General features: G+C 55.7%; 100 protein-coding genes, 1 tRNA gene, 2 pseudogenes and 1 riboswitch (2 of these 104 only partly in view). Of the genes and pseudogenes, 35 read left to right on the top strand and 68 right to left on the bottom strand.

The annotated features are described in order from the left end of the window. The 5 genes from ACFL9S_RS10125 to ompC all read left to right on the top strand — a co-directional run. Positions 1–239, top strand: the 3' portion of a protein-coding gene (locus tag ACFL9S_RS10125; RefSeq protein WP_405261734.1) for a hypothetical protein. Its footprint begins 7 nt before the window's first position; 239 of the gene's 246 nt are visible here — the last part of the coding sequence; its start codon lies beyond the left edge, outside the window; the stop codon is at positions 237–239. A gap of 65 nt (positions 240–304) precedes the next feature. Then, positions 305–1,654, top strand: coding sequence for a TolC family outer membrane protein (locus tag ACFL9S_RS10130; RefSeq protein WP_405261735.1), 1,350 nt, complete (start codon positions 305–307; stop codon positions 1,652–1,654). Positions 1,655–1,692: 38 nt separating this feature from the next. Next, positions 1,693–3,861: a type I secretion system permease/ATPase gene (locus tag ACFL9S_RS10135; RefSeq protein ID WP_405261736.1), complete on the top strand. Its 2,169-nt coding sequence runs from the start codon at positions 1,693–1,695 to the stop codon at positions 3,859–3,861. Further along, a complete protein-coding gene (locus ACFL9S_RS10140) occupies positions 3,858–5,027 on the top strand; it encodes an HlyD family efflux transporter periplasmic adaptor subunit (RefSeq protein ID WP_405261737.1) in 1,170 nt (389 codons plus the stop codon). Before ACFL9S_RS10135 ends, ACFL9S_RS10140 begins: the two co-directional genes overlap by 4 nt. Positions 5,028–5,497: 470 nt before the next feature. Next, positions 5,498–6,604 carry a porin OmpC gene (ompC, locus tag ACFL9S_RS10145; protein ID WP_405261738.1) on the top strand — a complete coding sequence of 369 codons (1,107 nt, stop codon included), beginning with the start codon at positions 5,498–5,500 and terminating at the stop codon, positions 6,602–6,604. Between the two features lie 37 nt (positions 6,605–6,641). On the opposite strand, the gene ACFL9S_RS10150 is transcribed toward ompC, so the two are convergent. Beyond that, positions 6,642–6,815, bottom strand: a complete 174-nt coding sequence (locus tag ACFL9S_RS10150) for a hypothetical protein (RefSeq protein ID WP_405261739.1) — start codon at positions 6,813–6,815, stop codon at positions 6,642–6,644. 448 nt (positions 6,816–7,263) lie between these two features. On the opposite strand from ACFL9S_RS10150, the gene apbE reads away from it, so the two are divergent. The 3 genes from apbE (at position 7,264) to ACFL9S_RS10165 (ending at position 10,719) form a co-directional block, all read left to right on the top strand. Further along, positions 7,264–8,313, top strand: coding sequence for an FAD:protein FMN transferase ApbE (gene apbE, locus ACFL9S_RS10155; RefSeq protein WP_405261740.1), 1,050 nt, complete (start codon positions 7,264–7,266; stop codon positions 8,311–8,313). A gap of 17 nt (positions 8,314–8,330) precedes the next feature. After that, entirely contained in the window at positions 8,331–8,972 is a 642-nt protein-coding gene (gene alkB / locus ACFL9S_RS10160) for a DNA oxidative demethylase AlkB (RefSeq protein WP_405261741.1), read from the top strand. Positions 8,973–9,066: 94 nt separating this feature from the next. Beyond that, positions 9,067–10,719 (top strand): multidrug ABC transporter permease/ATP-binding protein, encoded by a 1,653-nt coding sequence (locus ACFL9S_RS10165; protein ID WP_405261742.1) that lies wholly within the window; start codon positions 9,067–9,069, stop codon positions 10,717–10,719. Positions 10,720–10,818: 99 nt separating this feature from the next. Here the strand turns inward: ACFL9S_RS10165 and ACFL9S_RS10170 are convergent, their stop codons facing one another. From ACFL9S_RS10170 to ACFL9S_RS10220, 11 genes and pseudogenes are all read right to left on the bottom strand, one after another. Further along, a complete protein-coding gene (locus tag ACFL9S_RS10170) occupies positions 10,819–11,613 on the bottom strand; it encodes an amino acid ABC transporter ATP-binding protein (protein WP_405261744.1) in 795 nt (264 codons plus the stop codon). Positions 11,614–11,615: 2 nt separating this feature from the next. Further along, positions 11,616–12,515 carry an amino acid ABC transporter permease gene (locus ACFL9S_RS10175; protein ID WP_405261745.1) on the bottom strand — a complete coding sequence of 300 codons (900 nt, stop codon included), beginning with the start codon at positions 12,513–12,515 and terminating at the stop codon, positions 11,616–11,618. Further along, a complete protein-coding gene (locus ACFL9S_RS10180) occupies positions 12,502–13,026 on the bottom strand; it encodes a GNAT family N-acetyltransferase (RefSeq protein ID WP_405261746.1) in 525 nt (174 codons plus the stop codon). The genes ACFL9S_RS10175 and ACFL9S_RS10180 overlap by 14 nt, the downstream gene beginning before the upstream one ends. 11 nt (positions 13,027–13,037) lie before the next feature. Continuing rightward, a pseudogene (locus ACFL9S_RS10185) lies at positions 13,038–13,907 on the bottom strand (ABC transporter substrate-binding protein); the annotation flags it as partial. Between the two features lie 128 nt (positions 13,908–14,035). Beyond that, complete coding sequence (locus ACFL9S_RS10190; RefSeq protein WP_405261748.1) at positions 14,036–15,166, bottom strand: M20 peptidase aminoacylase family protein; 1,131 nt, start codon at positions 15,164–15,166, stop codon at positions 14,036–14,038. Between the two features lie 11 nt (positions 15,167–15,177). Next, a complete protein-coding gene (locus ACFL9S_RS10195; RefSeq protein ID WP_405261749.1) occupies positions 15,178–16,176 on the bottom strand; it encodes an MsnO8 family LLM class oxidoreductase in 999 nt (332 codons plus the stop codon). Between the two features lie 372 nt (positions 16,177–16,548). Then, on the bottom strand, positions 16,549–17,283 hold the full coding sequence (locus ACFL9S_RS10200; RefSeq protein WP_405261750.1) for a 4'-phosphopantetheinyl transferase: 735 nt from the start codon (positions 17,281–17,283) through the stop codon (positions 16,549–16,551). Between the two features lie 82 nt (positions 17,284–17,365). After that, positions 17,366–17,572, bottom strand: a complete 207-nt coding sequence (locus tag ACFL9S_RS10205; RefSeq protein WP_405261752.1) for a hypothetical protein — start codon at positions 17,570–17,572, stop codon at positions 17,366–17,368. 820 nt (positions 17,573–18,392) lie between these two features. Continuing rightward, positions 18,393–18,469: transfer RNA gene (locus ACFL9S_RS10210), tRNA-Pro, on the bottom strand. Between the two features lie 201 nt (positions 18,470–18,670). After that, positions 18,671–20,422, bottom strand: coding sequence for an LPS biosynthesis-modulating metalloenzyme YejM (gene yejM, locus ACFL9S_RS10215; RefSeq protein WP_405261753.1), 1,752 nt, complete (start codon positions 20,420–20,422; stop codon positions 18,671–18,673). Positions 20,423–20,443: 21 nt separating this feature from the next. Then, positions 20,444–20,671, bottom strand: a complete 228-nt coding sequence (locus ACFL9S_RS10220; protein ID WP_405261754.1) for a YejL family protein — start codon at positions 20,669–20,671, stop codon at positions 20,444–20,446. A gap of 169 nt (positions 20,672–20,840) precedes the next feature. On the opposite strand from ACFL9S_RS10220, the gene yejK reads away from it, so the two are divergent. Next, positions 20,841–21,845: a nucleoid-associated protein YejK gene (yejK, locus tag ACFL9S_RS10225; protein ID WP_405261755.1), complete on the top strand. Its 1,005-nt coding sequence runs from the start codon at positions 20,841–20,843 to the stop codon at positions 21,843–21,845. Between the two features lie 135 nt (positions 21,846–21,980). Here yejK and rplY read toward each other — a convergent pair whose 3' ends face one another. Together rplY and ACFL9S_RS10235 are read right to left on the bottom strand one after the other, a co-directional pair. After that, complete coding sequence (gene rplY, locus ACFL9S_RS10230) at positions 21,981–22,265, bottom strand: 50S ribosomal protein L25 (RefSeq protein ID WP_133841448.1); 285 nt, start codon at positions 22,263–22,265, stop codon at positions 21,981–21,983. Between the two features lie 170 nt (positions 22,266–22,435). After that, complete coding sequence (locus ACFL9S_RS10235; RefSeq protein ID WP_405261756.1) at positions 22,436–24,190, bottom strand: DEAD/DEAH box helicase; 1,755 nt, start codon at positions 24,188–24,190, stop codon at positions 22,436–22,438. Positions 24,191–24,379: 189 nt separating this feature from the next. Here ACFL9S_RS10235 and rsuA point away from each other — a divergent pair, with 189 nt between their 5' ends. The 3 genes from rsuA (at position 24,380) to ACFL9S_RS10250 (ending at position 27,117) form a co-directional block, all read left to right on the top strand. Further along, a complete protein-coding gene (rsuA, locus tag ACFL9S_RS10240; protein ID WP_405261757.1) occupies positions 24,380–25,084 on the top strand; it encodes a 16S rRNA pseudouridine(516) synthase RsuA in 705 nt (234 codons plus the stop codon). A gap of 30 nt (positions 25,085–25,114) precedes the next feature. Continuing rightward, positions 25,115–26,317 (top strand): Bcr/CflA family multidrug efflux MFS transporter, encoded by a 1,203-nt coding sequence (locus ACFL9S_RS10245; RefSeq protein WP_405261758.1) that lies wholly within the window; start codon positions 25,115–25,117, stop codon positions 26,315–26,317. 455 nt (positions 26,318–26,772) lie between these two features. Next, on the top strand, positions 26,773–27,117 hold the full coding sequence (locus ACFL9S_RS10250; protein ID WP_405261759.1) for a YejG family protein: 345 nt from the start codon (positions 26,773–26,775) through the stop codon (positions 27,115–27,117). Positions 27,118–27,130: 13 nt separating this feature from the next. Here the strand turns inward: ACFL9S_RS10250 and yejF are convergent, their stop codons facing one another. The 8 genes from yejF to ACFL9S_RS10290 form a co-directional block, all read right to left on the bottom strand. Next, positions 27,131–28,714, bottom strand: a complete 1,584-nt coding sequence (gene yejF, locus ACFL9S_RS10255) for a microcin C ABC transporter ATP-binding protein YejF (RefSeq protein WP_405261760.1) — start codon at positions 28,712–28,714, stop codon at positions 27,131–27,133. A 1-nt stretch (position 28,715) separates the two neighbouring features. Then, positions 28,716–29,741 (bottom strand): microcin C ABC transporter permease, encoded by a 1,026-nt coding sequence (locus ACFL9S_RS10260; protein ID WP_405261761.1) that lies wholly within the window; start codon positions 29,739–29,741, stop codon positions 28,716–28,718. Continuing rightward, positions 29,741–30,832 (bottom strand): microcin C ABC transporter permease YejB, encoded by a 1,092-nt coding sequence (locus tag ACFL9S_RS10265; RefSeq protein WP_405261762.1) that lies wholly within the window; start codon positions 30,830–30,832, stop codon positions 29,741–29,743. Before ACFL9S_RS10265 ends, ACFL9S_RS10260 begins: the two co-directional genes overlap by 1 nt. Positions 30,833–30,843: 11 nt before the next feature. Continuing rightward, positions 30,844–32,652 (bottom strand): extracellular solute-binding protein, encoded by a 1,809-nt coding sequence (locus tag ACFL9S_RS10270; RefSeq protein ID WP_405261764.1) that lies wholly within the window; start codon positions 32,650–32,652, stop codon positions 30,844–30,846. Between the two features lie 109 nt (positions 32,653–32,761). Continuing rightward, the gene (locus ACFL9S_RS10275) at positions 32,762–34,354 is read right to left on the bottom strand and encodes a cyclic di-GMP phosphodiesterase (RefSeq protein ID WP_405261765.1); all 1,593 of its coding nucleotides are present in this window, start codon (positions 34,352–34,354) and stop codon (positions 32,762–32,764) included. Between the two features lie 314 nt (positions 34,355–34,668). Beyond that, positions 34,669–35,241, bottom strand: a complete 573-nt coding sequence (mepS, locus tag ACFL9S_RS10280) for a bifunctional murein DD-endopeptidase/murein LD-carboxypeptidase (protein ID WP_405261766.1) — start codon at positions 35,239–35,241, stop codon at positions 34,669–34,671. A 509-nt stretch (positions 35,242–35,750) separates the two neighbouring features. Next, on the bottom strand, positions 35,751–36,458 hold the full coding sequence (locus tag ACFL9S_RS10285) for a phosphatase PAP2 family protein (protein ID WP_405261767.1): 708 nt from the start codon (positions 36,456–36,458) through the stop codon (positions 35,751–35,753). A gap of 52 nt (positions 36,459–36,510) precedes the next feature. After that, positions 36,511–37,482 (bottom strand): CobW family GTP-binding protein, encoded by a 972-nt coding sequence (locus tag ACFL9S_RS10290; protein WP_405261768.1) that lies wholly within the window; start codon positions 37,480–37,482, stop codon positions 36,511–36,513. A 119-nt stretch (positions 37,483–37,601) separates the two neighbouring features. Between ACFL9S_RS10290 and ACFL9S_RS10295 the strand changes: the two genes are divergently transcribed. Further along, positions 37,602–37,919 (top strand): type 1 fimbrial protein, encoded by a 318-nt coding sequence (locus ACFL9S_RS10295; RefSeq protein WP_405261769.1) that lies wholly within the window; start codon positions 37,602–37,604, stop codon positions 37,917–37,919. Between the two features lie 64 nt (positions 37,920–37,983). Here ACFL9S_RS10295 and yeiP read toward each other — a convergent pair whose 3' ends face one another. Then, positions 37,984–38,556 carry an elongation factor P-like protein YeiP gene (yeiP, locus tag ACFL9S_RS10300; RefSeq protein WP_133841462.1) on the bottom strand — a complete coding sequence of 191 codons (573 nt, stop codon included), beginning with the start codon at positions 38,554–38,556 and terminating at the stop codon, positions 37,984–37,986. A 386-nt stretch (positions 38,557–38,942) separates the two neighbouring features. Here yeiP and ACFL9S_RS10305 point away from each other — a divergent pair, with 386 nt between their 5' ends. Then, positions 38,943–39,197, top strand: coding sequence for a YkgJ family cysteine cluster protein (locus ACFL9S_RS10305; RefSeq protein WP_405261770.1), 255 nt, complete (start codon positions 38,943–38,945; stop codon positions 39,195–39,197). A 1-nt stretch (position 39,198) separates the two neighbouring features. Here the strand turns inward: ACFL9S_RS10305 and ACFL9S_RS10310 are convergent, their stop codons facing one another. Continuing rightward, positions 39,199–40,413 (bottom strand): sugar efflux transporter, encoded by a 1,215-nt coding sequence (locus ACFL9S_RS10310; RefSeq protein ID WP_405261771.1) that lies wholly within the window; start codon positions 40,411–40,413, stop codon positions 39,199–39,201. A gap of 369 nt (positions 40,414–40,782) precedes the next feature. Between ACFL9S_RS10310 and fruB the strand changes: the two genes are divergently transcribed. Genes fruB through fruA form a run of 3 tightly spaced genes read left to right on the top strand, consistent with a single transcriptional unit; the run spans position 40,783 to position 44,559 of the window. Beyond that, a complete protein-coding gene (fruB, locus tag ACFL9S_RS10315) occupies positions 40,783–41,916 on the top strand; it encodes a fused PTS fructose transporter subunit IIA/HPr protein (RefSeq protein ID WP_405261772.1) in 1,134 nt (377 codons plus the stop codon). Continuing rightward, positions 41,913–42,854, top strand: coding sequence for a 1-phosphofructokinase (gene fruK / locus ACFL9S_RS10320; protein ID WP_405261773.1), 942 nt, complete (start codon positions 41,913–41,915; stop codon positions 42,852–42,854). The genes fruB and fruK overlap by 4 nt, the downstream gene beginning before the upstream one ends. Before the next feature lie 16 nt (positions 42,855–42,870). Further along, complete coding sequence (gene fruA, locus ACFL9S_RS10325; protein ID WP_405261774.1) at positions 42,871–44,559, top strand: PTS fructose transporter subunit IIBC; 1,689 nt, start codon at positions 42,871–42,873, stop codon at positions 44,557–44,559. 77 nt (positions 44,560–44,636) lie between these two features. Here fruA and nfo read toward each other — a convergent pair whose 3' ends face one another. Next, the gene (gene nfo, locus ACFL9S_RS10330; RefSeq protein ID WP_405261775.1) at positions 44,637–45,485 is read right to left on the bottom strand and encodes a deoxyribonuclease IV; all 849 of its coding nucleotides are present in this window, start codon (positions 45,483–45,485) and stop codon (positions 44,637–44,639) included. A 64-nt stretch (positions 45,486–45,549) separates the two neighbouring features. After that, positions 45,550–46,611 carry a YeiH family putative sulfate export transporter gene (locus ACFL9S_RS10335; RefSeq protein WP_405261776.1) on the bottom strand — a complete coding sequence of 354 codons (1,062 nt, stop codon included), beginning with the start codon at positions 46,609–46,611 and terminating at the stop codon, positions 45,550–45,552. Positions 46,612–46,749: 138 nt separating this feature from the next. Between ACFL9S_RS10335 and yieE the strand changes: the two genes are divergently transcribed. Continuing rightward, positions 46,750–47,616 (top strand): DNA-binding transcriptional regulator YeiE, encoded by an 867-nt coding sequence (yieE, locus tag ACFL9S_RS10340; RefSeq protein WP_405261777.1) that lies wholly within the window; start codon positions 46,750–46,752, stop codon positions 47,614–47,616. Between the two features lie 52 nt (positions 47,617–47,668). Here the strand turns inward: yieE and ACFL9S_RS10345 are convergent, their stop codons facing one another. From ACFL9S_RS10345 to ACFL9S_RS10400, 12 genes and pseudogenes are all read right to left on the bottom strand, one after another. After that, entirely contained in the window at positions 47,669–48,208 is a 540-nt protein-coding gene (locus tag ACFL9S_RS10345) for a contact-dependent growth inhibition system immunity protein (protein WP_405261778.1), read from the bottom strand. Position 48,209: 1 nt separating this feature from the next. Then, positions 48,210–48,311: a hypothetical protein gene (locus ACFL9S_RS10350; protein ID WP_405261949.1), complete on the bottom strand. Its 102-nt coding sequence runs from the start codon at positions 48,309–48,311 to the stop codon at positions 48,210–48,212. Continuing rightward, entirely contained in the window at positions 48,272–48,601 is a 330-nt protein-coding gene (locus ACFL9S_RS10355; protein ID WP_405261779.1) for a contact-dependent growth inhibition system immunity protein, read from the bottom strand. The genes ACFL9S_RS10350 and ACFL9S_RS10355 overlap by 40 nt, the downstream gene beginning before the upstream one ends. A 1-nt stretch (position 48,602) precedes the next feature. Continuing rightward, positions 48,603–48,719, bottom strand: coding sequence for a hypothetical protein (locus ACFL9S_RS10360; RefSeq protein ID WP_405261950.1), 117 nt, complete (start codon positions 48,717–48,719; stop codon positions 48,603–48,605). Then, positions 48,665–49,168, bottom strand: a complete 504-nt coding sequence (locus tag ACFL9S_RS10365; protein ID WP_405261780.1) for a contact-dependent growth inhibition system immunity protein — start codon at positions 49,166–49,168, stop codon at positions 48,665–48,667. The genes ACFL9S_RS10360 and ACFL9S_RS10365 overlap by 55 nt, the downstream gene beginning before the upstream one ends. Before the next feature lie 6 nt (positions 49,169–49,174). Next, positions 49,175–49,612 (bottom strand): contact-dependent growth inhibition system immunity protein, encoded by a 438-nt coding sequence (locus ACFL9S_RS10370; protein WP_405261781.1) that lies wholly within the window; start codon positions 49,610–49,612, stop codon positions 49,175–49,177. Positions 49,613–49,618: 6 nt separating this feature from the next. Then, positions 49,619–49,930, bottom strand: a complete 312-nt coding sequence (locus ACFL9S_RS10375) for a contact-dependent growth inhibition system immunity protein (protein ID WP_405261782.1) — start codon at positions 49,928–49,930, stop codon at positions 49,619–49,621. Between the two features lies 1 nt (position 49,931). Further along, positions 49,932–50,045 (bottom strand): annotated as a pseudogene (locus tag ACFL9S_RS10380) (hypothetical protein); the annotation flags it as partial. A gap of 114 nt (positions 50,046–50,159) precedes the next feature. After that, positions 50,160–50,702 carry a contact-dependent growth inhibition system immunity protein gene (locus ACFL9S_RS10385; protein ID WP_405261783.1) on the bottom strand — a complete coding sequence of 181 codons (543 nt, stop codon included), beginning with the start codon at positions 50,700–50,702 and terminating at the stop codon, positions 50,160–50,162. Position 50,703: 1 nt separating this feature from the next. Next, entirely contained in the window at positions 50,704–53,214 is a 2,511-nt protein-coding gene (locus ACFL9S_RS10390) for a DUF637 domain-containing protein (protein ID WP_405261784.1), read from the bottom strand. Next, on the bottom strand, positions 53,196–56,027 hold the full coding sequence (locus tag ACFL9S_RS10395) for a filamentous hemagglutinin N-terminal domain-containing protein (RefSeq protein ID WP_405261785.1): 2,832 nt from the start codon (positions 56,025–56,027) through the stop codon (positions 53,196–53,198). The genes ACFL9S_RS10390 and ACFL9S_RS10395 overlap by 19 nt, the downstream gene beginning before the upstream one ends. Before the next feature lie 48 nt (positions 56,028–56,075). Continuing rightward, a complete protein-coding gene (locus ACFL9S_RS10400; protein WP_405261786.1) occupies positions 56,076–57,737 on the bottom strand; it encodes a ShlB/FhaC/HecB family hemolysin secretion/activation protein in 1,662 nt (553 codons plus the stop codon). Between the two features lie 464 nt (positions 57,738–58,201). Here ACFL9S_RS10400 and ACFL9S_RS10405 point away from each other — a divergent pair, with 464 nt between their 5' ends. The 3 genes from ACFL9S_RS10405 (at position 58,202) to ACFL9S_RS10415 (ending at position 61,687) form a co-directional block, all read left to right on the top strand. Beyond that, the gene (locus ACFL9S_RS10405) at positions 58,202–59,668 is read left to right on the top strand and encodes an amino acid permease (RefSeq protein ID WP_405261787.1); all 1,467 of its coding nucleotides are present in this window, start codon (positions 58,202–58,204) and stop codon (positions 59,666–59,668) included. A 151-nt stretch (positions 59,669–59,819) separates the two neighbouring features. Further along, positions 59,820–60,902, top strand: coding sequence for a FecCD family ABC transporter permease (locus ACFL9S_RS10410; RefSeq protein ID WP_405261788.1), 1,083 nt, complete (start codon positions 59,820–59,822; stop codon positions 60,900–60,902). Further along, the gene (locus ACFL9S_RS10415; RefSeq protein ID WP_405261789.1) at positions 60,902–61,687 is read left to right on the top strand and encodes an ABC transporter ATP-binding protein; all 786 of its coding nucleotides are present in this window, start codon (positions 60,902–60,904) and stop codon (positions 61,685–61,687) included. The genes ACFL9S_RS10410 and ACFL9S_RS10415 overlap by 1 nt, the downstream gene beginning before the upstream one ends. A gap of 588 nt (positions 61,688–62,275) precedes the next feature. On the opposite strand, the gene fghA is transcribed toward ACFL9S_RS10415, so the two are convergent. The 3 genes from fghA to ptrR form a co-directional block, all read right to left on the bottom strand. Next, positions 62,276–63,121, bottom strand: a complete 846-nt coding sequence (gene fghA, locus ACFL9S_RS10420) for an S-formylglutathione hydrolase (RefSeq protein ID WP_405261790.1) — start codon at positions 63,119–63,121, stop codon at positions 62,276–62,278. Positions 63,122–63,132: 11 nt separating this feature from the next. Next, entirely contained in the window at positions 63,133–64,260 is a 1,128-nt protein-coding gene (locus ACFL9S_RS10425; RefSeq protein ID WP_405261791.1) for an S-(hydroxymethyl)glutathione dehydrogenase/class III alcohol dehydrogenase, read from the bottom strand. A gap of 65 nt (positions 64,261–64,325) precedes the next feature. Continuing rightward, entirely contained in the window at positions 64,326–65,204 is an 879-nt protein-coding gene (ptrR, locus tag ACFL9S_RS10430) for a putrescine utilization regulator PtrR (RefSeq protein ID WP_405261793.1), read from the bottom strand. A 102-nt stretch (positions 65,205–65,306) separates the two neighbouring features. Between ptrR and ACFL9S_RS10435 the strand changes: the two genes are divergently transcribed. From ACFL9S_RS10435 to mglC, 7 genes are all read left to right on the top strand, one after another. Beyond that, positions 65,307–66,440: a YbfB/YjiJ family MFS transporter gene (locus tag ACFL9S_RS10435; RefSeq protein ID WP_405261794.1), complete on the top strand. Its 1,134-nt coding sequence runs from the start codon at positions 65,307–65,309 to the stop codon at positions 66,438–66,440. Between the two features lie 140 nt (positions 66,441–66,580). Continuing rightward, entirely contained in the window at positions 66,581–67,246 is a 666-nt protein-coding gene (gene folE / locus ACFL9S_RS10440) for a GTP cyclohydrolase I FolE (RefSeq protein ID WP_133841478.1), read from the top strand. A gap of 54 nt (positions 67,247–67,300) precedes the next feature. Beyond that, the gene (gene yeiB / locus ACFL9S_RS10445; RefSeq protein WP_405261795.1) at positions 67,301–68,470 is read left to right on the top strand and encodes a DUF418 domain-containing protein YeiB; all 1,170 of its coding nucleotides are present in this window, start codon (positions 67,301–67,303) and stop codon (positions 68,468–68,470) included. Between the two features lie 135 nt (positions 68,471–68,605). Beyond that, positions 68,606–69,646, top strand: a complete 1,041-nt coding sequence (galS, locus tag ACFL9S_RS10450; RefSeq protein WP_405261796.1) for an HTH-type transcriptional regulator GalS — start codon at positions 68,606–68,608, stop codon at positions 69,644–69,646. Positions 69,647–69,965: 319 nt separating this feature from the next. Beyond that, positions 69,966–70,961, top strand: coding sequence for a galactose/glucose ABC transporter substrate-binding protein MglB (gene mglB, locus ACFL9S_RS10455; RefSeq protein ID WP_405261797.1), 996 nt, complete (start codon positions 69,966–69,968; stop codon positions 70,959–70,961). Between the two features lie 77 nt (positions 70,962–71,038). After that, a complete protein-coding gene (gene mglA, locus ACFL9S_RS10460) occupies positions 71,039–72,559 on the top strand; it encodes a galactose/methyl galactoside ABC transporter ATP-binding protein MglA (RefSeq protein WP_405261799.1) in 1,521 nt (506 codons plus the stop codon). Between the two features lie 19 nt (positions 72,560–72,578). After that, positions 72,579–73,589, top strand: coding sequence for a galactose/methyl galactoside ABC transporter permease MglC (gene mglC, locus ACFL9S_RS10465; RefSeq protein WP_405261800.1), 1,011 nt, complete (start codon positions 72,579–72,581; stop codon positions 73,587–73,589). A gap of 94 nt (positions 73,590–73,683) precedes the next feature. Here the strand turns inward: mglC and sanA are convergent, their stop codons facing one another. From sanA to metG, 6 genes are all read right to left on the bottom strand, one after another. Continuing rightward, complete coding sequence (gene sanA / locus ACFL9S_RS10470) at positions 73,684–74,397, bottom strand: outer membrane permeability protein SanA (protein WP_405261801.1); 714 nt, start codon at positions 74,395–74,397, stop codon at positions 73,684–73,686. A gap of 153 nt (positions 74,398–74,550) precedes the next feature. Beyond that, a complete protein-coding gene (locus tag ACFL9S_RS10475) occupies positions 74,551–76,248 on the bottom strand; it encodes an NAD-dependent malic enzyme (protein ID WP_405261802.1) in 1,698 nt (565 codons plus the stop codon). A 126-nt stretch (positions 76,249–76,374) separates the two neighbouring features. Continuing rightward, on the bottom strand, positions 76,375–77,265 hold the full coding sequence (gene cdd / locus ACFL9S_RS10480; RefSeq protein WP_405261803.1) for a cytidine deaminase: 891 nt from the start codon (positions 77,263–77,265) through the stop codon (positions 76,375–76,377). Positions 77,266–77,391: 126 nt separating this feature from the next. After that, positions 77,392–78,084, bottom strand: coding sequence for a CidB/LrgB family autolysis modulator (locus tag ACFL9S_RS10485; protein WP_405261804.1), 693 nt, complete (start codon positions 78,082–78,084; stop codon positions 77,392–77,394). Further along, positions 78,077–78,472 carry a CidA/LrgA family protein gene (locus tag ACFL9S_RS10490; RefSeq protein WP_405261951.1) on the bottom strand — a complete coding sequence of 132 codons (396 nt, stop codon included), beginning with the start codon at positions 78,470–78,472 and terminating at the stop codon, positions 78,077–78,079. The genes ACFL9S_RS10485 and ACFL9S_RS10490 overlap by 8 nt, the downstream gene beginning before the upstream one ends. A 50-nt stretch (positions 78,473–78,522) precedes the next feature. Next, complete coding sequence (gene metG, locus ACFL9S_RS10495) at positions 78,523–80,604, bottom strand: methionine--tRNA ligase (RefSeq protein ID WP_405261953.1); 2,082 nt, start codon at positions 80,602–80,604, stop codon at positions 78,523–78,525. 133 nt (positions 80,605–80,737) lie between these two features. Between metG and apbC the strand changes: the two genes are divergently transcribed. Further along, positions 80,738–81,850, top strand: a complete 1,113-nt coding sequence (gene apbC / locus ACFL9S_RS10500; protein ID WP_405261805.1) for an iron-sulfur cluster carrier protein ApbC — start codon at positions 80,738–80,740, stop codon at positions 81,848–81,850. Between the two features lie 64 nt (positions 81,851–81,914). On the opposite strand, the gene ACFL9S_RS10505 is transcribed toward apbC, so the two are convergent. The 4 genes from ACFL9S_RS10505 to ACFL9S_RS10520 all read right to left on the bottom strand — a co-directional run bounded on the left by ACFL9S_RS10505 (position 81,915) and on the right by ACFL9S_RS10520 (position 83,885). After that, a complete protein-coding gene (locus tag ACFL9S_RS10505; RefSeq protein WP_405261806.1) occupies positions 81,915–82,163 on the bottom strand; it encodes a hypothetical protein in 249 nt (82 codons plus the stop codon). 199 nt (positions 82,164–82,362) lie between these two features. Next, on the bottom strand, positions 82,363–82,785 hold the full coding sequence (locus tag ACFL9S_RS10510; RefSeq protein ID WP_405261954.1) for a GNAT family N-acetyltransferase: 423 nt from the start codon (positions 82,783–82,785) through the stop codon (positions 82,363–82,365). A gap of 114 nt (positions 82,786–82,899) precedes the next feature. Continuing rightward, positions 82,900–83,223, bottom strand: a complete 324-nt coding sequence (locus ACFL9S_RS10515) for an AzlD domain-containing protein (protein ID WP_405261807.1) — start codon at positions 83,221–83,223, stop codon at positions 82,900–82,902. Then, a complete protein-coding gene (locus ACFL9S_RS10520) occupies positions 83,223–83,885 on the bottom strand; it encodes an AzlC family ABC transporter permease (protein ID WP_405261808.1) in 663 nt (220 codons plus the stop codon). Before ACFL9S_RS10520 ends, ACFL9S_RS10515 begins: the two co-directional genes overlap by 1 nt. A 103-nt stretch (positions 83,886–83,988) precedes the next feature. On the opposite strand from ACFL9S_RS10520, the gene ACFL9S_RS10525 reads away from it, so the two are divergent. The 4 genes from ACFL9S_RS10525 (at position 83,989) to fbaB (ending at position 87,546) form a co-directional block, all read left to right on the top strand. Further along, positions 83,989–84,537, top strand: coding sequence for a helix-turn-helix domain-containing protein (locus ACFL9S_RS10525; protein ID WP_405261809.1), 549 nt, complete (start codon positions 83,989–83,991; stop codon positions 84,535–84,537). An 80-nt stretch (positions 84,538–84,617) separates the two neighbouring features. Continuing rightward, positions 84,618–84,719: riboswitch (TPP riboswitch) on the top strand. Between the two features lie 34 nt (positions 84,720–84,753). After that, positions 84,754–85,545 (top strand): hydroxyethylthiazole kinase, encoded by a 792-nt coding sequence (gene thiM / locus ACFL9S_RS10530; RefSeq protein ID WP_405261810.1) that lies wholly within the window; start codon positions 84,754–84,756, stop codon positions 85,543–85,545. Further along, positions 85,542–86,342, top strand: coding sequence for a bifunctional hydroxymethylpyrimidine kinase/phosphomethylpyrimidine kinase (thiD, locus tag ACFL9S_RS10535; RefSeq protein WP_405261811.1), 801 nt, complete (start codon positions 85,542–85,544; stop codon positions 86,340–86,342). The genes thiM and thiD overlap by 4 nt, the downstream gene beginning before the upstream one ends. 151 nt (positions 86,343–86,493) lie before the next feature. After that, positions 86,494–87,546: a class I fructose-bisphosphate aldolase gene (gene fbaB, locus ACFL9S_RS10540; protein ID WP_405261812.1), complete on the top strand. Its 1,053-nt coding sequence runs from the start codon at positions 86,494–86,496 to the stop codon at positions 87,544–87,546. Between the two features lie 271 nt (positions 87,547–87,817). On the opposite strand, the gene ACFL9S_RS10545 is transcribed toward fbaB, so the two are convergent. From ACFL9S_RS10545 to ACFL9S_RS10615, 15 genes are all read right to left on the bottom strand, one after another. After that, on the bottom strand, positions 87,818–88,504 hold the full coding sequence (locus ACFL9S_RS10545) for a GntR family transcriptional regulator (protein WP_405261813.1): 687 nt from the start codon (positions 88,502–88,504) through the stop codon (positions 87,818–87,820). A 92-nt stretch (positions 88,505–88,596) separates the two neighbouring features. After that, positions 88,597–90,060 carry a mannitol dehydrogenase family protein gene (locus ACFL9S_RS10550; RefSeq protein WP_405261814.1) on the bottom strand — a complete coding sequence of 488 codons (1,464 nt, stop codon included), beginning with the start codon at positions 90,058–90,060 and terminating at the stop codon, positions 88,597–88,599. 191 nt (positions 90,061–90,251) lie between these two features. After that, entirely contained in the window at positions 90,252–91,535 is a 1,284-nt protein-coding gene (locus ACFL9S_RS10555) for an MFS transporter (RefSeq protein WP_405261815.1), read from the bottom strand. A 73-nt stretch (positions 91,536–91,608) separates the two neighbouring features. After that, the gene (locus ACFL9S_RS10560; protein ID WP_405261816.1) at positions 91,609–92,619 is read right to left on the bottom strand and encodes a Zn-dependent oxidoreductase; all 1,011 of its coding nucleotides are present in this window, start codon (positions 92,617–92,619) and stop codon (positions 91,609–91,611) included. 10 nt (positions 92,620–92,629) lie between these two features. Next, on the bottom strand, positions 92,630–93,844 hold the full coding sequence (gene manD / locus ACFL9S_RS10565) for a D-mannonate dehydratase ManD (RefSeq protein ID WP_133841507.1): 1,215 nt from the start codon (positions 93,842–93,844) through the stop codon (positions 92,630–92,632). Positions 93,845–94,016: 172 nt separating this feature from the next. Continuing rightward, positions 94,017–94,184 carry a hypothetical protein gene (locus ACFL9S_RS10570; protein ID WP_405261817.1) on the bottom strand — a complete coding sequence of 56 codons (168 nt, stop codon included), beginning with the start codon at positions 94,182–94,184 and terminating at the stop codon, positions 94,017–94,019. Next, positions 94,153–94,608 carry a hypothetical protein gene (locus ACFL9S_RS10575; RefSeq protein ID WP_405261819.1) on the bottom strand — a complete coding sequence of 152 codons (456 nt, stop codon included), beginning with the start codon at positions 94,606–94,608 and terminating at the stop codon, positions 94,153–94,155. The genes ACFL9S_RS10570 and ACFL9S_RS10575 overlap by 32 nt, the downstream gene beginning before the upstream one ends. Before the next feature lie 184 nt (positions 94,609–94,792). After that, entirely contained in the window at positions 94,793–95,692 is a 900-nt protein-coding gene (gene yegS, locus ACFL9S_RS10580; protein WP_405261820.1) for a lipid kinase YegS, read from the bottom strand. Between the two features lie 378 nt (positions 95,693–96,070). Beyond that, on the bottom strand, positions 96,071–97,453 hold the full coding sequence (gene yegQ, locus ACFL9S_RS10585) for a tRNA 5-hydroxyuridine modification protein YegQ (protein WP_405261821.1): 1,383 nt from the start codon (positions 97,451–97,453) through the stop codon (positions 96,071–96,073). A 201-nt stretch (positions 97,454–97,654) separates the two neighbouring features. Beyond that, positions 97,655–98,362, bottom strand: a complete 708-nt coding sequence (gene baeR, locus ACFL9S_RS10590) for a two-component system response regulator BaeR (protein WP_159336325.1) — start codon at positions 98,360–98,362, stop codon at positions 97,655–97,657. A 16-nt stretch (positions 98,363–98,378) separates the two neighbouring features. Beyond that, the gene (baeS, locus tag ACFL9S_RS10595) at positions 98,379–99,764 is read right to left on the bottom strand and encodes a two-component system sensor histidine kinase BaeS (protein WP_405261822.1); all 1,386 of its coding nucleotides are present in this window, start codon (positions 99,762–99,764) and stop codon (positions 98,379–98,381) included. Then, entirely contained in the window at positions 99,764–101,170 is a 1,407-nt protein-coding gene (mdtD, locus tag ACFL9S_RS10600; protein ID WP_405261823.1) for a multidrug transporter subunit MdtD, read from the bottom strand. The genes baeS and mdtD overlap by 1 nt, the downstream gene beginning before the upstream one ends. 4 nt (positions 101,171–101,174) lie before the next feature. Further along, positions 101,175–104,249: a multidrug efflux RND transporter permease subunit MdtC gene (mdtC, locus tag ACFL9S_RS10605; RefSeq protein WP_405261824.1), complete on the bottom strand. Its 3,075-nt coding sequence runs from the start codon at positions 104,247–104,249 to the stop codon at positions 101,175–101,177. Next, positions 104,246–107,362 (bottom strand): MdtB/MuxB family multidrug efflux RND transporter permease subunit, encoded by a 3,117-nt coding sequence (locus tag ACFL9S_RS10610; protein WP_405261825.1) that lies wholly within the window; start codon positions 107,360–107,362, stop codon positions 104,246–104,248. Before ACFL9S_RS10610 ends, mdtC begins: the two co-directional genes overlap by 4 nt. Next, complete coding sequence (locus ACFL9S_RS10615) at positions 107,362–108,609, bottom strand: MdtA/MuxA family multidrug efflux RND transporter periplasmic adaptor subunit (RefSeq protein WP_405261826.1); 1,248 nt, start codon at positions 108,607–108,609, stop codon at positions 107,362–107,364. Before ACFL9S_RS10615 ends, ACFL9S_RS10610 begins: the two co-directional genes overlap by 1 nt. Positions 108,610–108,866: 257 nt before the next feature. On the opposite strand from ACFL9S_RS10615, the gene ACFL9S_RS10620 reads away from it, so the two are divergent. Further along, complete coding sequence (locus ACFL9S_RS10620; protein ID WP_405261827.1) at positions 108,867–109,829, top strand: aldo/keto reductase; 963 nt, start codon at positions 108,867–108,869, stop codon at positions 109,827–109,829. A 230-nt stretch (positions 109,830–110,059) separates the two neighbouring features. On the opposite strand, the gene yegD is transcribed toward ACFL9S_RS10620, so the two are convergent. After that, a complete protein-coding gene (gene yegD / locus ACFL9S_RS10625; protein WP_405261828.1) occupies positions 110,060–111,412 on the bottom strand; it encodes a molecular chaperone in 1,353 nt (450 codons plus the stop codon). A 177-nt stretch (positions 111,413–111,589) separates the two neighbouring features. On the opposite strand from yegD, the gene ACFL9S_RS10630 reads away from it, so the two are divergent. Continuing rightward, positions 111,590–113,005, top strand: coding sequence for a hypothetical protein (locus tag ACFL9S_RS10630; RefSeq protein ID WP_405261829.1), 1,416 nt, complete (start codon positions 111,590–111,592; stop codon positions 113,003–113,005). An 18-nt stretch (positions 113,006–113,023) separates the two neighbouring features. Here the strand turns inward: ACFL9S_RS10630 and ACFL9S_RS10635 are convergent, their stop codons facing one another. Continuing rightward, on the bottom strand, positions 113,024–115,343 hold the 3' portion of the coding sequence (locus ACFL9S_RS10635) for a diguanylate cyclase (protein WP_405261830.1). The gene runs 1,019 nt beyond the window's last position; the window shows 2,320 of its 3,339 coding nt (coding positions 1,020–3,339); the start codon falls outside the window, past its right edge; its stop codon occupies positions 113,024–113,026.

The following is a 115,343-nucleotide window of genomic DNA, read 5'->3' on the forward strand; positions in this document are numbered from 1 at the left end:
AGCCTGCATCTGGCTTCGTCGATATACACTCTCGCGATAGTGGAAAACTGCTGTCTCAGAGCCAGTCTCATTCGTCTCAAACCGTGCGGCTTGACCCGCCTTCGCTGGTGAACATTCACGCACCGGCCACCTCCATTATTGATTATCAGCAGCAGGGCGACGATACGCTGCCTTCCGGCACGGTGGTCGCGCGGGCAGACGTGCTGACGCACCATCAATTGCAGCTACAAACCGCTTAATTGTGGGCAGAAGAGGCGGAGCTTTCCCGCCTCTGGCCTGGAACATCAGAATCACAGGTGTCTGGATGAAAAATAGGGTGATATTGCTGTGTTTCACAACCTGCCTGATCGGGCAGAGTGCCCAGGCGGCGAAAGACGAACCTGTTGCCGCATTTAACTGGCGCGCAGCCCCCACGGAAGAGCAGATCGCCAGCCTGACGCTGCGTGATGCGATCCTGCGGGCCTTTGCACGTAATCCCAAAATTTCTGAAGCCGCCGCGCAGATCCGCGTCGGTGAAGCCGAGCTGGATGCGGCAAAAAGTGCCTGGTATCCCCAGGTATCGCTGGCAGCCAGCGGCGGGCGGTCAAACCAGACCGACTCCTCCGGCAGCCTGAATAACAGTGGTTCGGGCGGCATCACCCTCAGCCAGTTGCTGTATGACTTTGGCCGTACCGGCGGGGCAATCGACGAGCAGCACAAGCTGTCCGATGCTTACCGCTATGCGCTGTATGACACCATGACCACCGTAGCCCAGGACACCCTTCAGGCGTATCTGGCCGTGAAACGTTATCAGGCGCTGGTGGATGCCGCGCGTCTTAACATCGCGTCTTTGCAGCGCGTCAGGGACATGGCAAAGCTGCGTGCGGATGCCGGGTTAAGCTCCCAGTCCGATGTGTTACAGGCGCAAACCCGCATTGCGGGCATGAATGCCAGCATGGAGCAGTACCGCGCGCAGGCACGTTCAGCGCGGGCGCAGCTGACCGTGCTGACGGGCGTAACGTCTGAAAACCTGCCAGAACTGCCGCAGGCGTTGCTGAACCAGCAGGTGACGCTGGATAAAATCGCCTACGAGAAAAGTGCGGCCGTGCGCAGTGCGCAGGCCAAACAGGAGGCGGCGATGGAGCGTGTGCGCCAGGCCTCTTCCAACCACTGGCCGACCATTAAAGTTCAGGCAGGCCGCACCCGTTATGAAAATGACAGCCGTTCCTACTGGGATGACGAACTGCGATTGCAGGTCGAGGCCCCGCTGTATCAGGGCGGCCTGGTGAATGCCAAAACCCGTGCCGCTGAGGGCGATCGTGAAGCCGCCGAGGCCGCCATCCAGCAGTCCAAACTGCAAATCAACCAGAATGCGTCCACCGCCTATGCCGATATGATCGGCGCGCAGCAGCGTAAAGAGGCCGGGGAGCAGCAGTTGAGCAGTGCAGACCATACCCGTGACGTGTATGCCGATGAATACAAACTGAATAAGCGTAGCCTGAACGATCTGCTGAGTGTTGAGCAGGACGTTTTTCAGGCTGACAGCAGCCGCCTGACGGCGCTGTACGATGGCTGGGATGCCACGGTTCGTTATGCCGCAGCGGTGGACAATCTGCTGGATATCTTAGGCATAGACCGGGAAAAGAACAGTGGACAAACGCTGCCGTCGCTGTGATGCGGCGCACGTAAGACAACCAGATAAGGCCATTTTTTATGACTAAACAAACCGCAACCACGGAAAACTGGATCGATGCCATGCTGCGTGTGGCCGCCCGCTTCGGTAAACCGGCTGATGGTAAAACACTGCGACAGCAGATGCGCTGGTTTGAGCACCTCGCGCCGCAGCAGCAGCTGGAGCGACTGGCGGGGCTGCTTGGGCTGCATCTCACCATGACGCCACGAGATAAAATTCGCTGGCGTCAGGAGGTGACGCCCGTGGTGCTGATTATGGAGAGTGGCAGTGTGGTGGTGATTGAAGGCATCGATGGCGTAGGCAACGCCCGCTACTGGCTCAGTGACGGCGGTGACGTGGTGCGGGAAACCGAACTGGCGCTGCTGCTGGCGCAAAGCCAGCAAGAGGTGGGGATCATCGGCGTGGCGGCTCGCGGGCGCGATGCGCGCATTGATGAGTTCGTCCAGCCGTATAAAAAGCACTGGTTCTGGCAAAACTTCCAGGGAATGGGGCGCAAAATCGGTGAGATTTCCCTCGCCTCGATCGTCGGTAACGTGCTGGCGCTGGCGGGTATTCTGTTCTCGATGCAGATCTATGACCGGGTGATCCCCGCGCAGTCAGAAGCGACGCTGTGGGTGCTGTTTGGCGGTGTCCTGATTGCCGCGGTGATCGAATATCTGATCCGTCTGATGCGTACGCAGGTTTCCGACCTGATGGGGAAACGCATCGACCTGAAAGTCTCCTCCATGCTGTTTGCGCGTGCGATGAATATCCGTAACGAGGCGCGCCCGAAATCCACCGGGTCGTTTATCTCCCAGCTGCGTGAAATTGACCAGGTACGCGAGCTGCTGACCTCCACCACCGTCGGCGCGGCGGCGGATATGCCGTTTGTCATCCTGTTCCTGTTTATTATGGCGTTTATTGGCGGCCCGCTGGTGATCGTGCCGCTGCTGGCGATCCCGCTGATCGTCATTCCCGGCCTGCTGATCCAGATCCCGATGGCGAAACTGGCGAAAGAGGGGCTGCGCGAAGGTGCGCTGCGTAACGCCATCCTGGTGGAAACCATTGAAGGTATTGAAGATATTAAATCATTGCAGGCGGAACCTTATTTCCAGCGTCAGTGGGAGCAGACTCACGAAGTGAGCGCCTCCATTGGGATGCAGCAGCGTCTGTGGGGCGCACGTCTTACTGGCTGGGCGTCGAGCGTGCAGCAATTAACCTACGCCAGCATGCTGGTGTTTGGGGTCTATCTGGTGCTCGACGGTCAGATAACCACCGGTACGCTGGTGGCGAGCAGTATGCTCTCCTCACGAACCATTGCGCCGCTGATGCAGCTGACGATGGTGTTCTCGCGCTGGCAACATGCGAAAAGCGCGATGAACGGGCTGGATGAACTGCTGAAGAAACCGCTCGACCAGCCGGAAGAGGGCGAAATGGCCCACTGCCCGACGCTGACCGGTCACTACGACCTGCGTGGCGTGCAGTACAGCTACGATGAGGAGAACGCGAAGAACGTGATCACCATTAACCAGCTGCAAATTAAACCCGGCGAACGCATCGCCATCCTGGGCCGCGTGGGTGCCGGGAAGTCAACGCTGCTGAAACTGCTGGCCGGGCAGGCAATGGCGACCCAGGGCAAAGTGATTGTCGACGGCGTGGATTTGCGTCGTATTGATCCGGTGGATCTGCGGAGTCAGCTGGGCTGGCTGTCACAGGATTCGCGTCTGTTCTTCGGCACCCTGCGCCAGAACCTGATGCTGGGCAACCCCCACGCCAGCGAGCAGGATATGTTACAGGCGCTGCGCGTCAGTGGCGCACTGAGCCTGGTGCAGCAGGATGCCGCCAGCCTGGATCGCATTATTAATGAAGGCGGGCGCGGGCTTTCCGGCGGGCAGCGCCAGATGGTGATGCTCAGCCGTATGATCCTGCGCCAGCCACAGGTGGTGCTGATGGATGAACCCACCGCGTCGATGGATGAACAGCTGGAAGAACATGTCATCAGCCAGATGAAGGGCTGGCTGAGTGGGCGCACCCTGGTGCTGGTGACGCATCGCCCGGCGCTGCTGAAAATGGTCGATCGCATTATTGTCATGGATAACGGCCGCGTGATTGCTGATGGTCCGAAAGATGACATCCTGAAACGTGCTACCGCACAGACAGCACAGGCCACGCAGCAGGCGGCGGCCGGTGCAAGAGGAGATGCCGCATGAGCCTTGTATTGATGGATCGCAGTCTGAAACAGAATGAACGGCGCACCTCGGCCATCATCTGGGTCTGTACCGTCGCGCTGGTGCTGTTTTTTGTCTGGGCGCATTTCGCCATTCTTGATGAAGTCACCGTGGGCACGGGCAAGGTCACGCCGCTCAGCCGTGCGCAGGTGATTGAAAGCCTCGATGGCGGCATCGTCGACCAGCTCAACGTGCATGAAGGCAATATCGTCGAGAAAGGGCAGGTGCTGGCAAAGCTGGATCCGACGCGTTTTCAGTCCAACTTTGGTGAAGCCGCCTCACGCGCCCGAACGTTGCGCGGATCGGCCGAGCGCTTAACCGCTGAACTGACCGGCGCACCGCTGAAGTTCAGTGCCGAAACGTTGAAAGAGCCGGATCTGGTGGCGCGTGAAACACAGCTGTTCCAGTCGCGGCGGCGTAATCTTCAGGAAACCGTCAGCAACCTGGAGCAGTCAAAAAAACTGGTTCAGGATGAGCTGCGCATGACCCAGCCGCTGGTGGCGAAAGGGGCGGCAGGTGAGGTAGAAGTCATCCGTCTGCGCCGTCAGGTCGCTGAGCTTCAGGGGAAAATCGATGAGGCACGTAATGACTACGCGGTACGCGCACGCGAAGAGCAGGTAAAAAACAATGCGGATCTGGATGCACAATTACAGGTGATGACCGGGAAAGAGGACCAGCTGACCCGCGCCACCATTTACTCTCCGGTGCGCGGCATCGTTAAAGATATTCAGGTCACCACCGTGGGGGGCGTATTGCAGCCGGGGGGGAAGCTGATGGAGATTGTTCCCCTTGAAGACCAGTTGCTGATCGAAACACGCATTAACCCGCGTGATATCGCCTATATCCGTCCAGGACTGCCCGCGACGGTTAAGGTGACGGCGTATGATTCGTCAATCTATGGTGATTTGCACGGTGAAGTGGAGACGGTATCCCCCGATACCTTACAGGATGAGGTTAAACGCGATCAGTACTATTACCGGGTTTATGTGCGTACCGATAAGGCTGAGCTGACCAACAAGGCTGGACGAAAATTCCCTATCGTGCCGGGAATGGTGGCGAACGTGGAGATTAAAACGGGTCAGAAATCAGTCATGGATTATCTGATTAAACCGTTGAATAAAGTCAAAGAGTCGATGCGCGAACGCTAGATTTTTCGGTCAGAGAGTCATAGAGGGAAATTGTTTTCAGAGGGAAGTAGAAGAGGTAAAAAAATGCCAGGCATAAGGCCTGGCAATGATAGGTGTACAACTCATTCGGGGTGAATGACGATAATAATTCAATAAATGATGATAGCGCGTTAATAATACCGCTTAGTGGCGGGATCATTTTATCAATCAGTGCGTATTGTTACACAAGGGTGTAATACTATGAATTATGGGATGAATCTTATTTTTTGTCTGTAAGTGCGTTATTAGTTATCTATTTGTGCTGCGTAAAAGTTCCGCTTTATTTACATTAGGAAATGAATTTATCCCTCAAAGAAACATTTTATTGGATTTAGTATCATTTTACTGATGGATTATTACCCTACCAAGCTTAACATGACGCTAAGTGCTTAATTTTCATGTACAGCACGCAGTGGCAATATTAAGACTTATAATTGAGAGGGTATTAAAAAATGAAACTTCGCGTTCTTTCTCTGATGGTCCCGGCGTTGCTGGTAGCAGGTTCAGCGGGTGCGGCAGAAATCTATAACAAAGATGGCAACAAGCTGGATCTGTTCGGTAAAGTTGACGGTCTGCACTACTTCTCAGACGACTCAGGTTCAGATGGCGACCAGTCTTATCTGCGTTTTGGCTTCAAAGGCGAAACGCAGATTTCCGACCAGCTGACCGGATACGGCCAGTGGGAATATCAGGCAGCCCTGAACACCGCTGAATCTGAGGGAACAGCGAACAGCTATACCCGCGTTGGTTTTGCCGGTCTGAAATTCGGTGATGCTGGCTCATTCGATTATGGTCGTAACTACGGCGTGGCATACGACATCGGCGCATGGACCGACGTGCTGCCAGAGTTCGGTGGCGATACCTACGGTGCGGATAACTTCATGTTCCAGCGCGGTTCAGGCATGGCCACCTACCGTAACAGCAACTTCTTTGGTCTGGTTGACGGCCTGAACTTCGCCGTACAGTACCAGGGTAAAAACGACAGCGATGCTGAAGTGGCGGGCAATCGTAGCGCTACCGCGCAGAATGGCGATGGTTATGGCCTGTCTGCGACTTACGACATCGGTGCTGGCTTCAGCGCAGGTGCTGCGATGTTCTCTTCTGATCGTACCAATACTCAGAACAGCGCTGCTTTGCTGGGCAACGGTGACAAAGCAGAAGCTTACACCGGCGGTCTGAAATATGACGCGAACAACGTCTACCTGGCGGCGATGTACACCAAATCGTACAACGCGACTCGCTTCGGCAGCAGCGATAACCCAGCGGCTTATGGCTTCGCGGATAAAGCGGAAAACTGGGAACTGGTTGCACAGTATCAGTTCGACTTCGGTCTGCGCCCGTCTCTGGCCTATGTGACTTCACGCGGTACCGATATTCAGAACTGGGGCACTCAGAACCTGAAACAGTATGTTGATGTGGGTGCGACTTACTACTTCAACAAAAACATGTCGACCTATGTTGATTACCAGATCAACCTGCTGGACGACAACAATTTCACCCGTGCTGCCGGTATCAACACCGATGATGTGGTGGGTGTAGGCCTGGTTTACCAGTTCTAATTTTACCCCGCTGTAAAGGGCTGACCGACGAAAATGGTCAGCCCCTACGTTGTGCCTGCGGATGCACCTCTTTTTCGGTTGCTCCGCTAACGTCTTCTTCAGCACCCCGCAGATAGCGCCCTTCCAGTCCTGCCCCTCCCAGTGTCAGCAATGAAAAGCCTATCAGACGACGTCGGGCCTGGTTCTCTTTGATCGCATTTTTGTTACGCATAACGTTTCCCCACTCTGAACAGTAAGGTGTATCAAGCAGAAAACGTGCCAGGTCGGTGTCAGCAGATTGAGGGGCGGTTCAGGCGGCTTGTGGCACTCTATACGGGTTAAAGGAGGGCATGATGCACCAGGAGGGTGCCGTGAACTCACCCCGGAGAGGCCGGGGGAGCCTGGCATACCGCTAGCGGTGACGCGGGCGCGGTAACTGTCGGACGTGGGTCAGCTTGTAATGCTTAAAGCCTGCAAAGATAATCAGGGCGATTGAAACCATGAGAAGCGCGTAATAGATCATTATGGCTCTCCTTTAAGAGTGAATGATGGGCACCCGAAGTGCCCTGTACAGCTACCATCCTGGTGAGCAACAGCGCTAAGATCAAGGCGTCGAGTCTGAGTTTTCCCTGCGGGAAAGTCCGGTTCGGACCAGTTTTTAATCAAGGTTACGGGCAGATATGAAGAGTAAATGGCGGTTGTTTTTAGGTTTTATGGTGGTTTGCTTGCTGGCATCCTGTGACGATCCTAAGCCATCAGCGGGATCTGAAGGGATGGTACTCCAGGGTAAAACAATGGGAACATTCTGGAGGGTGAGCCTGGCAGGAGTGGCATCTGAACGCCGTGAAGCACTGCAAAAAGCGATACAGCAGCAGCTGGATAACGATGATCACGAACTCTCCACCTGGAAAAGTGATTCGGTGTTGTCACGTTTTAACCAGTATCGCGGCAGCGAGCCGCAGCCCGTCAGCAACAACATGGCCGATGTCATCACGCTGTCGCTGCGCATCGGTCAGCAGACCTCAGGCGCAATGGATATCACATTAGGCCCGCTGGTGAATCTGTGGGGCTTCGGGCCGGATAAACAGCCGCTGACGACGCCGACACAGCAGCAGATTGATGCTGCCCGCGCGCTGACCGGGCTGGACCATTTGCAGGTGATCAATCGCGCCGGGCAATCCTGGCTGCAAAAAGACCTGCCTGAGCTGTATGTGGACCTCTCGACCGTTGGGGAAGGCTTCGCCACCGACCATCTGGCGCGGTTGATGGAGCAGCAGGGGATTAACCACTATCTGGTGTCGGTGGGCGGTGCGGTGCTGACGCGTGGAAAAAATGCCCAGGGCAATGCCTGGCAGGTAGCGATCCAGAAACCGACCGACCAGGAGAACGCCGTTCAGGCGATTGTTGACCTTCAGGGGCACGGCATCAGCACCTCCGGCAGCTATCGCAACTATTATGAGCTGGAAGGAAAGCGCATCTCACACGTGATTGACCCGACCACCGGCCGCCCGATCCAGCATAAGCTGGTTTCTGCCACGGTGATTGCCACCACGGCGCTGGAAGCCGATGGCTGGGATACCGGGCTGATGGTGCTGGGAACCGAGAAGGCCAAAGCGCTGGCACTGCGTGATAAGCTGGCGGTCTATCTGATTTTCAAAGAGGGTGATCATTTCACCAGCTGGATGTCGCCGCAGTTTGCGGCCTTTCTTCCCCCATCCTCTCCACGCTGATACGCAAAGGAGTTCCGATGCTCGATCTGTTTGCCGATGACGCCCCGTGGCAGGAACCGCTGATGGAGGGCGCGGTGATCCTGCGCCGCCGCGTTCGCGACAGTGCCGAAGCGCTGATGGCTCAGGTTGAGCAGATCTCCGCGCAGAACCCTTTTGAACACCGCATCACGCCCGGCGGGCATAAGATGTCGGTGGCGATGACCAACTGCGGCGATCTGGGCTGGTCTACCGATTCACGCGGCTACCAGTACAGCACCCAGGATGAAGCCAGCGGTCAGCGCTGGCCCGCGATGCCCGACTCGTTTCGTGAGCTGGCGATTCACTGCGCCGCTGAAGCCGGGTTTAGCGGTTTTTCCCCTGATGCCTGCCTGATCAACCGCTACGAACCGGGGGCGAAGCTCACGCTGCATCAGGACAAAGATGAACGCGACCTGCGCCAGCCGATTGTGTCCGTGTCGCTGGGGCTGCCGGCGGTATTTTTATTTGGTGGTTTTGAGCGCGCTGACGCCTGCCAGCGCGTGCTGCTGGAGCAGGGGGATGTGGTGGTCTGGGGCGGGCCGTCACGTCTGCGTTACCACGGTATTCTGCCGCTTAAACCCGGCATTCATCCCCTTACCGGGCCTTTTCGTTTCAACCTGACCTTTCGACGCGCACGTTAACTCGTGCGTAAATGCTCCCAAATGAGAATTGTTATTGATCTCGTCTTGCTTCTCATTAAACTGCAAGCTGCTTTTTACCTGCCGGGACGTTTTCATGGAGTTGCTTCACGTTGTTTATAAGCAGTATCGCTGGCCGTTTATTCTGGTGATCGTGCTCAGCCTTCTCAGCGCCGCGCTGGGGATTGGCCTGATTGCTTTCATTAACCGCGAACTGATCGTCACCCTTAATTCCTCTGTGATGGTGTTACCGCAGTTTCTCGGACTGCTGCTGCTGCTGATGGCGGTCACGCTGGGTTCACAGCTGGCGCTGACCATGCTGGGGCACCATTTTGTCTATCGCCTGCGCGGCGAATTTATCAAACGTATTCTCGACACGCGGGTTGAGCGCATTGAGCAGATTGGTAACGCCCAGCTGCTGGCCAGCCTGACCAGCGATGTGCGCAATATCACCATTGCCTTTGTGCGCCTGCCGGAGCTGATCCAGGGGATTATCCTGACGATTGGCTCTGCGGCTTATCTGGCCTGGCTGTCACCGAAAATGATGGTGGTAACCTCCGTGTGGGTCGCGGTGACGATTATCGGTGGCTGGCTGCTGGTGGCGCGTGTCTATCAACATATGGCGGTACTGCGTGATACGGAAGACCGTCTGTATCACGACTTCCAGATTATTATTGAAGGGCGTAAAGAGCTGGCGCTGAACCGTCAGCGAGCACAGCAGATCTTTGAAAACGTCTACAGCGAAGACGCAAAAACCTATCGTCACCATATTGTGCGTGCCGATACTTACCATCTGAGCGCGGTGAACTGGTCGAATATCATGATGCTGGGCGCCATCGGTCTGGCATTTTACCTGGCGAACAGCCTCGGCTGGGCCGATACCGCAGTGGCGGCAACCTATTCGCTGACCCTGCTGTTCCTGCGCACGCCGATGCTCTCTGCGGTGGGCGCACTGCCCACGCTGCTGAGCGCCCAGGTGGCCTTCGACAAACTGAACACTTTTAACCTGGCACCCTATGAAGCCGACTTCCCACAGCTTCCGGCGGCGAAAAACTGGCAGACGCTGGAACTGCGCAATCTGATGTTCCATTACGGCGATAACGGTTTCCACGTTGGCCCGGTGAATATGACATTGAAACGCGGCGAGCTGGTGTTTCTGATTGGCGGGAACGGCAGTGGGAAATCCACGCTGGCGATGCTGCTGACCGGGCTGTATCAGCCGGTGTCTGGCGAGATCCTGCTGGATGGACAGGTGGTGGAAGCCTCCTCAATGGAGAGCTATCGTCGCCTGTTCTCGGCGGTATTTACCGATGTGCATCTGTTTGACCGTCTGATTGACGATCAGGGGCAGGCGATCGATCCGGCGCTGGTGCAGAGCTGGCTGGAACGCCTGAAAATGCAGGATAAGATCAAGCTGGAAGGCAACCGCGTGCTGAACCTGAAGCTGTCGAAGGGGCAGACCAAGCGCCTTGCGCTACTGCTGGCGACGGCAGAGCAGCGCGATATCCTGTTGCTGGATGAATGGGCGGCCGATCAGGACCCGCACTTCCGCCGTATCTTCTACCGTGAGCTGTTGCCGTGGCTGCAGTCGCTGGGGAAAACGGTGGTTGCCATCAGCCATGATGACCACTACTTCCTGCATGCGGATCGCCTGCTGGAGATGCGTGACGGGGCGTTGAGTGAGCTGACCGGCGATGAGCGCGATCAGGCCACGCTGGATGCGGTGAAACGGACCGATACGTTAGTGTGATGTCAGGTCATGTGCCGTAGGGGACGATCATTTTTTCCGATCGTCCCCTGGTGGTCGACCGAAACAGATGGTCGACCACCACGCGTCAATGGGACGGACCTACAACACCTTCGCCAGAAAACGTCGTGTCCTTGGGTGCTGCGGCTGGTTTAACACCTGCCCGGCGCTGCCTTGTTCCACAATCTTCCCTTCCACCATAAACACCACGTTATCCGCCACTTCACGGGCGAAACCGATCTCGTGCGTGACAACGACCAGCGTGGTGCCGGAACGCGCCAGCTGCTTAATGGTATCCAGCACCTCGCCGACCAGCTCCGGGTCCAGCGCCGACGTGGGTTCATCAAACAGAATGACCTTCGGGTTGAGCGCCAGTGCGCGGGCAATCGCCACGCGCTGTTGCTGCCCGCCGGAAAGATGACGCGGCCAGGCATCGGCTTTATGACGTAACCCAACCGTGTCGAGCAGTTGCAACGCGCGCTGTTCGGCCTCGGCACGTGACAGCTGCTTGTGGGCCAGCGGCGCTTCAATAATGTTTTCCAGCACCGTGAGGTGAGGGAACAGATTGAAATTCTGGAACACATAACCCACGCCGATACGCTGCTTGAGGATCGCTTTCTCCTTCAGCTCATACAGCTTATTGCCTTTGCGTTGATAGCCAATATAGTCGCCGTCAATGCGGATAAAGCCTTCGTCCACGCGCTCAAGATGATTGATTGCCCGCAGCAGAGTGGACTTGCCTGAGCCAGATGGGCCGAGGATCACCGTAACGGAACCCGGCGGCAACTCCAGCGACACATCGTCCAGCGCCTTGAACCGGCCATAACTTTTACTCACCCCGGCAATCGAAATATGACCGAGGGTGGCATCGCTGTGCAGATCGATAGCTTCAGACATGATTAGCTCCTGACAGGGGTAACGGCAGCGCGTAGCCGTGTGGATGAGATACGGCTAACAGGCTCACGCGTGGCACCCCGCGCCAGCCAGCGTTCAACATAGTGCTGGAACACGGATAGCACCGTGGTGATCAGCAGATACCAGACGGCCGCGACCATCAGCAGCGGGATCACCTGCTGCGTGCGGTTGTAGACCATCTGAATGGTGTAAAACAGCTCTGGCATCGCCAGTACGTAAACCATCGCGGTGCCTTTGGCGAGGCTGATGATTTCGTTAAATCCGGTAGGAATAATTGAGCGCAGTGCCTGCGGCAGGATAATGCGCAGCGTGCGGCGCGATGACGGCAAGCCCAGTGCGGCAGCGGCTTCAAACTGCCCCTGATCCACGCCCAGAATCCCGCCACGAATAATCTCAGCGGTATACGCGGCCTGCACCAGCGTCAGCCCAATCACCGCCGTGCTGAACTGCCCAAGCACATCAATGGTTTTATACTCAACTAACGTCAGCGGAGTAAACGGAATGCCCAATGAAAGGGTTTCGTACAGATAGGAGAAGTTATAAAGAATAATCAGCACCACAATCAGCGGCAGCGACCGGAACAGCCAGATATAGCCGAACGCCAGCCCGGAAAGCAGCCAGGAAGGGGAGAGACGTGCCAGCGCAAGACTCACCCCCAGCAGGATACTCAGCAGGCTGGCGAGCAGGGTTAGCAGCAGCGTCTGGCCCAGACCGCTGAGGATCGCCGGGGCAAAGAACCACTGGGCAAACACCGACCACTCCCAGCGTGGGTTGAACGCTACGGACTGAATAACCACCGCGAGAATAAACAGCGCAATGACCGCCCCGACCAGCCGTAGCGGGTAACGTGCGGGCACCACGCGCAGGGTTTCACTGGGTTTCATTGGCGGCTCCTGCATCGGCGGTCTGATGCAACGGCTTGGTAAAGCGCAGGCGGCCATCGTGCGGCGGCAGACTGTACTCTTCCGGGTCGCGACGGGTATCAAACTGCGGCTGATAACCGTGGGACAGATAGAGACGTACCGCCTCCGGCTGACGGAAACCGGTGGTCAGATACACCTGGCGATAACCCGCCAGCAGGGCGCGGCGTTCCAGTTCCACCAATATCTTCAGTGCCAGTCCCTGACGACGCAAATCACTGCGCGTCCAGATGCGTTTTAGTTCGGCTGTCTCAGCATCGAGCGCCTTGTAGGCGCCTATTGCAATAATCTCCCCGTCGCGCTCCAGCACCACAAACATTCCCTGTGGCGACAGATACCATTCGGTCAGTTCGACTTCGGCATCGCGTGCAAAGAAGTCGCCGTAACGTGCGCTGTACTCACCAAACAACCCGTCGATAATTGGCGCCAGTTCAGGCGCCTCCGGCGACAGCTGGCGGAACTGTTCATGGCTCATGCTGACCTCCGTTAGTCGCCCAGGCCTTCCGGGTTAATTTCAGAATGATCGAGGCGTTCAATGCCTTCGCCCCAGCGGTTCAGCACTTTGTCGTACTCGCCCCCTTTGATCACGCCATTCAGCGCGGCGTTAACGGCGTTGACCAGTCCGTTACCTTTCTTCAGTGTTACCGCGATATGAGCCGCTTTCGGCCAGCCGCCATCCACACTGCCTACCCGTTTGGTTTTTCCGGTCAGGGCGGCTTTCCATGCACCAATCACGTTCGGGCCGAAAAATGCATCAGCGCGGCCAGACTGCAATGCCAGCGTCTGCGCGGCATCATCTTTCACATACTCAGGCGTGAAGGGCTTCAGGCCTTTTTTCTGATTTTCGGCATCCCAGGCCAGCAGGATCGCTTCCTGGTTGGTGCCTGAACCGACAATAATGCGCAGTCCGGCGATGTCTTCGGTTTTGGTCAGAGAGGTGATTTTACTGTCAGACTTCACGTAAAAACCGAGGGAGTCTTTACGGTAGGTGGCGAAATCGAACTTCTCTTTACGCGCTTTGGTGACCGTGACGTTGGAAATGGCGGCGTCATACTTACCGGAGCTGACGCCCAGCGGCCAGTCTTCCCATGAGGTGGGGACCACGTTTAGCTCCAGCCCCAGGCTGTCTGCCACCAGGCGGGCGATATCCACTTCACTGCCTTGCAGGGTCTTGTTGTCGTCGGAGAACAGCGTCAGCGGCGGTGAGTTCAGTGCCGCAACGGCCACGGTAAACTTGCCCGGTACGGCCAGCTTAAGGTCTTTCGGCAGCAGTTTGACGGCGTCCGGGTTGAGCGGAGCATGAACCGGCGTGGCATTGGCCTCAACGCTGATCCCGGTGCCGTTAATCTTGACGGTTTCTGCATGTGCCGTGGTGCCAAACCACAAAGATGCGCTGAGCAGGCCCAGTAATACGGATGATTTTTTCATGATGAGTGACTCTTATTATGATGAAAACGCAGATGAATCGGGCACTTCACTGCCCGTTAAGCGATGTCCTTCAGGGCCGCTTCAGCCAGCTGGCTGAAGTACTCTGCGGCGGGGTACAGCAGCGCTTCATCCGGGTTAAAACCAGGATGATGCAGACCAAATTCACTGTTGCTGCCGATGCTGACGAAGGTGCCCGGCGTGTTATGCAGGTAGAAGGCAAAATCTTCACCCCCCATTTGCAGTTCGGCATGTTGCACTTCGTAGCCCTGTTGGGCGGCCACCTGTTTACTGAACTCGGCCCAGCGCTCGGTATTGATTAATGCTGGCGGGCCGGGATGCCAGTTGAGTTCGGCGCGTGCACCAAAACCACTGGCGATGCCTGCAATCAGCGTGCGCAGACGCTGCGGCAGTTCGCTGCGGATGTCTGCATTATGGGTACGTACCGTGCCTTCCAGCACCACTTTCTGCGGTAACACATTCCAGGTATTGCCGCCCTCAATGCGCGTCACGCTGACCACCACGGATTCCAGCGGGCTGTAACTGCGGCTAACCAGCGTCTGTAGTGCGCTGACGATCTGGCTGGCAATCACAATCGCATCCACCCCTTCCTGCGGGCGGGCGGCGTGGGCACCTTTGCCGTGAACGTCAATGTCAAAACGATCGACGTTGGCATAGAACGGGCCGCCGCGTGTTTCAAAGGTGCCGACCGGCAGTTCCGGGGCATTATGCATACCGAAAATAGCCGCCACATCCTGTAACGCGCCCGCTTTGATCAGCGTTTTCGCGCCACCAAAGCGTTCTTCTGCCGGTTGAAACAGCAGGCGAACGCGGCCGGGCAGGCTCTTTTCACGGGCTTTAAGCAGTTTTGCCGCACCCAGCATCACCGAAGTGTGTACGTCGTGACCGCAGGCGTGCATGACGCCCTGATGCTGTGAACGGAATTCTACCGGGACGATCTCGTCAATCGGCAGGGCATCAATATCTGCGCGCAGGGCGATCAGTGGTTCACCCTGACCGACTTCGGCCACGACGCCTGTCGCCAGGTCAAAGGGCAGGATGGTAATGTCGGCTTCTTTCAGCCAGCCAGTGATGCGTTCGGTGGTGGCAAATTCCTCATTCGACAGTTCAGGATACTGGTGCAGTTCACGGCGCCAGGCGACGAGCTGCTGTGCAAGAGAGTGGCTCATGGTCCGGCTCCTTATGCGGCAACCAGCTGGTGGGTTGCCAGCAATTGCAGGGATTTCAGGCGCGGAACACCGGCACTGATCGGGGTATCAATAATGAATTCTTCCACGCCGAAACGCTGATGTAACTCATCCAGCTGGGCGTGAACCTGCGCGGCAGTGCCTTTCAGCACGGCGGATTCACGCGGTTCAATGCGGTGCTGTTTCGCACCGGACTGGCGAATAAAGGCTTCGGCCTGGGTCAGATTGCCCACCGTGACGCTTTGACCGTTATCCACATGCACGCGGAAGTGCTGTAAATCGGCCGCCAGCAGATCGGCTTCGGCTTCGGTGTCGGCAACGATGGCCTGCACGGCCAGCAGCGCGGATTGTCCTTTGCTGTGCGCACGGTAAGCGGTCAGGGCGCGATCCAGCTCCTGCTTATCGCCATTCAGATGAGCGGCAAACACGAACTGCCAGTTCAGCTCGGCGGCCAGTTGGGCGCTGGCTTCGCTGGCACCCAGCAGAAAACGTGTCGCCGGGCGCGGTGGCACCGGCGTGGCCAGCAGCTGGTCTTCGCCTTCAGGGGCAGGGGAGGCGGTCAGCCACCGATCCAGCGCACGCAGCTGGCTGGCAAAATCGCCTTTCTCTTCAGCATGTACGCCCTGCTGTAAGGCTTTAGTGGAAAGCGGCAGGCCGCCTGGCGCTTTACCCACGCCCAAATCGACGCGGCCAGGGGCCAGCGATGCCAGTAAATTGAAGTTTTCGGCAACCTTATAAGGGCTGTAATGTTGCAACATCACACCACCCGAACCCACACGGATGTGGCGCGTATGGGCGAGTATCCAGGCGATCAGCACTTCCGGTGACGGGCTGGCCAGTGCGGCCGTGTTGTGGTGCTCAGCCAGCCAGATGCGGTGATAACCCAGTTCTTCCGCCCGTTGCGCCAGGGTCAGGGTTCGTGCCAGCGCAGCCGCCGCGGTTTCGCCTTCAGCCAGCGGACTTTTATCCAGTAAGCTCAGTCGGTAAGCCATAATGCATCCTTGAACGGTATCAGTTGCTGGCAATTATTGAAGGAGGGTTCGCTGCTGTAAAACAACAAATCTGGCTTATATCAGTCGGGAAATGGGATTAACCCATGTTTGCCAGGAATCGGCAAAGGCTGTGCGAAATGGGTATTTTGTCTGGCGGGGGGAGTCGGGTTTAATAAAGCTTCACTTAACAGAGGAAGACACCACGATGAAAGGTATTTGGCTGCACTTCACGCGATTTTTTCAGGCACCCTCTGGTATGGCAACGTTAGACAGCTGTCGGGTGATCGAGGCAATGATGCCGATGGTTGAGCTGTACGGTGTGGATCTCCACGATCTGCCGTCGCTGCACCAGCGTCATCAGGATGAATCCCGTTAATCTCTGCGCTGCTGCGGCCCGATAATCCAGGTGATCACCTGATCGGGTTGCAGTATGGCTCTTCCCTCAAAGACTCTCCCGACCACCATCTCCCCGGAAATTGTCTGCGTCAGACGCAGACGGATGTGCTGTAAATCAGCACTGCACTCAATCACTTCCGCTGCACTGAAATCCATAAACTGCAATACTTGCGGGTAAAGGGCCTTAAACAGACTCTCCTTCAGCGAAAAAGCCACCGTCAGCGCCGTGGTAAAGGGCACATTGCACTGTTCCAGGCGTGCTTTTTCAGCGGCGGTGATCAGCATAGTGTGCGTATCACTGGCGACCTGCTCCGCCATAATGCGTTCACAGTCAACGCCGAGCAGCCAATCCTGACGACGTGTCAGCAGTGCGCAAACCTGCTGGTGGGTGTGCGACAGTGACCCGCGAATACCTTGTGGCCAGATGGGCGCACGATCGGGGGTGTTACGCAGCAAAAACGCGGGAATGCCCCAGCTTGCCAGCGCCTGTTGCAGGCAGTAGCGGCTGGCCAGATATTCAGCACGGCGCTTTTTTACCGCCCGCTGTAAGTGTTCAGGCGCAGGGACAGTCAGTGCGGTAAACAGGGACTCCGTGAAATGCGCGGCATCGTAGTGCGCATCCAGCAGATGGATATCGGGATGTTCATTCAGCGGTTGCAGGGTGCATTGCGTGATAAAAGGCGGGTAAGACGGGAGGGGCAGTGCAGTCATAGCCGCTAACCTGTTCAAATAAGATGATTTATTTAAACAGGTTAGTGGCCGGATATCAAAATAAAGGCGCTATACCCAAAACTCAGTGATTCGGTGGGATAGCGAAGCTTTTCAGTGATACGACGAAGTGATGGTGACCTTTGGAGATTTTGGCGCCGCGATCGCACCACTGGCTGGCAAGACGAAAGAAGTCGTCGCTACCAATGTCATAAGCCAGTTCCACTTTACTGATACCTGAATGAAGCAGTTCTTCCGCGTCTTTGAAGTTCTTTGCTTTGATAATGGCCATTTGAGTTATCCCTGTCTGACAGTGCGGTGAAAGTCTAGCGACAGCGTATGATATTACTGTGACAGTTTTGTTGCAGTGACGAAGATTGAGACTTTCGCCACGTTTTCTGATGGAAAAATGCAGAGGTATGACGAAAAAAAGAGCGTAAAAACAGAGGGAAGGCTGATGCTGTACATCACGGGTTAATGTCTGCATGTGCGATGTAGGGGGCAACCTCTGATGAATCCCCACAAAATAAGACCTGCATGACTTGTCGCTACCACAACTCAGGACGCGTAGGGGCGGACCTTCTTTTCCGGTCCGCCCGTGATGTTGAGCCGGTGCCAACCCGGCGTTACGGGGCGATCGGAAAAGATGATCGCCCCCTACACCCGATCGCAATGGCGTCGGTTTTTTAAAACTCACAACGAGCAATGGTTCTGCGGGGATGGGGCCAGTTTGAGGTAAGCCGGGCGTCACGCGACAGGACGTCGCGTGCCGAGGCCCGCAAGGATGCGGTCGTTGCCGATCCGGCGTGCTCAAACTGGCCTCAGACCTGAAGCCAGACTGTCAGCCATTAATTTTTGTGGGGATCCCTCAGGGGTCAACCTTCTTTTCCGATCGACCCGTGATGTTGAGCCGGTGCCAACCCGGCGTTACGGGGCGATCGAAAGAGATGATCGCCCCCTACACCAGATCGAGATGCCGTGAAGGTTTCACAATCCACAGCGAGCACTCTCTTGCGGGGATGGGCCCAAAAGATCGGCCACTACGGTCAGGGATGTTGCATAAAGCAAAGGGGCCAACCTTGCGGTTAGCCCCTTAAACTATCGGAGTAATTTGGTCGGCACGGAGAGATTTGAACTCTCGACCCTCGCCACCCCATGACGATGCGCTACCAGGCTGCGCTACGCGCCGACAGATGGATCTATCTTACTGAACTGCATCATGATTGCAAGCCTGTAACGCGCTGACTGCTCTCTATTTATACCCGTCATACTTCAAGCTGCATGTGCGTTGGCTTCACTCAGTCACCCGAATCACTTAACAAGAGTAAGCTCATCGGGATTCCTTCCCTTGCCGCCTTCCTGCAGCTCGAATTCTTTTGGGTATATAAAGCTAATTTGCGATAAATCGTTTTTCGTCAGTCAGCACCTGAAGCAATAACGCCAGCTGCGGTTTGTGATCTTTCAACTGCTGGCCCTTCAGATCCCAGGCGGCATAACCTCCGTTGTTATCCAGCGCCAGCGTCACCTGCGGGGTGGTGATCAACAGCTGATGATGGGTGCTGCTGGCAACCCAGTTGTGACGGCGCTGGGCGGCAAACAGATCCTCGCCCTGTGAGTAATCTACCGCTGGCGTGCTGACGTGCAGCAGGCGCTGCATCAGGGTGGCCATAATATCCTGGTGATCCGTCAGCTTATTGACGGTTTGTGCAGGGGTTTCCGGCCAGTGAACCACCAGCGGCACCTGTAACATTTCACGATTTCCCGGCGCGGTATCGCCCTCCAGCACCACGCCGTGCTGGGCGGTGATCACCACCACGGTGTTGGCCAGTAGCCCTTTTTGTTCCAGGGTAGTCAGCACCGTCTGGATCTGCTGGTCTACGCTGGCAGCCGCGCGGTTGTAGCGACGAGCGCTCTGCTTGTCGGCGCTATCACTGCGGTCAGACGTCGACAACGACAGGTAAGAGAACCACGGCGTACCTTCGTTTTTATGCCCGTCCAGCCAGCGCTGCCACTGACTGGTGGTATCCGCATTCGACTGGCTCTGCGATGCCGGTAAAGAGAAGTCGGTGAGCAGGGCCTGACGATACAGCGGCGAGTTGAAACCGTCGCTGGCAAACAGACCCAGCTGGTAACCCTGTTGCCCCAGCGCAGTGATCAGCGTGGAGGGAATACGTGATGACAGCACGCCATCCATATAGCTTGGCGAGATGCCGTAGAACAGGCCAAATAACCCACTGTCTTCCGTGCTGCCTGAACTGAAATGCTGGCTAAAACGCACGTTGCTCTCGGCAAAACGCGTCAGGTTGGGCAATGATTTCGCCATTGAGGCTTCATTCAGGCCATCAACGGTAATCACCAGCAGGTTGTTACGCGTGCCTTTATCACTGAAGGTGATGTCACTGAGCGGATAGGCTACCGACACCGCTTCAGGATTACCCTGCTGTACCAGGCGCCGCTGATACTCCTGCGCATCCAGCAGGCCGTGTTTCTCAAGGAAACGCCGCGCGGTCATCGGATAGGAGAGCGGCAGGTTCGAACGCTGCATGGTGATCGGCCGATAGAAATTAGCATCCGCCCAGATATACATCAGATGGCTGGCAAAGAAGGCGCTGATAAACAGCCCGGCCAGCGGTTTACCAAAGCTGCGGCGATTCAGGCTGCGCAGCTTTTGCCAGCTCCAGGTGGCAAACAGCATCTCAACCAGGAAGATAACCGGTACGCTGATAAACATCAGTTGCCAGTCTCGGGCCATCTCACTTTGGTCGGGGTTAACCACCAGCTCCCACACGACCGGATTAAGGTGCAGGTGGAAGCGGGAAAACACTGCACTATCCACCAGAACCAGCGTCAGCCCGGTAGTCGCGATAATCGCGGAGAGAAAGCGCAGCAGGCGCTGCGACATCACCACAAAGGTCAGTGGGAAAATAATCAGCAGATAAGCAGCAAAAACAATAAAGCTGAAATGGCCAATCCAGCTGCTGAATGAATAGATACGACCGCCCAGCGAGGCTGGCCAGTCGGAGACAAACAGGTAACGACTACCCAAAATGAGGGCAAAGATGATGTTAAACAGGGCGAACCAGTGCCCCCAGCTAATCATCTGGGAGACTTTTTCACGGTAGCGCTGTCGATTTGTTACCATATCGGAATCAGGATCATCTCATCAGTGGGCTTTGTCATCGCGTACCGACGCCTGCAGGGCATCGGCAAACGAACGTGCCATTGCCTGGCGCTGTGCTGGTGACACGCTGGTGTTAAGTAAGTTGGTCACCATATTTCCCAATACCATCAGGGAAAGATCGGTAGGGGTCTGGTTTGATTCCAGAACCTGGACCATTTCTGCGAGGATCTTCTCCACGCGCTCGTTGCTGTAGCGGGATGATTGTGCCATAACGTCAATTTTATACTGAGATTTAAAGGGCGCTATCTTACCGTAAGAACGTGCTTTTTTCTGCATTTTTATCGTAATGAAGCGCGAATGAACTGTGCATCGTTCTGACAGTTGATCGTAATGTCGCACAGTGATTGAATACGCGCCTGTGCTTAAAGGAGAGTTTACCATGAGTCTGGATATCACCCAGATTGCCCTTCACCAGATGATCAAGCGCGACGAACAAACGCTTGAACTGGTGCTGCGAGATTCACTGTTACCGTCTAACGCGCCTGTGACGGCAATGATGGAAGAGCTGCATCGTGTTTACAGTGCCAAGAGCAAAGCCTATGGCCTGTTTAATGAAGAGAGCGAACTCGCCGATGCGTTACGCAACTGCCGTAAGGGCGAGAATGATTTCCTGGCGTTCAGCCGTGCCGCCAGTGCGCGCCTGCGCGATGAGCTGAGTAAGTATCCGTTCGCAGAAGGTGGGGTGGTGTTATTCGGTCATTATCGCTACCTGGCGGTTGAGTATCTGCTGATTGCGGTACTGAACAGCCAGAACAGTATGCGCGTGAACGAAGAACTGGATATCAGCACGACTCACTATCTGGATATCAATCATGCCGATATCGTGGCGCGCATCGATCTGACCGAGTGGGAAACCAACCCGGAGTCGACCCGTTACCTGACCTTCCTGCGTGGGCGGGTAGGGCGTAAAGTGGCTGACTTCTTTATGGACTTCCTCGGTGCCAGCGTAGGCCTGGATACCAAAGCGCAAAACCGTGGCCTGTTACAGGCGGTGGATGACTACTGTGCGGAAGCCAGCCTGGATAAAAATGAGCGGCAGAATTACCGCCAGCAGGTTTCCACCTACTGTAACGAGCAGCTGAAGTCCGGCGAAGAGATTGAACTGGAAGGCTTGTCGAATGAGCTGGCGCCGCTGGGAGATAAAACCTTCCAGGCGTTTACTCAGGAGCAGGGCTACGAGCTGGAAGAGAGCTTTCCGGCAGACCGCAGCACGCTGCGTCAGCTGATCAAATTTGCCGGTAGCGGTGGCGGGCTGACGATCAACTTTGATGCGATGCTGTTAGGCGAACGTATTTTCTGGGATCCGACCACGGACACGCTGACCATTAAAGGTACACCGCCTAACCTGCGCGACCAGTTGCAGCGCCGCATCAGCGGGAAATAAAAAAGCGGGTATGACGGCAGGTGCGTTTCGGTGTAGGGGCTGACCTTCTGTTTCGGTCAGCCCGAACGCTAAATTCAGACGAAAAAAAACGCCGCATTAAGCGGCGTTTTTTTCACATCTGAAACGAACGGGCGATTAAGCGCGAACGAAGTCGATGTGGTGCAGTTTTGGCTTGAACGGGTGACGCTGAACAGCCTGCACTTTTACTTTGGTTTCTTTGCCATCTACAACCAGAGTCAGAACTTCGTCGTAGAAACCAGGCTTCGCCTGCAGGTTCATGACTGAGTCGTGGTCCAGTTCGATAGCAACAGCTGCTTCATTTCCGCCATAGATGATGGCTGGGAATTTGTTAGCTAAACGCAGGCGGCGGCTCGCACCCTTGCCCTGCTCTTTACGAGCTTCAACATTAATAGTGAACATTTTTAAGTCTCTTCAAGTTTTATTCCTGCTACAGGCGACCCAGCAACAGGTGGATTGTTCAGCTTTTATCCGGCAAAGCCAGCTAAAAGCGGGCGGAATTATACCCGGGTTTGCCTTTTCAGGCAATGTATTAAGTCGGGAAGCCCGACGGGAGCGGTAATCCGTCTGTTTTAGCGTAATTCGTTGGCCCGGCGGAAACGTCCCTGGTAATCAAACACTTTCTCGCGCACCTGCCAGAAATGACGTTGTTTACGTGCGACGACGAAATCGGGATGACGCAGCAGCGGCTGAAGCGCAATGATGTCGGCAGCACTCTTCCAGCGCAGCGGGACGCCGGGCGCACGCTGATGCGGGCGCAGGAACAGCTGTTCAAAGGCGGTGCGCTGTGCCGGAGTTTTTAAGCGAAAACGCTCGCTGACTTCGGTGGCCTCTTCATCGTAGTAACGCACTTTCAGCCATTCGCCCTGGTCGTCACTGCCGCTCTCCAGCACCATCGCGGCACAGCGCAACACCAGCGCATCTTTCAGTTTCAGTGCGGCTTTCAGCATATCGTCCGGATCGACGAGGATCGCATCACACTCCCGGCAGCGGCGAGCGGCAATATCATTTTCGGCATGACAGTGCGGGCAGTTTTTAAAGCGAAAACGGTAATCACACTGTTCGCGCAGCCCGTCATCATCTTCCAGCACGCCCTGGCAGCGACGGCCAAAGTGTTCGATAAGGGTGCCATCCTGGGTGGTTTTTCCCCAGAAGGTATTGGCAAAACCACAGCCAGGGCAGAACACCTGCACCGGCTGGTTATCACTTTTTCCCTTGGGCGCACCGACTTCCGGGGTGAACAGATCGTGGGGGTTTCCGGCATAGTCGAGGATCAGACAATCGGTTTTACCTGGGCTGAGGCGCAGCCCACGTCCGACAATTTGTTGATACAGGCTGACAGACTCGGTAGGGCGCAGAATGGCGATCAGATCAACATGCGGAGCATCAAACCCCGTTGTCAGCACCGCCACGTTGACCATATACAGCAGTTCACGCGCTTTGAATGCGGCGATCAGCGCGTCACGCTCGGCGGCCGGGGTGCCTGCACTGATCAGCGCTTTACTGCCCGGAAGCAGACCCAACACTTCGCGCGCATGTTCGACCGTGGCGGCGAAAATCATCACGCCTTCGCGCTGTTGGGCGAATTCAACAATTTGCTGGATAATGTGCGGCGTGATCCGCTGCTGCTGTTTCAGTTCACGGTTAAGGTCCGCCTCACTAAACAGGCCGTTCTCCTGCGCCTGCAAACGACTGAAATCGTACTGTACCACCGGCATATCCAGCCGCTCTGGCGGCACCAGAAAGCCGTGTTTGATCATATAGCGCAACGGCAGCTCATAGATGCAGTCACGGAAAAAGGCGCGTTCGTCGCCTCTGACCATGCCATGATAATGGAACTGATAAATCCAGCCTTTCCCCAGACGATACGGCGTGGCGGTCAGGCCCAGCAGCCGGAGCTGCGGGTTATGCTGGCGCAGCTGATGGATAATTTGCTGGTACTGGCTATCGTCGGCATCACTGATGCGGTGACATTCGTCGATGATCAGCAGTGAGAATTCCGCACTGAACTGGTCCAGATTCCGCGCCACGGACTGCACGCTGCCAAATACCACCTTGGCATGACTCTCTTTACGCTGTAACCCGGCGGCGAAGATATCTGCCTCCAGTCCGTATGCCTGATATTTACTGTGGTTCTGCGCCACCAGCTCTTTCACATGGGCCAGCACCAGCACGCGGCCGCGCGCCACTCGTGCCAGTTCTGCAATCACCAGGCTTTTACCGGCTCCGGTAGGCAGGACAATAACCGCAGGTTGCGAAGAGTGGCGGAAGTAGCGGATGGTGGCATCCACGGCTTCCTGCTGATAGGGACGTAGGGTGAACGACATGAAGACCTGTAAAGCAGCAATAAAGGAACATTATGCCATGAAAGCGCCATAAGAATACGATCCCCTCTGTGCCTCAGCCCCTTCTGCCGCTATACTCTCTGTTCCATTCCTGATGAGCGTTCTGCGCCACATCACAAGACGATCATCGTCAGTTTCCACTCCAAAACAATTACAGGCAGTGCAGAGTTAATGCGACTTGATAAATTTATATGCCAGCAACTGGAAGTCAGCCGTGTCATCGCCGGGCGTGAGATTCGTGCAAAAAAAGTGACCGTAGACGGTGAGGTTGTGCGCGACAGTGCATTTAAACTGAACCCGGACAGCGCGGTTGAATATGATGGCAATCCACTGCAACAGCAGCATGGACCGCGCTACTTTATGCTGAATAAGCCGGTTGGTTATGTCTGTTCCACTGAAGATCCCGATCACCCAACGGTGCTGTTCTTCCTTGAAGAACCTTCCGCTTACAAACTGCATGCCGCCGGGCGTCTGGATATTGATACCACCGGTCTGGTGCTGATGACCGATGATGGTCAGTGGTCCCACCGCATCACGTCTCCGCGCCATGAGTGTGAAAAAACCTATCTGGTTACGCTGGAATCTCCACTCAGTGAGGATACCGCACAGCAGTTTGCTGACGGCGTTCAGCTGCATAATGAGAAGACACTGACCAAACCTGCCACGCTGGAAGTGATTGATCCGCATCAGGTGCGTCTGACCATCAGCGAAGGGCGCTATCACCAGGTGAAACGGATGTTTGCCGCCGTGGGGAACCATGTGGTGGGGTTGCATCGTGAACGTATTGGTGCGATTGCACTCGATGCAGAGATGGAACCCGGTGAATATCGTCCTTTGACCGCAGAAGAAATTGCCAGCGTCGGGCTGACACGTTAGTTGATTTTTGTCCATCAGAGAGGCAGGTCAGTGGCAAAAGATAAGAATTCCTCCATGGGACTGGTGGTGATCCTCGGGCTGCTGGCGATGCTTATGCCGCTGTCGATCGATATGTATCTTCCTGCCTTACCGCAGATTGCCCGCGAATTCTCAGTATCCGCGGGCAGCGTGCAGATGACGCTGAACGCCTATATTCTCGGTTTTGCTCTGGGCCAGCTGATCTACGGGCCGCTGGCCGACAGTTTTGGTCGCAAACCGGTGATTGCGGCGGGAACGCTGATTTTTGCCATTGCGGCTGCCGCCTGCGCACTGGCGCAGACTATTGACCAGTTGATCACGCTGCGTTTTCTGCACGGTTTGTCTGCCGCCGCAGGCAGTGTGGTGATCAGCGCATTAATGCGTGACAGTTACTCGAAAGAGGAGTTTTCGCGCATGATGTCCTTTGTCATGCTGGTCACCACCATCGCGCCACTGCTGGCACCGATTGTCGGTGGCTGGATGCTGCTGATCTGGAGCTGGCATGCGATCTTCTGGACGATTTCTGCCGCAGCGGTGGTGACCACGCTGCTGGTGGTCACCCAGATCAAGGAGACGCTACCGAAGGACAAACGCCAGCCGTTCAGCCTGCGTACCACATTGCGTAACTTTCTTTCGCTGTTTCGTCACAAGCGCGTGTTCAGCTATATGCTGGCGAGCGGATTCTCGTTCGCCGGGCTGTTCTCATTCCTCAACGTCGGGCCGTTTGTCTATATCGAGCTGAACCATATTTCGCCGCAGGATTTTGGCTATTACTTCGCGCTGAACGTGGTGTTTCTGTTCCTGATGACGCTGCTTAACAGTCGCTGTGTGCGCCGCTTTGGCCCGCTGGTGATGTTCCGTTTTGGGCTGCTGATCCAGTTCTCTATGGGCGTCTGGCTGGTGGTGGTGAGTGCGCTGAATCTTGGTTTTATACCGCTGGTGTTTGGCGTGGCGATGTTTATTGGCTGCGTGGCGATGGTGTCGTCTAATGCGATGGCGGTGATTCTGGAAGAGTTTCCGCATATGGCAGGAACCGCATCCTCGCTGGCGGGTACGCTGCGCTTTGGCGTGGGCGCACTGGCAGGTGCATTGCTCTCTACCATCACCTTCACCAGCGCGTGGCCAATGGTCAGCGCTATCTTTATCTGCGCTACCACGTCTATTTTGTTATTTATCTACGCTTCACGACCGCGTAAATCGGCCTCTGCGGCCTGATGTCATGTAGTGGCTGACCCTCTGTTTCGGTCAGCCCGCACAGCGGATCTTACCCGTGTGGTGCACGCAATCGGCACGGGTCGACCGGAAAAAAGCGTCTACCCCTACGGGAAATTGTACTGTCTGGCGTATAGCATGTTTATACCCAATCCCCCCTCCCGCTCTTAAATCCCTGCTCAGCATGTTGATTTTTTGTAAAAAATCACCCATAAAAAAGTAACAAAATTGCAGCGGAAAAGGTTGTTATCATCCGGCGAACGCGGTAAATATAACAAATAAATGAGATATATCTCTCAAAAATGGATCCGGATACGTGTTTTTTCATGTCAGCCGATGATCTGTCTATGGGTAAATAGTCAGAGTAATTAACAGGTTAATCTGTTATCTCGAATTGATGATTTACCTTGTGAACTATTTGTGAAAATATTGTTTAAAAATCGCTCTGGGGAGCTGTGGTGAATACGTTACAACATTCAGTGGTACATCGACTGCCGCAACGCTATCACTGGTGCGCCGGCCCTGTCGGGCAGGTCATTGAAGTGCAGAACCTTAATGGCCTGAGTCGCGAAGACGATCTCATCGGGCTGCGCCTGTTGAGTCATAACGGTGAGTCGGCGTGGGAAACCATGCAGAAGTTGGAGTCAGCACTGGCGGAAATTCAGCTGATGTGTTCGGTGGCGGAGTGGGAAGGGGAGCCTTGTCTCTTTGTCCATTGTGATGATGAATGCGCAGCAACCTGCCGACTGAAAAGTTTCGGCGTGGGTATTGCCGAACCTTTTCTCAGCGATCGCAGTGCCTGAACGCGGTGCCGCGTCAGGCCAGCGTCAGTAACTGTTGCGTGTAGCTCTGCTGCGGTGCGCTAAATACCTGCTCACATTTCCCCTGTTCGACCACTTCCCCCTGACGCAGCACCACCACCTGATGACACAGTGACCGCACAACACGTAAATCATGGCTGATAAAGATATAGGCCAGACGGTGCTGTTGCTGAAGCGTCTTCAGCAGTGTCAGGATCTGTTTTTGCACCGAGCGATCAAGCGAAGAGGTTGGTTCGTCGAGGATGATCAGCTGTGGTTGCAGGATCAATGCCCTGGCGATAGCCACACGCTGGCGCTGCCCGCCGGAAAACTCAGAGGGGTAACGCTGACGCGTCTCAGGATCCAGCCCCACTTCCTGCATCGCGGTGATCACTCGCATTTCACGTTCGGCTTCATTCAGTTCAGGATGGTGCACCTGCAAACCTTCGGCGATAATCTGCAAAACGTTCAGGCGTGGGTTGAGTGAGGAGTTAGGATCCTGGAACACCACCTGAATCTGGCGCCGCACGGGCAGCATTTTTTTGCGGTTCAGCAGATGCAGAGGCTGATCCTTAAACCAGATTTCCCCCTGAGAATCAAGCAAACGCAGCAGCGCCAGCCCGGTGGTGCTCTTACCGGAACCGGATTCTCCCACCAGCCCCAGGCTCTCTCCCGGCCGCAGGGTGAAACTCAGAGACTTCAGCGCATGATGATAGCCAACGGTGCGCTTCATCAATCCCTGTTTAATCGGGAATGCGACGGCCAGGTTTTCCACGCGCAGTAGCGGTTCTGCCTGTTCATCAGCGGGGTCTGGCTGGCCTTCGGGTTCAGCATTCAGCAACTGCTGTGTGTACGCATGCTGAGGGGCGCTGAAAAGCTGACGGGTGCTGTTATGTTCCACGCCTTGGCCGTTGCGCATCACGGTGACGTTGTCCGCCAGCCGCTGCACAATATTCAGGTTGTGGGTGATAAACAGCAGCCCCATATTCAGCTCCTGCTTCAGCTCTTTCAGCAGGGTGAGGATCTGCGCCTGCACCGTGACATCCAGTGCCGTGGTCGGCTCATCGGCGATCAGCAGTTCAGGCTGCGTCAGCAGCGCCATCGCAATCATCACGCGCTGGCGTTCACCGCCGGAAAGCTGGTGCGGGAAATCGTTCAGTCGACTGGCGGCCTGGCGGATGCCCACGCGGTCGAGGCAGGTTAGCATCTCAGCGCGTGCGGCTTCTCGGCGCATGCCGCGATGCAGGGACAGCACCTCATACAGCTGTTTTTCGATATTGTGCAGTGGGTTCAGCGACACCATCGGTTCCTGGAAGATCATCGCGATGCGGTTGCCGCGCAGGCCCCGTAGCATAGGTTCATCAGCGTGCAGCACGCTTTTTCCATCAAACAGAATATCGCCCTGCGGATAGACCACCGGCGGTGTGGGCAGCAGACGCATCACCGACAGGGCAGTGACACTTTTCCCTGAACCGGACTCACCCACCAGTGCCAGCGTTTCACCGGCATCCACGGACAACGACAACCCCTCAACAACACGGCGTTCTTCGCCATTCTGGCGGAAAGCGATACTGAGATCCTTAATCGTGAGTAGCGCCATATCAATACACCTTGCTGGGGTCAAAGGCGTCGCGTACGGCTTCACCAATAAAGATTAACAGCGACAGCAGGATCGCCAGTGAGAAGAACGCGGTCAGGCCTAGCCAGGGAGCTTGCAGATTATTTTTACCCTGCAACAGCAGTTCGCCCAGCGAAGGTGAACCGAGCGGCAGACCAAAGCCGAGGAAGTCCAGCGAGGTCAGTGTGGTGATGGAGCCGCAGAGAATAAAGGGCAGGTAGGTCAGCGTGGCGACCATCGCATTGGGCAGCATATGGCGTGACATAATGCGCCAGTCGCTCACGCCCATTGCCTGTGCGGCACGGATATAGTCGAAGTTACGGGTACGCAGGAATTCCGCACGTACCACGCCGACCAGGCCCATCCAGCCAAACAGCACGGTGATCCCCAGCAGCCACCAGAAGCCAGGCTGAATGACGCTGGAGAGCAGGATGATCAGGAACAGCGTTGGCATACCGGACCAGACTTCAATAAAGCGTTGCCCCCAGAGATCGACCCGCCCGCCAAAATAGCCCTGCACCGCCCCGGCGAAAATACCAATCACACTGGAGACAATGGTCAGCATCAGACCAAACAGCAGGGAGATACGCGTGCCGTAAAGAATGCGTGCCAGCACATCGCCACCGTTGGCATCGGTCCCCAGCCAGTTCTGGCTGGAGGGTGGCGAAGGGAAGGGCACGGTGCTGGCGAAGTTAATCGTATCATCACCAAAGCGGATCGGTGCCCAGATGGCCCAGCCATTCTGAGCCAGACGGGATTTCAGCCACGGATCCTGGTAGTCGGCCGGGGTCGCCAGCGGGCCACCAAAATCACTCTCCTGATAGTTCACCAGCAGCGGGAAGTAAGTCCGATCCTGATAATGCACCACCAGCGGTTTATCATTGGCCAGCAGCTCTGCGCCAAGACAAAGAATAAACAGCACGGCAAAGATCCACAGCGACCAGTAGCCACGGCGGTTATGTCGGAATCGCGCCCAGCGCGCCTGATTAATGGGGTTTAAACGGCTCATTAGCGGCCCTCAAAATCAATGCGCGGGTCGACCAGCGTATAGGTGATATCGCTCAGGATATTCAGCAGCAGGCCAATCAGGGTGAAAATATACAGCGTGCCGAACATCACCGGATAATCGCGCTGGATAGTGGCATCGTAACCCAGTAATCCCAGCCCGTTGAGTGAGAACATCACTTCGATTAACAGCGATCCGGTGAAAAACAAACTGATAAAGGTGGCCGGGAACCCGGCAATCACCAGCAGCATGGCGTTACGGAACACGTGGCGATACAGGATTTTTTTCTCGTCCAGCCCCTTGGCGCGGGCGGTAACAACATACTGCTTGCGGATCTCATCCATAAAGGAGTTTTTGGTCAGCATGGTGAGCGTGGCGAAACCGCCAATCACCGTTGCCAGTACCGGCAGACAGATGTGCCAGAGATAATCGGTGACTTTGCCATGCCACGGCAGGGAATCAAACTGCGGGGAAACCAGCCCGCGCAGCGGGAACCAGTCGAGGTAGCTGCCCCCGGCAAACAGCACAATCAGCATGATACCGAACAGGAACGACGGAATGGCGTAACCCACGATGATCAGCGTGCTGCTCCAGATGTCAAAGGCGCTGCCGGAGCTGACCGCCTTTTTTATCCCCAGAGGTATTGATACCAGATAAATAATCAACGTGCTCCATAGCCCGAGCGTCACCGACACCGGCAGGCTCTCTTTAATCAGCTGGATCACTGAACTGCTGCGGAACAGGCTGTCGCCAAAGTCAAAGCGCACGTAGTTCCACAGCATGGTGAAGTACCGCTCATGGAGGGGTTTGTCGAAGCCGTAACGTTTGGTTATCTCGGCAATGACTTCCGGGTCGAGACCGCGTGAACCACGGTACTGACCGTCACCCGGCGCGGCATTAAGCGAGCTGCGTCCGTGAGCGGCGCCTTCGCCACCTGCTCCCGGCAGGCCGGTTGTTTGGCCAAACTCAATATTGGCAATCGCCTGATCCACCGGGCCACCCGGTGCGATCTGCACAATGAAAAAGTTGATGGTGATGATCGCCCAGAGTGTCGGGATAATCAGCAGTAAACGACGAATCAGATAAGCACCCACAGTCAGACTCCTTAGCGACGTTGCGCCGGCAACTGTGCGGCTTTGTTGACATCGTACCACCAGTTATCAAAACCCTGCGCATAGGTCGGGCGCGTGCCGGGCATTGAGAACTTGTTCCAGTAAGCATAACGATCGTTAGCGGTATACCACATTGGGATCATGTAATAGTTCCACAGCAGCACGCGATCCAGGACGCGGCCCAACGGTAACAGCGCCTCGGCATTCCCCTGATTCTGATTAATACGGGTGATCAGCTCATCAAGCAGTGGACTGCTCACGCCTGGCGTATTGTAGGTAGAGTCCATATAGGACGTAGCCCAGTAAAACTGCAAACCTGTATCGGGCGTGGGGAAGGCCGAATAAACGGTCGGCAGCATATCAAAGTCACGTTTACGCAGGCGGGCCAGATATTGCGAACTGTCCACCTGACGCACCGTCATGGTAATGCCGACACGCGCCAGATTGTGCTGGAAGGGAAGAACCCACTGATCGTTACCACCGCTGCGTAGCAACAGCTCAAAAGCAAAGGGTTTGCCCGTCTTGCTGTTGACCAGCCGCTGGTTTTTCAACTCCCAGCCAGCCTCTTTCAGCAGCGCAAGCGCCTGCAACAGTTTTTCCCGGTCATAACCCGTGCCGTCAGATTTTGCAGGCTGATAGATCTTATCGATCACCTCCTGCGGATACTGCCCCTTTAACGGGCCAAGGATCTCTAGCTCTTTGGCATCAGGGTAATGGCGCGCGGCATACTCGGTGTTCTGGAAATAGCTGTCGACGCGTTTATAAGCATTATAAAACAGGGCCTTGTTCATCCATTCAAAGTCAAACAGCAGCGACATAGCTTCGCGTACCTTACGGTCGGCAAACTGAGGCTTCTGGGTATTAAACGCCAGCCACTGGGTGTTTGTGGCAACGGTATTCGGCACCTGTTCTTTAGTGATATAGCCATGTGCGAAATTCGAACCGCTGTATTGAGTTGCCCATTTCTTGGCCGACCCTTCGGTACGAAAATCAAAGGCACCGGCTTTAAAGGCCTCAAAGGCGACGTTGTCATCAAGGTAATAGTCGTAGCGGATCGTATCGAAGTTGTAGCGGCCTTTATTCACCGGTAAATCTGCTGCCCAGTAATCTTTCACCCGCGAATACGTTATCGACTGGCCCACTTTATATGCTGAAATGCGATAAGGCCCGCTGGAGAGAGGAGGGAAGGGCAGTGGCTCGCCAAGTTTATGATCTTTCCAGAATTTTTCTGGGAATACGGGAGAGGAGATCAGTGACAGCATTTTATCGCGGTCTCCTTTCGGCAGATCGAAGCGTACGGTGAGGCGCGAAATAGTTTTCGCCGTCACACCTTTGTAAAACACCCGATACTGCGGCACGCCCTGGGTCATAAACATATTGAAAGTAAAGGCCACATCCGCAGCGGTAATCGGTGAACCATCCTGAAAACGCGCCCGCGGATTGAGGGTCACTTCCACCCAGCGGAAATCATCCGGGTAACGGGCAAATTCCGCAATCAATGGATACAGGCTGCCGACTTCGTCATCAGATGACGTAAATAAGCGGTCATACAACGTGTCTGTGCCAACGCCGGGGCTGCCGCGCATGGCGAAACGGTTGAAGTTATCAAAGGTACCAATAGAGGAGAGCGTCGTGCTGCCCCCCTTCGGTGCGGCCGGGTTGGCATAATCAAAGTGAGTGAACCCGGCAGCGTATTTGGCCGCGCCCAGTTGAGCGAAACTGTAGCTCTCATTAATTTTTTCTGCCTGCACGCTGGCCGCAGACAGGCTAAGTAATGCAAAGGCAACAAGACGCACAATCATGGTTTCAGCAGGCTCCCACCAGCGACAAATCGGTTATATTTGCCAGCCGTGGCAGCAAAACCACGATGACACAATGATAGTAAAGGTTTTTGCCTTATTTGACAGCCAGTTATTCCTTTAAACCTGTACTGACAGCAGGCATTTGTTGCTCAAGATAGTACTCAATAAGCTGTGGTACGGTACGTGGACGACTAAACAGATAGCCCTGCAAATGGGTCACGCCGCGATTGATCAGCCACAATGCCTGCTCGCCCGTTTCAACACCTTCGGCGACCGTATTGAGATTGAGTTTTTTCGCCAGCGTCAGCACGGTGTCCAGCACCGGAGAGTTGACCGTTTCCATACCGATGCTTTGTACGAAACCGCGGTCGATTTTCAGATAATCAAACTGGAATTTTTCCAGATAGATTAATGCGCTGTGACCGGTACCGAAATCATCAATGGCGATTCTGATATTCTGCTGACGGATCCAGTCGAATATCTCGTCGGCACCCTGTTCACTGACCATCGCCCGCTCGGTGATTTCAAACACATATTCAAAATGACCCGCAGGCATCATTGCCAGCCAGTCCAGCACATCCTGACGAAAGCCTGGGTGCACAAGATGATTCGGTGAAAGGTTAACCCCTATTCGGGTACCAATCGGCACCACTTTACACAGGTGGTGTGCATCCTGCGCCACCAGAGTAAACAGGTGACGGGTGAGCGGCACAATCAGATTCTGCCCTTCGGCATAGCTGATAAACGAATCGGGCGGGATGCGGCCCTCGGTCGGATGTGTCCAGCGCAGTAACGCTTCCAGCCCGTAGGATTTTCCGCTATGGGTTTCGATCACGGGCTGGTATTCAACATGAAACTCTCCGCGCTTAATCCCCAGCATGATTTCTTTACCGGAACGCAGCCGCAGCGTAAACATCAGGAAACAACCGCAGGTAATCAGCACGCCCATCAGCAGCCCGGCCAGCAGGATAATATGGATATCGCGGCGTGGCAGCGCTTCGCCGTACAGATAGAGCGTGATTGGGTAGCCAGGGATGGCAATGCTGCGCAGTGGTTGCTTCGGCAGCGCGCTGCGTTTTACCACGCTTTCTTCATCCCAGGTGGTCATCGCACTGTCTCCCGCAACGATTGCCATGCCGCTAATCTGTTGCTCGCGTGAGGCCAGCAGTAAATAAGGTGTCAGATTAATATTGAGCGTCGTGAAAATACCGCTTTCGGGCATACCAGGATTTTTTAGCCACAACACGATGGCGGGTTTGTGGCGCATCATTGGCGTACCGGGGATCAGGCGAATGTCGGTGGCGTTTCTGACATCGGTATGGGGAGAGATCTCGACGATATCCATTTGCATCGGACCGGTGGCCGATGAGCAAAAGGCACGGTGATCGTTGACCAGTAAAATTGCGCGAACATTGGCAGTAAAGGCTGAGCGTTGCGTTAGATCGTTGCGTATGGTTTCACAGGTGCCGCTGGTGGAGACCTGAAGCGGTTGCAGGGTGGCTTGCAACTCGTTGAATACGTTTGCAACGTAACGTTGCGTATAGCTGGCGAGGCGATCGTGCCCTGCGGATCGGCGGCTCCAGGTGACGGTCAGCGTAATGATCAGAAACAGTAGAAAAAAGAAAAACCCTATGGATGCACTGAGACAAACTATCTTGCGCGGCTGAGTCACCTGCCGCCTGACGGTGGTAGATAGTGGCATTCGGTGATCTCTCCCGTTTTCGCCTATTTTATTATTATTGGTCGCAAACTGCTTTCTTCTGGTGTCGGCCAGTGAGGATATAACGGAGGGGGCAATTCTGTCTCTATCTTATTGATGGTAATCAATTCCTTTTCCAGTCGTCTGCCAGAGAAAACACCTGAAAAATGGTACCAGGACGACTTTATCCTTTCAGCGACAAAAACAGATTTCGTTGCGCAAAAGGGGAAGCAGGGAGGTCAGGAGAAAAGGCAAAAAAAAACGCTGCCGTGGCAGCGTTTTCATATCTCGTGTTCGCAGATTTCAAAGGAGCGAAATCAGCTTTGCGTTCGGCTCAATACCCTACGGGCATCGCGGTAACGGTTCTTCCAGTAGGAATCATTCATGCTCGAAATCATCACACCGCTGCTGGTGGAGGCATGAACGAAGTTGTCATTACCGATATAAATACCGACATGACGACCCGTGGAGCCTGCACGGAACAGCACTAAATCACCGGCACGCAGTTTAGCGCGCTGAATACTTTTTCCGGAATCTTCCTGCTCATAGGTTGAGCGCGGTAAATCCAGGCCAAACTGTTCACGGAATGTGGTCTGGACAAACGCAGAGCAATCAATGCCACGTTTGCTGGTGCCGCCAAGACGGTAACGTACACCTTTCCAGTCCGCATACTGGTCCATCAGGCGGGATTTGATATCCACATTCTGGACCATCTGTTCGAATTCATCCTGAGACGCTTGCAGTAAAAAACCGTTTTGATCTTTAACTGCATGAGTATCAGTTTGTACATTGTGCCCGCTGTTCGAACTACATGCTGACAACAGTGTCGCTAATGCGACGGCGGGGAGCGCCCGCAAGATATATCTCAGAATAGGTTGAGACTTGACCATTATGTTTGTGATCCCTTGAAGTCCTTAACGACGAAGTCGTTAGCAAAATTGCGAAACGAAACGAGATTAATTAGTGCCGGAGGGTAAGACAATTCGGAAAACGTTAAAATGTGTTATGGAGCACAAATTAAAATGTAACTTACCGAAATACTTTAGCCATTTCGCCTAATCAAAAACGAGATTACCCGATAACAAGCCCCATAGCGAGGGCTTTTAAGCACTTTTTTATAGGATTTTACGATGTCAAATCATTACGTAACGAATTGGTTACATTATCGCCAATAAGCAGCTTAACTGAATGTGCTTAAGCGCAATTTTGCTGCTAACAACTGCAGGTCAAGTAGAAATCAGAATAATCTGGATGGACAATCCTGAGATCTGGATGTTTCGGCTGTTATCCGGGGCATAATAAATACGTCTGTTAGCCCGTCGTTTTCCGCCAAATATTTTTTCCTGGCGGCAATGCTGCGAACGAAAAAAAGAGCAATAACGTCCATAAAGCAGAGGGGTTACTTCCCGGGTTTATATTTGCCGGGTAAATTGCGATACAGCCAGTTCACCAAATAATCACTCGCGGGCGTAAGCAACCACCAGCTCATGCCGACCAGTACGATTGACAGGGAACCCACGGCAATATCGGTAAACCAGTGTGCGCCAATCATCACGCGTGGCAGGGCAAAAACCAGCACAATAATCACTGCCAGAGAAAATGCGCGGCGGGTGAAATAGCGCAGCATAAAGCAGGCAAAGATAATCAGCATCATGCCATGGTCACCGGGAAAACTGTCCGCCGAGGAATCCTTCGTCGGGATCCCAGTGAGTTCCGTCACGTGGTTAACGTCCGGGAAGAATTTCGTCGGGCTGGCATGCGATACCGGGATTTGATGGCCGAGTTGGTTGAGGCCAACAGCGGTGATCAACATAGTGATGCCGATGGCAAACATCCGGCGACGTCCTTCGGGTGTTTCACGACGCCAGAAATGCAGATACAACCCGCCCATCGCCAGCAGTGACACAACGTCAAAGAGGCGGAAATTGGTAATCGCCACCAGCCATAACAGGATCGGATTGGTCGCCAGTCGCTGGTTAAACCAGTAAAAAATGGTTTTATCCAGGGTAAACCACTGGCCGTGGTTGGCCGGGAGATACCATGAGAAAAACAGGACCAGGCCGAGAAAGTTCAGCAGCAAAATGAGTGAAAAACGTTTAATAGTCATATCCGGATATAGGCTTTTTATATCAAAGTCGCGGCGCATAGTATGTCTGGAACTATAAACGAAGGTTCAACAAGGCGTTTTGCAAAAGATTCCATTCTGCCATTTCTTCATGAATCAACTCGATACGGCTATCGGGCGGTGTTGTCTGGCGGGTTTCAATATGAAAGTCGACACCCTGGCGATTAATACTCACTAACCCTTCCGGGATACGTAATACGCCCTTAACACGCGAAACCGGTGCCAGCCTGGCCCATTCAAGCAGACCAATGGTATCAAACACCGTTTCACTGTCGAAAATCCAGCCCGCCGCATAGTAACCCTGTCCCTGATTCAGTGCCCGTCGCCAGCGCGCGTTGTCGTCCAGTTTCAGCGCGGCCAGCCCGGACCGCGACGGACGATGATGATGGTGCAAAGGTGTTGGCAGCGCGTGCAGATTGACACGCGGTTGATCGAGCAGTGCGGCATCAATCTGGCCGTGAGTAGTGGTAACCAGCTGACGCGTTGCCGCTGATCGCTGCTGCCACTGATCCAGTCTCTCTCTGTCTGCGTCTTCCCAGCGATCTTGCTTATTAGCGACAATAATATCGGCAGCGGCCAGCTGGTCACGGAAGTTTTCATTTTCCACGACGCGTTTATCGGCAAGCTGACGCGGGTCGAGCAGACACAAGGTTGCACGCAGGTCGATCCAGGGCTGATAAACGGTAGCTGACAGCATATCGAGGATCTGTTTGGGATGGCCTAGCCCGGTAGGTTCAATCAGCAGACGGTCAGGTTTAGCCTGCTTCAGCAGCATATTTAGCCCCACCTGCATCGGCAATCCGTTGACACAGCACATACAGCCACCGGGGATTTCTTTCAGCACGGCACCTGTTTCTGCCAGCAGAGCACCGTCGATACCAATTTCACCAAACTCATTCACCAGAATGGCCCACTGCTCACCTTCAGGTTTACAGGCCAGTAAATGGCGCAGAGTGGTGGTTTTTCCGCTGCCAAGAAAGCCGGTAATCAGATTGACGCGGGTCATATTCGCTCCTCACGAAAACTTTAATGATATTTATCGTTCTTGATTCGTATTAGTTTTCATCACGTTTCCTGCTGTTTTTGGCTACAGTCAGCGGGCATACAATGAACAACGAGGTGATCATGAACAGCATTGTTGCGGCGACAGCCGTCATTCTTTTCGCCTCATGGACGAGCAATGTACTGGCAGAACAGAAACATTCAGAGAGAAGTTCGGGAATTATCCATTTCAGCGGCGGTATTGTGGAGTCCGAATGTACCCATGATATCCAGCAGCAAAAAGTGGTTATCTCATGCGAGCGTAATGGGCAGGAAAAATCCAGAACCCTTTCGCTGAACAACACGGATTTACAATCATTACCTCACAATGTGGGTACCAGCCAGATTAGCTGGCTTGACCGGCAGAAGCGGCTGGGAATACTGACCGTCGACTATCGGTAGTATCTTTTGATTGTTATAATATAACATCAATGGCGCCGTCATCTGACCGCGCCATTTTTTGTCACTAATCGGCACGGCTCATATAGCGACGTTCAGGAATGTGGATGCGGATTTTATCTCCATTACTGAGATATTCCGGTACCTGAACGACCAGACCTGTGGCCATTTTCGCCGGTTTGGTGCGTGCGCTGGCAGAAGCACCTTTAATTCCTGGCGTGGTTTCGACAATTTCCATGTCCACCGTTTGTGGCAGCTCCAGTGCCAAAATCATACCGTCCATGGTCAGTACCTGAATACCAGGAATGCCTCCTTCCGGCAGGAACAGCAGTTCATCTTCGATCTGCTCCTGTTTGAAGTTGTACGGCGTGTAATCTTCATCATCCATAAAGACATATTCATCGCCATCAATGTACGAGAAGGTCACCTGGCGACGGCTAAGTGAAATGGTGTCGATAATGTCGTCACCCTTGAAACGCTCTTCCACTTTCATCCCGGTACGGATATCCGTGAAACGCATTTTGTACAGCGTTGACGCGCCGCGTGCGCTTGGGCTTTGTACGTCAATATCTTTAACTAACAGCAGTTTGCCGTTAAAGCTGACGGCCATGCCTTTTTTGATTTCATTGGCTCTTGGCATAAAACAGGTCTCGTATGGAAGATGAGGGAGAAATTTATCGCGACACGTTACTCGCGCCCGCGTCGCCAGGCAAGATGGGCCAGAGAAAATATGTGCCGGTACATCGGTTTCGATCGGTCCACATCTACATTATGTAGGGGCTGATCACTGATGAATCCCCACAAAATAAGACCTGCATGACTTGTCGCTACCACAACTCAGGGCGCGTAGGGGCGGACCTTCTTTTCCGGTCCGCCCATGATGTTGAACCGGTGCCGACCCGGCGTTACGGGGGGATCCCTCAGGGGTCGATCATTTTTTTCAATAGGCCCTTATCTGTTACATGATAAGGATAGTATTCGCTGGGGGTGCCTGCTATTGTCGCGCTTTCGTATTGGAGGTCAGTGATGGAATGTCGCGCCGCCTGTGGTGCCTGCTGTACGGCACCGTCAATTTCATCGCCTATCCCAGGCCATCCGCACGGAAAACCGGCGAATACGCCCTGTATTCAGCTTGATGCTCAGATGCGCTGTAAAATCTTTGGTTCGCCACTGCGGCCTAAAGTCTGCTCAGGGCTGCAGCCGCAGCTCGAGATGTGTGGCATCAGCCGTGAGCAGTCGATGGTGTATTTACTGGACCTGGAAGCACAGACCGCGCCCTGAATCAGCCTGCGGACTGATCGGCGCTGGCCTCGTTTGAATCAGGTTCCGGCACGCGCAGCAGGCAAAGCAGCGAAGCGGCCATCATCACCACGGCAAACCAGAATACTGCGTGGAAACTCCATACCTCAGCCACCATCCCGGCCAGAGATCCCCCCACAATCCAGCCCATGCGGGTTGAGTTGGTGAACAGCGTCGTTGCTGCCCCGGCCTGGCCTGGCATCATGTCCTGGAAATAAATCATCCCGATGGCTGCCACCACGCCAATAAACATCGCGTTTAACCCCTGTAACAGCAGCATTGAGACCTCGCCATCAAACATCAGCGTGCCGCCGTAAAACAGCAATCCGGAAAATGCGGCGCCACGCATCAGGCGGCGCTTACCGCAGCGTTTTGCATAATAGCCGGCCAGCAGCATCACCGGGATCTCCAGCCCTGCAGCCAGCCCCATCATCAGCCCGGCGAGTTTTTCCGGCAAATGCAGCTCATTCACGACGTATAACGGCATGGTAATGAGATACAGGCCATTGCTTGACCACATCAGCGTGCAGGCAATAAACAACATCAGCGTGGCGCGGCGGTGACGGCGCGGAGCCTGAAGGGGTTGACGCATCATCACGGTGGTTTTACGCATTGAGGGCAGCAGATAGCGCACTATCACCGCGCAAAGCACAAAGGCGACGGCGGCCGTCAGATACATGGTGCGAAAGCCGTAACCCAGCGCCAGAGCAAAGGCCAGCGGCGGACCCACCATCCAGGCCAGCGAAATCTGCGCGCGCATGACTGAACTGAACATCACGTTTTCACGACCGGTCTTATCAGAGTGCTCACGTGCCAGTGCAAACATCTGCGAGGTGGCGCTGGTGCCGAAACTGGACAGCAGCACGCCCACGAAGAGCAAAATAAAGTAGTTGCGGTTCCAGGCGAACAGCAGCGACGCCATCGCCCCCAGCAGGCAGCAATAGAGGATCAGCGTTTTACGGTCGCCTTTACGGTCGGAATAGCGCGCCAGCAGCTGGCTGACGACAATGCCAATCACCGCGCTGAGAGTGAAGAACAGCCCAACCATAAACGGCCGCACATGAACTTCCGTGCTCAGGAACAGGCTGAGGGTCGGGGTTTGCAGCGCACCGGCCAGCCCGGAAATAAATGCCACGATAAGAAATGCCAGGGATTTGCTGTCTGGCAGGGTACGGGCGGGCGCAGCAGGAAGTGACATGGGTTCGGTAAGCCTGTGAGGAAAACGGCGAGATTTTACGCCTTAATGCGAAACTCGGTAAACCTTTTTCAGCGGATGGCACAGGTGTTTTTATTTTAGGCACTTTTTGCACAATTCAGCCCTGAGAGGTTCTTCAGCAAGCCTTCAGCTTGCCGCTCTTTTGACGCGCGTTTTTCTGAAAATGATTGATGAAATGTGCGGAGCGTCAAAAATCTGCTACGTGGTTTACAGTAAAACTTGCAACAGATCTGCTATCGGGACCAAACTCATTGAAACGTTTCAGCGTTGTCTCCTCAGGTTGTTAGTACAGAGATAGCGCTTTTTTTCTCAAATTAGCTGAAACGATTCAAATCAGCAGCGAGGAGAACCATGTTCCAGTTAGAACTCAACGCCATTAAGCCTGGAGCCCAGGCAGGCGACAAACAAGATGCGATCCGTCAGGTAGCCGCCGCGCTGACCACCGCCGGTAATGTGGGTGAAGGTTATGTCAACGGTATGCTGGCACGCGAGCAGCAGACCTCCACTTACCTCGGTAATGGTATTGCCATCCCGCATGGCACCACCGATACCCGCGACCTGGTATTAAAAACCGGCGTGCAGGTGTTCCAGTTCCCGCAAGGGATTGCCTGGGGCGAAGATCAGACGGCCTACGTCGTGATTGGTATCGCCGCGAAGTCTGACGAACACCTTGCGCTGTTGCGCCAGCTGACACATGTGCTGAGTGATGACAGTGTGGCAGAACAGCTGCGCACCACCGACTCGGCTGAAACTCTGCGCAGTATCCTGATGGGTGAAAAACTGGCGGCAGAATTCAAATTCGATACCTCGCTGATCAGCATCGATGTGGCCGCCAGCGACCTGATGACACTACAGGCGCTGAACGCCGGTCGTCTGCAACAGGCAGGCGCAGTGGATGCTTCCTTCGTGAGCTGCGTGATTGCCGGTAAACCATTGAATCTGGGACAGGGTATCTGGCTCAGCGACAGCACCAACGGCAATCTGGCGAGTGCGGTTGCTATTAGCCGTGCTGCTGCGCCATTCAGTGTCAACGGTGAAACCGCATCACTGCTGATCACCGTTTCCGTTACCGACGACCAGCCGCTGAATGTGCTTAACTACTTAAGCGATCTGCTGATTAAGCAGAAAGCGGATCGTCTGCTGAGTGCAGACGCGGCCGGAATTCTGGCACTGCTGACCAGCGATGTTTCCGAACAGGCCGACGTACTGACCGAAGAGTTCAGCATTCGTAACGAACATGGCTTGCATGCACGTCCGGGTACGGCGCTGGTCACTGTGATCAAACAGTTTAACTGCGATGTGACCGTAACGAATCTTGATGGCAGCGGTAAACCGGCTAACGGCCGCAGCCTGATGAAAGTGGTTGCTCTTGGCGTGAAAAAAGGCCATCGCCTGCGCTTCAGCGCCAGCGGTGAAGATGCCCGTGCCGCACTGGATGCTATTGGCGAAGCCATCGCAGCCGGTTTGGGCGAGGGGGCATCATGAGCAGACGTGTCGCCACTATCACACTGAACCCTGCCTACGATCTGGTGGGGTACGTCCCGGAAGTGGAACGCGGCGAAGTCAACCTGGTGAAAACCACCGGGCTGCATGCGGCGGGTAAAGGCATTAACGTGGCCAAGGTTCTGAAAGACCTGGGCATTGATGTCACCGTGGGCGGCTTCCTGGGTAAAGAGAATCAGGACGGCTTCCAGCACCTGTTCAGCGAGCTGGGTATTGCTAACCGCTTCCAGGTGGTTGAAGGCCGCACCCGCATCAACGTCAAACTGACCGAGAAAGACGGCGATGTGACGGACCTGAACTTTTCAGGCTTTGACGTGACGGCACAGGATTGGGATCGCTTCACCGCGGATTCACTCACCTGGCTGGGCCAGTTCGATATGGTCTGCGTCAGCGGCAGCCTGCCTGCCGGTGTGGACCCGGATGCGTTCACCGAGTGGATGACGCAGCTGCGCACTCACTGCCCATGCATTATTTTTGACAGCAGCCGTGAGGCGCTGGTTGCGGGCCTGAAAGCCGCACCGTGGCTGGTAAAACCCAACCGCCGTGAGCTTGAAATCTGGGCAGGTCGCAAATTACCGACATTACAAGATGTGATTGAAGCAGCACATGCGCTGCGTGAGCAGGGGATCGCTCACGTGGTTATCTCTCTTGGTGCCGAAGGGGCGCTGTGGGTGAATGCTTCAGGCGAATGGATTGCAAAACCACCTGCCTGTGAAGTTGTAAGCACCGTGGGTGCAGGCGATTCGATGGTTGGCGGGCTGATTTATGGTCTGCTGATGCGTGAATCGAGCGAGCACACACTGCGTCTTGCAACGGCAGTGGCGGCTATGGCCGTCAGCCAGAGCAACGTGGGCGTTACCGATCGTACCCAGTTGGCCGCAATGATGGCGCGTGTCGACCTACAACCTTTCACTAACTAACAGCAGGAGACGCATAATGAAAACGCTGCTGATAATCGATTCTTCGCTGGGGCTGGCAACGGGCTATCTGGCAAAAAGCATTACCACTGCGGCTGCGGCAAGCGCCGGTCTGACTCTGACGGATAATCCGGCAGAAGCGGATCAGGTAATTGTGGCAGGCAAAAATATTCCGGCAGACAGCACGCTGAACGGTAAAGCCATTTATCTGGCTGACATCGAACAGCTGATGCGCCAGCCAGCCGACGTGCTGGCAAGGGCGCAAACTCACGCTCAACCTTATCAGGCACCTGCGGCATCAGCGGCTGCGCCTGCTGCGGTCAGCACCGGGCCAAAACGTATTGTCGCGATTACCGCGTGTCCGACTGGCGTGGCACATACCTTTATGGCGGCTGAAGCCATTGACACCGAAGCGAAAAAACGCGGCTGGTGGGTGAAGGTTGAAACCCGTGGTTCAGTGGGTGCTGGCAATGCCATTACCGCTGAAGAAGTCGCGGCAGCCGATCTGGTGATTGTGGCGGCAGACATCGAAGTGGACCTGGCGAAATTTGCGGGTAAGCCGATGTACCGCACTTCTACCAGCCTGGCGCTGAAGAAAACCGCTCAGGAACTGGATAAAGCCGTGGCAGAAGCCCGTGTTTACCAGCCTCAGGCTGGGCAGTCTTCTGCACAGGATGAGAAAAAAGAGAAAGCCGGGGCTTATCGTCACCTGTTGACCGGTGTGTCCTACATGCTGCCGATGGTGGTTGCTGGTGGTCTGAGCATTGCCTTGTCCTTCGCCTTTGGTATCACTGCGTTTAAAGAGCAGGGTACGCTGGCAGCAGCGCTGATGCAGATTGGTGGCAGCAGTGCGTTTGCCCTGATGGTGCCGGTGCTGGCAGGCTTTATCGCCTTCTCCATTGCGGACCGTCCGGGTCTGACGCCTGGCCTGATTGGCGGGATGCTGGCGACCAGCATTAACGCCGGTTTCCTTGGCGGGATTATCGCGGGTTTCATTGCCGGTTATGCGGCGAAGTTCCTCAGCCAGAAGGTCAAACTACCGACCAGTATGGAAGCGCTGAAGCCGATTCTGATCATTCCGCTGGTCGCGAGTTTGATTACGGGTCTGCTGATGATCTACGTGGTGGGCAAACCGGTTGCGGGTATCATGGCGGGTCTGACTGCCTGGCTGGCAAACCTGGGTACCGCTAACGCCGTTGTTCTGGGTGCAATCCTCGGTGGCATGATGTGTACCGATATGGGTGGCCCGGTGAACAAAGTGGCGTATGCCTTTGGTGTCGGTCTGCTCAGTTCGCAAACCTATGCGCCGATGGCAGCGATTATGGCGGCCGGTATGGTGCCACCGCTGGCGATGGGTCTGGCAACGCTGGTTGCACGCAGGAAGTTCAACAAAGGTCAGCAGGAAGGGGGCAAAGCGGCGCTGGTACTGGGTCTGTGCTTTATCTCTGAAGGTGCGATTCCCTTCGCTGCCCGTGACCCGATGCGCGTACTGCCTTGCTGCATCATCGGCGGTGCCGTAACCGGTGCGATGTCGATGGCGATTGGTGCCAAACTGATGGCGCCGCACGGCGGTCTGTTTGTGCTGCTGATCCCTGGCGCAATCACCCCGGTAGTGGGTTACCTGGCGGCGATTATTGTTGGTACGCTGGTGGCCGGTCTCTCTTACGCGGTGTTGAAACGCCCGGAAGCTGAAGCGCTGAAAGTATAATGTGTAGTACGGGCTGATCGAAACACATGATCGGCCCGACAACAGAGGCTGACCTTTTTCCGGTCAGCCTTTTTTATTTATGATGATTGTTGTTCCGACTTCAGCCACGCAATTTCATCTTTCCAGATATCCGGGTTGACCGTTTCAAGAATCATCGGGATCCCGTCAAAGCGTTTATCCTTCATCAACCAGCTAAATACCGTCTTACCGATATTGCCTTCGCCCAGGCTGTGGTGACGATCGACGCGGCTGTTAAACTCGCTTTTCGCATCATTCAGGTGCATACCGCGCAGATACTGGAAGCCCACGATACGTTCGAAATCAGCAAAGGTCTTCACGCACTCTTCTTCGCTGCGCAGGTCGTAACCTCCGGCAAAGGCGTGGCAGGTATCAATGCAGACACCCACGCGTGATTTATCTTCCACGCCGTCAATGATCGCCGCCAGATGTTCAAAGCGGAACCCCAGGTTACTGCCCTGACCGGCGGTATTTTCGATCACTGCCGTAACGCCGTCGGTTTTATCCAGCACGATGTTGATTGACTCCGCAATACGCTTAAGGCAATCGTCTTCGCTGATTTGATGCAGGTGGCTGCCGGGGTGGAAGTTCAACAACGTCAGCCCCAACTGCTGGCAGCGTGTCACTTCGTCAAGGAAGGCTTCGCGTGATTTTTCCAGGGCTTCCTCAACCGGGTGGCCGAGGTTAATCAGATAACTGTCGTGGGGCAGGATTTGCCCCGGAGAGTAGTGAAACTTTTCACAAGCGGTGCGAAAGGCCGAAATCACTTCATCAGTCAGCGGGGCCGCGCGCCACTGACGCTGATTTTTCGTAAAGAGCGCGAAAGCAGTGGCTTCCAGTTCGTGTGCGCGTTCAACCGCTTTATCCACACCGCCAGCTGCACTGACGTGGGCACCGATATATTTCATGCCATTCTCCTGTTAATGACCTGCTTAATGCAGGCAGGTCATCATAACTGGAAAAGAGCGGAAACTATGCCATCAAATGTTGCACCAGCAGATTGATCGCACCGCCGCCCACGATCAGCCAGATAAACAGCGTCAGGCCGAGCAGAATAGGGCGCATCCCGGCACGCTTCAGTTGGCTGATATGAGTGGTAACACCGAGCGCCGCCATCGCCATCGCCAGCAGTACGTTATCAACCTGGTTAATCACGTTAACGACCGACTGCGGGAACAGATGCAGTGAGTTAAACAGCGCGACAAGAATAAACAGCAAAGCAAACCACGGGAAAGAGAGCGAGCTTTTGCTCTGCGTTTCAGTGGCAGGCTGCATGCGCTTAACCTGCCAACTGAGGATCACCAGGAAGGGAGCCAGCATCATCACGCGCAGCATTTTGCTGATCACCGCCGCGTTCTCTGTTTCCGGGGAGATGGCATGACCCGCAGCGACCACTTGTGCGACTTCATGCATCGTGGAGCCTGTGTAAATACCGTAGCTCTCAGGCGTCACTGACGGAAACATCTGTAAAACATGCGGATATAACAGCGGATAAAGGAAAATCGCGATGGTGCCAAAGATCACCACCGTGGCAACGGCCACCGCGACTTTCGAGGCTTCGGCTTTCAGCACCGGTTCGGTTGCCAGTACGGCCGCCGCCCCACAGATACTGCTGCCTGCGCCAATCAACCACGCCGTATCGCGATCAAGCCCGAAGACTTTACGCCCCAGCCAGCAGGCAATAAAGAACGTGGAGCACAGGGTCATGACATCGATGATCACGCCACTGACGCCGACGTCGGCAATTTGCTGGAAGGTTAACCGGAAGCCATAAAGAATGATGCCGAGTCGCAGCAGTCTCTGTTTAGCAAACAGGATACCGCCATCACAAGGCTTATAAATGAGGGGATACAGCGTATTGCCAATGACAATACCAAAGACAATGGCCAGGGTCAGTGCGCCCAGCCCAAGGCCGGCAACCCAGGGAATGTTGCCCGCCCAGATAGCCAGTGCGGCAATCCCGCCTGCCAGCGCAAGGCCAGGAATAAAGTGCGGTATCGGGTGACGATGATTTTTGAGAGCGATGTCAGCCAAAATATCTTCCTCCATAAGATGGTGGCAATATGATGACGGAAGCTTACTTAAAAGAGAAATTGATTATATACTTATAACCAACCACTATAAGTGTTAAGCAGCGTACTTGTGAGCCACTTTTTTGTGAAAGGAATGACGATGCATATCACCCTGCGCCAACTGGAAGTTTTCACCGAAGTCCTGAAAAACGGATCGACCACTCAGGCCTCTCAGGTGCTGTCACTCTCGCAGTCAGCGGTCAGCGCCGCCCTGGCCGATCTAGAAGGCCAGCTGAGCGTGCAGCTGTTTGACCGGGTCGGTAAACGCCTGGTCATTAATGAACATGGTCGCCTGTTATACCCGCGTGCCGTCGGGCTGCTTGAGCAGGCGCTGGATATCGAACAGCTGTTCCGTGAAGACAACGGGGCATTACGCGTATCGGCCAGCAGCACCATCGGCAACTACCTGTTACCCGGCATGATCGCCCGTTACCGTCGTGATTTCCCGATGCTGCCTTTAGAGCTGAGCGTCGGCAACAGCCAGGACGTAATTACCGATGTCGCTGATTTTCGTGTAGATATTGGCCTGATTGAAGGGCCGTGTCATATGGCCGAGCTGGTCACAGAACCCTGGCTGGAAGATGAGCTGGTGGTCTTTGCGGCCCCGGATGCTGATATCCTCAACCAGTCGGTGACGTTACAGAGCCTGGCTGCTGCCCCGTGGATCCTGCGTGAACATGGCTCCGGAACGCGTGAAATCGTCGATTATCTGCTGCTGTCGCATCTGCCGCAGTTCGAGCTGGCGCTGGAGCTGGGTAACTCAGAGGCGATTAAAAACGCGGTGCGTCACGGCATGGGGATCAGCTGTTTATCGCGACGTGCGATCGCCGAGCAGCTGGAGATGGGCACGCTGGTTGAAGTGGCTATTCCGTTGCCGAAGCTCAGGCGCACGCTGTACCGTATTCATCACCGCCAGAAGCATATCTCTAAGGCGTTGACGCGTTTTCTGAGTTACTGCACTGAATAAATCAACGCATGAAACGGCCGGAAAGCAGCGCAATGGATTTCCGGCCCTGTGTTTATTTGCTTCCCTTGCAGCGACTAAAGGCTAATCGCAATGCCGCGCCGATATCGGCTTCCGGGCTGTTGGCGGCAAGCACCACATAATCCGATTTTTCGATGCCTCTGCCGCTCCAGGCCTCGGCCTTTTCATGAAAAGAGGGGCGGATGGTTATTACTCCCTGAGAGCATTCAATGCCGCAGCTTTTCATTCCTTTAAACAGGGTGCGTTTGGTTTTATAACCCTGACTGAGCATCAGGTCGCTGATCCATTGATTATAGTTTTCGTTCATGCGGTCATAATCATGAACCTCATAATCATAAGTAACCTCCGGGTGGTGCCATACGCTTTTGCTGGGTTTTGGTAAGACGAAACGACTGTGCGCCAGGGCATCAAGCAGCATCGCCCCTAAATCGCTGTCGCTGACGTTATGCGAAGTCAGATGCTGCACGCCTTTTGGGTCACGAAAAATAGCACCATAACCGGACCAGGTATCAATACAAATAAAGTCTTTATTTGTTTTTGCCCCAGCCCACTGAGCTTTAACTTTGTTGTTCATATTATTTTACCACCGTAATTTTAACGTTAACGTTATTGGATTTACCGTACTGAATGGCACGGTTTATCTCGGCCCACTGAGCGTCCGTGGTTGCTTTGGGAATGGCTTATATCTCTCGTTACTCCGATCGAAATCATACAGTTCAGCATCATAAGTCACCTCAGGATGAACCCAGATATCTCTATTATCCGGGGGGGGTAAGACAAAGCGACTGTGCGCCAGGGCATCCAGCAGCATCGCCCCCAGCTCGCTGTCGCTGGCGTTATGCGACATCAGGTGTTGCACGCCTTTTGGATCCAAACGAGTGCTTCCATAACCAGATTCGCTATAAATACAGATAAAATCTTTATTTGTTTTTGCCATCGCCCACTGAGCTTTGACTTTATTGTTCATGCTATTTTACCACCGTGATTTTGATATTAACGTTATTAGTTTTACCGTACTGAACGGCACGATTTATTTCCGCCCACTGAGCATCCGTGGTTGCTTTTGGAATGGCACATAATCCGATTTTTCGATCGCTCTGCCGCTCCATGCTTCGGCCTTTTCATGAAAAGAGGGGCGGATAGTGATTACTCCCTCGCAGCATTCAATGCTGCAGCTTTTCATGCCTTTAAACAGGGTGCGTTTGGTTTTATAACCCTGGCTGAGCATCAGGTCGCTGACCCATTGGTTATAGTTCTTGAGACTTAGGTCAAAATCATACAGTTCAGCATCATAAGTCACTTCAGGATGAACCCAGACATCTCTACCTGACCGTGGCGGCAAGACAAAGCGACTGTGCGCCAGGGCATCCAGCAGGATCGCCCCCAGCTCGCTGTCGCTGACGTTATGCAAAGCCAGATGTTGAGCGCCTTTCGGGTCTCGACGGGAACTCCTGTAACCAGACCAGGTATCAATACAAATAAAGTCTTTATTTGTTTTTGCTACGGACCATTGTCTTTTAATGACATCATGCATACTATTTTACCACCGTAATTTTAACGTTAACTCATGAAAAGAGGGGCGGATAGTAATTACCCCCTCACAGCATTGAATACCGCAGCTTTTCATTCCTTTAAACAGGGTGCGTTTGGTTTTATAACCCTGACTGAGCATCAGGTCGCTGATCCATTGATTATATCTCTCGTTACTCCGATCAAAATCATACAGTTCAGCATCATAAGTCACCTCAGGGTGAACCCAGATATCTCTATTATCCCGGGGCGGTAAAACAAAACGGCTGTGCGCCAGGGCATCCAGCAGCATCTCCCCCAGCTCGCTGTCGCTGACGTTATGCGACGTCAGGTGCTGTACACCTTTTGGATCCAAATGAGTGATTCCATAACCGGACTCGGTATCAATACAGATAAAGTCTTTATTTTTTTTTGCCGTCGCCCACTGAGCTTTAGTTTTGTTGTTCATATTATTTCACCACCGTAATTTTAACGTTAACTTATATCTCTCGTTACTCCGATCAAAATCATACAGTTCAGCATCATAAGTGACCTCAGGGTGAACCCAGATATCTCTATTATCCCGGGGCGGTAAAACAAAACGGCTGTGCGCCAGGGCATCCAGTAGCATTGTTCCCAGCTCGCCGTCGCTGACATTATGTGACGTCAGGTGTTGTACACCTTTTGGATCAAGATTGGAGCTGCTATAACCGGACCAGGTATCAATGCAAATAAAATATTTATTCATTTTTGCATCGGCCCATTGGGTTTTAATTTTATTATTCATACTATTTCACCACTGTAATTTTGACATTAACGTTATTAGATTTACCGTACTGAACGGCACGATTGATCTCGGCCCACTGAGCGTCCGTGGTTGCTTTGGGAATGGCAATGTTTAGCTCGCGAGTTTTAAACTATTCCGCATTAACTGTCGTGCCATATTTAGCCTGTGTAGCTGAGTTGTCTTATTATTAACGGCCGGAAAACAGCGCAATGGCTTTCCGGCCCTCGGTTTATTTGCTTCCCTTGCAGCGACTAAAGGCTAATCGCAGCGCTGCGCCGATATCGGCTTCCGGGCTGTTTGCGGCAAGCACCACATAATCCGATTTTTCGATCGCTCTGCCGCTCCAGGCTTCGGCCTTTTCATGAAAAGAGGGGCTGATAGTGATTACCCCCTGACAGCATTCAATGCTGCAGCTTTTCATTCCTTTAAACAGGGTGCGTTTGGTTTTATAACCCTGGCTGAGCATCAGGTCGCTAACCCATTGGTTATAGTTCTCAAGACTTCGATCAAAGTCATACAGTTCAGCATCATAAGTCACCTCAGGATGAACCCAGATATCTCTACCTGACCGTGGCGGTAAAACAAAACGGCTGTGTGCCAGGGCATCCAGCAGCATCACCCCCAGCTCGCTGTCGCTGACGTTATGTTGCGTCAGGTGTTGCACGCCTTTCAGGTCAAGGTTGGAGCTTCTGTAACCGGAGCAGGTATCAACACAAATAAAGTCTTTATTTGCTTTTGCTACAGCCCATTGTCTTTTAATGACATCATGCATACTATTTTACCACCGTAATTTTAACGTTAACGTTATTGGCTTTACCGTACTGAACTGCACGATTTATTTCCGCCCACTGAGCATCCGTGATTGCTTTTGGAATCGCGATATTGACCTCGCGAGATTTAATTATCTCTTCTTTTACTATCTTTCCAGATAATCCGTACTCCTTGAAGTTGATGGCATCGTCAATATTTCCCTTCAGAGAGTAATAAATCTGTTTCGGATCCTTTATTCTTGCTGCGGTATTGGTATTCAGTGTTTTGACACTCACTGCGTGACCTGTCTCCTGGTCAAAATAATCGAACGTCATAAATAACTTCGGCAGCCTGGCCTCGGCAGGCAGATCTTTACCTACATAGTCCTCCCACGGCATTCCCTGACCCTGAATTCCGCCTTCCCACTCAATTCCCGTGTCAATTTGCCTGACAACCGGAGCGCGCAGCGTTGCCGAGTCTTCCAGCACGGCACCCGCCGTGACCTCGCCCAGCTTCAGCGCCCCTTTGGCTACGCCCGCGGCTCCGAGAAAGGCGGTTGCCACGTCGCTGGTGAGATGGCCAAATTCAAGGCCGGAACTGAACGCACTATCTGTACCAGCCTGATCAAAATAGGTCAGTCCGGCATCGATTCGGTTGAGGAAACCCTGCTTAACGTTGTTGCCGACTCTGGCCCAGCCATCGTCCTCATTAATAACGTTTCTGAACGCTACCCAGAGTTCACGTGGATTACTGGCAAGTTCCGCCAGGCCTTTCGCCGACTCCCAGAGGTCCATCGACACGCCGGATATCACCCCGGCGTTAAAGATATCGTCCTGGTTATCACTGACAACGCCCCAGTTAACGGTGACGGCCATCTTGTCGTAGGGGGTTTTAGCCTCGGCCAGCTCCTCGTCCATCTGCTGTTGCTGCTGATGGGTGAGGTAGTTGTAGCGGAAGGCGTATTCAGCCCCGGTTGCGCCGCTTTCAGCCCCGGAGGCTTTACCGGTCACCAGCGCACCCAGTGTGGCGCCCAGCACGCGGGCCACCTGCGCCTGCTGCTCGGACTGGCGCTGCCACTCGCTGGGCTTGATCAGCGAGTCACCGAGCATCACGCCCGCCAGTTCGGCACCGATAGCGCCTGCCGCCGCGCCCGTGGCGTTACCACCGCTAATCTCAGCGGCAATCCCGGCGACCACCGCATGGCTTAAGGATTTGCCTGCCACGCCAAGCAGTTCACCGTTATCGCCGACCAGCTTCGCGCCTTCGGCATTCAGCTGGTCACCCACCGTTGCCAGCAGGGCATCGCTCAGGTTATGGCCGAAACTGCCGCCGTTAATGGTGCTGTTCAGCACCGAACGGATAACGGATTGCCCGGCCACACGTTGCGCCGTGTTGATCCAGTCGCCATTGCTCAGCACGGGCAGACGCGCGTTGCCCGGGTTGGCCGCCTGTAAGTCACTGATCTGATCGAACCCGGCCAGCGCACCGCCAATGGCCATTGACGTGGCCAGTGCTTTCACCGAATCACTGCTGCTAAGGGTATCGAAGGTTTTTGACAGGTTGCCGCGGTTCTCCACCAGCGCCACTGCCGTCTGCGAACTGAGCGCCATCATCCCTGAATAGCCTGCGCCATACGCGGCGGTAGCCGCCAGACCACCGGAACCGCTGGAGGCCAGACCACCGGAACCGCTGGAGGCCAGGGCGCCGACGCTGGCTGCCAGCCCGCTGCCCGCCGTCACCGCCGCTGCCGCAATGGCGATCACCGCGCCCACCACCGGATTCAGGCTGCGGTGGCTCCAGCTCCACTGTTGATAGGCATCCTGCACCTGCTGCCACTGCACATCGTTTCTGGTGCTCAGCCCTTTGAGCCATTCAGTGCCCGGTGCATTACCCAGCACCGCCAGCGTGGCCTGCAGCTGGCGTGCCGACGCCGCTTTAACCTCCGCACTGATGCCGCTGCTGGCTTCTACCGTCAGTGTACCGCCGGTGTAAACCGACGGCAGAACCCAGGTATCGGCCTGATACCCGCGTTGGGACTGCTTAATAAAGAAGCCTTTCGACAACGTCAGGGTCTGTGCGAAGGCACTGTTTTTTACCGCGAGGAAGTTCACTTTGCCGCCCGTGCTCACCAGGCGGGCGTTCTTCCCGGCGCTGATTTTACTGGCCTCGAAGGTGGCATCATCGCGGCTGAGTAGGGTCAGATCGCCAGCGGCGCTGAATTCGGTGACTTTGTTACTCTGGCTATGGCCGGTCTGTCTGACGGTGGTTTTTTTGCCCCACCATTTGCGCTTGTGGGTGGTTCTCTCATAGCTGCTGCTCTCCTCCATCGCCTGGGCATAGAGGTAGCCACCTTGTGCCGCCACCTCCAGCGCGCCTTTTGCCAGCAGCTTTGTTGCCTGGAACAGGATGCTGCCATTCGCCATCAGCGTAAGCAGCCCGCCGCTGGTGAGCTGACTGCCGTTCTGCGTCAGGGATTCTGACCAGGCTTTGCTCTCTTCGCGGTACAGATGCGTGGTCACCGATTCAAAGCGCATATTGCCGCCGCTGCTGCGGCCAGGTCACCCCCGGCGCTCAATCTGCTACCTGCGCTGGTCAGATCGCCGTTTGTTGTCAGCGTCAGGTTTTTCGCCGCCTGCACCTCACTCACCAGCTGGCGGTCATCCTTGTTGTTATCGTTAAGGTTGTCGATAAACGAGTAAGCCAGCGCGCCCAGAGACATATTGCGCCCGGCAATCAACGTGGCGTTGGCCCCGCTGGTGAGCTTTGCCCCATCGGTACGGAGATCGGCTCCGGCATGGATTTGCAGGTCATTGCCTGCCGCCAGCACGGCGCGTAGCTCAGGGGTGCGTGAGGTGGGGAAAAAGTCAGTGTCGTACTCGGTATAACGATCGAGAATTTTTTGTGTTCTGTGGCTGTCTGGTGATAGCGAACGCGGGTTCAGCGAGACGTTTTTTCCTGCCAGCAGCGCGATATTTTTTCCGGCGTTCAACGACACGCCATCCAGTGACAGGTCACCTGCGGCCACCAGGGTGATATCCCCCGTGACATGGGTACGGCCGGGGGTCACCAATGCCTGGTCGAGGTGCTGCTGCTGAGCCAGTAGATCACTCCTGATCAGAAGGTCAGGGCCTTTCAGAAGCTTATCGCTGTTCAGGATGCTCAGATCGCCGCCGCTGGTGGCGCTGAGCGCATCGCTTATCAGCAGCTGCGTGTCGTTCAGCGCGATATGCTGCCCGGCGGTCAGCGACAGGGTTCCGGCATTCAGGATGGAAAACTGCTGCTGGTAGTCGGCGGAGAAACTGCGTGAGGTCGCGGGGGTGCCAGAGAGGATGCTGCCCTGGCGGCTGATCATGTCGACAGAACGGCCTTTCAGGTTACCCTGCAGATTACTGATATTGTTGACGGCCGTCAGCGACAGGCTGTTGCCCGCGCTCAGCCGGCCGCGCTGCTGGCTGATGCTGTCATCGGCCAGCAGGGTGAGATTTTCCGTGGCGCTGATGCCGTCGTTACTGCTGATGATGCCAGCATGCAGCAGGATATTTTTCGCGGAGAAGGTGTCAGCGCGTGGTGCGGAGGTGAGTTCGGTGGGCGTCAACGGCAGCGGCAGGCTGGCGCTGATATGGTCTTTAAAATCGGCCACCAGTTCACCCGCGGCGGTGATATGCGAGTTAATCGCCGTATCGGTGATCAGCGCGCTGCGGTGCTCGTCGGTTTTAAGATAATTAATGTGCTTAAAACCGTCGGTCTTATCGGTCTCAAAGTCATGCGCAAATTTAACAAAATCCTGCTGTAAACCGCCGTGGTAGCTCAGGGCATCAAAGCTGCCGCCCGTGAGGACCATATTCCCCCCGGCGCGGAGTTCGCTGGCGGCATTCAGCAGCGTTCCGCTGCTGGCGTAAAGGTTACCGCCTGCCTGAATCCCTCCCGGCTGTGCATCCGCCTGTACAAAATAGTGCGTACTGTCATCGTTGATCCAGGTAATATAAAACGCACTTAAAAAGGCATCGACTAACGTGGCTGACACGGACAATTCACGATACTGCCGCAAGCCTCCATCGTAATCGGGGCGTTTATTCGGATTGCCGTATTTGGCCGCATTAAAGGCGGAGCCATAGATAAACATGCCTTTGTCATCCGCCGCCGCTTTTTGCTGCCCGGTGACTACCGCGTTACGCAGGTTATTGAGCTGCACGGCACGGATCACCAGGTCCCCGCCGCTGCTGATGTTCGCCGAACGGTTTTCAACCAGGCTGGCGCGCTCGCCTGCGGCGTTCTTCTGGATCCACATGCCGCCGCCCGCCCGCAGCTGCGCTCCCTTGCCCGTATTACTCACCCGATCGCTGAACAGCCGCAGATCCTTTGCGGCAACAACAGTGCCTGAGTTGGTCACCTGGTCGGCCGCCAGAGTGATATCCGCGCCGCTGGTCAGGCTGCTGCCTGGCGACAGGGTGATGCCACGCCCACTGACGTTAAGGTCGGTTTTTGCGCTGATGTTTGACAGCTGCAGCTGGCCGCTGGACGTCAGGGTGATCGACTGCTGGTGAGTGGTGAGATTGCTGAGGTTCACCCCAACGCCATTTTCCGTCGCCAGCAGGCGGATCTTATCGGCATACATGCCGCCGAGGGCTTTGGTATCAATTGCCAGCTGCGGCGCGCTGCCGCTGGCCGCGAGCGCTGTCACGCCGCCGGCAGGATAGTCAACGCGATTCACCCCCTGGGTGAGCGCCAGGTTGTGGGCGGTAATTTTGCCGTTCAGTTCCGTGGCGCGGCTAATGATATCCACGTAGTCCTGGCCGCTGCCGTCCAGCCCGCCGGGGCCGACAGAGACAGTACCCTGCCGGACCTCCAGCGCCTGCAACTCGCCTTGCGCAAGGAACTGCGGTTTACCGGTGGTCAGGGTAAGCGCCGGGCTGTTGATTGCCCCGCAGCCGTCACAGCGGATGCCGTTGGGGTTGGCAATCATCACCCCGGCTGAATGGCCAAACACCTCCAGTTTTCCCTGCAGCTCAGAGGCGCTGCTACTGGTGACCTCATTGATAATCAGCGCCGCACCCTGGTCGTTAAGATGGGGATTGGCGGTGAGCGCTCCGGCCAGTTGCGAATTTCCCGCTTCAGTGGCGTTGTTCAGCACCGCGCCGGTTTTTCCCACGTTAAATTCGGCGTACTGATTATGGGAAATGCCCGCTGCGTTGGGCGTGGCGATGTTGATGATCGGCACGGTGCCAGCCTCTGCCTGCATGGCCGGATGGCTGACGCTGATACCTGCCGCGAAGACGGGCTGTAGCGCAGTAAGGTAGATCAGTAAGTAGCTGACACCGCGTGCCAGCGGGTGGTTAAGCTTGTCCATGATAATTCACTCCCTGAATCGGGCCGCAGCCCGTTGACTGTGTCGGCCTCAGAGGCTGATGCCCAGCTGCCAGTACGCCACCCAGCGATCGGGATGCAACCGTTCCGGATAACTCAGTGGTTTTGCCACACTGAGCGACTGGCCAACCCAGCGCCCCTGCGTGGCGATGCCGAGTGCACAACCGCTTAGGGTGCCCCCGTCAATTTTTTTCGCCTTCGTCTGTAACCAGCCGCCATCCAGTGCGGCAGTGAGCGTGACCTCGCCCGCCAGCGGCAGACGGCCCCCGTGCCAGTTCAGCTCATTGCGCCAGTAAGCCCCGCGATTACCGCTGAGGTACTGTTCTTTGTATCCGCGCACGGAATACTGCCCGCCAATCGACAGGCGCTCGCTGGCATAAAGGTTATCGGGCGTGGTCTGGCCGGACGCGGAAGTGAGATAGGAGAGGCGGTCGGTGATCGGATATAAGTAGCTGCTGCTCAGGCTGAATTTGCGAAACTGGCTGCGCGGTGCGCCTGATGATCTTGCGCGATCCGGCGTTGCGCCCAGCGCCCCAATGCCCTGATTGAACAGCGGGCTGATGGTCAGATAACCGCCCGCCAGTTGCATACTGAAGCTGCCGCCAACATGCAGCACGCTGAGCGTCGGGCTGCTGATACGCAGCTTTTCACCCGCCATACGGCTGGTTATCCGGCGATGGCTGATGCCTGCATCACCGGAGAGCTTGCGCTGGCCATCACGCCACAACGTGCGGTTGATATTCAGCCGCTGGCTGACGTTTTCACCCTGATAGCGCCAGCGCTTGCCCTGATTGCTCACCTGCTGTAGCTGATCGTTCCTGCTGCCCTGTGCGCTCAGTAACCAGTAACCGTAGGGCAGTGTGACGCTGCCATTCAGGTTGAGGCTGCGGCGGCTGTGAGAAAAATCGCTGCTGCGGTTAATGGCGAGCTGCCACTGGTCGCCCAACTGCAACGGGTTATCCAGCCTGAGGTTGCTACCCAGCTGCCCGCTGCCCGTGCTGTGCTGGCCGCTGTTATCCATGCTGAACGTTGCCCCAAAAGGCAGGCTTTTACTGGCACGTTGCAACAGCAGTGCGGAATATCCGGGTTGTTTACCCGGCCGGATATCAATGGTGACCTGTTGCGAGGGCAGGCGGTTAAGCTGTTCCAGCCCCTGTTCGATATCGCGCAGGTTCAGCACATGACCGATCATGCCAGGAAATGCCGTACGCAGCCGGAGGGGCTGCTGGCCTTTCAGGGTAATGGACTCAATGCGCCCCTCGCTGGCGGCCAGCGTCAGCACGCCGGTTGTCAGATCTTGCGGAGGCAAGATGAACTGTGAGGTGACATAACCCCGTTGCAGGTAGGCATTGGTGGCATCGCGCCGCAGTTGTTCCATCCCGGCCAGCGTCATACAGCGGTTCAGCCGGGGTTGCGCCAGTGCCCGGGTGACTCTGGCAGGCAGATGTTTCGCCTGTAAAAATACAATCTGCGTAATACGCTGACACGGGCCGCCTTCGTTACCGCGCAAGGCGGGCAACGGGGCCAGGGTGAGCGGTGTGCGCAGTGCTTTACGCTGCTGTTGTTCCTGCGACAGCAACGCTTTTTGCCGCTGCTCAATGATATTTTGATCGACAGCAGGTAACGCCGCGCAGGCAACAGATACCGTGAATCCTGAGATAAGAATGGCCTGAAAAACCGGGAGGATTTTCATTGATTAGTCCGTTAATCCGTCTGCTTATTCCCTGAATTCGCACAACATAACTCAACGTTTAGAAAAGAAAAGAGGGCGAAAAATGCGGCGAAATTCAGCGAAAATGCGCATAAGTGATGGGATTAATCGATAATCGTAAACGTTACAACGAGTCAGCGCAGAAGGTATGGAGGGAACCACGTAAGAACACACTAATGTGAGGCAGTTGTTTTTTTCGTTGAAATTTTTTAACCCTCAGCAGCGAGGGATTTCATAAGTCAGCTAATCAATAGCGTAGTTTCACTGATAGAAACAGTCCCCCAATGGGTATAAGTAAAATCACCTTTTTTGCAGGGTTTTACCTTGTGATGCTAATAATTCCCCGCCGATCATGAAGCTAACTTATAACGTGGTGTTATCGCTATACCACCCCGGCCAGGTTGATATAATCGCGCCTTATTTTTTGCAAGGCGCAGCGTTTAAACATGGATCATGACACAACAACAACACAACCCCCTGGATTAAGGCGTGAACTCAAAGCACGTCACTTAACCATGATCGCCATTGGCGGTTCGATTGGTACCGGCTTATTTGTTGCCTCAGGTGCCACCATTTCACAGGCCGGTCCTGGCGGGGCATTACTGTCCTATATGCTGATTGGCCTGATGGTTTACTTCCTGATGACCAGCCTCGGTGAGCTGGCGGCATTTATGCCGGTCTCAGGCTCGTTCTCGACCTACGGCGCAAAATACGTCGAAGAGGGCTTCGGCTTCGCGCTGGGCTGGAACTACTGGTACAACTGGGCGGTGACCATCGCCGTTGACCTCGTCGCCTCACAGCTGGTGATGACCTGGTGGTTCCCCGATACGCCTGGCTGGATCTGGAGCGCACTGTTCCTCTGCCTGATCTTCCTGCTGAACTACATCTCCGTTAAAGGCTTTGGCGAAGCGGAATACTGGTTCTCGCTGATCAAAGTGACCACCGTCATCATCTTTATTATCGTCGGTGTGGCGATGATCGCGGGCATTCTGCGCGGCGGTGAAAGTGCGGGCTGGCATAACTGGCAGATTGGCGATGCACCCTTCTCAGGTGGCTTTGCCGCGATGATTGGCGTGGCGATGATCGTCGGCTTCTCGTTCCAGGGCACCGAGCTGATTGGTATTGCTGCCGGTGAATCGGAAGAACCGGCGAAGAACATTCCGCGTGCGGTCCGTCAGGTGTTCTGGCGCATCCTGCTGTTCTATGTGTTCGCGATTCTGGTGATCAGCCTGATTATCCCTTACACCGACCCAAGTCTGCTGCGTAACAATGTGACCGATATCAGCGTCAGCCCGTTCACGCTGGTGTTCCAGCACGCTGGCCTGCTGTCGGCGGCGGCGGTGATGAATGCGGTGATCCTGACGGCGGTGCTGTCAGCGGGTAACTCCGGTATGTATGCCTCCACGCGTATGCTCTACACCCTGGCATCAGAGGGTAAAGCACCGCGTATCTTCGCCAAACTGTCCAAAGGCGGCGTGCCGCGTAACGCACTGTATGCCACGACGGTGGTGGCGGGGCTGTGCTTCCTCACCTCAATGTTTGGCAACCAGACGGTTTACCTGTGGCTGCTAAATACCTCGGGGATGACCGGCTTTATTGCCTGGTTAGGTATTGCCATCAGCCATTATCGTTTCCGTAAAGGGTATGTGGCTCAGGGCCTGGATCTGGCCGATCTGCCTTACCGTTCCGGCTTCTTCCCGGTGGGACCGATCTTTGCGTTCGTGCTGTGCCTGATTATTACCCTGGGCCAGAACTATCAGGCGTTCCTGTCAGATACCATTGACTGGGGCGGCGTGGCGGCCACCTATATTGGTATCCCGATGTTCCTGATTATCTGGTTTGGCTTCAAGCTGACGCGCAAAACCCGTTTTGTGAAATACAGTGAGATGGAATTCCCGACGTTCGAAAAGTAACCGCGTCTGGATGACGGAAGAAGGCGCGGTTTCCGCGCCTTTTTTTATATAAATCAATTATGTAAATAAAACAGACTGAAAATATTACTGATTAGTATTCGCATTTGCTTTATTTTAAGCGGCATAAATACATTTCTAGCAGGTATTGAGAATGAGTCTGACCCAGGAACCCGTGCAGCACGCGGGCAACATCCCGCCAGAAGGCGTGATGGGGCGTTACCACCAGCTGCTGCGCCACCGACTGTTCATTATGGCCGTACTGGTGCTGGCGATCGCCGCCTCGCTGGTGCTGGACTTTACGCTTGGCCCGTCTGGCCTGTCGCTCTCAGTGCTGTGGCAAACGTTGCTGTCACCGGAGACAGTCGATGCCGGCACCCAGGTGATCGTCTGGGATATTCGCCTGCCGTATGCGCTAATGGCCGTGGTGGTTGGCTTAGGGTTAGGCCTTGCCGGGGCAGAGATGCAGACCATCCTGAATAACCCGCTCGCCAGCCCGTTTACCCTCGGCGTGTCGTCGGCGGCGGCCTTTGGTGCTGCACTGGCGATTGTGCTGGGGATTGGTATTCCGGGCATTCCTGACCAGTGGTTTATCTCTGCCAATGCGTTTGTCTTTGCGCTGCTTGCCGCACTGATGCTGGACGCGGTCACGCGCTGGACGCAGGTTTCCACCTCCGGTGTGGTGCTGTTTGGTATCGCGCTGGTGTTCACTTTCAATGCGCTGGTCTCGATGATGCAGTTTATTGCCAGCGAAGATACCTTGCAGGGCCTGGTGTTCTGGACGATGGGCAGCCTGGCGCGTGCGTCGTGGGAAAAGTTGGGCGTCCTGTGCATTGCCTTGCTGATACTGGTGCCGTTCTCGATGTTAAGTGCGTGGAAGCTGACGGCGCTGCGTCTGGGTGAAGATCGTGCCGTGAGTTTCGGTATTGATGTGCGCCGCCTGCGCCTGGTGACGCTGCTGCGCATCAGCGTGATTTCTGCGCTGGCGGTGGCGTTTGTCGGGCCGATTGGCTTTATCGGCCTGGTGGCTCCGCACATTGCGCGCATGATTTTTGGCGAGGATCACCGCTTCTATCTGCCTGCCAGTGCGCTGACCGGGGCGCTGGTACTGTCGATGGCATCGGTGGTGTCGAAAAACCTGATCCCAGGCGTCATTATCCCGGTGGGGATTGTCACCTCGCTGGTGGGTGTGCCGTTCTTCCTGAGTATTATTCTGCGCCATCGGGGGAGTGTCTGATGCAGGGACTGAAAATTAGCGGCTTTCATGCCGGTTATCCAAAACGTCAGGTGATCAGCAACCTCAATGTGCCGCTGCTGCCGCGAGGCAAAATCACCGTTCTGCTGGGGCCTAACGGCTGCGGCAAGTCGACTCTTCTGCGCTCGCTGGCCGGGCTGAACCGCGCCAAAGGCGAACTGTGGCTGAACGGTGAAGACCTGATGGCGCTGCCGTTTGCCCGCCGGGCCTCGCGCGTGGTGTATCTGCCGCAGTCGCTGCCTGCCGGGGTGCATCTGCATGTGCTGGAATCGATTATCGTGGCACAGCGTGCCAGCGGCGGGCGCAGTAATGCCAGCAGCGAAGCCGAAGTGATGGCGCTGCTGGAGCAGCTGGGTATCGCGCATCTTGCCCTGAGCTATCTTGACCAGCTTTCTGGCGGGCAGAAACAGTTGGTCGGCCTGGCGCAGTCGCTGATCCGCCGCCCGGAGCTGTTGCTGCTGGATGAGCCGTTAAGCGCCCTTGACCTCAATTACCAGTTCCACGTGATGGATTTAGTGCGGCGCGAAACCCGCCTGCGCAACATCGTTACCGTGGTGGTGGTGCATGACATTAATATCGCGCTGCGTCATAGCGAGCACGTACTGATGCTGCAAAACGGCGAGCTGATTGCGGATGGTTTACCGGAAGCGGTGATTACGCCGGATAGCCTGGCGCGGGTATATGGCGTGAAAGGGCGCATTGAGCGCTGTTCGCGGGGTGTGCCGCAGGTATTGATTGATGGACTGGTAGAAGCCCCGGCGTTTTAATGCCGGGCACCCCAATCCGTAGTGGCCGATCTTCTTTTCCGATCGGCCAGCACAGTCGACCCCTGAGGGATCCCCACAAAAATGAATGGCTGGCAGTCTGGCTTCAGGTCCGGGGCCAGTTTGAGCACGCCGGAACGGCAACGGCTGCATCCATGCGGGCCTCGGCACGCGACGTCCTGTCGCGTGACGTCCGGCTTACCTCAATCTGGCCCCATCCCCGCAGAACCTTTGCTCGCTGTGAATGTTAAAACCCCGACAGCATTGCGATCTTTCGTAGGGGGCGATCATCTTTTCCGATCGCCCCGTAAAACAGGGGCAGCACCCTGCTCAACATCACGGGCGGACCGAAAAAGAAGGTCCGCCCCTACGCGTCCTGAGTTGTTTTCGGGTTGGGTGTTGACCTGGATTTTGACGTTGAGGCGGCATTCAGCAGCGCTTGCGAAGGCATCCACGCAGTGGACGCAGCGCCTGCCGCAAAGCCCGGGTCCCCAGGGTGGGGGCGACTGCCCACCCTGGGTCGCGCAGCGGGAAAGCGAAACGCCCTTGACGTTGACCTGGACAATCATGCAGACCAGCACAGCCGATAAATTACGACACCAGCAGGTGCTTCGCGTGGAAGCGCAGGTGATCTTCCACAAAGCTGGCGATAAAGAAGTAGCTATGGTCGTAGCCAGGCTGATCGCGCAGGGTTAACGGATAGTTCATCTCCAGCGCGATGGCCTCCAGCCGCTGTGGCCGCAGCTGATCGGCGAGGAACTGATCGCTGTCTCCCTGATCGACCAGCATCGGCAGTACGGCACCGCCGTTACGCATCAGCCAGCAGCTGTCGTACTGCTTCCACGTGCTGATATCGTCCCCCAGATAGGCGCGGAAGGCCTTCTGCCCCCATGCCACTTCCAGCGGGTTAACGATCGGTGCGAATGCCGACGCCGAACTGAATTTACCCGGATTACGCAGCGCAATCATCAGCGCGCCGTGGCCACCCATTGAATGCCCCATAATCGCCTGACGATCGCTCACATTGAAATTACCGGCAATCAGTGCAGGTAACTCCGTGTTGATGTAATCGTACATGTGAAAATGGTCTGCCCAGGGTGCTTCGGTCGCATTGAGATAGAAACCCGCGCCCTGACCGAGATCGTAACCTTCGTCATTGGCAACGCCTTCGCCGCGCGGGCTGGTATCCGGCATCACCAGCACCAGGCCCAGTTCGGCCGCCACGCGCTGCGCACCGGATTTCACGCTAAAGTTCTCGTCGCTGCAGGTCAGTCCCGCCAGGAAATACACCACCGGCGGCGGTGTACTGCTTGTTGGTCCCGGTAAAAAGACGCTGAAGGTCATCGCGCAGTTCAGGGTTTCAGACTGATGGCGATAGCGCTGCTGCCAGCCGCCAAACAGGCGATGTTCTTCCAGAAGTTCCAGTGTCGATGGCATCCTGTCCTCTCTTATTTTTTAGCGAAATGCACCACGGAACGGATCGATTTCCCTTCGTGCATCAGGTCGAACGCTTCATTAATCTCTTCCAGCGGCATGGTATGCGTAATGAAGTCATTCAGCTGGAAGTCACCGTTCATGTAGCGCTCGACAATACCCGGTAACTGCGAACGACCTTTCACGCCGCCGAAGGCAGAACCGCGCCATACGCGCCCGGTGACCAGCTGGAACGGACGGGTGGAAATCTCTTCACCGGCACCGGCTACGCCGATAATCACGGATTCGCCCCAGCCTTTGTGACAACACTCAAGGGCGGAACGCATAACGTTGACGTTGCCAATACACTCGAAGGAAAAGTCAACGCCACCGTCGGTCATCTCAACGATCACATCCTGAATTGGCTTATCGAAATCTTTCGGGTTGAGCAGGTCGGTAGCGCCCAGTTTGCGCGCCAGATCGTATTTGCTGGTATTGATATCGATGCCGATGATACGTCCGGCTTTCGCCATTTTCGCGCCAATAATGGCTGACAGGCCAATGCCGCCAAGGCCGAAAATCGCCACGGTATCCCCTTCTTTCACTTTGGCGGTGTTAGTCACGGCACCCATGCCGGTGGTGACGCCGCAGCCCAGCAGGCACACTTCTTCCAGTGGCGCTTCTTTACTGATTTTCGCCAGGGAGATTTCCGGGATCACGGTGTATTCAGAGAAAGTAGAGGTGCCCATATAGTGGAAAATCGGCTGGCCATCTTTAAAGAAGCGGGTGGTGCCGTCTGGCATCAGGCCTTTACCCTGGGTGGAACGGATTGCCTGACACAGGTTGGTTTTACCGGACAGACAGAATTTACATTTGCCACATTCCGGGGTGTACAGCGGGATCACATGGTCGCCAACGGCCACGCTGGTAACGCCTTCGCCCACGGCTTCCACCACGCCGCCACCTTCATGGCCCAGCACTGCCGGGAACACACCTTCAGGATCTTTGCCGGACAGGGTATAGGCATCGGTATGGCAGACACCGGTCGCGACGATACGCACCAGCACTTCGCCTTTTTGCGGTGGCATCAGGTCCAGTTCTTCAATTTTCAGTGGTTCACCGGCGGCCCATGCTACAGCGGCACGTGTTTTAATCATCTGCATGTGTTGCTCCTGTCGTTCTGTCAAAGGGGTGTAATAAGCGTAACCAGGGTTGACGGAAACAGCGGTTAATCGCTGGACTTCTCATCAAATTGTTCAATAATCAGATACTTCAGCGCTTCAACGTTGGGCGTGAAAGCATCGCGTCGCCACACCAGTCGGGTGTCGGTGTCGCGCATTTCGGGTGGCAGCGGGTGCTGACGCACGCGTTCGTGGCCCGGCATCTGCGCCAGCACCGCAGCAGGCAGCAATGCCAGCCCGCCGCCGCTGGCCACGCAGGCCAGCATGGCGTGATAGGACTGAATCTCCATCACATTGCCCGGCTGGGCCCCTGCATTGCGGAACCAGTTCTCAAACCGGATGCGATAGGAACAGCCCGGACGGAAGGCAAACAGCGTACTGCCAGCGGCATCGGCGGGCGTCATGATATCGGCGTGATCCAGGCTGGAAATCAGCACCATCTGCTCGGGAAACGCCACGCAGCTGTTGAGTTCATCGGCATTGACCGGGCCATCCGCCAGCGCGGCGGCCAGCGTGCCGACGCGGACTTTCTCGATAATCTCAGAAGAGGTACCGGTGCTCAGCGCCAAATTCACGGCGGGATAACGCTGGTGAAACTCGGCCAGCAGGGAGGGCAGGCGCGTGGCGGCGGTGCTCTCCATCGAGCCGAGGGCAAAATTGCCCGCCGGTTTGCCGCCGTGTGCCATGTTCAGCGCCTCTTCGCTCAGCGCAAGAATACGCTGGGCATAACAGAGGAAATTATGGCCCATCGGTGACAGGCGCAGACGCTGTTTCTCACGGATAAACAGATCGGTGCCCAGCTCTTCTTCCAGCTGGCGCAGGCGCGTCGTCAGGTTTGACGGCACCCGATGTAACTGCTCCGCTGCCCGCACGACGGAACCGCTGTCGGCCACCGCGCAGAACATTTTAAGTTGGGTCAGGTCCATTCGTTCTCTTATCGTAAGCAACTTTGTTAGTATTATTCACTTTTCGTGATTTTAACCATCACTCATGCTGATGGCAACTGAAAATCGGCTGTGGAGTCAAAAATGCCAGTACGTGTTGCGTTGTGCGCTTTTCTGACGTTGGTGGTGGCGATGGGGATAGGGCGCTTTGCCTTTACCCCGCAGGTGCCTTTAATGATAGCTGAACATCAGCTGTCGCTGACCAGCGCGGCGGTGGTGGCAGCGCTGAACTATCTGGGTTACCTGTGTGGTTCGTTTGATGCCATGCGCGCCACCCGGCGCGTGGAGTGGCGCTTGCAGGCGGGGGTCTGGGGAGCTGTGGCGCTGACGTTGCTGTCCGCCCTGGTTTCCGGCCCGTGGCAGCACGGCGTCGTGCGCTTCCTGATTGGCTGGGCCAGCGGTTGGGCGATGGTGCTGATCGCGGCGTGGAGCAATGAACAGCTGCACCGCTATCAGCGTCCGGGGCTGAGTGCCGCCGTGTTCGCCGGGCCGGGAACCGGGATTTTTATCAGCGGATTGCTGGCGGTGTGGTTGCACAGTCAGCAGGTCAGCGCGGCCTGGGCCTGGGGCGCTTATGGCGTGCTGGCGCTGATCTTGGTGGCGCTGATTGCCCGCACCTTACCGCGTACCGGGCAGTTGCATCGCCCGGAAACCGCCCCGGAGCCGCTGCGTCTGACGCCTGGCCTGAAGCGGCTGGTGTGGAGCTACAGCCTGGCCGGGTTTGGTTATATTCTGCCAGCAACGTTTCTGTCGCAGATGGCGACCACGCGTTTTCCCGGCCTGATCAGCCAGTTTGTCTGGCCGGTATTCGGCGGGGCTGCCGTGGTGGGGATTGCTATTGGCATTCTGACCCGTCACCTGGGCTGTAGTAACCGCCGTCTGGCGCTGGTGCTGTGGGTGCAGGCGCTGGGGGTTTTTGCTTCAGATCTGATCCCCGGATTATGGGGGCTGGCGCTGGGATCGGCGCTGATTGGCGGCGGCTTCCTGTGCGTGGTGCAGCTCTCTTTGCACTATGCCCGCGAACTGGCGCCGCTGCACACGCGTTACCTTGCCGGGTTACTGACCACCGGCTATGCGGTCGGGCAGCTGGTGGGACCCTTGCTATCGGCTATCTCGACCGCGCTGACGAACCGGCTGGAACCCGCGTTATATGTGGCCGGGGCGGCGCTGCTGGTGGCTGGCGTATTGGTATGGCATCGCGAGGCGGCAGCTGAATGAAACTGTTTCATCGACAATTAAATTGATTCACTGGATCAGACACCAAATGTGTTCCAAAATAGCGCCTCAGAAATTCCCGCCATCGATATGAATTATTTCGGGGATTGGATTTTGTCAGACCTGCCGGAGAAAAGAGATAAATGGCGACGTTAAGTCAGGAAGCCACACTGGTTCATGAGGCACTGGTTGCCCGCGGCCTGGAAACCCCGCTGCGTTCACCTGTGCGCGAGATGGATGACGACACGCGTAAGCAGCTTATCGCCGGTCATATGACCGAAATTATGCAGCTGCTCAATCTTGATCTGGAAGATGACAGCCTGGCCGAAACGCCGCAGCGTATTGCCAAAATGTACGTCAACGAAGTGTTCTCCGGTCTGGACTACGCCAATTTCCCGAAAATCACCGTCATTGAAAACAAGATGAAAGTGGATGAAATGGTGACCGTGCGTGATATCACGCTGACCAGCACCTGCGAACATCACTTTGTGATTATCGACGGCCAGGCGACCGTGGCCTACATCCCGAAAGAGAAGGTGATTGGCCTGTCGAAAATCAACCGTATTGTGCAGTTCTTCTCCTCGCGCCCACAGGTGCAGGAACGGTTGACGCAGCAGATCCTCGTGGCACTGCAAACGCTGCTGGGCACCAGCAACGTCGCGGTCTCCATTGATGCTGTACACTACTGTGTAAAGGCACGCGGTATCCGTGATGCGACCAGCGCCACCACCACGACCTCATTGGGTGGGCTGTTCAAGTCCAGCCAGAACACGCGCCAGGAGTTCCTGCGCTCGGTACGCCATCGCTAGCAGGTCTTGATGCGGGCGGGCCGAAACACCGGTCCGTCCCTACGGTAAACCGGTATGTCCCGTATTCTTCCCCTCGATTTTATTCGTGGACTGGCCATTCTTGGCATTCTTCTGCTGAATATCACCGCCTTTGGTTTACCGAAGGCGGCTTATCTCAATCCTGCCTGGCAGGGATTGCCATCGACCCGTGATTTCCTGGTGTGGGCGGCAATGGATCTGTTCGCCCAGGCAAAATTTCTCACGTTATTTGCCATCCTGTTCGGGGCCGGGCTGCAATTGCTGTTGCCGCGCGGTAAGCGCTGGATACAGTCACGCCTGTCGTGGCTGGTGATCTTCGGCTTTCTGCACGCGTTGCTGCTGTGGGAGGGCGATATCCTGCTGGCTTACGGGCTAACCGGGCTGGTGACCTGGCGGATGATCCGCGATGTGCCCGGTACAAAGCAGCTGTTTAATACCGGGTTGATGCTGTACCTCATTGGCAGCGCAGTACTGATCATACTCGGTATGGCATCCGGGCCGAACCCGAACAGTTCATGGCTGGCCGGAGCGGCTGACGTGCAGTATGAAACCTTCTGGCGCACCCAGGGCGGCTGGGAGGCGATGGCGAATCGCCTGGATATGCTGGGGTCGGCGCTGATGGCGCTGATGGCACAGTATGGCTGGCAGCTGGCGGGCTTAATGATGGTGGGCGCTGCATTGATGCGCAGCGGCTGGCTACGCGGCACGTGGAGCCTGCAACACTATCGACGCACGGGCGTGATGCTGGTGCTGATCGGCATGCTGATTGAAGCCATTTCCATTGCGTTACAGTGGCACGTCAAATGGGAGTTTCGCTGGGCAGGCTTCTTCCTGCAGGTGCCGCGTGAACTCAGTGCGCCGTTGCAGTCGCTGGGCTATGCCGCGCTGTGCTTTGGCTGGTGGCCGCAGCTTCAGCGTTTTCGCCTGACGCTGATGGTGAGTGCGGTGGGCAGAATGGCGCTTTCCAACTATCTGTTACAGACGCTGATTTGCACCACGTTATTTAACCACTTTGCGTTGTTCAATCACTTCGATCGCCTGCAATTGCTGCTGATTGTTCCATTGGTCTGGGCGGTTAACCTGTTGTTTTCTCTCTTCTGGCTGCGGATATTCCGCCAGGGACCCGTCGAGGCGGTATGGCGCCAGCTAACCGGATGGGGCGTAGAGAAAAAACCCGTGGAAGATGATGCTCATCACAAAGGTTAAAAAATTGTATGTAACCGTTTTCAAGCCTGTGACGGAATTCACGTAGAACGGGCCTTTCACCTGACAGAATAGACATCAGAATGCGTCTGGGTCAGGAAGGGCTATGCAAATAACAGGCTTCAGTGGTAATCGCTCATGATTACCATACGTGATGTAGCCCGCGAGGCGGGTGTTTCGGTCGCTACGGTGTCGCGGGTGCTGAATAACAGTGCGTCAGTGACCGGAGACACCCGCGAGGCGGTGCTGAAAACGGTTGCACGCCTCGGTTATCGTCCCAATGCGAACGCCCAGGCGCTGGCTACCCAGGTCAGCGACACCATCGGTGTGGTGGTGATGGACGTGTCCGATCCCTTCTTTGGCGCGCTGGTGAAAGCGGTGGATACCGTCGCCCAGCGCCTGCACAAACATGTGCTCATCAATAACTCCTATCATCAGGCAGATAAAGAGCGTCACGCGATTGAAGTCCTGATCCGTCAGCGTTGTAATGCCTTGATTGTTCACGCGAAAGCCATGCCAGATGAAGAGCTTGCTTCACTGATGCAGCAGGTGCAGGGCATGGTGCTGGTCAACCGTATTATCCCCGGTTTTGCCCATCGCTGCGTCTGCCTCGACAATGTCAGCGGGGCGCTGATGGCGATGCGTATGCTGCAACAGCACGGCCACCAGCGCATTGGCTACTTAGGCTCTGTCCACCCGATTGAAGATAACGACCAGCGGCGTGCAGGCTGGTCTCAGGCGCTGAGTGAGCAGGGCGTGACGCCCGTGGAAAGCTGGTGTGCCAGCGGTGAGCCGGATTTGCAGGGCGGCGAAGCGGCAATGGTGGAGCTTCTTGGGCGTAACCTGCAGCTGACGGCGGTGTTTGCCTACAACGACAGCATGGCTGCCGGAGCGCTGGCCGCGTTGAAAGATAACGGTATTGCGGTGCCACAGCAGCTCTCTGTCGTTGGCTTCGATGACATTCCCATTTCGCGTTACACCGATCCGCAGCTCAGTACCGTGCGCTACCCGATTGTTTCTATGGCAAAACTGGCCACTGAGCTGGCGCTGAAAGGCGCGGCTGGTGAGCTGGACAGCAGCGCGCAGCACTGCTTTATGCCGACTCTGGTACGACGCCATTCGGTGGCAACACGGCAAAATGTGGCGGCCGTCACTAACTCAGGCGAATCTACGATGTAACCGTTTCCAATCTGTGAGTAAATTCACAGTTAATTAACAAGGCCTTCTCTATGATGGCAGCGTCCTGCAGGGTTTGAAACATTATGTAACGGCGGATTGTCCCCTTGTGACGGTCAGTTGCCTTCCCTGCGAAACAGTTTTACACACAGCATTCAGGAAGCATTCCGTACAGGGAAGTCGGGTTTGATGATCATTATCGTCGGTGCCGCTGATCGTAGAATTAACATTTTTGCGACGCCGCCCACAAACTGATCGCCCCGTGCCTCGTCATTGACTGGCACGCGGCGTTGAGTACTACCCTACAAAAACCGGAGATACCATGAATAAGAAGGTTTTCACTCTCAGCGCCCTGGTGGCAACAATGCTGTTTGGCGCAACTGCTCAGGCAGCAGATACCCGTATTGGCGTCACCATTTATAAATACGACGACAACTTTATGTCCGTCGTGCGCAAGGATATTGAGAAAGAAGCCAAGCTCAACCCGGGCGTGCAGCTGCTGATGAATGACTCGCAGAACAGCCAGTCTACTCAGAACGATCAGGTTGACGTACTGGTTGCTAAGGGCGTGAAAGCGCTGGCCATTAACCTGGTTGACCCGGCTGCTGCTGCGGTTGTGATCAGCAAAGCAAAAGCGAACGACATTCCGGTGGTGTTCTTCAACAAAGAACCGACCGCGAAAGCGCTGGCCAGCTATGACAAAGCTTACTACGTCGGTACTGACTCTAAAGAGTCTGGCGTGAAGCAGGGCGAGCTGATTGAGAAACACTGGAAAGCCAATGCAGCCTGGGATCTGAACAAAGATGGTCAGATTCAGTTCGTGCTGTTAAAAGGCGAGCCAGGTCACCCGGATGCGGAAGCCCGTACCAAATACGTGATTGATACGCTGAACAAAGATGGCCTGAAAACGCAGCAGCTGCATCTGGATACCGCGATGTGGGATACCGCACAGGCGAAAGATAAGATGGATGCGTGGTTGTCTGGCCCGAACGGCAACAAAATTGAAGTGGTTATCGCCAATAACGATGCGATGGCAATGGGTGCAGTAGAAGCGCTGAAAGCACATAACAAGTCCTCTGTACCGGTCTTCGGTGTGGATGCGCTGCCAGAAGCTCTGGCGATGGTGAAATCTGGCGCAATGGCCGGCACCGTACTGAATGATGCGAAAAACCAGGCGAAAGCGACCATTGATATGGCGATTAACCTGGCGGCGGGTAAACCTGCCACCGAAGGTACCGATTACAAACTGGATGGCAAAGTGGTCCGTGTTGCTTATGTCCCAGTCGACAAAGACAACCTGGCCGACCTGCCTAAATAAGTACAATCTGATACGGATGCTGGTTCCAGCATCCGTTTTTCAGGCGTTGAATAAAACACCTTCAGCCGGGTAGAACTATGGGCAGCGATAACGTGCAAACACAGCGCGAGTTTTTACTGGAGATGACGGACGTCAGTAAGTCATTCCCCGGTGTTAAAGCGCTCGATAATGTTAATTTAAAAGTCCGTCCACATTCGATTCACGCCCTGATGGGGGAGAATGGTGCCGGTAAGTCAACACTCTTAAAATGCCTTTTTGGTATTTACAGTAAAGATACGGGGAGCATTCTTTTTCAGGGCGAGGAAATTAATTACAAAAGCTCTAAAGAGGCGCTGGAAAATGGCGTGTCGATGGTGCATCAGGAATTAAACCTGGTTCTGCAACGTACGGTTATGGATAACATGTGGCTCGGCCGTTATCCGAAAAAAGGCTTTTTCGTCGATCAGGATAAAATGTATCGCGATACCAAAGCGATTTTCGACGAGCTGGATATTGATATTGACCCGCGTGACAAAGTGATTTCGCTGTCTGTTTCTCAAATGCAGATGATTGAGATTGCGAAAGCTTTTTCCTATAACGCAAAAATCGTCATTATGGATGAGCCAACCTCATCGCTGACGGAAAAAGAAGTGAACCATCTGTTTACGATTATTCGTAAGCTGAAAGATCGTGGCTGCGGCATTATCTATATCTCTCACAAGATGGAAGAAATCTTCCAGCTGTGTGATGAAATTACCATCCTGCGCGACGGGCAGTGGATTGCCACTCAGCCGCTGGAAGGGCTGGATATGGATAAGATCATTGCCATGATGGTTGGGCGATCGCTGAATCAGCGCTTCCCGGATAAAACCAACGTACCGGGTGAAACCATCCTGGAAGTGCGTAACCTGACCTCACTGCGTCAGCCGTCCATTCGCGATATCTCTTTTGATTTGCGTAAAGGGGAGATCCTCGGGATTGCGGGCCTGGTGGGCGCGAAACGTACTGACATTGTGGAAACACTGTTTGGTATTCGCGAGAAATCAGGCGGTACGATTAAGCTGCACGGTAAGGCCATTAATAACAACAGCGCCAATGAAGCCATTAATCATGGTTTTGCTTTGGTGACCGAAGAACGTCGTTCTACCGGGATTTACGCATACCTTGATATTGGTTTTAACTCACTGATTTCGAATATCAGTAAATATAAAAACAGTATTGGTTTGCTGGATAACACCCGAATGAAGAGTGATACCCAATGGGTGATTGACTCGATGCGGGTGAAAACACCAGGACATCATACGTCGATTGGTTCGTTGTCCGGTGGTAACCAGCAGAAGGTCATTATTGGTCGTTGGTTATTAACGCAACCAGAAATACTGATGCTCGATGAGCCTACACGCGGTATTGACGTGGGGGCGAAATTCGAAATCTATCAGTTGATTTCTGAACTGGCGAAAAAAGGGAAGGGGATCATTATCATCTCTTCCGAAATGCCAGAGTTGTTGGGCGTTACCGATCGTATTCTGGTAATGAGTAATGGCCTGGCCGCAGGCATTGTCGAAACGAAGACTACCACGCAAAACGAAATATTGCGTTTGGCATCGTTGCACCTTTAATGATGTAAGGGCTGTTACTATGAAAGCAGTGAATAAGAAAAGTTTGCTCACCTGGCTGAAAGAAGGTGGGATTTATGTGGTGCTGCTGGTATTACTGGCCATCATTATTATCCAGGATCCAACGTTCTTAAGTTTAATGAACCTGAGTAACATCCTGACCCAGTCTTCGGTGCGTGTCATTATCGCGCTCGGTGTGGCGGGTCTGATTGTCACCCAGGGTACGGACCTGTCAGCAGGACGCCAGGTGGGTCTGGCTGCGGTAGTGGCCGCCACGCTGTTACAGGCAATGGATAACGCGAATAAGGTGTTCCCACATCTGGAAACCCTGCCGATTGCCGTTGTTATCGGGATTGTTTGTGCGATTGGTGCCGTGATTGGTCTGATCAACGGTCTGATTATTGCCTACCTGAAGGTGACGCCGTTTATCACCACGCTGGGCACCATGATTATCGTTTACGGTGTTAACTCACTGTATTACGACTACGTCGGTGCGTCTCCGGTCGCGGGCTTTGATGAGAAATTCTCTACCTTTGCTCAGGGATTCCTGCGTTTCGGTGACTTTAAACTGTCATTCATTACCTTCTACGCGATTATCGCCGTCTTCGTGGTGTGGATCCTGTGGAATAAAACCCGCTTCGGTAAAAACATTTTCGCCATCGGCGGTAACCCGGAAGCAGCACGCGTCTCAGGTGTTAACGTTCCGTTTAACCTGATTCTGGTCTATGCGCTGTCCGGTGTGTTTTATGCGTTTGGCGGGATGCTGGAAGCGGGCCGTATCGGTTCTGCCACCAACAACCTCGGCTTTATGTATGAGCTGGATGCGATCGCCGCCTGTGTGGTTGGTGGGGTGTCATTTGCCGGTGGTGTGGGTACGGTTGCGGGTGTGGTGACCGGGGTAATTATCTTTACGGTGATTAACTACGGTCTGACCTATATCGGTGTTAACCCTTACTGGCAGTACATCATCAAGGGCGGCATTATTATCTTCGCCGTTGCACTGGACTCGCTGAAATACGCACGTAAGAAATAATTCTACCGGGATAGCGGTTCGACCGAAACAGAAGGTCGAACCCTACAGAGTGCAGAAATTATAAGGGCTGACCTTTCTACGGGTCAGCCCTTTGTTATTTCTTCTTCTGTATCTCCAGCAGCTGCTCCGGGGTGACGGCCGGATAACTCTGGGCATCTTCCGGTACTTCATGCCGCGCAGGAATAGGCACCAGCGGCCCGAGGAAGCGCGGTTCACGCTTCATCAGATACAGATCGGCCAGTGCGCCCAGACGGGCACCCACTTCACGCATCCTCACGCTCCACATATTTTTTGGCGAGGGAACGGCATAACACTGGGCCTGGATCCCCATATGCAGGGCGATAAACAGGGCGCGCTCGCAGTGGAAACGCTGAGTGATAATGATGAAATCGTTGGTATCAAAGACTTTACGGGTGCGCACAATCGAATCCAGGGTGCGGAAACCAGCATAATCCAGCACGATATCAGACGGCGTCACGCCCGCGGCAATCAGGTCGCGGCGCATGGTCATCGGTTCGTTGTAGCTTTGCTGGGCATTGTCGCCACTCAGCAGCAGATAACTGACCTTTCCGCTGTTGTAAGCGTTGATCGCCCCCTGCATGCGGTAGAGATAATACTGGTTGATGACCCCGGTCCGGTAATACTTGGCCGTCCCCAGAACCACGCCGACCTGACGGTGCGGCAGCGCTTTCAGATTGTCATAGACGTAAGGTGCGGTTTTCCAGCTCATCCAGCGATCCAGGCCAAGCGCGGTCAGTACCACCAGGGCAATGATGATAATCAGACCATAAATCAGGCGTTTCAACATGCTGAATGGCGCTCGGGTTAGCGGTGGACAGAGGATTCAAGGCTACTTGAGCTGGAGAGGTGAAGCAAGTCACACTGTGCCGGATGGGCTTTTTTCATGCAATATGCCCTTCCAGGCTGCGTGTCTTATGCGCCTGGAAGGGAAATCACCGTATCAGATTGAGGTCCGACGATAATTACGGTACTGCGGCAGCCAGAAGTTGGCCGCGATAGCCTTCGACAACACATCTTCGGAGGTCACCACCGCCACGCCCGAAAGCTGTGCGGCTTTACCCACGGCCATGGCGATCAGTTTTGACACACCCTGAATATCTTTCACTTCAGGCAGCACCGGGCCAAAACCATCGTTGACCAGCGGAGAACACTCTGCCAGCGCCCGGCTTGCCGCCATTAGCATGCTGTCCGTGACGCGGGTTGCACCAGACGCAATCACGCCAAGGCCAATGCCTGGGAAGATATAGGAGTTGTTGCACTGGGCAATCGGGTAGGTTTTATCCTTCCAGGTGACCGGGGAGAACGGGCTACCCGTAGCGACCAGCGCGTTACCGTCAGTCCAGGCCATAATATCCTGCGGCGTGGCTTCCACACGAGAGGTTGGGTTCGACAGCGGCATGATGATAGGGCGTGCGCAGTGTTTGTGCATTTCACGCACGATCTCTTCGCTGAACAGGCCAGGCTGGCCGGATACACCGATCATAATGTTTGGCTGCGCGTTACGTACCACATCGAGCAGTGACAGCGAGTCGCTGCTGCTGTCCCAGCTGGCCAGATTTTCGCTTTTTTGCACCAGTTTGCTCTGGAAATTGAGCAGGTTTGGCAGCTTATCGGTCAGCAGGCCGAAACGGTCAACCATAAAGACGCGGCCACGGGCTTCTTCGTCGCTGAGGCCTTCAGACTTCATCTGTGCGATGATCTGTTCGGCAATGCCGCAACCGGCAGAGCCTGCACCCAGGAAGACGACTTTCTGCTCACAGAGCTTGCTGCCTGCTGCACGGCTGGCGGCAATCAATGTACCCAGCGTCACTGCCGCCGTACCCTGAATATCATCATTAAAGCAGCAGACTTCATCGCGATAGCGCTCAAGCAGCGGCATCGCATTTTTCTGTGCGAAGTCTTCGAACTGCAACAGCACGTTTGGCCAGCGGCTTTTCACTGCGTGAATAAAGTCATTAACGAAGCTGTTGTACTCTTCGCCGGTAATGCGCGGATGACGCCAGCCCATATACAGCGGGTCATTCAGCAGCTGCTGGTTGTTGGTTCCCACATCCAGCACTACCGGTAAGGTATAGGCCGGGCTGATGCCACCGCAGGCGGTGTAGAGGGAGAGTTTACCGATAGGAATACCCATCCCGCCGATGCCCTGGTCGCCCAGGCCGAGGATACGCTCACCGTCGGTGACCACAATCACCTTCACATTCTGTTTGGTGGCGTTTTGCAGCATATCTTCAATGTTGGCGCGGTTCGGGTAAGAGATGAACAAACCCCGTGCGCGACGATAGATCTCAGAGAAATGCTCGCAGGCGGCACCCACGGTCGGGGTGTAAATGATCGGCATCATCTCTTCCAGATGATTGTCGAGCAGGCGGTAGAACAGCGTTTCGTTGGTGTCCTGAATATTACGCAGGTAGACGTGTTTATCGTTATTGTTCTTAAAGTCCTGGAACTGACGCCATGCGCGCTCTGCCTGCTCCTCGATGCTCTCCACTGTTTCTGGCAGCAGGCCATTCAGGTTGAAGTCATTACGCTCTTCAATCGAGAACGCACTGCCTTTATTCAGAAGGGGGAATTCCAGCAAGATAGGGCCAGCATAAGGGATGTAAAGCGGTCGTTTACTTTCGTATTCGAGTTCCATGCAATTCATACTCTATTAGGATCGGAATGTTGTGGCGCCAATCCTAAAATAATTCATCTGAAAGTACAGCTTTTGTTAACACGTAATAACAAAAGCTGCGATCTTTCTCGAATTATAAAGACTCTTTTACGCTTTATTCAGCGAAACGGTGGTAAAACGCGTGCAACCCAGTGCTGCCAGTGTGGCTTCGGTGGCACTCTGCTGGCTCAATGTGGCATCCGGGGATTCGGCCAGAACGGCCTGCTGAATATCGCTCAGGCTATGTCCGCTGAGGCTGAGTAAGTTCAGCGCACCCTGCAACGGCGGCAGGCTGGGATTAAACGCCGCGTTTTCGGCATAACGCCCGGCAAAGATCGCGCCGCTGGCGGTTTGTAAGGCGACACCGCTCCAGGCTTTGCTGTAAGGCGCGTGACTGTGGCTGGCGGCGTTAATCGCCGCTTGCGCCAGTGCATCTCCGGCAGCGATAAAGCCGTGGTCGATGTCGTCCATTAGCAAGGTGGTGATGGCCAGGTCGCGCGGGCCAAAGGAATCCGGCAGATAGTCGCCCAGTGTTGCCGCAGCACGGCCAGGCAGTTCAATGGTCAGCCCGCTGCCGCTGTTCAGCTCATTCATAAACTGTCGGCAGTGGCCGCACGGCGTGTAGTTGACGGTGATGCACGCCAGTACGCTTTCACCCCGCAGCCAGGCATGGGTTACCGCACTCTGCTCGGCGTGAACGGTTTGCTGCAGGGTGGTACCGGCAAACTCCATATTGGCACCAAAGAACAGCGCGCCGCTTTTTCCACGTGCAATGGCACCCACTTTAAAATCAGACAAGGTGGCTACCGCGCAGGATGCCGCCAGCGGCAGCAGGGCAAAGGCCAGCTCGCTGTCGTTAAATCCGCAATGTTTTTTCAGCTCATCCGCCTGCTGTGCCGTCATAAATCCGGCGAAGTCATCCGCGGCCAGGATCGGCTGAAGTGCGCTTTGTAACAGGGTAGGTAGCGTGGCAAATGCCTGCTGGTAACGTGGGTGCATAGTGGGGCCTCTTTCGCTGAATGCAGCCCATGTTAGCGGGCCGGCAGCCAGTTATATGTGATCTAAATCTCTCTATCAATGTAATAAATGAAATTGATCAGCAAAATGCGAGACTTATCGCAAGTTTTAGCCCCATAACGCCATCAGTAACGGAAAAATAAACGGTGCCAGAAGTGAGGTGATAATCCCGCACAGCACCAGCGCCAGTGAGCTGAATGCCCCTTCCTGGTAGTCGATCTCCGCAGCACGCGCCGTACCCAGCGCATGCGAAGCATTACCAATGGCCAGACCGCGCGAGGATTTACTGCGTACCCGCAGCAGGTTAAGCAGCATATGGCCGAACACGGCACCCAGCACACCCGCCAGCAGCACGCAGATGGCGCTGATTGCCGGAATACCGCCGAGTGAGCCAGAAATGGCCATCGCAATCGGTGTGGTGACCGATTTGGGTAACAGCGTTGCAGCAATCTGTGGCGTAGCGCCTAACCACAGTGCAATGGCCGTACCGGACACCATCGCCGTAATACTGCCGACAAAGCAGACGCTGAGAATGGACTTCCAGCGCGTGCGGATCTGGTGCATCTGCTCGTACAGCGGCAGGGCCAGCGCGACGACCGCCGGTTGCAGCAGATCGTTCAGCAGGGCACTGCCCTGGAAATAGCGCGTGTAGGGCATTTGCAGCAGCAGCAGCAGCGGAATAATCACTGCCATCGCAATCAGCAACGGGTTGACGATCGACATTTTGACTTTTGCCGCCAGTTTGCGTGCGGCAAGAAACACCAGCACGGTCAGCGGCAGCGACCACCAGATATCACTCATCGTTTGCTCCTGTGCGCCGCTGGTGGCGGTCATTAAGGCGCTGTGACATCAGTCCAATGGTGACCAGCACAATCAGCGTGCTCACCACGCAGGAGATCACAATCGGGCCGAACTGGGCGGTCAGGATATCCATATCGTTCATTACGCCGACGCTGATGGGGACGAACAGCAGGGCCATATAGCGGATCAGCAGATGGCAGCCGGGTTTGACCCAGTGGATTGGCAGAAGTTGTGAGGCAAGTAGCGCAAACAGCACCAGCATACCGAGAATGCTGCCGGGAATGGCAACAGGCAGCAGGGCCGACAGGCCGCGACCGGCATAGAGACAAAGATAGATAATGATGAAAGCGCGCAGGTATTGCCATACAACGAGGAGAGCGTTGCGCATGATCAGATCCCAGATGGCGTAGGGGCCAGGCATGCCTGACCCCTACGAATTTACTTAACTTGCTGGCCTGGCTGAGCGCCGCTGTCCGGGCTGAGCAGGAAGATATCTTTCCCACCAGGACCCGCCGCCATCACCATGCCTTCAGAGATACCGAAACGCATTTTGCGTGGTGCGAGATTTGCCACCATCACCGTCAGACGGCCAACCAGCACCGCCGGGTCCGGGTAGGCGGCACGGATGCCGGAGAACACGTTGCGCTTTTCACCGCCAACATCCAGTGACAGGCGCAGCAGCTTATCGGAGCCTTCAACAAATTCTGCGTTTTCGATCAGCGCAATACGCATATCGACTTTGGCGAAATCATCGAAGCTGATGGTGTCCTGAATCGGATCATCCGCCAGCGGACCGGTTGCTGGCGCTTTCGCCGCAGCCGCATCTTCTTTTGAGGCTTCAATCAGACCGTTCACTTTATCCATCTCAATGCGGCCATACAGCGCTTTGAATGGCGCAATGCTGTGGCTCAGCAGCGGCTGCTGAATGCCATCCCAGCTCAGTTCCTGATTCAGGAAAGCTTCGGTGCGGGCAGTCAGCGATGGCAGCACAGGTTTCAGCCAGGTCATCAGCACGCGGAACAGGTTGATGCCCATTGAGCAGATCGCCTGCAGGTCGGCATCACGGCCTTCCTGCTTCGCCACCACCCACGGAGCCTGCTCGTCAACATAGCGGTTAGCCACGTCAGCCAGCGCCATAATTTCGCGCACGGCACGGCTGAATTCACGGCTGGCCCAGGCTTCACCAATGCTGGCGGACGCATCGGTAAAGGTTTTGTACAGCACCGGGTCTGCCAGTTCAGCAGAAAGCTGCCCGTCAAAACGTTTGGCAATAAAACCGGCATTGCGTGATGCCAGGTTAACCACCTTGTTGACGATATCGGCATTCACTCGCTGCACGAAATCTTCCAGATTCAGATCGATGTCGTCAATGCGTGATGAGAGCTTCGCCGCGTAGTAGTAACGCAGGCTGTCGGCATCCAGATGTTGCAGCCAGGTGCTGGCTTTAATAAAGGTGCCGCGTGATTTAGACATCTTCGCGCCGTTAACCGTGACATAGCCATGAACAAACAGGTTAGTCGGTTTACGGAAGTTGCTGCCTTCCAGCATTGCAGGCCAGAAGAGGCTGTGGAAGTAGACGATATCTTTACCGATGAAGTGGTAGAGATCGGCGTCCGAATCTTTCTGCCAGAACGCATCGAAGTCGATGTCGCCGCGCTTGTCGCACAGGTTTTTGAATGAACCCATGTAGCCGATAGGCGCATCCAGCCAGACGTAGAAGTATTTGCCCGGCGCATCCGGGATTTCGAAGCCGAAGTAGGGCGCATCGCGGGAGATATCCCACTGCTGCAAGCCGGAGTCAAACCACTCCTGCATTTTATTCGCCACCTGCTCCTGCAACGCACCGGAACGGGTCCAGGCCTGCAACATGGCGCTGAATTCCGGCAGATCGAAGAAGAAGTGCTCAGAATCACGCATAACAGGCGTGGCGCCGGAGACCACGGACTTCGGATCGATCAGTTCAGTCGGGCTGTAGGTGGCGGAACAGACTTCGCAGTTGTCGCCATACTGATCCGGTGCTTTACATTTCGGGCAGGTGCCTTTGACAAAACGATCGGGCAGGAACATGCCTTTTTCCGGATCGTAAAGCTGAGAAATCGTGCGGTTCTTAATAAAACCGTTCTCTTTCAGTCGGGTATAGATCAGTGAAGACAGCTCACGGTTCTCATCGCTGTGCGTCGAGTGGTAGTTGTCGTAGCTGATATCAAATCCGGCAAAGTCGGTCTGATGTTCCTGACTCATATCGGCAATCATCTGCTCCGGCGCGATGCCCATCTGCTGCGCTTTCAGCATGATTGGCGTGCCATGTGCGTCATCGGCACAGATGAAGTAAACCTGGTTGCCGCGCATTCGCTGGTAACGGACCCAAATATCTGCCTGGATATGCTCGAGCATGTGGCCGAGATGAATGGAACCATTTGCGTACGGCAGTGCGCACGTTACCAAAATTTTTTTCGCGACTTGAGTCATATTAAGACTTAGCTCATACCTGTTGAAAAAGGGGTTTAGATGGTAACCGATTGCCTGACCCTGCGTAAACAAGGGGTTCAACTCCCTGCGGTTTTTTCCGGCCGGTTACGTCAGTTCGGGCCAGATCTGATATGCTCAATGACATAAATGCAGGCAGAACAACCCGCAATATCAAGGAATACAGATGACTTCACCATCCCAGGGGCATCATTCCCCCGAAGCGCTACGCGCGATTGTCATGGGCGTGCTGGCCACGTTTGAACACCCCACGTTGCACCATAATCTCACCGTGCTGAAGGCGCTGCGCCACTGTGCGCTGCTGGATAACACCCTGCATATTGAACTGAGTATGCCGTTTGTCTGGCAGGGACCGTTTGAGAGCCTGAAAGCGACGGTCAGTGCCGATCTGCTGCGTCTGACGGGTGCGGTCGCGATTTCATGGCGTTTAACGCTGAATGTGGCGACGCTACAACGGGTAAAAAATCGTCCTGGCGTCAACGGCGTAAAAAACATTATTGCCATCAGTTCCGGTAAAGGGGGCGTCGGCAAATCGACCACGGCGGTCAATCTGGCACTGGCGCTGGCAGCGGAAGGGGCGAAAGTGGGTCTGCTGGATGCGGATATATACGGACCGTCGATCCCGGATATGCTGGGCGTTGAAGATCAGCGGCCAACCTCACCGGACGGCACGCATATGGCGCCGATTATGGCTCACGGCCTGGCCACCAACTCGATTGGTTATCTGGTGACTGAGGATAACGCGATGGTGTGGCGCGGGCCGATGGCCAGCAAGGCGCTGATGCAGTTGCTCAACGAAACATTATGGCCGGAACTGGACTATCTGGTGCTGGACATGCCGCCGGGCACCGGGGATATCCAGCTGACTCTGGCGCAGAACGTGCCGGTGACCGGCGCCGTGGTGGTGACGACGCCGCAGGATATTGCGCTGATCGATGCACGCAAAGGCATTGTGATGTTTGAAAAGGTGAATGTTCCGGTGCTGGGCGTGGTGGAAAACATGAGTATGCACATTTGCAGCCAGTGCGGGCACCATGAGGCGATCTTTGGTACTGGCGGTGCCGAAAAGCTGGCGGAACAGTATCACACGCGTCTGCTGAGCCAGCTTCCGCTGCATATCAGCCTGCGCGAAGACCTGGATAATGGTGAACCCACCGTTGTGCGTCGTCCTGACAGCGAGTTCACGGCATTGTACCGCCAGCTGGCCACACAGGTTGCGGCGCAACTTTACTGGCAGGGTGAGGTTATCCCGGAAGATATTGCTTTCCGCGCGTTATAACCCCGCTTAATACGCCATTCTGCGTAGGGACCGACCTTTTTTCCGGTCGGTCCGTCTTGAACCGCTACACCAGCCTGACGTGCCGCTGCTGAAATCCATCCACCATCGAATAATCAAAATCAATTTTCCCGCCGTCGAAAAGCTGAGTAATCAACGTGAAATCATTGTCCGGTGTGACATTGCAACGATGGTTAAGCAGGGTGTCCTGAATGGTAAACGAACGGTCACCGCGCGCGATACGCATCAGATATTGCAGCATATCGTATGCACGTACACTTACGCCTGCCTGCTCATGAGGGGGTCTGCTTGTCATCTGCTACGGCCATTTTCAGTGCTAAAACACCATTATAATCCGTTGTGTTTAATCGACGGCAAGCCGATTGTGTATTTTAGTGAAATCAGACGCAGCAACGTACAGCCCATAATCGCCAGCCAGGCGCTGTAAACCTGTGGGATCAGCCCGGCTGAACCGGTCAGCTCAATCGCGGCGCCGACGAGTGCGGTATTTGCCGTTACAGCACGTAGTGCATCAGCAGATATTCGCCCTGGTCGCTTTCGCCTTCGGCCACCACACGCCAGCCGTGCTTTTTATAAAACAGCTGCGCCTGCAGGTTTTCCGCCAGACATTTGAGTGCGCCGGTGGAGGTAAAGCTGTTTTGCACCGCCTGCAATAATGCACTGCCTGCGCCGCTGCCCTGCCAGTCCGGGTCGATAAACAGGCTGTGCAGGAAATTATCGTTATCCAGGACAGCGGCAAATCCGATGCGGTGGCCGTCTTCTTCCGCCACCAGCACGCGCTCGCCCCGCGTCACCCGGTCGAAATCCTCTAACTGCCATTGACTGTCATCCAGCCAGGTCCAGTTGGCTTTGCGCGAGGCAAGAAACAGCGTGCGTAAGAATGGTCGATCCGCTTCGGTAAAAAGACGGATATTCATGGGGGAAACTTTTTTCATGGGGAAACGCCTGCAACATAAACGCCGGGTGGCAACGGCGCCGAGTTTATCGCAAACACGTCATCTTTGATGAATAAAATAACGTACAGTTATGCGTCAGGGGATCCCGGCTAAGCGCAACAGGGCGGTCACCAGTGCCGCAGCGAGGATCACCAGGATCAGCGGGGTTTGACGCCAGGCGAGCAGTAGCGCCACAGCCACACCGGCCACCCGTGCGATGCCCGCAAACTGGACACCTTCGTAAAAGGTGTTTCCCAGCGCCACCGCAAACAGCAGCGTGGTGGCCGCATCGGACAAGAGCTTGCGCGCATTTTCAGACAGCGCCATACGGTTACCCAGCGTGGCCCCGGCAAATCGCATCAGCCAGGTGCCTGCGGCCAGCATCACAATACCGCCGATAATCAGTGTGGTGTCTGGCATTATTTCCTCCTCGCCAGCAGGCCTGCCAGGGAGAACAGCACGGGTAACCCAACAGGTGTAAAGGGAACCGTCAGCAGCGACAGCGCGGCACCGCAGGAGGCGCGCGTCAATGTGATGCGCGATTTCAGTGCCGGAAGCACCAGCGTCAGGATGATGGCGGGAAACACCGCATCAAGCCCGATGGCCTGCGTATTGGGCAGAAACTTCCCCATCACGCTGCCCAGCAGCGCCCCCATCGGCCAGACAAAGGCCACGCCGAGGCCACACAGCCAGAAGGCGGCTTTGCGCTGCTGCGCGCTGGATTGTGACAGACCAAACACCACACTTTCGTCATTCATAATATGGCACCCGAGCAGCGAAGACAGGCGCGAGCCGACCAGATCGCGCACCGCAATGCCAAAAGGAAAGTGCCGCGCGTTAACCAGCAGCCCGGCCACGGCAGCCGCCAGTGGATTTCCGCCGCCAGCGATGATGGCAATAAACATAAACTCGGAAGCCCCCGCCAGCACAAACAGGCTGGAGAACAGCGGCACCCACAGCGGGAAGCCATAGGCGGTTGCCAGAGAGCCATAAGAGATGCCGACCACGCCAACCGCCAGGCAGATCAGATAAATGGCTTTGCGCGTATCCGCACTGAGCGATGGAAAATGACGGGCAATCATAAGCGTTTTACCATGGCGAACAAAATTGCCATTATAATGAACGCAGAGTAAACTTGGGTCAACACGAACGTTTCGTTCGTTTTAACGAACGACCAGGTGAGAGATGACACAGCCCATTGCGATAATTGCACACAGTTTGATTCGGGAACGCACGCTGGCCGGGCTTTCGCTGGCTGAAGTCGCCAGACGAGCAAATATCGCCAAATCAACGCTTTCGCAGCTGGAAGCGGGCAACGGCAACCCCAGCCTGGAAACGTTATGGGCGCTGTGCGTGGCCTTAAATATTCCGTTTGCGAAATTGCTCGAACCGGCAGGTAATCAGACCCAGGTGATACGGCGCGGGGAAGGGATGAAGGTCTCAGCCGGAGAAGCGGACTATCAGGCGATCCTGCTGGCCAGCTGCCCGCCGGGCGCACGCCGTGATATCTATCTGTTAATGGCCGAGCCGGGTACTGAGCGCCTGTCGCAGCCGCATCTTGCTGGATCTGTGGAGCATATTATTGTCACCCAGGGGCGGGCGCTGGTGGGACCGAAAGAGTCCCCTGAAACGCTGGAACCTGGCGATTACATCTGTTATCCCGCCGATCGCGAACATATCTTCAAAGCGCTGGAGCCGGATACCCTGGCGCTGTTAGTGTCGGAGCAGGGCTAGGGTGGGCAAATGAGTTTACAACCCCGCTGCTGCTCCCTTATTCTGTCGCTCTCTCAGTGCATAACTGAGAACAAAAAACGATTAATGACTCGGGGTGCCCTTCCTTAACCGGAACCGGCTGAGACAAACCCGCATAACCTGAACTGGATAATGCCAGCGTAGGGAAGTCAGATGCCCGACCGGCATCGCCTTCTTGATCGCCGGTTGGGAGCAAACATGATCCAACCTGAACACCTGAGCCACGCTGATGTTGCCCATTCCCTGACGCTGTTTCAACAGCAATCCCCCCTGATCCACTGTATGACCAACGACGTGGTACAGACCTTTACCGCCAACGTGCTGCTGGCGCTGGGGGCTTCCCCGGCGATGGTGATCGATGCAGACGAAGCCGTGCAGTTCAGTGCCATTGCCGATGCGCTGCTGGTGAACGTCGGTACGCTGACCCGCAGCCGCAGTGAGGCGATGCTGGCCGCCGTTCAGTCGGCTAATGCCGCCGGACGGGGCTGGACATTAGATCCGGTGGCGGTTGGTGCTCTGGATTTCCGTACCACCTTCTGTCATCAACTCCTGCTACTGAAACCTGCTGCGATACGCGGCAATGCGTCGGAAATTATGGCACTGGCAAAACAGGCGGTCAGCGGGCGCGGCGTTGACAGCCAGCATGCGTCAACGGCGGCATTGCAGGCAGCCGAAGTACTGGCGGCTGAAACGGGCGCGGTGGTGGCCGTGACCGGAGACGTGGATTTTGTCACCGATGGCGTGCGCACGCTCAGCGTCAGCGGCGGGTCCCCGCTGATGACCCGCGTGGTCGGCACCGGTTGTGCGTTGTCCGCGGTGGTGGCCGGGTTTGCCGCGCTGCCGGGTGACCGCCTGGTGCATGTCGCCAGCGCTTGCCGCGTGGTGGCGCTGGCGGGAGAGCGCGCAGCCGCCGCAGCGCAGGGACCGGGTAGCTTTATCCCCGCGTTCCTCGATGCACTGTATCAACTGAACCCGGAGGCGCGGGTATGAAACGGGTTAACGCCATGACCATTGCCGGGACGGACCCGAGCGGTGGCGCCGGGATCCAGGCCGACCTGAAAGCCTTCTCTGCGCTGGGGGCTTATGGCACCAGCGTGATCACCGCGCTGGTGGCACAGAATACCACGGGCGTGCAGTCGGTCTATCGCATTGAACCGGCGTTCGTTGCTGCGCAGCTGGATTCCGTGCTGTCGGATGTGCGCATCGATACCATCAAAATTGGCATGCTCGCCGAGAGCGCCATCGTTGAGGTGGTGGCTGAACGGCTGAAACACACCCTGGTGCCCTGGGTGGTGCTGGATACGGTGATGCTGGCAAAAAGCGGCGATCCGCTGCTCTCCGCTGAGGCGGTCGCCACCCTGCGCGAATGTCTGTTACCGCAGGTCTCCCTGATTACGCCTAATCTGCCGGAAGCTGCCGCGCTGCTGGGCTGCGATCCGGCGCGCGATGAGGTTGAGATGCGTGAACAGGGCAGGGCGCTGCTGGCGCTGGGTTGCCAGGCGGTACTGATGAAGGGCGGGCATCTCAGCGAATCGGAAAGCCCGGACTGGCTATTTACCCGCCAGCGGGAGCAGCGGTTTACTGCGCCTCGTATTCATACGCGCAATACGCACGGTACGGGCTGTTCGCTATCGGCGGCGCTGGCGGCACTGCGTCCGCGACATGACGACTGGGTCTCCACGGTTCAGGCGGCCAAACACTGGTTGCAAGGGGCGCTTGAGCAGGCGGACTCGCTGGAAGTTGGCCACGGGCACGGCCCGGTGCATCATTTTCATCAATGGTGGTGACCACGCTGATCTGCGCTTTTTAGTGCGGTTCGTTCTGAAAAATGGAGTCAGCAATTTGCCTTAATGACGGTTTTGGGTCCACCCTGTTGAGGTCAGAGAAACTGACCAGCGGGCCATCTGATGGCCCCCTCACATTTTAACAGGAGTTATCATGACGGACATCGTACAGTTATTGGGCAAAGAAGCTGACTCTCTTTTGCAACATCGCTGCATGACTATTCCAGCGGACAACCTCTATCTTCCAGGGGCGGATTATGTGGATCGGGTGATGGTCGATAATAATCGTCCCCCGGCTGTTTTACGCAATATGCAAACCCTGTACAACACCGGACGTTTAGCCGGGACAGGTTACCTCTCTATCCTCCCCGTAGACCAGGGCGTCGAGCATTCGGCGGGCGCCTCCTTTGCCGCGAACCCGCTCTACTTCGACCCGAAAAACATTGTTGAACTGGCGATTGAAGCGGGCTGTAACTGCGTGGCCTCCACGTATGGTGTGCTGGCCTCGGTCTCACGCCGTTACGCACATCGCATCCCGTTTATGGTCAAGCTCAACCATAACGAGACGCTGAGTTATCCCACCCAGTATGACCAGACGCTGTACGCCAGCGTTGAGCAGGCGTTTAACCTCGGCGCTGTTGCCGTCGGGGCGACCATCTATTTCGGTTCGGAGCAGTCACGACGTCAGATTGAAGAGGTCTCTGCCGCCTTTGAACGCGCTCATGAGTTGGGGCTGGTCACCGTGCTGTGGGCTTATTTGCGCAATAACGACTTTAAAAAAGACGGGGTGGATTACCATGCCAGCGCCGACCTGACCGGTCAGGCGAACCATCTGGCGGCCACCATCGGTGCGGATATCGTGAAGCAGAAAATGGCAGAGAATAACGGCGGCTATAAAGCAGTGAAGTTCGGCCATACCGATGATCGCGTTTACAGCGCACTGACCACGGATAACCCTATCGACCTGGTGCGTTACCAACTGGCGAACTGCTATATGGGGCGCGCCGGGATGATCAACTCAGGCGGTGCAGCCGCAGGGGATACGGATATTGCTGAGTCTGTGCGTACGGCAGTGATCAATAAACGTGCGGGCGGCATGGGGCTGATTTTAGGGCGCAAAGCCTTTAAGAAAACGATGAAGGACGGCGTGGCGCTGATTAATTCGGTGCAGGATGTTTATCTCGCGAAAAACGTCACTATCGCCTAAACAAGCTATCTTACTGGCGATTTTGAACGCTGGCAGTGCTCTGAATCCTCACGTACTGTGTGTACGCTCCGGTTCATGCGCGCTGGCAGCGTCCAAACTCGCTGCGACGATAACGCTTGTTAATGGGATTTCTGTCGGTGAAACGGACTGACCGAAAAAGAGGGTAGCTACAGAACCCAGGTTGCCCCGAACCGTAGGGGGCGACCATTTTTTCCGGTCGCCCCGTGCCGATGATGTGCACCTGCCCAAAGTGGTCCCCTGCATCTTCACGTCAAAACGGCTCAAACCAGTCGCTGTTCTGCTCGGCAATCGGGGTGATGGAGAAGATCATCTCCTGCAAATGGCGGCGCAGCGCCTGTTCAGCGGCGTCGGCATCTTTTGCACACAAGGCCAGGTAAATCTGGCGGTGCTGCTCAATCAGGCTCTCTGGCGGTGACACTTTGCTTAACGTCAGAAAACGCACGCGGTCCATGGTGGCTTTGATATTTTCCACCGTCTCCCACGCCAGTTCACAGGTAATACTTTGCGCGATCAGTCGGTGAAACTCATCGTCCAGCAGGAGAAACGACTGGCTGTCGTGGCGATCGGCGGCCAGCTTTTGTAATTGCAGATTATGTTCCAGTGCCGCCAGCCCGACAGGTGTGGCTTCAGTCGCCGCACGGCGTACCACCGCGACTTCAACGGCTTCACGAATAAAACGACCGTCGGCGACGCGCCGGGCAGAGATCTTACGCACGAAGGTGCCGCGCTGCGGAAGAACCTGCACCAGGCCAGCTTCTGCCAGTTTGATAAAGGCTTCGCGTACCGGCTGACGTGAGACGTTAAAGCGCGTGGACACCTCTTTTTCCGACAGCAGTGAGCCTGGGTGGATCGCACAGGTGACGATATCCTGACGCAGAAAACGATAAATCTGCTGGTTGACCGGCTCACTGGCGGTGATGGTATAAACTGTCGACATTCGGCAACTTCCCTTTAGCGGCGGGTCAACAGCCTGCCCGCATATGGCGTGAAAGCCTTCAGTCTAATCAGGCTGGCGCATCCGCGCCAGAGTTAAACGCGGGCAACCAGTTGATGCACCGTTTGTTTTGCCCCCTGGCTTAACAGCAGGTGGTAGAAATGGTTAACCTGGCGTACAAACTGCGGGTTACCGGCCAGGTCCTCGCCAAAGACATGTTTCAGCCCCAGCAGGGCGGCCACGCGGGGTTCCCCTTCGGCGCTTTCTGCCACTCGTGTTGCCAGCTCGGCACGGAGGGGATCGTTGATCACAACAGGCTGTCCCTGTTCATCGTGCCCACTGACATAACGTATCCATCCGGCCACGCCAAGCGCCAGTAAATCGAAGTTGCTGTGATGCGCGAGGTGCCAGCGAATGCTGTCCAGCCAGCGCTGGGGCAGTTTCTGGCTGCCATCGTTGGCGATCTGCGCGGTGCGGTGCCTGATGGCACGGTTGCTGTAACGGGCAATCAGCGAGTCGGCGTAGGCCGTCAGATCAACGCCGGTGATGCGCAGCGTTGGTGCCTGCTGTTCCAGCATCAACTGGCGCGCCGCCTGTTTGAAATAGGGATCGGTCATGCAGTCACTGATGTGCTGATACCCGGCGAGGTTGCCGAGGTAGGCGAGGAATGAGTGGCTGCCGTTTAGCATGCGCAGCTTCATCTCTTCAAACGGCAGCACGTCAGCCACCAGTTCAGCTCCGGCCTGTTCCCATGCCGGGCGGCCGCTGACAAAGTTATCTTCAATCACCCACTGGAAGAATGGCTCACAGGCCACCGCCACCGGATCGTCACAGCCCAGTTTGTCACGTAAAGCGTGGTGGGTGTCATCGGTCATTGCCGGAACAATACGGTCGACCATCGTGGATGGGAAGGTCAGTGTCTGCGCGATCCAGTCGGCCAGTTCCGGTGCCTGCTGGCGTGCCAGCGTGGTGATCACGTTGCGGGTGACATGGCCGTTTTCCGGCATATTATCGCAGGACATCACGCTGAAAGGTGCCAGCCCACGTTCGCGACGACGACGAATAGCGGCGAGAATAATGCCCGGCAGCGACTGCGGCGCATCGGGGTGCTCCAGATCATGGCGGATTGCCGGGTGATCAAGGTTTAACTCACCGCTGGCGGGATGGTGGCAATAGCCTTTTTCCGTCACCGTCATGGAGACAATCGCCACGTCAGGCTGGCTGAGCGCTTCCAGCACCGCCTCAATACCGTCGGACTGGCCGTGCAGGGCGGCGGTTACTACGCCAACCACGCGCAGATTCAGCTGGTCATCGGCCATTTCGGCCACGGTGTAGCAGAGCTGCTGCTGGCGCAGGGCGGTAATCAATTCGCCGCTGTTAAGATTGATTTCGCAATATCCCCAGTCGCTGCCCTGCTCGGCGGCGAGCCGATCGCTACAGACGGCCTGGTGGGCACGATGGAAGGCACCAAAACCAATGTGGACCATGCGGGTACGCAGTGCGTGGCGGTTGTACTGTGGGCGTTCTACATCGGGCGGGAGGGTAGTAATAGACAACATAATGCATCCTTAGAACCAGACCCATCAGGCTATTTTACTTGCCATTTTAAACCTGGGCAGTGCTCAAAATCCTCACGTACTTCGTGTACGCTCCGGTTTTTCCGCGCTGTCCATGTCCAAACTGGCTGCGACAATCACGCCTGATGAGGCTGGTTTTTAGTTATTTGCGGGGGAAAACCCACCCGCGATAATCAGACGGACACCGGAGTATCCAGTTTCTTCGGCGGTTTAATCACAAACAGCACCAGGAGCGCACCCAGCGCGGCAACCACGCCCGCCAGCACAAAGGCGCTGTCAAACTTGCCGGTGTGCTGCACGATATAGCCAGTGACAATTGGCCCGACAATCCCGGAAAGGCTGCCGATCAGGTGGATAAATCCACTGATACTGCCGACGCGGCTTTTATGCACCACATCCTGAATAATCGCCCAGTAAATCGCCCCGGTGATGTAGAGGAAGAAGATGGAGACCGACATCAGACCGACGGCCGAAGTGACCTCTTTTACCGTACCGGCAAAGGCGACACAAATTGCAGCAGCCATTAACGAGACCACCAGCACAATTTTACGTGAAAGCAGCAGCTTGCCGGTCATTTTGAAGAGTTTGTCCGAGATGATTCCCCCGAGTGCCAGACCGACGAAACCGACAATCCACGGGATCATGGTGGTGATACTCATTGCCTTAATATCCAGCCCGTGCGCCTGCACCAGGTAGGCCGGGAACCAGCTGAGGAAGAAGAACAAAATGTAGTTGTAGCAGAAGAAAGCAAACGCCGTGACCAGGATAATCGGCTGACGCAGGTAGTAGCCTAAGCCGTGCTGCGACTGTGACAGTTCCTCTTCCGGGCTGAGCTGCTCGTCTTTCATCTGCGCAATCAGTGCGCGTTCACGTTCGCTGATTAATTTGCTTTTCAGCGGGTTGTCAGCGGCAATAAAGAACCACACAACCATCCAGACGATGCCAATTGAGCAGATAATGGCGAAGGCCGGGCGCCAGCCGAAGGCAAGGGCAAGGTAGCCGATGATCGGTCCGGCTACGGCGCCGCCAAGGGGCGATCCAGCGCTTAGCAGGCCCATCGCGGTGGCGGCCTGTTTTTTCGGGAACCAGCCGTTAATCGCTTTATTCGCCGAGGCACAGATCGGTCCCTCCGCCATGCCGAACAGCACGCGCAGGATCAGCATTGACCAGAAACCGGTAGCGAGGGCGGTAAAGCCGCAGAAGATTGACCACATTCCGACGGCGACGCCGAGGGTGATTGTCGGGCCGAATTTATCGGTCGCAAGGCCACCGACAAAGTTAAAGATGGCATAACCGAAGAAGAAGCTGCCGAAAATCAGGCCGAACTCTTCCGCATTCAGCATCAGATCTTTTTCAATCATTGGCACGGTCAGGGACAGCGCCACCCGGTCAAGGTAGTTAATCATGTAAACAAGGAATAGCAGCAGTACTATCGTCCAGCGCAGGTTCTTAAACATTTTTGTTCTCCGCACATTATCTTTTTTATGGGTAGGGTAGAGGTTGTTGCCGGGCGTCACCCCGGCTTTAGGGTTAATTCATACTGATAATCACCTTGCAGCAGCTGCGCGGGTCCTTCTCGAACAGCGTCATCGCCTGTTCAATCTGGCTCAGGGGCAGCGTATGGGTTACCAGTTTTTCTGGCTGAATCAATCCCTGCTCCATCCACGCGATAACCTGCGGGAAGCGGTGACTGTTCAGCCGTGAAGTAAACAGCGACAGCTCTTTGCTGGTCAGGCTTTGCTGCGTCAGGGTGCAGGCTTCACCAGAGAAGCCCAGCAGGCCGATGCGTCCGGCAGGAGAGGCCAGCGCGGCGGCTTCAGACAGAATTGACGGGTGGCAGGCTGCATCAATAATCAACGTGGGCTGCACGCCGTTGAGCTGTTCTGCCAGCGGCGTCGTGCTGTTGTTCAGTGCCTGGTCTGCACCGTTTTCCCGTGCCATCGTGAGGCGCTCTTCCAGACGGTCAGCGACAATCACCGTCTTCACGTTGTAGACGCCTTTCAGCACCTGAATCGCCGTCAGCCCCATCGGCCCGGCACCGTAAATCAGTGCCACATCATCGGGAACAGGCTTGAGGAATGCGCTGATATTGGCCGCGATGGTAAACGGCTCGACCAGGCTGGCCAGCGTGTCCGGTATTGCCTCCGGCAGAACATAGGCATTCGCCGCTGGCACGATGGCGTAATCGCTGAAACCGCCATCGCGATGCACACCGATGACCTGCAATTCGCTACAGACATTTGGCCGACCTATCGAGCAAGGGTAGCAGTGACCACAGCTGACCACCGGATCGACCGCCACGCGCTCACCGATGCGGGCGCTGTCCACACCGTTGCCTGTTGCATCAATCAGGCCGAAAAATTCATGACCGATCACACGCGGATAGCGGGCGAACGGGTTATGGCCGTGCCAGATATGCACATCCGATCCGCAGATGCTGGCATATTTCACTTTGACCCGCACTTCTCCAGCTGCGGGTTCTGGCAGGGGGCGATCCTGCAACTGCAATTCGCCCGGGCGTTCAATGACCACGCTTTTCATGTTGTGCTCCTTACCAGTTCCACAGCGTGCCGTCTTCAAGACGGGCGACAGGCAGATAGGCGGGTTCATAGGGGTATTTCGCGGCCAGTTTTTCGTCGAACTCAATACCCAGCCCTGGTTTATCGCCCGGGTGCATATAACCGTTATCGAAGCGCCAGCTGTTCGGGAACACCTCCAGCATCTGCTCGGAGTAACCCATATATTCCTGTACGCCGAAATTCGGTACCCACAGGTCAAAGTGCAGCGCCGCCGCCATGCAAATCGGCGACAGATCGGACGGACCGTGCGAACCGGTACGCACCTGATACAGGGAGGCGAAATCCGCAATGCGGCGCATGCCGGTGATGCCGCCTGCGTGCGTAATGGTGGTACGGATGTAATCGATAAGCTGCTCTTCAATCAGCTGTTTACAGTCCCAGATACTGTTGAACACTTCCCCGACCGCAATCGGTGTCACGGTGTGCTGACGGATCAGGCGGAAGCTCTCCTGATTTTCTGCAGGCGTCGGGTCTTCCATCCAGAACAGGCGATAGTCTTCGATGCTTTTGCCGAAGCGGGCCGCTTCAATAGGCGTCAGACGATGGTGCATGTCGTGCAGCAGGTGCTCGTCAAAGCCGAATTTATCGCGAATGGCTTCAAACAGTTTCGGGGTGAAATCGAGGTATTTCTCCGTTGACCACAGCTGCTCTTCCGGGCGTGCGCCTTTGGTGGCCGGTTCGTAGGCTTCGCCTTTGCCTTTTGCCATCCCGTAGGTGGTTTTCATTCCCGGTACGCCGCACTGGGCGCGAATCGCTTTGAAGCCCAGCTCTTTGTGCTTCGCGTAGTCGTCCATCACTTCGTCAATGCTGTGCCCGGTCGTATGGCAGTAAACCATCACGCCTGTGCGCGATGCACCGCCCAGCAGTTGATAAACCGGCATATTGGCCGCTTTGCCTTTGATGTCCCACAGCGCCTGGTCTACGGCAGAAATAGCGGACATGGTGACCGGGCCGCGACGCCAGTAGGCACCCTTGTAGAAGAACTGCCAGATATCTTCGATCTGATGCGCATCGCGGCCAATCAGCTGTGGGCACACGTGATCTTTCAGGTAAGACGCCACCGGCAGCTCACGGCCATTCAGCGTCGCATCACCAATACCGGTCAGTCCCTGGTCGGTGGTGATTTTTACGGTGACAAAGTTTCTGCCTGGGCAGGTGACAAACACTTCTGCGTTAACAATTTTCATTCTGAACCGCCTTGTACGCCAACAATGGTGAAAAAATACTCTCATAACGTACTACCATACAAGTTGTGCGTGCGGGATTCGCGAGGAGGATCACATTTCGTTGGTGGAGCATGAAGATGAAAAAAAGCGCCCAGGGGCGCTTTTTGTGAGCGTGATAAGTCAGCGCTATTCGCTACTGGGTGCGTTTTGCCTGAGCGCTGGCCTGTTTTGCTCTTGCGGCCAGAATGGCATCTCTTGCTTTAAGGTCATCACGAAATCTTTGAGCGCGTCTTTCCAGCGCCTTTTGCAGTGCAGCTTCCTGCTCTTGTTCATAAATAGCATTGCGGCGTACGTATGACATATCCCCTCCTGTTGGGCTGAAAACCTGACTCTAACGTATTTCCTTTGGCAAAATGCTTCCTGACGATACGTTGATAGATACGTGATAACTTCTCGTCATTTGCCAGAAACACATACATACCAGCATGATACTTCCTGTAGTGTGCAATAAGTGCTCTTTCTACATGACGTATAATAGGAATGGCTGAAATATTACCCTCTGAGGGTTTCACGAAATACGCATCAGATGCAGAACGTTGGCGGATATCGAAATTCACTTCGTACACGCCGCGTTTACTCAGCGTAAAGCCTTCTTGTAAGCAGATGCCAGCATCATATATATGCTTTATTTCCTGAATTGATATCACATAATCGATATTTTTTGATGAAAAATCATTGAAGTAGGTCACCCGGTTAGTGTGAAGGTAAAAAGGTTGAAATTCCATTTTCGTCACCGCCTTATTTATCCGTAATAAAAAATTTAACTATTTTCATTTCACCGAATAATAACGACAACGTTTAATGATTTCCTCTAATCAGGCCGGATTGTTGATTATTTTGGAGACATGCCGCAAAAATTCACCCTGGCGCGGATAACGGCAGGGTGAACGAAGTATTGAGCAGGAAATATTATGCCAGTAATTCACAGGATGGCGGCAGACGGCATTCCAGCGCATCCGGCATGACCTCAATGCGAAATTCTGTCCCGCTCAGGGGTTCACCATCGAGATTAAAGGTCATCTCGTTTGGCGCGCGAATAGTCAGCCACGGCAGCGAGGCGGTGATCAGATTCGGGTTTTCTTCGTTACTGGTCAGTTTATGCACCAGCGTCGGTAACAGCTCCTGCGATGTGGCGATGCTCAGTTCCAGTTTGCCATCGTTAATCAGCGCCGTTGGGCACAGGCGCTGACCGCCGCCCGCCTGACGACCATTGCCAATACCGATCACCAGCGCGTCTCCCTGCCAGTGAAAATCCGGGCCTTCCAGCGTGCAGCTGTCGGCTTTCAGGGTATCCATGCGCATCAGCCCATGAATAAAGTAGGAGACGCCACCCAGTGCGGATTTCAGTTTTTCCGGGGTTTCAGTGGTAATGCGCGTACCGAACCCGCCAGTCGCCATATTGATAAAGTAGCGATCGTTATTCACCCGCGCGAGGTCAATGGCCGTGGCTTTCCCCTGGATGGCAAGACGCAGTGCGTTTTCCATCTCCATCGGGATACCTACGCTGGTGGCAAAGTCATTGGCGGTACCCAGCGGCACCAGGCCCAGCACAGGACGGCATTCAGGCGATAATCCGGCGAGCGCTGTCGCCACTTCGTTAATGGTGCCATCGCCGCCAGCGGCAATCACGGTTTCAGCCTGCAATGCCACCGCTTCGCGCACGTAGCGTTCGCCGTCACCGTGCTCCCAGGTCACGCGCACTTCCAGCGGGAAGCCCTCATCGCGCAGTGTCGTTATGGCCTCACGCAGCGCTTCATTGCCTGCGCTTTTACCATTTAAGATTGCCAGCGTAAGTGAATGTTTTTCCATTTTTGATCCCTGAAGGCGTTTGCGGTTTGCATCAACATATAGCATACCCTGCCGCAGAGGGTTACCTCAGGTCGAAAAAGCGCGGAGTTTTCTGAAAAAATCGAGGGGACTAAAAAAGAAATGACCCTCACGGGGGAGCCGTGTGGGCCGAATAAGGTGGTATCTGACCCTATCTTTTACGCCGCAGTGGCGTTGGCTGCGTTTACTCACCCCAGTCACTTACTAGTGTAAGCTCCGGGGGATTCGTTCACTTGCCGCCTTACTGCGCCGCAAAATCTATGGGTCATATAATGCTATTTGGATTTGTTCGTTAGGAGCGGGAGCATCTTAACGAAGTTAATGAGATGGTAATGTGATCGCATTCTAATATCAGTAACATCATGTAACTTCTTTCGCCAACTCTACCGCATGCGGATTGCGGGTGGTGGTGCCGGCGAGGTTACGCATCAGCAGGGCATACTGCAGATCCATCTCTTCCGGCAGCGGCAGCCACACCAGATGACCATTGCCCGGCGCCACGTCAATCGGCTGCGCTTTGCCATTTTCCATCTGCGTCAGGGTGAAGTTGATATTTCCCGCTGGGGACATCAGTTCCAGGCTGTCGCCGACGCTAAACTTATTCTTCACATCCACCTGCGCCAGCGCACCACGGCGTTCACCGGTAAACTCACCGACAAACTGCTGGCGATCGGATACCGAGTAGCCTGCGTCATAGCTCTGATAGCTGTCGTGTGTATGACGGCGCAGGAAGCCTTCTGTATAACCACGATGCGCCAGGCCTTCCAGCGTTTCCAGCAGGGCAGGGTCGAAAGGCTTCCCGGCGGCGGCATCGTCAATGGCGCGGCGATAGACCTGAGCGGTACGCGCGCAGTAGTAGAAGGATTTGGTGCGTCCTTCAATTTTCAGCGAGTGAATGCCCATTTGCGTCAGACGCTCAACGTGCGCCACCGCACGCAGATCTTTCGAATTCATAATATAAGTGCCGTGTTCATCTTCGAAGGCGGTCATATACTCGCCAGGGCGCATGGCCTCTTCGATCATAAACACTTTGTCCGTTGGCTGCCCGGCACCCAGCGTCGGCTCGACATTCTGCACGGCAATCGGCTGCTGGCGATGCACAATATTGCCAATTGCATCTTCTTTGCCTTCCTGGACGTTATATTCCCAGCGGCAGGCATTCGTGCAGGTCCCCTGATTCGGGTCGCGTTTGTTGATGTAACCGGAAAGCAGGCAGCGGCCAGAGTAGGCCATGCAGAGTGCGCCGTGTACGAAAATTTCCAGCTCCATCTCCGGCACCTGCTGACGGATCTCCGCGATCTCTTCCAGTGACAGTTCGCGTGACAGAATCACCCTTGTCAGCCCCATCTGCTGCCAGAACTTCACCGTGGCCCAGTTGACTGCGTTGGCCTGGACCGACAAATGGATGTCCATCTGCGGGAAGGCTTCGCGCACCAGCATGATCAGTCCGGGATCGGACATGATCAGCGCATCCGGCTGCATATCAATCACCGGTTTCAGGTCACGAATAAAGGTTTTCAGCTTGGCGTTGTGCGGCGCGATATTCACCACAACGTAGAATTTTTTTCCGAGCGCATGGGCTTCATTAATGCCCGTTGCCAGATTTTCATGGTTGAATTCGTTATTGCGCACGCGCAGGCTGTAGCGAGGCTGACCGGCATACACGGCATCTGCGCCATACGCAAAAGCGTAACGCATATTTTTCAGTGTACCGGCCGGAGAAAGCAGTTCCGGTTTGTTCATTGTGTTCTCAGTCTGATGTCAGGTCAGATATTGCGGTGATGGTGGTTTCTGTGCGGCACGGGTCAGGCATGCCTGACCCCTACAAATAACGCAGGGCGGGGGCATGCCTGATTTCTACAAATAACGTAGGGGCGAGGCATGCCTCGCCCGGTATTTTATCTGGCGGGGATTGTAAGGCGGTGATTGTCTGGGGAAATTGATCTACATCAAACGACAGATATCTGCTTCCCAGCGATATCCCATGCCGTAGACGGCACGGATAAACGGCTGGTCGGCATCCAGCAATTCCAGCTTGCGGCGCAGGTTCTTAATGTGGCTGTCGATCGTACGGTCAGTCACCACGCGATAGTCGTCATACAGATGATTCAGCAACTGCTCGCGTGAGAACACTTTGCCCGGTTCCTGGGCCAGGGTTTTCAACAGACGGAACTCCGCAGGCGTCAGATCGAGGGGTTTATCGTCCCAGCTCGCCTGGAAGCGATTTTCATCTACCTTCAGCAGCGAAACCTGCCGGGCTTCTTCCGGGGTGCGCTGGCAGCGTTTAAGAATGGTTTTAACACGCGCCACCACTTCACGCGGGCTGAACGGCTTACAGATGTAGTCATCAGCGCCAATTTCCAGGCCGAGCAGGCGGTCAATCTCTTCAATCTTTGCCGTGACCATCACCACAGGCAGGTCAGAGAAACCGCGCAGCTCGCGGCACACGGATAAACCGTCCAGCCCTGGCAACATCAGATCCAGCAGCACCAGGTCGGGTGAATGCTGTTTTACCCATCCGAGCACTTCATCACCGCGCAGCAGATGATGGGTACGAAAGTTAGCGGCCTGCAGGTAATCGATCATCAGTTGGCCGAGTTTGGGTTCGTCTTCAACGATTAAAATCAGCGGAGCGGGCGTGTCGAGCGTCATAGTAGGGTCGCCATTGTCAGTGAGTCTTATACGGCAAGTGTACCGTAATTCGCACGCCACCTGCATCGGAGTGATCCGCAACAATGGTGCCGTCATGCGCTTCAACAATATTATGGCAGATAGCCAGCCCCAGTCCGGAGCCACCACTGGCGCGATTACGCGAGCCTTCAGCGCGGAAGAAGCGCTCAAAAATCTGCACCCGCTGTTCATCGCTGATGCCCGGAGCGCTGTCATCAAAGTGCAGCACATTGGCATTCGCGCGCTGTTGCAGCGTGATATGCAGAGTGCCGCCGGGATCGGTATAGCGCAGGCTGTTTTCCATCAGGTTGGTGAACAGCTGCATCAGACGGTCCGGGTCGCCAAACTGGGGGGCCTGGTCGGGTAACGTCAGCGTCAGGTTCAGCGGGTGTTGTGCAAAACGATGGCGGAAATTGCCGGACACCAGTTCCAGCAGCGGGACGAGGTCGGTCTCGGTTTTGCGATAGGCCAGCGCCCCTTCATCCGACAGCGACAGCTGATGAACATCGTCCACCAGTTTGGTCAGCGTGGCGACCTCGCCCTGTAAGGAGACAATCGACTCCGGGGTCAGTTTACGCACCCCGTCCTGAATCGCCTCCAGTTCGCCGCGCAGGATCGCCAGCGGCGTGCGCAGCTCGTGGGAGATATCGGCCATAAACGCACGGCGCATTTTTTCATTTTTCTCCAGCGTGTTGGCGAGGCGGTTAAAGTCCTGCGCCAGCCTGCCCAGCTCATCGCGGCTGGAGGCCTGCACCCGGCTGGTAAAATTCCCGGTCGCGAGGTGATGCGTTCCTTCCACCAGGCGCTTGACCGGTGCCAGTAGCCCGCGTGACAGCAGCCAGGTGACGGCGGCGGCCAGCAGCATGGTCAGACCGACGATCATCCAGCTGGTGCGATTCTGCTGCTGATCGAAATTAATGTCGGCGCTGCGCGTCAGGCGCTCAGATGGGGAGCCAATCACCCAGCCGACCACCTTGCCGTTGCTGGTGGTAATACTGCGGCGGGAACCCTCCTGCGGCACCGGTGCGCGCGGGCCAATCATCACTTTATACTGCTGGTCGATAATCCAGAACTGGGTGCGCCAGCCGTGCGGCGGGAGCTGATTATTGGCATCCGGGTTTTGCTCCAGCGAGCGCAGGATATTGAACACCAGCTTGTTGTTGTTACGCAGGAAATCCCAGTTGCCATGTTGTTCATACTGATCGGCCAGCGCATCGCCCAGCAGCGTCAGCCGCTGCTCATTGCCGCGTTTGATATAGTCGATAAAACCGTGTTCGAAGCTCAGACGGACGCCCCAGTGCATGGTGATCAGCACCAGCATACAAGTGGAGAAGATTGCCGCGAAAAGCTTGGCGGTGATGCCGATACGTAATTTTGCCAGCATTAAGGCTTTCTCCTGCGCGCCGGAAGCGTATTAGGGGACGTCTCTTTGGGGACACGCCAGAAAACAAAGACCGGCAGGGCGATGATCAGCGCCATACACAGCCAGGTATAGATAAATGTCTCGGCGATTTGCGGGCCGACGCTCACCGTTCCCTGGGCGAAGGTGCCCAGCAGCAGCCCGGCCACGGTCACGCCGATACTCATCGACAGCTGCATCACCATCGACAGCAGGCTGTTACCGCTGCTGGTAAGGTCGTCAGGCAGCTCTTTCAGCGTCAGCGTATTCATGGCAGAGAAGCGGATAGCGTTGACCATCCCCTGTAAAAACAGCACGACAGGCAGCAGGGCGTGCCAGCCCATCAGCGCCACGGCAGGGAACAGCACCACCACCAGGGCCAGCGCCAGCGTTGAACCCATCAGCACATGGCGGTAGCCAAAGCGGTTGACGATCTGTACCACGATGCGCTTCATGCCCATATTGCCCAGCACCATCGGGATCATCATTAACCCGGCGTGCAGCGGGCTGTAACCCATGCCGATTTGCAGGAAAATGGGTGTCATAAACGGCAGCATACCGCTGCCGATACGTCCGGTCAGGCTGCCAATCAGGCCAATAGAATAGATGCGATTGTCGAACAGTTTCAGGCTGAACAGTGCGCTTTCATTGTTACGCGCATGCAGCAGATAAAACAGCAGGCTGAAGACGCCGCAAAGGATCAGCAGGCACAGCAGCAGCGGGGACATCCCGCTACCGCGCTGGCCGTCGAGTGCCAGCGTCAGAGTCGCCATCCCGGCTGCCAGCAGAAGATAGCCGGTAAAATCGAAGCGCCGGGTTTGCAGGGTAAAGTTTGACATTAATGTGAGCGTGGCAATCGCCCCGATAATGCCGACCGGGATGTTGATCAGGAAAATCCAGTGCCAGCTGGCGTACTCGACCAGCACACCGCCCAGCGCCGGGCCGAGCAGCGGGCCAATTTGCCCCGGCAGGGTAACGAAGGTCATCGCGGCCATATATTCGGCGCGCGGCACCAGCTTCATCACCGTTAAGCGACCCACCGGCACCATCATGGCTCCGCCGATGCCCTGCAATACGCGTGACAGAATCAGCTGGTCCAGCGTGGTGGAGAGCGCACAGCAGAGCGAGCCGACGCTGAACAGCACAATGGCGCTGAAGAACACATTACGCACCCCGAAGCGGTCTGCCAGCCAGCCGCTGATCGGCAGCATCACGGCCACCGTCAGCACGTAGGAGACAATCACCGAATGCATATTCAGCGGGCTTTGATGCAGGCTGGCCGCCATCGACGGCAGCGCCGTATTGACGATGGTGGTATCCAGCGTCTGCATAAAGAAGCCGAGGGCAACAATCCACAGTTGCCAGCGTACGGAGGCGGGAGGGGCGGTCATGGCATCAGCTTTCCCCGGTGACGGCATCGAAGCGCGGTTTACGCCGCAGTTTGTCCATGTACATATAGACCACCGGGGTGGTGTACAGCGTCAGGAGCTGGCTCATGACCAGCCCGCCGACAATGGTGATCCCCAGCGGCTGGCGCAGTTCAGCACCGTCACCGCTGGTCAGCACCAGCGGCAGCGCACCAAAGAGCGCGGCAAGGGTGGTCATCATAATCGGGCGGAAGCGCAGCAGGCTGGCCTGGAATATCGCATCGCGCGCCGTCATCCCGCCGTTGCGCTGGGCGTCCAGCGCGAAGTCGACCATCATAATGGCGTTTTTCTTCACGATGCCGATTAGCAGCAGGATGCCAATCAGCGCGATCAGGCTGAACGGCGCATTAAACAGCTCCAGTGCCAGCAGCGCGCCGACCCCTGCTGAGGGCAGGGTGGAGAGGATAGTCAGCGGATGGACGTAGCTTTCATACAGGATCCCCAGCACGATATACACGGTGGCAATCGCCGCCACAATCAGCCACAGCTGGCTGCTTTGCGTTTGCTCAAACACCGCGGCCGTGCCGGAAAAACTGCCGCGCACGCTGGACGGTACACCCAGCGAGGTGACGCTACGGTCAATGGCTGCTGAGGCCTGCGACAGCGACACCCCTTCCGGCAGGTTAAAGGACACGGTGGAGGCGGCAGATAATCCCTGATGATTGACCGACAGCGGCGAGTTCGCGGGCTGCCATTTGGCAAACGAGGAGAGCGGAATAGATTTCCCCTCGCTGTTGATCACATACATCTGGTTGAGGGCGCTGATATCCTGGGTGTAGCGCGGATCGACCTCCATCACCACTTTGTACTGGTTTAGCGGCTGATAAATGGTGGAGATCTGCCGCTGTCCGAAGGCGTTATTCAGCAGGTTATTGACGTCGGCGACATCAATGCCAAGCCGGGACATGCTGGCACGATCGTAGGTCAGCGCCATCTCTGAGCCTTTATCTTCCTGGTCTGAGTTCACATCAGCCAGCTCGGGCAGGGCGGCAAAGGCGCGGCGGATTTTCGGCTCCCACTCACGCAAATCATCCAGGTTGTCTGACAGCAGCGTGTACTGATATCCGGCATTAGACTCACGCCCGCCGACGCGAATATCCTGCACCGCCATCAGAAACAGGTTGGCACCCGGTTCTTTTGCCAGCTTGCCGCGCAGGCGGGCGATCACCTGCTGCGAGTTTTCGCTGCGCTCACTGAGCGGCTTCAGTGAGATAAACATCGAGCCGCTATTGGTGCGCGAACCACCGGTAAAGCCCACCACGCTTTCCACTGCCGGATCGGCGTGGACGATGCGCATAAAGTCTTCCAGCTTGCCGCGCATCGACTGGAACGAGATGCTCTGGTCGGCCTGAATAAAGCCCATCAGACGCCCGGTGTCCTGCTCCGGCATAAAGGTTTTCGGGATGGAAATATACAGATAAATGGTCAGCCCGATGGTGGCGAGAAACACCAGTAGCGTCCAGCGTGCGTGGTCCATCACCCGGTGCAGGGTGCGGCCGTAGCCCTGTTGTACCGCCAGCAGCACGCGGCCAAAACCGCGAATACGCGGCTGCGCATGTTGGGGTTTATTACGCAGCAGCCAGGCACACATCATCGGTGTCAGGGTGATGGATATCACCAGGGAGATGGCGATGGCCACCGAGAGTGTGACGGCAAACTCTCTGAAAAAACGGCCAATAATGCCGCCGAGCATCAGCAGCGGAATAAACACCGCCACCAGCGAAATGCTCATCGACACCACGGTGAACCCGACCTCGCGCACCCCCTGTAACGATGCCTGAAGCGGCTTCATGCCGGCCTCAATATGGCGCGAAATATTCTCCAGCACCACAATCGCATCGTCGACGACAAAACCGGTCGCCACGGTCAGCGCCATCAGCGACAGGTTGTTCAGACTGAAGCCACACAGATACATGGCGGCAAAGGTACCGATCAACGACACCGGTACGGCCACCGCCGGGATCAGCGTGGCACGGCCGGAGCGCAGGAAGGCAAACACCACCAGGATCACCAGACCCACGGAGATTGCCAGCGACTGCTCCACCTCGTGCAGCGAAGCACGAATGGTCGGAGAGCGGTCCTGTGCCACTTCCAGCTGGATCGAGGCGGGAATAATCTGGCTTAACTCAGGGATTTTTCCACGTATGCGGTCAACGGTATCAATGATATTGGCTTCCGGCGCTTTACGGATCAGCACCAGAATGGCCGGGCGGGCGTTAGACATCCCGGCGTTGCGCACATCCTCGACCGAGTCGGTGACCGTGGCAACGTCCTGCAAGCGCACCGCTGCACCGTTGTTGTAATGCACCACTAATGGCTGGTATTCGGCGGCGGTTTGGAGTTCATCGTTGGTTTTCAGCCACCAGCGCTGGTGATTATCTTCAACGGCACCTTGAGGCTTACGCACGTTGGCGCTGGCGATGGCGGTTCGTACCGCATCCAGCGAGACGCCCTGATGGAACAGCGCTTGTGGATTCAGTGCCACACGCACCGCAGGCAGGGAGCTGCCGCCGATGGTGACATCGCCCACTCCGTCGATTTGCGACAGTTTTTGCGCCAGCTGCGTAGAGGCGTAGTCATACAGCTGACCCGGCGACCAGCTGTCTGAGGTCAGCGTCATGATCATAATTGGCGCATCAGATGGGTTAGCTTTGCGGTAGGTCGGTCGGCTGGGCATCCCGGTCGGCAGCAGGCTCTGGGCAGCATTGATCGCCCCCTGTACATCGCGTGCCGCGCCGTTGATATCGCGTTCGAAGTCAAACACCAGGATAATCCGCGTGCTGCCAAGCGAACTGGTAGAGGTCATTTCACTGATCCCGGCAACCCGGCCCAGCGCACGCTCCAGCGGCGTGGCAACGGAGGACGCCATGGTTTCCGGCGAGGCACCCGGCAGCGAGGCGCTGACCACGATCACCGGAAAATCCACCTGCGGCAGCGGGGAGACCGGCAGCAGACGGAAACCGAGGATCCCCGCCAGCAGGATCGCCACGGTCAGCAGGCTGGTGGCGATGGGACGATGAATAAACAGGGCGAAAAATTTCACTCTGCCTCCCGACGTGCCAGGCGGCGGGTTGCGCGCGACAGACGATCAAACAGCAGGTAGATCACTGGCGTGGTAAACAGCGTCAGCACCTGACTGACAATCAGCCCGCCGACCATCGCGGTGCCCAACGGACGGCGCAGTTCTGCACCGACCCCGGTGCTCAGCATCAGCGGCAGGGCACCAAACAGTGCGGCCAGGGTGGTCATCAGGATCGGACGGAAACGTAGCAGACAGGCCTGATAGATAGCCTCATACGGCGTCATGCCCTGTTCACGTTCCGCCGCCAGGGCGAAGTCGATCATCATGATGGCGTTCTTTTTGACGATACCAATCAGCAGAATAATGCCGATGATAGCAATCACATCCAGCTCACTGCCGCTCAGCAACAGTGCCAGCAGTGCGCCGACGCCCGCCGTCGGCAGCGTGGAGAGGATTGTCACCGGGTGGATCAGGCTCTCATACAGCACGCCGAGCACGATATACATCGCGACAACTGCCGCCACAATCAGCCACACCGTACTGGAGAGCGCGGCCTGGAAGGCGAGGGTGCTGCCCTGGAACTGCGTCATGATTTCAGACGGCATTGAGAGATCTTTTTCCGCCTGGGTGATGGCATTCACCGCCTGCTCCAGCGAATAACCCTCGCTGACGTTAAACGAGAAGGTGGTGGACGGGAACTGGTCGAGGTGATTGATGCTCAATGCGCCATGACGCTGCTCAACGCTGGCAATGGCGCTGAGTGGCACGCTGCCGCCATCGGTGCTGTTCAGACGAATGGATTGCAGTGCGGCCAGGCCCGGTGTGGCTGCCGTGTCATGCTCCAGCACCACGCGGTACTGATTGGCCTGGGTATAAATGGTCGATACCAGCCGCTGACCAAAGGCGTTATACAGCGCGTTATCCACATCGGCCAGTGAGATGCCGAGGCGGCTGGCGCTGTCACGATCAACGCGGATATAGGCTTCCAGCCCCTGATCCTGCCAGTCGCTGCTGACTTCTTTCAGTTCCGGCCGCGTGGCCAGTTCGGCCTGCAATTTCGGCACCCAAAGGCTCAAAGAGTCCAGCGATCCGGCCTGCAACGTGAACTGATACTGAGTGCGGCTGGCCTGCGTATCAATCGTCAGGTCCTGCACCGGTTGCAGCCAGAGGTTAATGCCGGGGATTTTCGCCGTCTGCTGTTGCAGGCGGGCAATCACCACCGGGATGCGGTCGTCACGTTCATCCAGCGGTTTCAGGTTGATTTGCAGTCTGCCGCTGTTTAGCGCGGCGTTGGTGCCGTCCACACCCACGAAGGAGGTCAGGCTCTGGACCGCCGGGTCCTTCATGATCACCGACGCGACTTCCTGCTGGCGCTGCGCCATATTGCTGTAAGAAACCGACTGCGGAGCCTGAATGGTCCCCTGAATAATGCCGTTATCCTGCAGCGGGAAGAAGCCTTTGGGGATCACCAGCCACAGCAGCACGGTAAGCGCCATGGTGCCGAAGGCGACACCCAGCGTCAGCCACTGATGTTTCAGAACCTTCTGCAACAGGCGGCCGTAGCGGGCAATAATCCGTTCGAAGATGGCTTCACTGGCACGCGAAAAACGGTTCTGTTTGCGCAAAGACTCAACGCTTAACATGCGCGCGCACATCATCGGCGTCAGCGTCAGCGACACAATGGCCGAGATCAGGATCGCCACCGCCAGGGTGATGGCAAACTCGCGGAACAGGCGGCCAACAATATCCCCCATAAACAGCAGCGGGATCAGTACTGCAATCAGCGAGAAGGTCAGAGAAATAATCGTGAAGCCAATTTCACCCGCCCCTTTCAGCGCGGCCGTCAGCGGTTTTTCGCCTTTTTCGATATAGCGTGAAATGTTTTCGATCACCACGATGGCATCATCGACCACGAAGCCGGTGGCGATAGTCAGCGCCATCAGCGTCAGGTTGTTGACCGAGAAACCGAAGAAATACATCACCGCAAAGGTGCCCACCAGCGACAGCGGCACGGCCACGGCGGGAATAATCGTTGCCGCGACGTTACGCAGGAACAGATAAATAATCATCACCACCAGCGCCAGTGCCAGCAGCAGTTCAAACTGTACGTCGTGGACGGAAGCACGGATATTGGTGGTACGATCGGTCAGCAGCTTCACGTCCACGGACTTGGGCAGAGAGGCGGTGAGGGCGGGCAGCATCTGACGAATATTGTCTGCGGTGGCGATAATATTTGCCCCCGGCTGACGCTGGATATTCAGCACAATCGCAGGCTGGCGGTTAGCCCAGGCCCCGAGCCAACTATTTTCAGCGCCTTGCTCGACGGTTGCCACATCCCCGAGCCGCACCGGTGCGCCGTTCTGGAAACTGACAATCAGCTGGCGATAGCCTTCGGCGGTTTTGATCTGGTCGTTGGCGGAGAGCGTAATCGAGCGTTCCGGGCCATCCAGGCTACCTTTTGCTGAGTTGACGTTGGCATTGCTGATGGCGGTTCGCACCGTTTCACTGGTGATATTCATTGCCGCCAGCGCCTGAGCGTTCAGTTTCACCCGTACGGCCGGGCGTTGACCGCCGGAGAGAGTCACCAGCCCGACACCGGAAACCTGCGATATTTTCTGCGCCACACGGGTTTCCACCATATCGGCGACCTGAGTCATTGGCAGGCTGGTGGTGGTGACGGCGAGGGTCATGATCGGGGGATCGGCCGGATTAACCTTGCTGTAAACCGGCGGGTTAGGCAGGTCGGACGGCAGCAGGTTGGTGGCGGCGTTGATCGCGGCCTGCACTTCCTGCTCGGCCACATCCAGCGGCAGCGTCAGCTGGAACTGAAGGGTGACCACCGAAGCACCGCCGGAACTCTGCGAAGCCATCTGTTTCAGGCCAGACATCTGACCAAACTGGCGCTCCAGCGGCGCGGTAATCGCCGATGTCACCACATCCGGGCTGGCCCCAGGATACAGTGTAACCACCTGAATGGTCGGATAGTCGACCTCAGGCAGCGCCGAGACGGGCAGGGCGCGATAGCCGATAATCCCCGCCAGCAAAATGGCGATCATCAGCAGCGTCGTGGCGACCGGGCGTAGAATAAACTGGCGGGATGGACCTCCGCCTGGTGTTTGGGGCATGACCTGCATCAGTCGCTGGCTCCCTTCGCCGGTTGGGCGGCTTTACCGGACGTCAGGAGGGTGGACTGTGGGGCGACCACTTCCACGGTTGCACCGTCGGTCAGACGATCGATACCGTCTGTCACCACTTTCTCACCGGCTTCCAGCCCGGCTTTAATCACCACTTTTTCGCTGTCCTGGAATTCAATTGTGACGACTTTCTTACTGACCTTGTTGTCACTGTTGACCACCCAGACAAAGCTGCCCTCGTTGCCCATTTGCAACGCAGCGGCCGGGATGACAATCGCATCCTGCAAGGTGCTGACCTTCAGGCGGGCGTTTACAAACTGATTGGGAAACAGGCGGTCGTCCTGATTGTCGAAGCGTGCTTTCAGCTTGACGGTGCCGGTGGTGGTATCAATCTGGTTATCCAGGCTCAATAGCGCCCCGGTGGTCAGCCGCGTTTTATTGCTGCGATCCCAGGCTTCTACCGGCACTGCGCCCTGTTTTTGCGCGCTGAGGATGGCGGAAATATCATTTTCCGGCAGGCTGAAGATCAGGTCGATGGGATGCGTTTGCGCGATCACCACAATGCCGGTGGTGTCGCCGCTGCTGACATAGTTACCAATATCGACCTGCTTCAGGCCCACGCGTCCGTCAATCGGTGACGTCACGCGGCTGTAGGTGAGGTTGAGCCGGGCGCTGGCTACGCTGCCTTCATCGGCTTTGATGGTGCCCAGGGTTTCACTGAGCAGCGAACGCTGGGTATCCAGCTCCTGCTGTGAGACCAGGCTGGTTTTCGCCAGCTTCTCATAGCGCGCCAGATCGCGGCGTGCATTCGCCAGCGTGGCTTTACTTTTTGCCAGCTGTCCTTCGGCCTGAATCAGTGCGACTTGATAAGGGCGCGGGTCGATCTCCGCCAGCAGTTGCCCGGCTTTCACTTCCTGGCCTTCGTTAAAGTGGATGGCGATCAGATCGCCATCGACGCGGCTGCGCAGTGTAACGGTGTTTGCCGCCGTCACGGTGCCCAACCCGGAAAGATACTGCGGCACGCTCTGACGAACGGCGTCGGCGGCCTGGACCGGAGCCATCGCGGCGCCCATCGCGCCACCGTGCCGCCCACCGCCGCGGTTACCTTTGCCACGGGATTGCTGTGCGCCTTCGGCAGGCTGTGCCTGGGCAGCGCTACTGTGGCTGTGCCACCAGTAACCGCCACCCGCGATCAACGCAACCGCGATAACCAGAGGGATTAGAGGGAAACGACGCGGTGTTTTCATGTTTTTTTTGCTCTCAGTGAATCTGGTGAATACCCAGGCAGGACAAAAAAGTGCCCCGAATCTTATAAGAATAGCGAACTTCAACCGCTGAAAAATGAAGGAATTAAGAATAACGGGTTAGCGATACGCTGTCGCGTGGGCATGAAATGATTTTAATCACTTCTCGCAAATTCATTACCATTATTGAACCAAGCCTGTTCCGGGTTCTTTGTTAGACTTATGCCCTGTTTTATTGGCTTCCAATCAGGAGAATCATTATGAGTACTTTAGAACATCGCCAACTGGGCCGTTCGGCGATCCAGGTTCCGACGCTGACGTTCGGCGGCAATGTGTTCGGCTGGACCATTGACGAAAAGACCTCGTTTTCTCTGCTCGACGCGCTGGTGGAGAAAGGGCTGTATTTTATTGATACCGCTGATGTGTATTCACGCTGGGCACCCGGTAACCAAGGGGGTGAATCGGAAGTCATTATTGGCAACTGGCTGAAAAAAAGCGGTAAGCGCGACAAAATCGTGCTGGCGACCAAAGTGGGTATGGATATGGGTGACGGAAAAACCGGTCTGGCGCCGAACTATATTCGTCAGGCCGTCGATGCTTCGCTGGCGCGTCTGCAAACGGATTATATTGACCTGTATCAGGCGCATCGAGACGATGCGGATACGCCATTGCAGGAGACGCTGGCGACCTTTGACGCGCTGATTAAAGAAGGTAAGGTCCGTGCCATCGGTGCCTCAAATTATTCTGATGACCGCCTGAGAGAGGCGCTGAAAATCAGTGCCGAAAATGGGCTGGCGCGTTATGAAACTCTGCAGCCGGAGTACAACCTTTACGATCGCGCAGGCTATGAAAGCGGGCTGGAGCAGGCCGCGAAAGAGCACGGTCTTGGGGTGATTAACTACTATTCTCTGGCCAGCGGCTTCCTCAGCGGGAAGTACCGCAGTAAAGCAGATGCCGCCAAAAGTGCTCGCGGTCAGGGCGTGGTAGAGAAGTATCTGAACGATCGTGGTCTGAAGATTGTGAACGCGCTGGTACAGGTGGCAGAAGCCCACCATGCTTCGCCTTCGCAGGTCGCGCTGGCGTGGCAGATTGCCCGTCCGTCAATTACCGCGCCGATTGTCAGTGCCACGTCACTGGCACAGGTTGATGAGCTGGCAAAAGCGGCGGTATTGACGTTGAAAGATGACGATTTACGTCTGCTGTCGGAAGTGAGCAGTTATTAAATTTTCGGTACCTGCGGGCTGACCGAAACAGAAGGTCAGCCCCTACGGGATCAGGCATTTGCTGTAAACGGGTTGTCCGAAACAGAGGGGCAGCCCCTACGGCACCGTGCTCACCCTAAACCGTAGGGGTCGATCATCTTTTCCGATCGACCCGTGCTGATGGTATACACAGTGGTCAGGTCCGCATTACACGGGCTGACCGAAACAGAAGGTCAGCCCCTACGTGCAATTTAACGGAACATCACCTGCGCCCAGCGTGCCAGACCCGCCGTGACAGAACCGAAGTCATCTCCACTTGCCAGCGGAATATCCGGTAACTGCTGTTGCAGTGCTGCACGCAGCACTGGCGAGCGTGCGCTGCCACCGGTCAGGTAAATCACGTCAGGACGCGTACCGCTGGTGTTCAGTGCCAGCGTCACCTGCTCCTGAATACGTTCCAGTGGCTGACTGATGGCCGCCTGAAGGCCCGCCACGTTAATCCCGGTTTCCAGCCCATTATCAATAAAGTGCATTGCGGTCATCACTTCATCACGATCTGACAGCGCAATTTTGCTCTCTTCCGCTGCCCGCACCAGACGATAGCTCAGACGCTGCTGCCACACTTTCAGCAGGCGCTGCACTTTTTGCGGTTCGGCCGCGTCACGGATCAGATCCTGCAACTGCTTGCGGGATGCCGTGGCATAGAAGTCGCTCTGTGCCGGAACGTCGTTGATGGCAACGGCATTCCACCACGGCAGAGCGGGAAGCCCGGTGCCTTTGAGGGTTTCACCGCCGAGGCCGAGCAGCGGCATCAGCTCTTTAAAGGCCAGCATGATATCCAGATCGTTGCCACCGACGCGGCAGCCACTGTGGCCCAGCAGGCTGTCGCCACGGTCGGCTTTATCGTGCCACTGCGGTCCCATCAGCAGCATGGAGCAGTCGGTGGTTCCCCCGCCGATATCCACCACCAGCACGCGCGTCTCTCTCGTCAGCGTGGCTTCAAAATCCAGACCCGCCGCGACCGGTTCAAACTGGAAAATCACATCCTGGAATCCGGCGCGGCTGGCCGCGCGTGCCAGAATGCCCTCAGCCTGTTGGTTGGCTTCATCGCCGCCCAGTCCCTGGAAGTTAACCGGACGACCAATCACCGCCTGGGTCACGCTGTCATTCAGTGTGCTTTCTGCTGTCTGGCGAATATGCAGCATGGTGGCGCACACCAGGTCTTCAAAGAAGGCGACCTGCTGGGGCTTCAGCCCACTGGCCCCGAGGAAGGATTTGGGTGATTTCACAAACCACACGTCTTCCGGGTCATCCATATACTGTGCCAGCGAGGCAAGGCCGAATTTGACGCTGGCAGGCAGAACCTCAATATCCTCTTCGCGGTTAAACGCCAGCGCGCGACGTAACAGCGCCTGGTTTTCTGCCTGCGGGGTCGGTACCTGGTGATGACGGAACAGCCATTCGCTCACCGCATCACGGGTTGGCGCACACAGCATTGAGGGTAAATAAGGCGAGCTCTGCTCTAACGGCAGCAGCTTAGGGGCGCCGTTTTCCATGATGGCAATAGAGCAGTTTGCCGTACCGTAGTCGAAACCGATAAACATCGTTTCCTCCGCTGAGTGTGAAAAAAGGGGCGACTTTAGCTTGAGTGTGTTGGCGGTGCAAGCAGCAAGAGTGGGTTTACGCCAATGGCTTTTATATATCTGCGTGCTTTGTATAGAATCACGCCTTTCACAGGGGAGCACCGTCTTGTCATTTGACAGGGGGGCAGGGAGAAATAAATGGACTGGTCTGTACTGATATTATTGCTGGGGTTAATGCTTTCGCCATTGATGCTGGGGATCACTGCGCTGATTTTGCTGATCCGCAGTCAACATATTCGCTCACGCTGGGTTCTGCTGGCGATGGTGCTGCCACAGATAGTGATTGGCGCACTGTTATTGTGGCCCGGTGGCCTGATTGTAGTGGAGTTTTCCCGCGATATTCTGCAGTGGCTGGTCACACTGATTGCCTGGCTGACGCTGTTTCTGGCGCGCTGGCAGCGTCGGGGCACCGTGCCTGTTCAGGCTCTGGTCACCGGCTGGCTGCTGTTTATCGTTCTGACAGCGACCTTCTATTTTCATCCCTCCAATCAAAGGACCATGACCTGGAAGCGTAACGAGCAGCAGATGCAGCAGAATCTGGTGTTGCTGGAGCAGGGCGCCCGTTCGCAGCTGGACAGGCTTTCGGATGAGCGTGCGCGCGAGCTGTTTTATCGGGCGGCGGCAAAAGAGTACCCTGAACAGACGCTGCGCTATTTTATCCGTCGCGGTCTCTCGCCGCTGGATAAGGGCGAAAATGGCTATAGCGCGCTGAGCAATGCGATTGAGAGGCATAATGCCGACGCGCTGAAGCTGTTCCTGTCGGTGCTCACCCCGGCACAAATCCAGTCATTATCCTTCGATTATGATCCGCTGCGTAACCTGCGTCTGGATCCGCCAGGGAGTGAGGCCGATCAGCGGCAGTTCTATGCCAGTATGGCGCTGCTGCTGGCCGCGCGCCCGGACTGGGTCCATCCGCGCGACAAGCACGCGCCCTCTTATCTGACGACGACGATCTTCAACGGCAACGGTCAGAGTGCGAATTTTTTACTGGGTTATCTGCCCGCACCGGAAGGGATTTGGCGGCTGGCAATGCTGGCGCTGAATGAGGACACCCCAACGCTGATGGCTGCGCTGCGTGAGCAGCCATTGCTGCTGGAACAAACCTTGTCGGATGGTGAAGGGCGTAGCCTGAGCCTGATGGCGTGGATGATCAAGTATGCCCCGCCACAGACCCGCACCGCGCTGCTGAACAGCAAATTAATCGTCTGGGATCACTACCAGGAACCTTCACCACGCGACGGGAAGGGCGTAATGACCAATACGCTGATTGACGAATCCCGTGGCAACTGGCGTTTCCGTGACGAGTCACCCAGCGTGTTACAGCAGGTGCTGGCCAGTGCGATTACCCAGGGTGTGACGTTGTCGCCCGCACAGATGCTGGCGGTGTTTCGTTATGAAGATGAACCGAAAACGCTCGCCGTCATGCGCAAGGCAGGGTTGCCCTGCGGCCCACTGATGTCGGCCAGCGCACAGCTGCTCACGGATTCTGCGCAGGACACGAAAGTCCGGCGCTGGGTCAGTGAGTCCTGCCTGCGTCAGCCCGGCGGACAATAACGCGGGCAATGAGGGGATTTATTTTATCGCGAAGTAGCTGTTGAGCAGCAGCGTCGACAGCGGCTGGCGCGGCGCGATCACCTCGCCCCAGACGACATCAATGCCAATGGTCGACAACGTATTCAGTGCGCCCGGCAGTTTGACCGGGCCGGCAAGGGTGCTGATGCCAAGGCGCTGAGCGTGGCCGTGAATAATTGACACCATCATTTCGTCCATCAGGTTGCAATGCACGTTGGCGACCAGCTCACTGGCCAGGATCAGATAGTCGATCTCCTCGGCCGGTAGCTGGTTAAACGCATCAAGATTGCGGCCAAAATCGCGCAGCACAATGCGGCTTCCTGCTGCACGCAGGCGGGCAATGTTCTGGTGCAGCACGACATCATGCTGGCTCAGGACATCGGCGTTGATCGAAAACCAGATGAGATTGGCCGGGACGTGATAGCGTGCAAACTGTGCCAGTGTCTCGCTGATAAAATGCTCATCACGCAAACCAAAACCAGACATTGGTAGCGCCAGCGTTAACCCTTTGCTCACTGCGCCCTGCGCATAATGCTGGAAAAACTCTCTGATCAGTTTACGGTCAAGTGCCACAAACAGGTCACCATCCTGTAACCCGGTACGGAAGCTGGCCTCCTCAATTTCATGCCCTTCCGGGGTAAACAACTGCATTTCCGCCAGATAGAAGCTGGTGGCGTGGATTTTTCCCGGTGGGGCGGCGGCCCAGACTTGCAGGCGCATCGGTTGCTGGGCAATGATCTGTTCATTTTCAATGCGGCTCATCACGGGTTTCAGGCGCTTCAGCAGGTGTTTTTCGTACACTGAAAGCTGGCCGCGTCCATTATTTTTAGCGTGATAGCAGGCGAGGTCGGCCTGTGCCATTAGTTCGCTGGCGCTGGCGTTCTCCGGGCTGATATGCGTCAGGCCTGCGCTGGCACCAACATGATGCAGGCGGCCTTCCCACAGGAAATCATATTCATTCACGGCGTGAACAATACGTGTGACCACCTCACTGGCTTGCTCCAGCGAGCAATCTGGCAATAATGCACCGAATTCATCACCGCCCAGACGGGCCAGGAAATCGCTGGTGCGCAGATGCTGCTGCATCACGCCGGAGATTTCACGCAACAGTGCGTCACCTGCTGCATGGCCCGCGGTATCGTTGACCGCTTTAAAACGGTCAAGGTCGATAAATACCAACACATGTTGCTGCTTTTCTGTGCAGGAAAGGGTCAGGCGTTTTAACTGATGCTCGAAGCTGACACGGTTGGGCAGGCGGGTCAGCATATCGTGAGAGGCGCTGTAGCTCAGACGCTTCAGCATCGCACGCGATTCACTGACATCCTGAATGACCATCACGCTGCCGATATTTTCCCCATTCAGCGTTTTCAATGGCGACAGGCTGTAATGTATTGCGAACTGCTCGCCGGAACGGGTATGCAGCACCAGCTCGGTATCAAGATCGCCGGGTGTTTTTTGCTGTGGTAAATCGCACAGCAGCAGATTTTCGCGCTCAGGTCCCTGGCTGCCCTGGGTAATACGCAGAATATTGCTGATGTGTTGACCCGACGCCTGATGTTGCAGCCAGCCGCTCATTTTTTCCGCCACCGGGTTCATAAAGATCACACGCATCTCTTCATCGGTGCTGATCACGGCTTCACCGATAGCATCGAGGGTAATATGCATGCGTTCTTTCTCTTCATAGAGCGCATCGGTCAACTGGCGCAGCGGGGTAATATCCTGATTGATGCCCAGCATACGTTCGACGTTGCCTTTTTCGTCCAGCACGATGCTGCACTGTGAGCGGATATTGCGTATGCCGATATCAGTCTCAATGCGGAACTCAATATCCACGGCGGTGGCATTTTTAATTGCATTGTCGAAAGCGGTGATTGCCTTATCGCGGTCGGCAGGGTGCAGGCTGTTTGCCCAGGTCAGATAGGTGGCCTGCGCATTGATGGGCAGCTGATAGATCTGGAACATGCGCTTATCCCAGCTCATGGTCCCGCTTTGCAGGTCCCACTCCCACACGCCAATACCGCCAGCTTCATTAGCCAGGGTGATGCGCTCCATCAACAGCTGATTGACCTTCTCGGTTTTCTTCAACTCGGTAATATCTTCAATCTGCGAGATAAAGTAGAGCGGGTGGCGTTCATTATCACGGACCAGCGAAACCGCCAGTAACGTCCACAGAGTCTGCCCGTCCTTACGGAAATAGCGTTTCTCCATGCTGTAACTTTCAATGTCACCTGCCAGCAGGGCTCGCACCTGAACCAGGTCAGCATCAAGATCGTCCGGGTGTGTCAGCTGCTGAAAGGTCATCGCATAGAGTTCTGCAGGC

It is taken from the genome of Erwinia sp. AnSW2-5, assembly GCF_045107195.1.
Lineage (GTDB): Bacteria > Pseudomonadota > Gammaproteobacteria > Enterobacterales > Enterobacteriaceae > Erwinia.

Bases quoted from the DNA above. Each gene is read 5' to 3' on its own strand.
- ACFL9S_RS10130 (WP_405261735.1), top strand. From the start codon at position 305: ATGAAAAATAGGGTGATATTGCTGTGTTTCACAACCTGCCTGATCGGG.
- ACFL9S_RS10135 (WP_405261736.1), top strand. From the start codon at position 1,693: ATGACTAAACAAACCGCAACCACGGAAAACTGGATCGATGCCATGCTG.
- ACFL9S_RS10140 (WP_405261737.1), top strand. From the start codon at position 3,858: ATGAGCCTTGTATTGATGGATCGCAGTCTGAAACAGAATGAACGGCGC.
- ompC (WP_405261738.1), top strand. From the start codon at position 5,498: ATGAAACTTCGCGTTCTTTCTCTGATGGTCCCGGCGTTGCTGGTAGCA.
- ACFL9S_RS10150 (WP_405261739.1), bottom strand. From the start codon at position 6,815: ATGCGTAACAAAAATGCGATCAAAGAGAACCAGGCCCGACGTCGTCTG.
- apbE (WP_405261740.1), top strand. From the start codon at position 7,264: ATGAAGAGTAAATGGCGGTTGTTTTTAGGTTTTATGGTGGTTTGCTTG.
- alkB (WP_405261741.1), top strand. From the start codon at position 8,331: ATGCTCGATCTGTTTGCCGATGACGCCCCGTGGCAGGAACCGCTGATG.
- ACFL9S_RS10165 (WP_405261742.1), top strand. From the start codon at position 9,067: ATGGAGTTGCTTCACGTTGTTTATAAGCAGTATCGCTGGCCGTTTATT.
- ACFL9S_RS10170 (WP_405261744.1), bottom strand. From the start codon at position 11,613: ATGTCTGAAGCTATCGATCTGCACAGCGATGCCACCCTCGGTCATATT.
- ACFL9S_RS10175 (WP_405261745.1), bottom strand. From the start codon at position 12,515: ATGAAACCCAGTGAAACCCTGCGCGTGGTGCCCGCACGTTACCCGCTA.
- ACFL9S_RS10180 (WP_405261746.1), bottom strand. From the start codon at position 13,026: ATGAGCCATGAACAGTTCCGCCAGCTGTCGCCGGAGGCGCCTGAACTG.
- ACFL9S_RS10190 (WP_405261748.1), bottom strand. From the start codon at position 15,166: ATGAGCCACTCTCTTGCACAGCAGCTCGTCGCCTGGCGCCGTGAACTG.
- ACFL9S_RS10195 (WP_405261749.1), bottom strand. From the start codon at position 16,176: ATGGCTTACCGACTGAGCTTACTGGATAAAAGTCCGCTGGCTGAAGGC.
- ACFL9S_RS10200 (WP_405261750.1), bottom strand. From the start codon at position 17,283: ATGACTGCACTGCCCCTCCCGTCTTACCCGCCTTTTATCACGCAATGC.
- ACFL9S_RS10205 (WP_405261752.1), bottom strand. From the start codon at position 17,572: ATGGCCATTATCAAAGCAAAGAACTTCAAAGACGCGGAAGAACTGCTT.
- yejM (WP_405261753.1), bottom strand. From the start codon at position 20,422: ATGGTAACAAATCGACAGCGCTACCGTGAAAAAGTCTCCCAGATGATT.
- ACFL9S_RS10220 (WP_405261754.1), bottom strand. From the start codon at position 20,671: ATGGCACAATCATCCCGCTACAGCAACGAGCGCGTGGAGAAGATCCTC.
- yejK (WP_405261755.1), top strand. From the start codon at position 20,841: ATGAGTCTGGATATCACCCAGATTGCCCTTCACCAGATGATCAAGCGC.
- rplY (WP_133841448.1), bottom strand. From the start codon at position 22,265: ATGTTCACTATTAATGTTGAAGCTCGTAAAGAGCAGGGCAAGGGTGCG.
- ACFL9S_RS10235 (WP_405261756.1), bottom strand. From the start codon at position 24,190: ATGTCGTTCACCCTACGTCCCTATCAGCAGGAAGCCGTGGATGCCACC.
- rsuA (WP_405261757.1), top strand. From the start codon at position 24,380: ATGCGACTTGATAAATTTATATGCCAGCAACTGGAAGTCAGCCGTGTC.
- yejF (WP_405261760.1), bottom strand. From the start codon at position 28,714: ATGGCGCTACTCACGATTAAGGATCTCAGTATCGCTTTCCGCCAGAAT.
- ACFL9S_RS10260 (WP_405261761.1), bottom strand. From the start codon at position 29,741: ATGAGCCGTTTAAACCCCATTAATCAGGCGCGCTGGGCGCGATTCCGA.
- ACFL9S_RS10270 (WP_405261764.1), bottom strand. From the start codon at position 32,652: ATGATTGTGCGTCTTGTTGCCTTTGCATTACTTAGCCTGTCTGCGGCC.
- ACFL9S_RS10275 (WP_405261765.1), bottom strand. From the start codon at position 34,354: ATGCCACTATCTACCACCGTCAGGCGGCAGGTGACTCAGCCGCGCAAG.
- mepS (WP_405261766.1), bottom strand. From the start codon at position 35,241: ATGGTCAAGTCTCAACCTATTCTGAGATATATCTTGCGGGCGCTCCCC.
- ACFL9S_RS10285 (WP_405261767.1), bottom strand. From the start codon at position 36,458: ATGACTATTAAACGTTTTTCACTCATTTTGCTGCTGAACTTTCTCGGC.
- ACFL9S_RS10290 (WP_405261768.1), bottom strand. From the start codon at position 37,482: ATGACCCGCGTCAATCTGATTACCGGCTTTCTTGGCAGCGGAAAAACC.
- ACFL9S_RS10295 (WP_405261769.1), top strand. From the start codon at position 37,602: ATGAACAGCATTGTTGCGGCGACAGCCGTCATTCTTTTCGCCTCATGG.
- yeiP (WP_133841462.1), bottom strand. From the start codon at position 38,556: ATGCCAAGAGCCAATGAAATCAAAAAAGGCATGGCCGTCAGCTTTAAC.
- ACFL9S_RS10305 (WP_405261770.1), top strand. From the start codon at position 38,943: ATGGAATGTCGCGCCGCCTGTGGTGCCTGCTGTACGGCACCGTCAATT.
- ACFL9S_RS10310 (WP_405261771.1), bottom strand. From the start codon at position 40,413: ATGTCACTTCCTGCTGCGCCCGCCCGTACCCTGCCAGACAGCAAATCC.
- fruB (WP_405261772.1), top strand. From the start codon at position 40,783: ATGTTCCAGTTAGAACTCAACGCCATTAAGCCTGGAGCCCAGGCAGGC.
- fruK (WP_405261773.1), top strand. From the start codon at position 41,913: ATGAGCAGACGTGTCGCCACTATCACACTGAACCCTGCCTACGATCTG.
- fruA (WP_405261774.1), top strand. From the start codon at position 42,871: ATGAAAACGCTGCTGATAATCGATTCTTCGCTGGGGCTGGCAACGGGC.
- nfo (WP_405261775.1), bottom strand. From the start codon at position 45,485: ATGAAATATATCGGTGCCCACGTCAGTGCAGCTGGCGGTGTGGATAAA.
- yieE (WP_405261777.1), top strand. From the start codon at position 46,750: ATGCATATCACCCTGCGCCAACTGGAAGTTTTCACCGAAGTCCTGAAA.
- ACFL9S_RS10345 (WP_405261778.1), bottom strand. From the start codon at position 48,208: ATGAACAACAAAGTTAAAGCTCAGTGGGCTGGGGCAAAAACAAATAAA.
- ACFL9S_RS10355 (WP_405261779.1), bottom strand. From the start codon at position 48,601: ATGAACAATAAAGTCAAAGCTCAGTGGGCGATGGCAAAAACAAATAAA.
- ACFL9S_RS10365 (WP_405261780.1), bottom strand. From the start codon at position 49,168: ATGCATGATGTCATTAAAAGACAATGGTCCGTAGCAAAAACAAATAAA.
- ACFL9S_RS10370 (WP_405261781.1), bottom strand. From the start codon at position 49,612: ATGAACAACAAAACTAAAGCTCAGTGGGCGACGGCAAAAAAAAATAAA.
- ACFL9S_RS10375 (WP_405261782.1), bottom strand. From the start codon at position 49,930: ATGAATAATAAAATTAAAACCCAATGGGCCGATGCAAAAATGAATAAA.
- ACFL9S_RS10385 (WP_405261783.1), bottom strand. From the start codon at position 50,702: ATGCATGATGTCATTAAAAGACAATGGGCTGTAGCAAAAGCAAATAAA.
- ACFL9S_RS10390 (WP_405261784.1), bottom strand. From the start codon at position 53,214: ATGCGCTTTGAATCGGTGACCACGCATCTGTACCGCGAAGAGAGCAAA.
- ACFL9S_RS10395 (WP_405261785.1), bottom strand. From the start codon at position 56,027: ATGGACAAGCTTAACCACCCGCTGGCACGCGGTGTCAGCTACTTACTG.
- ACFL9S_RS10400 (WP_405261786.1), bottom strand. From the start codon at position 57,737: ATGAAAATCCTCCCGGTTTTTCAGGCCATTCTTATCTCAGGATTCACG.
- ACFL9S_RS10405 (WP_405261787.1), top strand. From the start codon at position 58,202: ATGGATCATGACACAACAACAACACAACCCCCTGGATTAAGGCGTGAA.
- ACFL9S_RS10410 (WP_405261788.1), top strand. From the start codon at position 59,820: ATGAGTCTGACCCAGGAACCCGTGCAGCACGCGGGCAACATCCCGCCA.
- ACFL9S_RS10415 (WP_405261789.1), top strand. From the start codon at position 60,902: ATGCAGGGACTGAAAATTAGCGGCTTTCATGCCGGTTATCCAAAACGT.
- fghA (WP_405261790.1), bottom strand. From the start codon at position 63,121: ATGCCATCGACACTGGAACTTCTGGAAGAACATCGCCTGTTTGGCGGC.
- ACFL9S_RS10425 (WP_405261791.1), bottom strand. From the start codon at position 64,260: ATGCAGATGATTAAAACACGTGCCGCTGTAGCATGGGCCGCCGGTGAA.
- ptrR (WP_405261793.1), bottom strand. From the start codon at position 65,204: ATGGACCTGACCCAACTTAAAATGTTCTGCGCGGTGGCCGACAGCGGT.
- ACFL9S_RS10435 (WP_405261794.1), top strand. From the start codon at position 65,307: ATGCCAGTACGTGTTGCGTTGTGCGCTTTTCTGACGTTGGTGGTGGCG.
- folE (WP_133841478.1), top strand. From the start codon at position 66,581: ATGGCGACGTTAAGTCAGGAAGCCACACTGGTTCATGAGGCACTGGTT.
- yeiB (WP_405261795.1), top strand. From the start codon at position 67,301: ATGTCCCGTATTCTTCCCCTCGATTTTATTCGTGGACTGGCCATTCTT.
- galS (WP_405261796.1), top strand. From the start codon at position 68,606: ATGATTACCATACGTGATGTAGCCCGCGAGGCGGGTGTTTCGGTCGCT.
- mglB (WP_405261797.1), top strand. From the start codon at position 69,966: ATGAATAAGAAGGTTTTCACTCTCAGCGCCCTGGTGGCAACAATGCTG.
- mglA (WP_405261799.1), top strand. From the start codon at position 71,039: ATGGGCAGCGATAACGTGCAAACACAGCGCGAGTTTTTACTGGAGATG.
- mglC (WP_405261800.1), top strand. From the start codon at position 72,579: ATGAAAGCAGTGAATAAGAAAAGTTTGCTCACCTGGCTGAAAGAAGGT.
- sanA (WP_405261801.1), bottom strand. From the start codon at position 74,397: ATGTTGAAACGCCTGATTTATGGTCTGATTATCATCATTGCCCTGGTG.
- ACFL9S_RS10475 (WP_405261802.1), bottom strand. From the start codon at position 76,248: ATGGAACTCGAATACGAAAGTAAACGACCGCTTTACATCCCTTATGCT.
- cdd (WP_405261803.1), bottom strand. From the start codon at position 77,265: ATGCACCCACGTTACCAGCAGGCATTTGCCACGCTACCTACCCTGTTA.
- ACFL9S_RS10485 (WP_405261804.1), bottom strand. From the start codon at position 78,084: ATGAGTGATATCTGGTGGTCGCTGCCGCTGACCGTGCTGGTGTTTCTT.
- ACFL9S_RS10490 (WP_405261951.1), bottom strand. From the start codon at position 78,472: ATGCGCAACGCTCTCCTCGTTGTATGGCAATACCTGCGCGCTTTCATC.
- apbC (WP_405261805.1), top strand. From the start codon at position 80,738: ATGACTTCACCATCCCAGGGGCATCATTCCCCCGAAGCGCTACGCGCG.
- ACFL9S_RS10505 (WP_405261806.1), bottom strand. From the start codon at position 82,163: ATGACAAGCAGACCCCCTCATGAGCAGGCAGGCGTAAGTGTACGTGCA.
- ACFL9S_RS10510 (WP_405261954.1), bottom strand. From the start codon at position 82,785: ATGAATATCCGTCTTTTTACCGAAGCGGATCGACCATTCTTACGCACG.
- ACFL9S_RS10515 (WP_405261807.1), bottom strand. From the start codon at position 83,223: ATGCCAGACACCACACTGATTATCGGCGGTATTGTGATGCTGGCCGCA.
- ACFL9S_RS10520 (WP_405261808.1), bottom strand. From the start codon at position 83,885: ATGATTGCCCGTCATTTTCCATCGCTCAGTGCGGATACGCGCAAAGCC.
- ACFL9S_RS10525 (WP_405261809.1), top strand. From the start codon at position 83,989: ATGACACAGCCCATTGCGATAATTGCACACAGTTTGATTCGGGAACGC.
- thiM (WP_405261810.1), top strand. From the start codon at position 84,754: ATGATCCAACCTGAACACCTGAGCCACGCTGATGTTGCCCATTCCCTG.
- thiD (WP_405261811.1), top strand. From the start codon at position 85,542: ATGAAACGGGTTAACGCCATGACCATTGCCGGGACGGACCCGAGCGGT.
- fbaB (WP_405261812.1), top strand. From the start codon at position 86,494: ATGACGGACATCGTACAGTTATTGGGCAAAGAAGCTGACTCTCTTTTG.
- ACFL9S_RS10545 (WP_405261813.1), bottom strand. From the start codon at position 88,504: ATGTCGACAGTTTATACCATCACCGCCAGTGAGCCGGTCAACCAGCAG.
- ACFL9S_RS10550 (WP_405261814.1), bottom strand. From the start codon at position 90,060: ATGTTGTCTATTACTACCCTCCCGCCCGATGTAGAACGCCCACAGTAC.
- ACFL9S_RS10555 (WP_405261815.1), bottom strand. From the start codon at position 91,535: ATGTTTAAGAACCTGCGCTGGACGATAGTACTGCTGCTATTCCTTGTT.
- ACFL9S_RS10560 (WP_405261816.1), bottom strand. From the start codon at position 92,619: ATGAAAAGCGTGGTCATTGAACGCCCGGGCGAATTGCAGTTGCAGGAT.
- manD (WP_133841507.1), bottom strand. From the start codon at position 93,844: ATGAAAATTGTTAACGCAGAAGTGTTTGTCACCTGCCCAGGCAGAAAC.
- ACFL9S_RS10570 (WP_405261817.1), bottom strand. From the start codon at position 94,184: ATGTCATACGTACGCCGCAATGCTATTTATGAACAAGAGCAGGAAGCT.
- ACFL9S_RS10575 (WP_405261819.1), bottom strand. From the start codon at position 94,608: ATGGAATTTCAACCTTTTTACCTTCACACTAACCGGGTGACCTACTTC.
- yegS (WP_405261820.1), bottom strand. From the start codon at position 95,692: ATGGAAAAACATTCACTTACGCTGGCAATCTTAAATGGTAAAAGCGCA.
- yegQ (WP_405261821.1), bottom strand. From the start codon at position 97,453: ATGAACAAACCGGAACTGCTTTCTCCGGCCGGTACACTGAAAAATATG.
- baeR (WP_159336325.1), bottom strand. From the start codon at position 98,362: ATGACGCTCGACACGCCCGCTCCGCTGATTTTAATCGTTGAAGACGAA.
- baeS (WP_405261822.1), bottom strand. From the start codon at position 99,764: ATGCTGGCAAAATTACGTATCGGCATCACCGCCAAGCTTTTCGCGGCA.
- mdtD (WP_405261823.1), bottom strand. From the start codon at position 101,170: ATGACCGCCCCTCCCGCCTCCGTACGCTGGCAACTGTGGATTGTTGCC.
- ACFL9S_RS10610 (WP_405261825.1), bottom strand. From the start codon at position 107,362: ATGCAGGTCATGCCCCAAACACCAGGCGGAGGTCCATCCCGCCAGTTT.
- ACFL9S_RS10615 (WP_405261826.1), bottom strand. From the start codon at position 108,609: ATGAAAACACCGCGTCGTTTCCCTCTAATCCCTCTGGTTATCGCGGTT.
- ACFL9S_RS10620 (WP_405261827.1), top strand. From the start codon at position 108,867: ATGAGTACTTTAGAACATCGCCAACTGGGCCGTTCGGCGATCCAGGTT.
- yegD (WP_405261828.1), bottom strand. From the start codon at position 111,412: ATGTTTATCGGTTTCGACTACGGTACGGCAAACTGCTCTATTGCCATC.
- ACFL9S_RS10630 (WP_405261829.1), top strand. From the start codon at position 111,590: ATGGACTGGTCTGTACTGATATTATTGCTGGGGTTAATGCTTTCGCCA.